The sequence below is a fragment of the Oerskovia sp. USHLN155 genome (assembly GCF_037145535.1).
Classification (GTDB): domain Bacteria; phylum Actinomycetota; class Actinomycetes; order Actinomycetales; family Cellulomonadaceae; genus Oerskovia; species Oerskovia rustica.
Genome location: NZ_JBBCXG010000010.1, coordinates 56885 through 169440, shown reverse-complemented (window position 1 = coordinate 169440; position 112556 = coordinate 56885). Strand labels below are relative to the sequence as shown.

General features: G+C 71.3%; 104 protein-coding genes, 2 tRNA genes and 1 pseudogene (2 of these 107 running past the window's edge). 50 read left to right on the top strand and 57 right to left on the bottom strand.

Annotated features, from left to right (window positions below; all coding sequences use genetic code 11):
* On the top strand, positions 1-944 hold the 3' portion of the coding sequence (locus WFH32_RS15565) for an NADP-dependent oxidoreductase (protein WP_191794836.1). The gene continues 58 nt to the left of window position 1, outside the view; 944 of the gene's 1002 nt are visible here — the last part of the coding sequence; its start codon lies beyond the left edge, outside the window; it ends in the stop codon at positions 942-944.
* 36 nt (positions 945-980) lie between these two features.
* Here the strand turns inward: WFH32_RS15565 and WFH32_RS15560 are convergent, their stop codons facing one another.
* A complete protein-coding gene (locus WFH32_RS15560) occupies positions 981-2138 on the bottom strand; it encodes an LLM class flavin-dependent oxidoreductase (protein ID WP_336708226.1) in 1158 nt (385 codons plus the stop codon).
* 120 nt (positions 2139-2258) lie between these two features.
* Positions 2259-3236: a CPBP family intramembrane glutamic endopeptidase gene (locus WFH32_RS15555; RefSeq protein WP_336708225.1), complete on the bottom strand. Its 978-nt coding sequence runs from the start codon at positions 3234-3236 to the stop codon at positions 2259-2261.
* 149 nt (positions 3237-3385) lie between these two features.
* On the opposite strand from WFH32_RS15555, the gene WFH32_RS15550 reads away from it, so the two are divergent.
* From WFH32_RS15550 to WFH32_RS15540, 3 genes are all read left to right on the top strand, one after another.
* Positions 3386-4774, top strand: a complete 1389-nt coding sequence (locus WFH32_RS15550; RefSeq protein WP_336708224.1) for a sensor histidine kinase — start codon at positions 3386-3388, stop codon at positions 4772-4774.
* Positions 4771-5424 (top strand): response regulator transcription factor, encoded by a 654-nt coding sequence (locus WFH32_RS15545; protein WP_336708223.1) that lies wholly within the window; start codon positions 4771-4773, stop codon positions 5422-5424. The genes WFH32_RS15550 and WFH32_RS15545 overlap by 4 nt, the downstream gene beginning before the upstream one ends.
* A 172-nt stretch (positions 5425-5596) precedes the next feature.
* The gene (locus WFH32_RS15540) at positions 5597-7204 is read left to right on the top strand and encodes a SpoIIE family protein phosphatase (RefSeq protein WP_336708221.1); all 1608 of its coding nucleotides are present in this window, start codon (positions 5597-5599) and stop codon (positions 7202-7204) included.
* Between the two features lie 4 nt (positions 7205-7208).
* On the opposite strand, the gene WFH32_RS15535 is transcribed toward WFH32_RS15540, so the two are convergent.
* The 5 genes from WFH32_RS15535 to WFH32_RS15515 form a co-directional block, all read right to left on the bottom strand.
* Positions 7209-7907 carry a response regulator transcription factor gene (locus WFH32_RS15535; RefSeq protein ID WP_336708276.1) on the bottom strand — a complete coding sequence of 233 codons (699 nt, stop codon included), beginning with the start codon at positions 7905-7907 and terminating at the stop codon, positions 7209-7211.
* Positions 7904-9148: a sensor histidine kinase gene (locus WFH32_RS15530; RefSeq protein WP_336708219.1), complete on the bottom strand. Its 1245-nt coding sequence runs from the start codon at positions 9146-9148 to the stop codon at positions 7904-7906. Before WFH32_RS15530 ends, WFH32_RS15535 begins: the two co-directional genes overlap by 4 nt.
* 190 nt (positions 9149-9338) lie before the next feature.
* Positions 9339-10172, bottom strand: a complete 834-nt coding sequence (locus WFH32_RS15525) for an Lsr2 family DNA-binding protein (protein WP_336708218.1) — start codon at positions 10170-10172, stop codon at positions 9339-9341.
* Positions 10173-10271: 99 nt separating this feature from the next.
* Complete coding sequence (locus WFH32_RS15520) at positions 10272-11069, bottom strand: CPBP family intramembrane glutamic endopeptidase (protein ID WP_336708216.1); 798 nt, start codon at positions 11067-11069, stop codon at positions 10272-10274.
* Complete coding sequence (locus tag WFH32_RS15515; protein WP_336708215.1) at positions 11066-11512, bottom strand: hypothetical protein; 447 nt, start codon at positions 11510-11512, stop codon at positions 11066-11068. The genes WFH32_RS15520 and WFH32_RS15515 overlap by 4 nt, the downstream gene beginning before the upstream one ends.
* Before the next feature lie 325 nt (positions 11513-11837).
* Between WFH32_RS15515 and WFH32_RS15510 the strand changes: the two genes are divergently transcribed.
* Positions 11838-12809 (top strand): pentapeptide repeat-containing protein, encoded by a 972-nt coding sequence (locus WFH32_RS15510; RefSeq protein WP_191794814.1) that lies wholly within the window; start codon positions 11838-11840, stop codon positions 12807-12809.
* A gap of 90 nt (positions 12810-12899) precedes the next feature.
* On the opposite strand, the gene WFH32_RS15505 is transcribed toward WFH32_RS15510, so the two are convergent.
* Positions 12900-13079 (bottom strand): hypothetical protein, encoded by a 180-nt coding sequence (locus WFH32_RS15505; RefSeq protein ID WP_138827074.1) that lies wholly within the window; start codon positions 13077-13079, stop codon positions 12900-12902.
* A 197-nt stretch (positions 13080-13276) separates the two neighbouring features.
* Here WFH32_RS15505 and WFH32_RS15500 point away from each other — a divergent pair, with 197 nt between their 5' ends.
* Complete coding sequence (locus WFH32_RS15500) at positions 13277-14080, top strand: hypothetical protein (protein WP_191794812.1); 804 nt, start codon at positions 13277-13279, stop codon at positions 14078-14080.
* Positions 14081-14228: 148 nt separating this feature from the next.
* On the opposite strand, the gene arfB is transcribed toward WFH32_RS15500, so the two are convergent.
* Positions 14229-14666 carry an alternative ribosome rescue aminoacyl-tRNA hydrolase ArfB gene (gene arfB / locus WFH32_RS15495; protein WP_191794810.1) on the bottom strand — a complete coding sequence of 146 codons (438 nt, stop codon included), beginning with the start codon at positions 14664-14666 and terminating at the stop codon, positions 14229-14231.
* A gap of 209 nt (positions 14667-14875) precedes the next feature.
* Here arfB and WFH32_RS15490 point away from each other — a divergent pair, with 209 nt between their 5' ends.
* A complete protein-coding gene (locus tag WFH32_RS15490; protein ID WP_336708212.1) occupies positions 14876-18022 on the top strand; it encodes a DUF5979 domain-containing protein in 3147 nt (1048 codons plus the stop codon).
* A gap of 107 nt (positions 18023-18129) precedes the next feature.
* Here WFH32_RS15490 and WFH32_RS15485 read toward each other — a convergent pair whose 3' ends face one another.
* From WFH32_RS15485 to WFH32_RS15460, 6 genes are all read right to left on the bottom strand, one after another.
* A complete protein-coding gene (locus WFH32_RS15485) occupies positions 18130-18768 on the bottom strand; it encodes an SRPBCC family protein (protein WP_191794806.1) in 639 nt (212 codons plus the stop codon).
* 111 nt (positions 18769-18879) lie between these two features.
* A complete protein-coding gene (locus tag WFH32_RS15480) occupies positions 18880-19680 on the bottom strand; it encodes a class I SAM-dependent methyltransferase (RefSeq protein WP_336708210.1) in 801 nt (266 codons plus the stop codon).
* Between the two features lie 130 nt (positions 19681-19810).
* Positions 19811-20626 (bottom strand): hydrolase, encoded by an 816-nt coding sequence (locus WFH32_RS15475; RefSeq protein ID WP_336708208.1) that lies wholly within the window; start codon positions 20624-20626, stop codon positions 19811-19813.
* A gap of 104 nt (positions 20627-20730) precedes the next feature.
* On the bottom strand, positions 20731-22152 hold the full coding sequence (locus WFH32_RS15470) for an MFS transporter (protein WP_336708207.1): 1422 nt from the start codon (positions 22150-22152) through the stop codon (positions 20731-20733).
* Positions 22149-23138: a polysaccharide deacetylase family protein gene (locus WFH32_RS15465; protein WP_336708206.1), complete on the bottom strand. Its 990-nt coding sequence runs from the start codon at positions 23136-23138 to the stop codon at positions 22149-22151. The genes WFH32_RS15470 and WFH32_RS15465 overlap by 4 nt, the downstream gene beginning before the upstream one ends.
* Entirely contained in the window at positions 23122-24372 is a 1251-nt protein-coding gene (locus WFH32_RS15460; RefSeq protein WP_191794794.1) for an ROK family transcriptional regulator, read from the bottom strand. The genes WFH32_RS15465 and WFH32_RS15460 overlap by 17 nt, the downstream gene beginning before the upstream one ends.
* 303 nt (positions 24373-24675) lie before the next feature.
* Between WFH32_RS15460 and WFH32_RS15455 the strand changes: the two genes are divergently transcribed.
* Positions 24676-25410, top strand: coding sequence for a DUF4097 family beta strand repeat-containing protein (locus WFH32_RS15455; protein ID WP_336708204.1), 735 nt, complete (start codon positions 24676-24678; stop codon positions 25408-25410).
* A gap of 7 nt (positions 25411-25417) precedes the next feature.
* Here WFH32_RS15455 and WFH32_RS15450 read toward each other — a convergent pair whose 3' ends face one another.
* The 3 genes from WFH32_RS15450 to WFH32_RS15440 form a co-directional block, all read right to left on the bottom strand.
* Positions 25418-25888, bottom strand: coding sequence for a hemerythrin domain-containing protein (locus WFH32_RS15450; protein WP_191794790.1), 471 nt, complete (start codon positions 25886-25888; stop codon positions 25418-25420).
* A 187-nt stretch (positions 25889-26075) separates the two neighbouring features.
* Positions 26076-26711 (bottom strand): uridine kinase, encoded by a 636-nt coding sequence (locus tag WFH32_RS15445; protein WP_191794789.1) that lies wholly within the window; start codon positions 26709-26711, stop codon positions 26076-26078.
* A gap of 178 nt (positions 26712-26889) precedes the next feature.
* Positions 26890-27102 (bottom strand): hypothetical protein, encoded by a 213-nt coding sequence (locus WFH32_RS15440; RefSeq protein ID WP_336708202.1) that lies wholly within the window; start codon positions 27100-27102, stop codon positions 26890-26892.
* 91 nt (positions 27103-27193) lie between these two features.
* Between WFH32_RS15440 and WFH32_RS15435 the strand changes: the two genes are divergently transcribed.
* Positions 27194-27610: a VOC family protein gene (locus WFH32_RS15435; RefSeq protein ID WP_191794785.1), complete on the top strand. Its 417-nt coding sequence runs from the start codon at positions 27194-27196 to the stop codon at positions 27608-27610.
* Positions 27611-27668: 58 nt separating this feature from the next.
* On the opposite strand, the gene WFH32_RS15430 is transcribed toward WFH32_RS15435, so the two are convergent.
* From WFH32_RS15430 to WFH32_RS15415, 4 genes are all read right to left on the bottom strand, one after another.
* Entirely contained in the window at positions 27669-27971 is a 303-nt protein-coding gene (locus tag WFH32_RS15430; protein ID WP_336708201.1) for a hypothetical protein, read from the bottom strand.
* A 97-nt stretch (positions 27972-28068) separates the two neighbouring features.
* Entirely contained in the window at positions 28069-28359 is a 291-nt protein-coding gene (locus WFH32_RS15425) for a DUF4287 domain-containing protein (RefSeq protein WP_191794781.1), read from the bottom strand.
* Between the two features lie 51 nt (positions 28360-28410).
* Positions 28411-29256, bottom strand: coding sequence for an alpha/beta fold hydrolase (locus tag WFH32_RS15420; protein ID WP_336708199.1), 846 nt, complete (start codon positions 29254-29256; stop codon positions 28411-28413).
* Between the two features lie 169 nt (positions 29257-29425).
* Entirely contained in the window at positions 29426-30040 is a 615-nt protein-coding gene (locus WFH32_RS15415) for a DUF305 domain-containing protein (protein ID WP_336708198.1), read from the bottom strand.
* A gap of 196 nt (positions 30041-30236) precedes the next feature.
* Here WFH32_RS15415 and WFH32_RS15410 point away from each other — a divergent pair, with 196 nt between their 5' ends.
* A complete protein-coding gene (locus WFH32_RS15410) occupies positions 30237-31595 on the top strand; it encodes a hypothetical protein (RefSeq protein WP_191794775.1) in 1359 nt (452 codons plus the stop codon).
* 73 nt (positions 31596-31668) lie between these two features.
* On the opposite strand, the gene WFH32_RS15405 is transcribed toward WFH32_RS15410, so the two are convergent.
* A complete protein-coding gene (locus tag WFH32_RS15405) occupies positions 31669-32235 on the bottom strand; it encodes a DoxX family membrane protein (protein WP_336708197.1) in 567 nt (188 codons plus the stop codon).
* Between the two features lie 122 nt (positions 32236-32357).
* Positions 32358-32927 carry a GNAT family N-acetyltransferase gene (locus WFH32_RS15400; protein ID WP_191794773.1) on the bottom strand — a complete coding sequence of 190 codons (570 nt, stop codon included), beginning with the start codon at positions 32925-32927 and terminating at the stop codon, positions 32358-32360.
* A gap of 78 nt (positions 32928-33005) precedes the next feature.
* Between WFH32_RS15400 and WFH32_RS15395 the strand changes: the two genes are divergently transcribed.
* Entirely contained in the window at positions 33006-33392 is a 387-nt protein-coding gene (locus WFH32_RS15395) for an ArsR/SmtB family transcription factor (RefSeq protein WP_336708195.1), read from the top strand.
* 89 nt (positions 33393-33481) lie between these two features.
* A complete protein-coding gene (locus WFH32_RS15390; protein ID WP_336708275.1) occupies positions 33482-35224 on the top strand; it encodes a SulP family inorganic anion transporter in 1743 nt (580 codons plus the stop codon).
* On the opposite strand, the gene WFH32_RS15385 is transcribed toward WFH32_RS15390, so the two are convergent.
* The 4 genes from WFH32_RS15385 to WFH32_RS15370 all read right to left on the bottom strand — a co-directional run bounded on the left by WFH32_RS15385 (position 35214) and on the right by WFH32_RS15370 (position 37173).
* Complete coding sequence (locus WFH32_RS15385) at positions 35214-35507, bottom strand: DUF1905 domain-containing protein (protein WP_191794768.1); 294 nt, start codon at positions 35505-35507, stop codon at positions 35214-35216. The two genes, WFH32_RS15390 and WFH32_RS15385, sit on opposite strands and share 11 nt — an antisense overlap.
* 132 nt (positions 35508-35639) lie before the next feature.
* Positions 35640-36260 (bottom strand): hypothetical protein, encoded by a 621-nt coding sequence (locus WFH32_RS15380; RefSeq protein WP_191794766.1) that lies wholly within the window; start codon positions 36258-36260, stop codon positions 35640-35642.
* Between the two features lie 68 nt (positions 36261-36328).
* Complete coding sequence (locus WFH32_RS15375; protein WP_336708194.1) at positions 36329-36733, bottom strand: hypothetical protein; 405 nt, start codon at positions 36731-36733, stop codon at positions 36329-36331.
* On the bottom strand, positions 36730-37173 hold the full coding sequence (locus WFH32_RS15370) for an SMI1/KNR4 family protein (RefSeq protein WP_191794762.1): 444 nt from the start codon (positions 37171-37173) through the stop codon (positions 36730-36732). The genes WFH32_RS15375 and WFH32_RS15370 overlap by 4 nt, the downstream gene beginning before the upstream one ends.
* Before the next feature lie 115 nt (positions 37174-37288).
* Here WFH32_RS15370 and WFH32_RS15365 point away from each other — a divergent pair, with 115 nt between their 5' ends.
* A complete protein-coding gene (locus WFH32_RS15365; protein WP_336708193.1) occupies positions 37289-37435 on the top strand; it encodes a hypothetical protein in 147 nt (48 codons plus the stop codon).
* A gap of 62 nt (positions 37436-37497) precedes the next feature.
* Here WFH32_RS15365 and WFH32_RS15360 read toward each other — a convergent pair whose 3' ends face one another.
* From WFH32_RS15360 to WFH32_RS15350, 3 genes are read right to left on the bottom strand one after another with little or no spacing between them, the layout of a single operon-like run.
* Positions 37498-38124, bottom strand: a complete 627-nt coding sequence (locus tag WFH32_RS15360) for a hypothetical protein (RefSeq protein ID WP_336708192.1) — start codon at positions 38122-38124, stop codon at positions 37498-37500.
* A 20-nt stretch (positions 38125-38144) separates the two neighbouring features.
* On the bottom strand, positions 38145-40424 hold the full coding sequence (locus tag WFH32_RS15355) for a hypothetical protein (RefSeq protein WP_336708191.1): 2280 nt from the start codon (positions 40422-40424) through the stop codon (positions 38145-38147).
* Entirely contained in the window at positions 40421-40639 is a 219-nt protein-coding gene (locus tag WFH32_RS15350) for a hypothetical protein (protein WP_191794753.1), read from the bottom strand. The genes WFH32_RS15355 and WFH32_RS15350 overlap by 4 nt, the downstream gene beginning before the upstream one ends.
* A gap of 569 nt (positions 40640-41208) precedes the next feature.
* On the opposite strand from WFH32_RS15350, the gene WFH32_RS15345 reads away from it, so the two are divergent.
* The gene (locus tag WFH32_RS15345; protein ID WP_336708190.1) at positions 41209-41616 is read left to right on the top strand and encodes a type II toxin-antitoxin system VapC family toxin; all 408 of its coding nucleotides are present in this window, start codon (positions 41209-41211) and stop codon (positions 41614-41616) included.
* Positions 41617-41638: 22 nt separating this feature from the next.
* On the opposite strand, the gene WFH32_RS15340 is transcribed toward WFH32_RS15345, so the two are convergent.
* On the bottom strand, positions 41639-42667 hold the full coding sequence (locus WFH32_RS15340; protein WP_336708188.1) for an alpha/beta hydrolase: 1029 nt from the start codon (positions 42665-42667) through the stop codon (positions 41639-41641).
* Between the two features lie 124 nt (positions 42668-42791).
* Between WFH32_RS15340 and WFH32_RS15335 the strand changes: the two genes are divergently transcribed.
* Positions 42792-43238 carry a DoxX family protein gene (locus WFH32_RS15335; protein WP_336708187.1) on the top strand — a complete coding sequence of 149 codons (447 nt, stop codon included), beginning with the start codon at positions 42792-42794 and terminating at the stop codon, positions 43236-43238.
* 4 nt (positions 43239-43242) lie between these two features.
* Entirely contained in the window at positions 43243-43914 is a 672-nt protein-coding gene (locus WFH32_RS15330; RefSeq protein WP_336708185.1) for a M23 family metallopeptidase, read from the top strand.
* A 114-nt stretch (positions 43915-44028) separates the two neighbouring features.
* On the opposite strand, the gene WFH32_RS15325 is transcribed toward WFH32_RS15330, so the two are convergent.
* On the bottom strand, positions 44029-44517 hold the full coding sequence (locus WFH32_RS15325; protein WP_138827039.1) for a nitroreductase/quinone reductase family protein: 489 nt from the start codon (positions 44515-44517) through the stop codon (positions 44029-44031).
* Between the two features lie 64 nt (positions 44518-44581).
* On the opposite strand from WFH32_RS15325, the pseudogene WFH32_RS15320 reads away from it, so the two are divergent.
* Positions 44582-44800 (top strand): annotated as a pseudogene (locus tag WFH32_RS15320) (helix-turn-helix domain-containing protein); the annotation flags it as partial.
* Here the strand turns inward: WFH32_RS15320 and WFH32_RS15315 are convergent.
* From WFH32_RS15315 to WFH32_RS15305, 3 genes are all read right to left on the bottom strand, one after another.
* Complete coding sequence (locus WFH32_RS15315) at positions 44728-46386, bottom strand: MFS transporter (RefSeq protein ID WP_225227663.1); 1659 nt, start codon at positions 46384-46386, stop codon at positions 44728-44730. The pseudogene WFH32_RS15320 and the gene WFH32_RS15315 overlap by 73 nt on opposite strands.
* Positions 46383-47393 (bottom strand): glutaminase A, encoded by a 1011-nt coding sequence (gene glsA / locus WFH32_RS15310; protein ID WP_191794743.1) that lies wholly within the window; start codon positions 47391-47393, stop codon positions 46383-46385. Before glsA ends, WFH32_RS15315 begins: the two co-directional genes overlap by 4 nt.
* 170 nt (positions 47394-47563) lie before the next feature.
* Positions 47564-48052: a MarR family winged helix-turn-helix transcriptional regulator gene (locus tag WFH32_RS15305; RefSeq protein ID WP_336708184.1), complete on the bottom strand. Its 489-nt coding sequence runs from the start codon at positions 48050-48052 to the stop codon at positions 47564-47566.
* A gap of 87 nt (positions 48053-48139) precedes the next feature.
* Here WFH32_RS15305 and WFH32_RS15300 point away from each other — a divergent pair, with 87 nt between their 5' ends.
* Positions 48140-48712 (top strand): NADPH-dependent FMN reductase, encoded by a 573-nt coding sequence (locus WFH32_RS15300; protein WP_138827034.1) that lies wholly within the window; start codon positions 48140-48142, stop codon positions 48710-48712.
* A gap of 106 nt (positions 48713-48818) precedes the next feature.
* On the opposite strand, the gene WFH32_RS15295 is transcribed toward WFH32_RS15300, so the two are convergent.
* On the bottom strand, positions 48819-49463 hold the full coding sequence (locus tag WFH32_RS15295; RefSeq protein WP_191794737.1) for a dihydrofolate reductase family protein: 645 nt from the start codon (positions 49461-49463) through the stop codon (positions 48819-48821).
* 351 nt (positions 49464-49814) lie between these two features.
* Complete coding sequence (locus WFH32_RS15290) at positions 49815-50558, bottom strand: DUF305 domain-containing protein (protein ID WP_336708183.1); 744 nt, start codon at positions 50556-50558, stop codon at positions 49815-49817.
* Between the two features lie 161 nt (positions 50559-50719).
* On the opposite strand from WFH32_RS15290, the gene WFH32_RS15285 reads away from it, so the two are divergent.
* Positions 50720-52453, top strand: a complete 1734-nt coding sequence (locus WFH32_RS15285) for a carbohydrate-binding protein (protein WP_225227662.1) — start codon at positions 50720-50722, stop codon at positions 52451-52453.
* Positions 52454-52591: 138 nt separating this feature from the next.
* Here WFH32_RS15285 and WFH32_RS15280 read toward each other — a convergent pair whose 3' ends face one another.
* Positions 52592-54484, bottom strand: coding sequence for an AfsR/SARP family transcriptional regulator (locus WFH32_RS15280; protein ID WP_336708182.1), 1893 nt, complete (start codon positions 54482-54484; stop codon positions 52592-52594).
* 138 nt (positions 54485-54622) lie between these two features.
* On the opposite strand from WFH32_RS15280, the gene WFH32_RS15275 reads away from it, so the two are divergent.
* Positions 54623-55501, top strand: a complete 879-nt coding sequence (locus WFH32_RS15275) for an alpha/beta fold hydrolase (protein ID WP_336708181.1) — start codon at positions 54623-54625, stop codon at positions 55499-55501.
* A gap of 104 nt (positions 55502-55605) precedes the next feature.
* Here the strand turns inward: WFH32_RS15275 and WFH32_RS15270 are convergent, their stop codons facing one another.
* Complete coding sequence (locus tag WFH32_RS15270; RefSeq protein ID WP_336708180.1) at positions 55606-56019, bottom strand: (R)-mandelonitrile lyase; 414 nt, start codon at positions 56017-56019, stop codon at positions 55606-55608.
* Complete coding sequence (locus WFH32_RS15265) at positions 56019-56957, bottom strand: helix-turn-helix transcriptional regulator (protein WP_336708179.1); 939 nt, start codon at positions 56955-56957, stop codon at positions 56019-56021. Before WFH32_RS15265 ends, WFH32_RS15270 begins: the two co-directional genes overlap by 1 nt.
* Before the next feature lie 101 nt (positions 56958-57058).
* Between WFH32_RS15265 and WFH32_RS15260 the strand changes: the two genes are divergently transcribed.
* From WFH32_RS15260 to WFH32_RS15235, 6 genes are all read left to right on the top strand, one after another.
* Complete coding sequence (locus tag WFH32_RS15260) at positions 57059-58456, top strand: MFS transporter (protein ID WP_336708178.1); 1398 nt, start codon at positions 57059-57061, stop codon at positions 58454-58456.
* A 55-nt stretch (positions 58457-58511) separates the two neighbouring features.
* Complete coding sequence (locus tag WFH32_RS15255; RefSeq protein ID WP_336708177.1) at positions 58512-59411, top strand: aldo/keto reductase; 900 nt, start codon at positions 58512-58514, stop codon at positions 59409-59411.
* A gap of 79 nt (positions 59412-59490) precedes the next feature.
* Positions 59491-60540: a zinc-binding dehydrogenase gene (locus tag WFH32_RS15250; RefSeq protein WP_336708176.1), complete on the top strand. Its 1050-nt coding sequence runs from the start codon at positions 59491-59493 to the stop codon at positions 60538-60540.
* 314 nt (positions 60541-60854) lie between these two features.
* On the top strand, positions 60855-61241 hold the full coding sequence (locus WFH32_RS15245; RefSeq protein ID WP_336708174.1) for a DUF2255 family protein: 387 nt from the start codon (positions 60855-60857) through the stop codon (positions 61239-61241).
* A 254-nt stretch (positions 61242-61495) separates the two neighbouring features.
* A complete protein-coding gene (locus WFH32_RS15240; RefSeq protein WP_191794717.1) occupies positions 61496-62014 on the top strand; it encodes a PadR family transcriptional regulator in 519 nt (172 codons plus the stop codon).
* Positions 61921-63390 (top strand): DHA2 family efflux MFS transporter permease subunit, encoded by a 1470-nt coding sequence (locus WFH32_RS15235; protein WP_336708173.1) that lies wholly within the window; start codon positions 61921-61923, stop codon positions 63388-63390. Before WFH32_RS15240 ends, WFH32_RS15235 begins: the two co-directional genes overlap by 94 nt.
* Positions 63391-63542: 152 nt before the next feature.
* Here WFH32_RS15235 and WFH32_RS15230 read toward each other — a convergent pair whose 3' ends face one another.
* Positions 63543-66200: a replicative DNA helicase gene (locus tag WFH32_RS15230; RefSeq protein WP_336708172.1), complete on the bottom strand. Its 2658-nt coding sequence runs from the start codon at positions 66198-66200 to the stop codon at positions 63543-63545.
* A gap of 298 nt (positions 66201-66498) precedes the next feature.
* On the opposite strand from WFH32_RS15230, the gene WFH32_RS15225 reads away from it, so the two are divergent.
* Positions 66499-68004 carry an MATE family efflux transporter gene (locus WFH32_RS15225; RefSeq protein ID WP_336708170.1) on the top strand — a complete coding sequence of 502 codons (1506 nt, stop codon included), beginning with the start codon at positions 66499-66501 and terminating at the stop codon, positions 68002-68004.
* A gap of 159 nt (positions 68005-68163) precedes the next feature.
* Here WFH32_RS15225 and rplI read toward each other — a convergent pair whose 3' ends face one another.
* The 5 genes from rplI to WFH32_RS15200 all read right to left on the bottom strand — a co-directional run bounded on the left by rplI (position 68164) and on the right by WFH32_RS15200 (position 72579).
* Positions 68164-68613: a 50S ribosomal protein L9 gene (gene rplI, locus WFH32_RS15220; protein ID WP_138827012.1), complete on the bottom strand. Its 450-nt coding sequence runs from the start codon at positions 68611-68613 to the stop codon at positions 68164-68166.
* Positions 68614-68630: 17 nt separating this feature from the next.
* Complete coding sequence (gene rpsR / locus WFH32_RS15215) at positions 68631-68867, bottom strand: 30S ribosomal protein S18 (protein ID WP_030152654.1); 237 nt, start codon at positions 68865-68867, stop codon at positions 68631-68633.
* 97 nt (positions 68868-68964) lie between these two features.
* Positions 68965-69501: a single-stranded DNA-binding protein gene (locus WFH32_RS15210; RefSeq protein ID WP_191791218.1), complete on the bottom strand. Its 537-nt coding sequence runs from the start codon at positions 69499-69501 to the stop codon at positions 68965-68967.
* 148 nt (positions 69502-69649) lie between these two features.
* Complete coding sequence (gene rpsF, locus WFH32_RS15205; RefSeq protein WP_336708165.1) at positions 69650-69940, bottom strand: 30S ribosomal protein S6; 291 nt, start codon at positions 69938-69940, stop codon at positions 69650-69652.
* 206 nt (positions 69941-70146) lie between these two features.
* On the bottom strand, positions 70147-72579 hold the full coding sequence (locus tag WFH32_RS15200; RefSeq protein ID WP_336708164.1) for a transglycosylase domain-containing protein: 2433 nt from the start codon (positions 72577-72579) through the stop codon (positions 70147-70149).
* Positions 72580-72936: 357 nt separating this feature from the next.
* On the opposite strand from WFH32_RS15200, the gene WFH32_RS15195 reads away from it, so the two are divergent.
* From WFH32_RS15195 to WFH32_RS15180, 4 genes are all read left to right on the top strand, one after another.
* Positions 72937-73545, top strand: coding sequence for a PadR family transcriptional regulator (locus WFH32_RS15195; RefSeq protein WP_138827010.1), 609 nt, complete (start codon positions 72937-72939; stop codon positions 73543-73545).
* A 51-nt stretch (positions 73546-73596) separates the two neighbouring features.
* On the top strand, positions 73597-74688 hold the full coding sequence (locus tag WFH32_RS15190; protein ID WP_191791221.1) for an inositol-3-phosphate synthase: 1092 nt from the start codon (positions 73597-73599) through the stop codon (positions 74686-74688).
* A 253-nt stretch (positions 74689-74941) separates the two neighbouring features.
* A complete protein-coding gene (locus tag WFH32_RS15185) occupies positions 74942-76279 on the top strand; it encodes an MFS transporter (protein ID WP_336708162.1) in 1338 nt (445 codons plus the stop codon).
* Between the two features lie 224 nt (positions 76280-76503).
* Entirely contained in the window at positions 76504-78039 is a 1536-nt protein-coding gene (locus WFH32_RS15180; RefSeq protein WP_336708160.1) for an MDR family MFS transporter, read from the top strand.
* Between the two features lie 82 nt (positions 78040-78121).
* Here the strand turns inward: WFH32_RS15180 and WFH32_RS15175 are convergent, their stop codons facing one another.
* Positions 78122-79540 carry a CCA tRNA nucleotidyltransferase gene (locus WFH32_RS15175; protein ID WP_442946346.1) on the bottom strand — a complete coding sequence of 473 codons (1419 nt, stop codon included), beginning with the start codon at positions 79538-79540 and terminating at the stop codon, positions 78122-78124.
* Positions 79541-79723: 183 nt separating this feature from the next.
* Here WFH32_RS15175 and WFH32_RS15170 point away from each other — a divergent pair, with 183 nt between their 5' ends.
* The 8 genes from WFH32_RS15170 to WFH32_RS15135 all read left to right on the top strand — a co-directional run bounded on the left by WFH32_RS15170 (position 79724) and on the right by WFH32_RS15135 (position 90651).
* On the top strand, positions 79724-80383 hold the full coding sequence (locus WFH32_RS15170; protein WP_138827005.1) for an NUDIX hydrolase: 660 nt from the start codon (positions 79724-79726) through the stop codon (positions 80381-80383).
* Positions 80380-82713 (top strand): DUF6049 family protein, encoded by a 2334-nt coding sequence (locus WFH32_RS15165; protein WP_336708159.1) that lies wholly within the window; start codon positions 80380-80382, stop codon positions 82711-82713. Before WFH32_RS15170 ends, WFH32_RS15165 begins: the two co-directional genes overlap by 4 nt.
* A gap of 158 nt (positions 82714-82871) precedes the next feature.
* A complete protein-coding gene (murJ, locus tag WFH32_RS15160; protein WP_191794701.1) occupies positions 82872-84554 on the top strand; it encodes a murein biosynthesis integral membrane protein MurJ in 1683 nt (560 codons plus the stop codon).
* A 59-nt stretch (positions 84555-84613) separates the two neighbouring features.
* A complete protein-coding gene (locus WFH32_RS15155) occupies positions 84614-86509 on the top strand; it encodes a protein kinase family protein (protein WP_336708158.1) in 1896 nt (631 codons plus the stop codon).
* A gap of 142 nt (positions 86510-86651) precedes the next feature.
* The gene (gene trxB, locus WFH32_RS15150; protein WP_336708157.1) at positions 86652-87698 is read left to right on the top strand and encodes a thioredoxin-disulfide reductase; all 1047 of its coding nucleotides are present in this window, start codon (positions 86652-86654) and stop codon (positions 87696-87698) included.
* Positions 87695-88021, top strand: coding sequence for a thioredoxin (gene trxA, locus WFH32_RS15145; RefSeq protein ID WP_138827001.1), 327 nt, complete (start codon positions 87695-87697; stop codon positions 88019-88021). The genes trxB and trxA overlap by 4 nt, the downstream gene beginning before the upstream one ends.
* 183 nt (positions 88022-88204) lie before the next feature.
* Positions 88205-89536 carry an aminotransferase-like domain-containing protein gene (locus tag WFH32_RS15140; RefSeq protein ID WP_318243963.1) on the top strand — a complete coding sequence of 444 codons (1332 nt, stop codon included), beginning with the start codon at positions 88205-88207 and terminating at the stop codon, positions 89534-89536.
* 164 nt (positions 89537-89700) lie between these two features.
* Positions 89701-90651 carry a D-alanine--D-alanine ligase family protein gene (locus WFH32_RS15135; protein WP_191794952.1) on the top strand — a complete coding sequence of 317 codons (951 nt, stop codon included), beginning with the start codon at positions 89701-89703 and terminating at the stop codon, positions 90649-90651.
* 118 nt (positions 90652-90769) lie between these two features.
* On the opposite strand, the gene WFH32_RS15130 is transcribed toward WFH32_RS15135, so the two are convergent.
* The 8 genes from WFH32_RS15130 to rpmH all read right to left on the bottom strand — a co-directional run bounded on the left by WFH32_RS15130 (position 90770) and on the right by rpmH (position 97591).
* Positions 90770-92020, bottom strand: a complete 1251-nt coding sequence (locus WFH32_RS15130) for a ParB/RepB/Spo0J family partition protein (protein ID WP_191794695.1) — start codon at positions 92018-92020, stop codon at positions 90770-90772.
* Positions 92017-93168 carry a ParA family protein gene (locus WFH32_RS15125; RefSeq protein WP_442946345.1) on the bottom strand — a complete coding sequence of 384 codons (1152 nt, stop codon included), beginning with the start codon at positions 93166-93168 and terminating at the stop codon, positions 92017-92019. The genes WFH32_RS15130 and WFH32_RS15125 overlap by 4 nt, the downstream gene beginning before the upstream one ends.
* Before the next feature lie 232 nt (positions 93169-93400).
* A complete protein-coding gene (rsmG, locus tag WFH32_RS15120; protein WP_336708155.1) occupies positions 93401-94081 on the bottom strand; it encodes a 16S rRNA (guanine(527)-N(7))-methyltransferase RsmG in 681 nt (226 codons plus the stop codon).
* A 952-nt stretch (positions 94082-95033) separates the two neighbouring features.
* Complete coding sequence (locus tag WFH32_RS15115; protein WP_191794693.1) at positions 95034-95555, bottom strand: Jag family protein; 522 nt, start codon at positions 95553-95555, stop codon at positions 95034-95036.
* A gap of 74 nt (positions 95556-95629) precedes the next feature.
* Positions 95630-96709 carry a membrane protein insertase YidC gene (gene yidC, locus WFH32_RS15110; RefSeq protein ID WP_191794691.1) on the bottom strand — a complete coding sequence of 360 codons (1080 nt, stop codon included), beginning with the start codon at positions 96707-96709 and terminating at the stop codon, positions 95630-95632.
* Positions 96710-96767: 58 nt separating this feature from the next.
* Positions 96768-97052: a membrane protein insertion efficiency factor YidD gene (gene yidD, locus WFH32_RS15105; RefSeq protein ID WP_336708271.1), complete on the bottom strand. Its 285-nt coding sequence runs from the start codon at positions 97050-97052 to the stop codon at positions 96768-96770.
* 29 nt (positions 97053-97081) lie between these two features.
* Positions 97082-97447: a ribonuclease P protein component gene (rnpA, locus tag WFH32_RS15100; protein WP_191794689.1), complete on the bottom strand. Its 366-nt coding sequence runs from the start codon at positions 97445-97447 to the stop codon at positions 97082-97084.
* Positions 97448-97453: 6 nt separating this feature from the next.
* Entirely contained in the window at positions 97454-97591 is a 138-nt protein-coding gene (gene rpmH / locus WFH32_RS15095) for a 50S ribosomal protein L34 (protein ID WP_010849920.1), read from the bottom strand.
* Between the two features lie 503 nt (positions 97592-98094).
* Between rpmH and dnaA the strand changes: the two genes are divergently transcribed.
* The 11 genes from dnaA (at position 98095) to WFH32_RS15040 (ending at position 111612) form a co-directional block, all read left to right on the top strand.
* Positions 98095-99534 (top strand): chromosomal replication initiator protein DnaA, encoded by a 1440-nt coding sequence (dnaA, locus tag WFH32_RS15090; protein WP_336708136.1) that lies wholly within the window; start codon positions 98095-98097, stop codon positions 99532-99534.
* 1336 nt (positions 99535-100870) lie between these two features.
* Complete coding sequence (dnaN, locus tag WFH32_RS15085) at positions 100871-102001, top strand: DNA polymerase III subunit beta (protein ID WP_138826994.1); 1131 nt, start codon at positions 100871-100873, stop codon at positions 101999-102001.
* A 48-nt stretch (positions 102002-102049) separates the two neighbouring features.
* Positions 102050-102949 carry a phosphogluconate dehydrogenase (NAD(+)-dependent, decarboxylating) gene (gnd, locus tag WFH32_RS15080; RefSeq protein WP_336708135.1) on the top strand — a complete coding sequence of 300 codons (900 nt, stop codon included), beginning with the start codon at positions 102050-102052 and terminating at the stop codon, positions 102947-102949.
* 178 nt (positions 102950-103127) lie between these two features.
* Positions 103128-104342 carry a DNA replication/repair protein RecF gene (gene recF, locus WFH32_RS15075; protein WP_336708133.1) on the top strand — a complete coding sequence of 405 codons (1215 nt, stop codon included), beginning with the start codon at positions 103128-103130 and terminating at the stop codon, positions 104340-104342.
* Entirely contained in the window at positions 104335-104922 is a 588-nt protein-coding gene (locus WFH32_RS15070; RefSeq protein WP_318243962.1) for a DUF721 domain-containing protein, read from the top strand. The genes recF and WFH32_RS15070 overlap by 8 nt, the downstream gene beginning before the upstream one ends.
* A gap of 316 nt (positions 104923-105238) precedes the next feature.
* Positions 105239-107308 (top strand): DNA topoisomerase (ATP-hydrolyzing) subunit B, encoded by a 2070-nt coding sequence (gyrB, locus tag WFH32_RS15065; RefSeq protein ID WP_191794943.1) that lies wholly within the window; start codon positions 105239-105241, stop codon positions 107306-107308.
* 181 nt (positions 107309-107489) lie between these two features.
* Complete coding sequence (gene gyrA, locus WFH32_RS15060) at positions 107490-110174, top strand: DNA gyrase subunit A (protein ID WP_191794680.1); 2685 nt, start codon at positions 107490-107492, stop codon at positions 110172-110174.
* The gene (locus WFH32_RS15055; protein ID WP_225227657.1) at positions 110171-111157 is read left to right on the top strand and encodes a DUF3566 domain-containing protein; all 987 of its coding nucleotides are present in this window, start codon (positions 110171-110173) and stop codon (positions 111155-111157) included. The genes gyrA and WFH32_RS15055 overlap by 4 nt, the downstream gene beginning before the upstream one ends.
* Before the next feature lie 128 nt (positions 111158-111285).
* Positions 111286-111359: transfer RNA gene (locus WFH32_RS15050), tRNA-Ile, on the top strand.
* A gap of 30 nt (positions 111360-111389) precedes the next feature.
* On the top strand, positions 111390-111509 hold the full coding sequence (locus WFH32_RS15045) for a DLW-39 family protein (RefSeq protein ID WP_210410998.1): 120 nt from the start codon (positions 111390-111392) through the stop codon (positions 111507-111509).
* Between the two features lie 30 nt (positions 111510-111539).
* Positions 111540-111612: transfer RNA gene (locus WFH32_RS15040), tRNA-Ala, on the top strand.
* A 149-nt stretch (positions 111613-111761) separates the two neighbouring features.
* On the opposite strand, the gene WFH32_RS15035 is transcribed toward WFH32_RS15040, so the two are convergent.
* Positions 111762-112556, bottom strand: partial view of a hypothetical protein gene (locus WFH32_RS15035; protein ID WP_191794678.1) — the 3' portion only. 180 nt of this gene lie beyond the right edge of the window; 795 of the gene's 975 nt are visible here — the last part of the coding sequence; the start codon falls outside the window, past its right edge; its stop codon occupies positions 111762-111764.

Genomic DNA, 112556 nt, shown 5'->3' with positions numbered 1-112556 from the left:
ACTTCCGCACCGTCCAGGTCGAGCTCCCCGAGCTCGCCCCCGGCCAGGTGCGCGTCCGGAACGAGTTCGTGTCCGTCGACCCGTACATGCGCGGGCGCATGAACGACGTGAAGTCCTACACGCCGCCCTTCGCGCTCGGCGAGACCATGACCGGCGGCGCCGTCGGACGCGTCGAGGCCTCGACGGCCGAGGGCATCGCGGTCGGCGACGTCGTGCTGCACCAGCTCGGGTGGCGCGACGTGGCCCAGGGCGACGCGGCCGCGTTCCGCGTGGTCCCCGAGATCCCGGGCGTGCCGCTGTCCGCCTACCTGGGGATCCTGGGCATGACCGGGCTCACCGCGTACGTCGGGCTGCTCGAGATCGCGGGCCTGCGCGAGGGCGACACCGTGTTCGTCTCCGGCGCGGCCGGGGCCGTGGGCACCGCCGCGGGCCAGATCGCGCGGCTCAAGGGCGCGGGCCGCGTCGTCGGGTCCGCCGGGACGCCCGAGAAGGTCGCGCTCCTGACCGAGCGCTACGGCTACGACGCGGCGTTCAGCTACAAGGAGGGGCCGGTCGCCGACCAGCTCGCCGCGGCCGCACCCGACGGGATCGACCTGTACTTCGACAACGTCGGCGGCGACCACCTCGAAGCAGCACTGGGCGCGTTCAACGACTTCGGGCGCGCGGCGCTGTGCGGAGCGATCTCGCAGTACAACACGACCGAGCCCACACCCGGCCCCCGCAACATGGGCAACATGGTGACGCGCAGCCTCATGCTCCGCGGCTTCACGATCGGCCACCACCTCGAGCACTTCCCCGCGTTCTCGCGCGACATGGGCGCGTGGCTCCAGGCCGGCGACGTCGTTTTCGACGAGACCGTGGTCGACGGGATCGAGAACTCGGTCGACGCGTTCCTCGACCTCATGCGCGGCGCGAACACAGGCAAGATGGTCGTGCGCGTCTGACGGCTCGCCTCCCCCCAGCACAGCCCGGGGCCGCGCCTAGAACGCCACCGAGTGCGTCCTGAGCGCGGCCTCGTCGCGCGCCCCGACCGGACGCGTGACCCCGCGCTGGTCGAGGATCGGTCGCACGCCCTCGGCGAACCAGTGCGCCTCCTCGAGGTGCGGGTACCCCGAGAGCACGAACTCGTCGAAGCCCGCCTCGTGGTACTCCTGCACGAGATCGGCGACCTCCTCGTGGCTGCCCACGAGGGACGTCCCGGCCCCGCCGCGCACGAGCCCCACGCCCGACCACAGGCCCGGGTGCACCTCGAGCGACCGGGAGCGGCCGTCGAAGCGGTCGCCGTTGAGCGCGGCCATGCGCCGCTGGCCCGTCGAGGACGACGAACGGAACTGGGCCTGCGCGGCCGCGACCTGCTCGGGCGACCACGCGTCGAGGAACTTCTCGGTGACGCCCCACGCCTCGGCGGACGAGTCCCGGCTGATGGTGTGCAGCCGGATGCCGAACCGCAGGGTCCGCCCCCGTTCGGCAGCGAGCTCCCGCACCCGGTCGATCTTCGCCTTGGCCTGGGCAGGCGGCTCACCCCACGTGAGGTAGACGTCGGCGTGCTCGGCCGCGACGGGCAGCGCGGCGTCCGAGGAGCCGCCGAAGTAGATGGGTGGTGCCGGGTCCGGCGGCACAGGGACCCGGCCGTCGCGGATCCGGTAGTGCCGCCCGTCGAGGTCGAGCGGCTCGCCCGAGAACAGGCCGCGCACGACCGCCAGGAACTCGGCCGTGCGCGCGTAGCGCTCGTCGTGCTCGAGCCAGTCGCCGAACCTGCGCTGCTCGCTCTCGTCCCCGCCCGTCACGACGTTGAGGCGCACACGCCCGCCCGAGAACCGCTGGAGCGTCGCCGCCATCTGCGCGGCGAGCGTCGGCGACACCAGGCCCGGACGGAACGCGACGAGGAAGTGCAGCCGCTGCGTCTCGCGCAGCAACGCCGCGGTCGTCAGCCACGCGTCCTCGCACCACGTGCCGGTCGGGGTCAGGACGGCCTCGAAGCCCAGACGGTCGGCCGCGCGGGCGACGTCGGTGAGGTAGTCGAGCGTCGGGGCGCGGAAGGCCTGCGCCGTCCCGGGAGTCGTCGCCGCGTGCGACGACCCGACGACGGTGCGCCCGTCCCCCGACGTCGGCAGGAACCAGTGGATCGCCGCGGTCATGTCTCCTCCGTCCGGCGCGGACCCTCCTGCGGCCGGTCCTCGGGGGCCCGGTGGGCCGGTCGGTCGAAGAGGTCGCGGGTCACGCGCGTCGGCGGACCGTAGGCCGGGGCACCGGGCCGGTCAAGCAGTTCGCGGAACCTCTCGCGGGCTGGGACGGGGTGTGCGCTCGCCCAGGAACGCGAACGCCACGATCGCGAGACCCACGTAGAGCGGCACGAGCAGCAGGACGTCGGGGCTCGCGAGCTCGACCTCGACGCCCGTCCCGCCCACCGACAGCACGACCCGGTTGACCGTGAGGAAGGCCAGGTGAGCGCCGATGCACGTCCACACGCTCGCCGTCGGGTCCGCCTCGCGCGCGTAGGCGAGCATGAGTCCGAAGACCGCGAGCAGCATGAAGTACGAGACCGGGTCCTCCCCCGCCGGTACGACGCCCCACGGGAACGGCTCGACATCCAGCAGGCGCGTGAGCCCGGCACCCACCACGACGGACGTCGAGGCGGCGGCCAGGAACAAGGCCGTCGTGACCACGATCGCGACCCAGCGCGCATACCGGGACCGGAGCGTCGTGAGCACGTAGCCACGCAGCGAGACCTCCTCGGGCACCGCCTCGTAGAGCAAGGCGATCGACGTGTTGGTCACGAGGAAGAGGAGCAGGTCTCCCCGGTCGACCGCTCCCCAGGTCAGCCACCCCGCGACGGTGGCCCCACCCAGGACCACGACGGCAGCGGCGACGACGACGGCGAACCCGAGGCCGGCTGTCCGGACCGCTGTGAGCGGTCCGACCAACCCGATGCCACGCAGCGACCGGCGGTCGAACCGACGCCGGAGGAACAGGATCGTCGGGACGACCAGCGACGTCACGAGCAGCGCGGGGACGAGTCGGGCGAGGAACCCGTCGAGCCCCCAGTGCTCCGCCGCCGCGATGCCGAGCGCGACCGAGGCGCCGAGCCCGACGCCCATGACGGCCGCGCCGAGCACGGCGCGGGCGAGCGCGTGCGGGAGGGGTGGTGCGACGGACACGGACGAGGCTGCGTGCGAGGAATCGGTCGAGCCGAGGGCCGAGCTGGGCGTGGAGGGAACCGCGTCGTCAGGGGCCATCGGCCCATCCTGCCGTCGGGCCGGTGCGCCACGCCAGGCCTGGCCTGGCCTGGGCGGTCCGGCCCCCGTCGACCTCCCCCGCAGGAGGGAGACAAGGTCCGTCGCGTGCCGGTGCCGTGCCGGGCGCCGGACCCGCAACAATCGTCGACATGGTCACCGCCGCCCGGGCCCCCGCGCCCATCACCTCGCCGCCACCCGTCTCCGACGGCGCACCCGACCGGTCGCGAACGACCGGAGCCGCCGCGACCGAGCGCGAGGACTGGCGCCCCTGGATCTTCCCCGGCGTGCTCGCGCTGCTCGTCGGGCTGTTCACGCTCGTGACCCCGATCCAGCTGCCCTATGACGGCAGGCTCTGGACCAACATGATCGCGAACCCCACGCTCGTCCTGCCCGTCGTCGCGCTCGGCAGCTTCAGTGCCGTGGTGGGGGTGCTCGTCGCGCGCCGCTCCGCCCTGCTGGCCTGCGTGCTCGCCGGCTGGCCCTTCCTCCTCCTCCCCCTGATCGGCACGTTCGTCTGGGCCTGGTGGCTCGCCCTCCTGGCCGTAGCGGTCGTCGCGGCGCACGACGCGTGGCATCGCACGCTGCTCCCGTTCGCACTGGCCACCAGTGTCGTCGCGATCTACTGCGCCTCGGACATCCCCGCCTTGCTGCCGATCGGCCCCGTGACCTCCGGCCGTGAGAGCGACGTGACGTTCGTGCTCTACGTCGTCATGTCGTTCGCTGCGGTGGCTACCAGTGCCGCTGTCGGGGCGGGGCAGCGCGCCCGCCTGCGCACGGCCGCCGCCGCCCTCGTCTCCGACCAGGCCCTCGCGGTCGAGACCGTCGCCGTCGAGAGGGCCCGGATCGCGCACGACCTGCACGACGTCGTCGCGCACCACATCTCGCTCGTCGCCGTCCGGGCGGAGTCGGCACCGTACGTGCACCCGTCGATGGATGCCGAGGCCAGGGTCGTGCTCGCGGACATCGCCGACGACGCGCGGCACGCGCTGGGCGAGCTGCGTCAGGTGCTCGCGGTGCTGCAGCGCGCCGAGGGCGCCGACCGGGCGCCGCAGCCCGGGGCCGGTGACGTCGTGGCGCTCGTGGACGCGGCCCGCTCGGCCGGGCAGCAGGTGACGGTCGTGGCGGGCGTGCCCGACCTTCCGTCGGCCCAGGGGCTCGTGCTCTACCGCGCGGTCCAGGAGTCGCTCACGAACGCGCGTCGCCATGCCCCGGGGCAGCCGGTGACGCTCGCCCTCGGGACGGGAGCGACGTCGTCGGGCACGGTCGTGACCGCGCGCGTCTCCAACCCCCTGGTCCCCCGCACCTCCCCCGCAGCCCCCGGCCGCGGGCTGCTCGGGATGCGCGAGCGGGTCGAGTCGATCGGCGGCTCGCTCACGGCGGGCGAGGAGGACGGCTCGTTCGTCGTCGACCTCTCGCTCCCGGTCGGCGAGCCGGAACCGGCCACGGCACCGGAGCGCACGGAGACCTACCGGTACGGCTCCACGGGCGACGACCTGGCCGCCCCGCTTCCCGACGCCGTGGACGGGACCGACGCGTGACCCGCGTCGTGGTCGCGGACGACCAGCCCGTGGTCCGGTACGGATTCGCCGCGATCCTCGACGCGGCCGAGGACATCGAGGTCGTCGGTTCGGCGAGCGACGGGGCCGAGCTGCTCGACGTCGTCGCGACCCACCGGCCCGACGTCGCGGTCGTCGACGTGCGCATGCCCGTCATGGACGGGATCGCCGCGACGGCCGCGATCTGCGCGCGCCACCCCGGCACGAGCGTCCTCATCCTCACGACGTTCGACCTCGACGAGTACGTGTTCGACGCGCTCCAGGCCGGGGCCTCGGGCTTCCTGCTCAAGGACACCCCGGCCCCTCGCCTGGTCGAGGGCGTGCGGCTCGTCGCGGACGGGTCGATGCTGCTGGGGCCCACCGTGACGCGCCGCCTGGTCGGCGACTTCGCGCAGCGCACGACCAGGGCCGCGCCCGGGATCGAGAACCTCACGGGACGCGAGCGCGAGGTGCTGCTCACGGTCGCCCGGGGGCTGTCCAACGCCGAGATCGGGGCCGAGCTGTTCATCACCGAGCAGACCGTGAAGTCCCACGTGTCCGAGGTGCTGCGCAAGCTCGGGTGCCGCGACCGCGTGCAGCTCGTGATCGCGGCGTACGAGTCGGGGCTGGTCGGGCTGTCGGAGCGCGGGTGACCCCGGGCGGCCGGATCGTCGGCGTCCCGTCCGTCGAGCGTGCACTTCCGGTCGCCCACCGGGCAGGCCTGACGACCCGAACTGCACGCTCGACGCGGCCCGCGCTCTCCACGGGCCCGGTGTGCACTGCACAGGATGCGAAGGGTGTTGCCGAAACCTCCTATCATGAGTCGTGAGTTCCGACTGGTTCGACCTGGCCACCCAGGGCACCGAGAGCGGTGAGCTGGCCCGGTCGATCGACTGGTCCGCCACCTCGCTCGGCTCCCCCGACACCTGGCCCAAGACGCTGCGCGCCGCCGTGCGCCTGTGCTTCAGCACCCGCTTCCCCATCTTCATCGCCTGGGGACCGGACCTCGTGATGCTGTACAACGACGGCTACCGGCCCATGCTCGGGCAGGACAAGCACCCCGGCGCGATGGGCGCCCCCGCAGGCGAGGTGTGGGCCGAGATCTGGGACGAGATCGAGCCCCTTTTCGCCTCGGTCCTGGAGACCGGTGAACCCACGTGGTCCGAGGACCAGACCCTGATCATGAACCGTTCGGGCTTCGACGAGGAGACGGCCTTCACGTTCTCGTACAGCCCGCTGCGTGACGACGACGGCACCATCCGCGGGGTCATGGACGTCGCGACCGAGACCACGGGCCACGTCGTCGACCGCCGTCGGCTCCAGACCCTCGGCACCCTCACGGCGACCCTCCAGCGCCTCCAGGGCGACGTCGACGAGCTCGCTGCCGCGACCGTCGGGGTGCTCGGGCGCAGCGTCGACGTCACGCGTGCGGACCTCTACCTCGACACGTCGGCCGGGCTCGTGGCCTTCGCGTCGACGCACGAGCGTCACGACGAGTCGGTCCCGTCGCAGATCCTGCGCGAGGTCGCCGACGAGCGACGGCTCGAGCACGTCGGCCCCGCGCTCGTCGCGCCGCTCGCGGCCACCCGCGACCGTGCCGCGGCGGGCGTGATCGTCCTCGAGGGGAACCCGCAGCGCCCCGACGACGAGGACCAGCGCTCGTTCCTCCAGCTCGTCGCGTCCGCGGTCGGCACCGCCCTGAGCAGCACGCTCGCCCAGATCCGTCAGGTCGACGAGCTGCGCAACGTCGCGAACGCCCTCCAGGACGCGATGCTCCCCGACGACCCGACGGCCCCGGGGTGGCACACCCGATACCGTCCGGCCGACGACAGCCTCCTCATCGGCGGCGACTGGTACGACGTCGTCGACCTGTCCGGAGGGCGCTTCGGCCTGGTCGTGGGCGACTGCGTGGGCAAGGGGCTGCGCGCCGCGGCCGTCATGGGACAGCTCCGCAGCGCGAGCCGCGCCCTGCTCCTGGAGAACCTGGGACCCGCGGCCACGCTCGAGGGCCTCGACCGCTTCGCGCGGACGCTCCCCGGTGCCGAGCTCGCGACCGTCCTGTGCGCGATCGTCGACGAGAACGCCCGCACCCTGACCTACTCGGCCGCGGGCCACCTGCCTCCGCTCGTGGTCAACAAGGCCGAGACGTGCTGGCTCAACGAGGGTCGGGGCACGCCCCTGGCCCTCAACACCGCACCGCGGCCCGAGGCGACCGCGGCGCTCGACAGCGGCGACGCCGTCGTGCTGTACACCGACGGGCTCGTCGAGCGCCGCGGCGAGCACCTCTCGCAGGGCCTGCGCCGCCTCGCCGACGCGGCCCTCGCGATCCGTGAGGAGCGCCCGGCCTCCGACCTGCCGGACGCGCTGCTCGCCGAGCTCCTCGCCGACGGCGCGCGGGACGACGTCGCCCTGCTGCTCTACGAGGTGCCCTGACCCGCTAGGCGAGCCCCGCGTCGTGCACGCAGATCGCGACCTGCACGCGGTTGTCGGCCCCGAGCTTGTCGAGCACCCGCCCCACGTGGGTCTTGACCGTCGCGATGCTCAGGAAAAGGCTCGCCGCGATGTCCGCGTTGGACAGTCCCGTCCCGATCGCGACCGCGACCTCGAGCTCGCGCTCGGTCAGCCGCGCGAGGCGCACCTTCGCGGCGGCCTCCCGGCCGTCGACGGGCTGACGCGCGACCGCCGTGATGAGCTGCTGCGTGACCGACGGGGACAGCATGGACCGCCCCTGCGCGACGAGCCGGACCGCCGCCACGAGCTCGGCGGGCGGCGTGTCCTTGAGCAGGAAGCCCGCCGCGCCCAGCCGCAGCGCGGTCAGCACCATGTCGTCGGCGTCGAACGTCGTCAGGACGACGACCTTGAGCGTCGGGTCGGCCGCGCGCGCGATCTCCAGGGCCGCAAGCCCGTCGCGGCGGGGCATGCGGATGTCCATGAGGACGACGTCGGGCCGGGTCCGCGCGATCTCCGAGACGGCAGCGATCCCGTCGGAGGCCTCGCCCACGATCTCGATCGCCCGGTCGCCGCCCAGGATGAGGCGCAGCCCCGCGCGGACGAGCGTGTCGTCGTCGACCAGGACGACACGCAGGGGTGTGTCCGTCGGCACGGTCTCGGGGGCGGCAGGAGTCAGCGGGGTCAGGTCCACGGGAGCCACGCTCTCACGACGAAGCGGCCCGGCCCGTCGGGCCCCGCGGTCAGCTCGCCCCCCGTGAGGCGCGCACGCTCCGCGAGCCCCGTCAGCCCCAGGCCCGACGGCGGCGCACCGGACGGGCACGGCCCGTCGCCGTCGTCGGGCACGCGGACCGCGACGAGCGGGTTGGTGACCCGCACCGTGAGCCCCTCCCCCGGGGCGCCGTCGATCTCGACGCGGACCGGCTCGCCCGGCGCGTGCTTGCGGGCGTTCGTGAGGGACTCCTGCAGGATGCGGTACGCGCTCCGGCTCACCTGGTCACCCAGCCCGGCGAGGTGCTCGGCCGTGCCCGGTGCGACCTCGCACGTGACCGGGTCGGAGCCGTCCGGGCCCTGTACCTCGGCCAGCAGGTCGGGCAGGGCGGCGAGCGTCGGCTGCGGGCGCTCGGGGGCCGCGCCCGGGACGTCGGTCTCGCGCAGCACGCCGAGGACCTCGCGCAGCTCGGTCATCGCGAGGTGAGCGTTGTCGCGGATCACGCCCGCGGCCACTGCCGTCTCCTCGGGCGTGAGGTCCGTGCGGTACGCGAGCGCCCCCGAGTGCATCGCGACGAGCGAGATACGGTGCGCCAGGACGTCGTGCATCTCGCGCGCGATCCGGGTGCGCTCGGTCGACCGTGCCTGGTCGACGCGCGCGGCCTGCTCGCGCTCGGCCGTCACGGCCCGCACGCGCCAGGACTCCGCGAGGTCGCGGCGGTTCCCGATCGAGACGCCGATCGCGACGACCAGGCCGTACACGAGCGCCCCGACGACGAGCCACACCCACCACGGCGTGTGCGCCCACTCGGGGATCATCGACCGGAAGAGTGCCTCGTTCCCCAGGCTGGACGCCATGTACACGACCCCGACGCCCGCGATCTCCCGCCACCGCCGACGGGTCGCGAGCGAGATCAGAGCGATCACGACGGCCCCCGCACCGAAGGTCGTGAAGCCGCCGACCACCGCCATGAGGAGAGCCACGGTGAGCGGTGCCGCACGGACCGCCGGGAGGAGGACCAGCGCCACGACGCCGAGGAGGAGGTCGAGCAGGAAGATCGCCGCCCACTGCTCGAAGGTCGCCCCCTGAGGGTCCTCCGCCGTGAGGAGCGCGGAGGCGAGGAAGAGCAGCGCCCCGAACCCGAACGCGGCCGCCAGCCGCCAGGACAGGTCGAAGGCCGAGTAGGGCACGTAGCGGATCGGCGGAGCAGGAGGCATGCGGCGAGACTATGCGCGCGGGCGGGCGGTGCACATCGCCAGTGGGGACGACCCAGGGTCACCCCAAAGGATCAGGCCACCGCCGCACCTGGGGGCTCTTCCGGGACGACGACGGCGGCGCCCCCGGAGCCTTCGTCCGGGAGCGCCGCCGTCGCGGGCCGGTCCGTGGACCGGCGGAGGATGCTGGGGGTCAGTCCGCTGCCGGGGCCTCGCCGTTCGCCGCGCGGTACGCGGTGAGGACGGCCTTGGGCAGGCGGCCCTTGGGGCTCACGGTGTGGCCGTTCGCGAGCGCCCAGGTGCGGATCTCGGCGGTCGTCTCGCCCGGCAGGAGGTAGCCGGTGCTCTTCGGGGCCGCAGCGGCCTCGGGGGCGGCGGGCGCCGTCGTCGCGGCGGGGGCGACTGCGGGGGCGACGGGCTCGGGCTCGGGCTCGGGCTCGGGCTCGGCAGCAGCCTCGGGGGCCTCCTCGACGACGACCGACTCGACGACCTCGACCGTGACGGCTCCGGTCTCGACGACCTCGACCTGCTCGGGTGCCTCGGCGACCTCGACCTCGACGACCTCTGCCACTGCCTCCGTCTCGGCGACCTCGACGGCTGCGACCGGCTCGGCCGCCGGCTCCGGCTCGGTGGCTTCGACGACGGGCTCGGTCTCCACGACCTCGACCGCTGCCACCGCCTCGGTCTTGGTCTCGGTCCCGGTCTCGACCACGGCGACCTCAACGGTCTCGACGACCTCGGCGACCTCGACCGTCTCGACCGTCTCGACCGCGGTGGCGGGCTCGACGGCCACCGGCGCCTCGACCTTCGGCGCGGTCTCCGGCTCCAGGACGGCGATCGCGACGGGCGTCGTCGCAGGCTCGGCCGCTGCGGCGGGGGCGACCGGCGCCGTCGTGCGGGCCGGTGCCTGCGCAGGAGTGGTGTCGGCAGCGGTCTTCTGGGTGCCGTCGAACAGGGACGCGACGCTCACCACCGGTGCGGCCTCCGCCTTCTTCCGACGACCCTTGAACCAGCTCAGCAAACCCATGACGACCTCTCGGCGAACGATGCGCACACCGGTCGACGTGCGCGCGGCAACTCTTTCACATCTCGGACAACCGTCGGTAGGACGCCCACGGCCCACCGGTCAGCGGGACGACCGCCACGCGAGAGCCGCGCGGACGCACGTGACGACGCCGAGGGCCAGGGTCGCGACGGCGAGGAGCACCACGACCTTGCCCACCGGTCCGAACGCCGAGTTCGCGACCACGACGTCGTACAGGACGTGGGCGGCCACGACGGGCCAGACGTCGCGGTGACGCGAGTACAGCACCCAGAAGAGGACGGACCAGACGAGCACCAGGGTCACGGTCATCGGGACGCCGTAGTAGAGGTGGAAGAGGCCCCGGAGCACGACGATCACCGCGACCTGCACCCAGCCCGGTGCCCGCAGCCGCGTGAGGACCGCGACGGGGACGGCCAGGATCAGGATCTCCTCGGCCACGCCCGCGTGCAGCGCGTAGAGCAGGACCATGAACGCCCCGGGACGCTCACCGCCGCCGGACCCCGCCTGCTCCAGGACCGGGGCGAAGGACGCGGCCTGGAACGCGATCCACAGGAACAGGTACGCCACGGCGAACAACCCGAGCCGGTCCCACCAGCCCGACCGCTCACGACGGACGAGCCCCAGGTCCGCGCGGTCCACACCGCCTCGGGCCGCCAGCACGATCGCCAGGGCGACGCCCACGAGCGCCGTCCCCCACAGGACCGCCATGGCGCCTGCGTCGGGCGAGCCCGAGGACGCCGTGCCGGACAGGATCTGCACGGCCCCGTACACGTAGAGCCCGAACGCGACCGCGTACGGGACGACGATCGTGGTCGCGCCCCACAGGACCGACGTCGGCCGCGACCAGGGCAGGGCGACGTCGTTCGACGACCGGCTCACTTCTCGAACGTGCCGTCGGTGGGCAGCGTCACGTCGCACGTCACGGGAGCGCCCGGAGCGGCCGAGGTGGCCTCGACGAGCACGGCCTCGTTGGTGCGACCGACGTCCTTGAGGACCCGGCACGACGCGGTGCCCTCGCCGGTGGGGGTCGCCACGACGCGGGCCGGCTGCCCGGCCGCCACGACCGCCTCGGTCGTGAACGGCGACTCGACAGGAACGGACGCGCTCTGCTCGACCGACGCGCCCGTACGGTCGCCCGCGGGGGCCTGCGTCCAGACGACCGACTCGACCCCCGCGTCCGACGTGACCTCGTACGTGAGGAAGTACGAGTCGATCGGCCGGTCGATGATCGCCGTGCGCAGCGCCAGGAACCCCACCACGAGCAGGGCGATGCCCAGGATCGAACCGACGACGACGAGGACAGGACCGACCTTGCTCTGCACAGCACACTCCGGATGATCTGCGGCCGAGGCGGGGTGCGCGGGGCCGACGGGGACGGACGCCGGGTGCGGCGCCGTCGGGCGCACCGCGGTGCCTCCGGTCCGTGGGACGGGGCGCCGGGTGCGCTGCTCCCACGCTAGGCGTGCGGACCGGGGCACGCATCGACCCTGCGGGCGAGGTGCGGACGAGGTTCCGTGCAGGTGCGTCGGCACTGCGGCGTACCGGCGTCCCCCGCAGGGTGACAACCGGACACCGGGAACTCGCTCGACTCGCGGGCGGCGCGCGCGGTCTACTGGGACGAGCCGCCCCCACCCCGCCAGGAGTCCCATGTCGTCGTCCCCGAGTCTCGACACCGAACGAGAACGCCTCGGCCTGCACGCCGACTGCGTGAGCTGCTTCGGCCTGTGCTGCGTGGCGCTCGCGTTCACGCGCTCCGCGGACTTCCCGATCGACAAGGACGCGGGCGAACCGTGCCGCAACCTGCGGCCCGACCACCGGTGCGGCGTCCACCCGGAGCTCCGCGAGCGCGGGTTCGTGGGCTGCACGGTCTACGACTGCTTCGGCGCGGGGCAGAAGATCTCCCGGGTCACGTTCGCCGGGCAGGACTGGCGCGAGCACCCCGAGGTGCGGTCGTCGATGTTCGCGCTGCTGCCCGTGCTGCGGCACGTCCACGAGCTGCTCTGGTACCTCACCGAGGCCGTGGCGCTGGCCGCGGGCAGGGACGGCGCCGGCGCCGGCGAGAGCAGCCCGGACCCGGCGCTGACCGCCGACCTGCGCGCCGCCGTGGACCGGGTCGAGCGCCTCTCGTTCGGTACCCCGCAGGACCTGCTCGCACAGGATCTCGACGCCCTGCGCAGCGGCCTCAACCCGCTCCTGCTCCGGGCGAGCGAGGTGGCTCGCGCACGCTCGCGCCACCAGCCCCGGGGACGGCGTGCGGACCACCGCGGCGCCGACCTGGTCGGGAAGCGGCTGGCCCGCGCCGACCTGCGGGGGGCGAGCCTGCGCGGAGCCCTGCTCGTCGGGGCCGACCTGCGCGGCGCGGACCTGCGCAGCGCCGACCTCGTCGGGGCCGACCTGCGGGGGGCCGACCTGCGCGGCGCGGACCTCACCGACGCGCTGTTCCTCACCCAGGCCCAGGTCAACGCGGCCCGCGGCGACACGACCACCCGCCTGCCCGACGGGCTCGAGCGCCCCGGGCACTGGACCGCCGCCCCGGCGGCCCCGGCGGCCCCGGCCGCCGAGCCCCGCCCGCGTCCCCGCGGCGACCACCCGCGCAGGGCGGCCCGACCGCGGCGGTGAGCGGCGCCGTCGGGCAGGCGGGGCGCCCGGACCTGCCCGCGACGCACGACGGGGCGGCCCCCAGCGGGACCGCCCCTCCTGGCGCTCGGCTCAGTTGTTGAGCTTCTTGGCCTGCTCCGCGACCGTGTCGACGTGCTTGTCGACCGAGTCCGACGTGCGGCCCTTGACCAGGTCCGCGACCTGGTCGATGCGCTCGTCCGTCAGGGCCTCCTTGGCCTTCTCGACGAACCCGCCCAGGCCGCCCAGGGCGCCACCCTTCGACTCGCTCATGTCCTCGTCCTTCCGTCGGCTCCCGGCACCGGTCGGTACCGGGTCACTGCGTATCCTGCCCCGGTCAGGCCCTCCACGGCGCACATCACCCGCCATGGGGAGCGCTCCCCATTGCGGCGAACAGCCTCCACCCCCCACAGTTGATCTCGTGGCCACCGAGCCACCACTCACCCACCACCCCTGAGGGAGCTTTCTTCGTGCGTCTCGTCCGCGGTATCGCCGTCCTGTCCGTCGCGTCCGTCGGGGTCCTCGGCCTCGCCGCCTGCTCGTCGGGTACCGACGCCCCTGCGTCCTCCTCGGCCGCGACGTCCGAGGGGGAGAAGGCCCCCGCGAAGGACTCGTCGTCGGACCTCACCGCCGAGAACTTCGTGCAGCGCATCACCGACGCGCAGCTCGCGGCGGGCAGCGTGACCATGGCGACCTCGACCTCGGTCGAGGGCACCAGCATGGACATGACCGGCGACATCGTCTTCAAGGACGGCTCGCAGAACCTCGCCATGACCATGACGGTCCCGGGCTCGGGCGAGATGCAGATCCGCTTCGTCGACGGCGTCTTCTACATGAACCTGGGCGAGCTCAGCCAGAACAAGTTCGTCGCGATCGACCCCGCCGACGAGTCCAACCCCATGGCGTCCCAGTTCGAGGGCCTCACCGAGCAGATGGACCCCACGGCGAGCGTCGAGGCGCTCGACGGCGCGATCAAGAGCGTCGAGAAGGACGGCGACCCCGTGGACGTCGACGGCGTCAAGGCCCAGCCCTACACGGTCGTGGTCGACACCACCAAGCTCACGGGCTCGGTGGCGGAGCAGGCGGAGGCCGCGGGCGCCGCTCTCCCCGAGACGCTGACGTACCAGTACTGGATCGACGGTGACGACCTCATGCGCAAGGTCGTCATGGACCTCATGGGGACGAGCATGGAGATGACGTTCTCCCACTGGGGCGAGGACCTGCAGGTCGTCGCCCCGTCCGCCGAGGAGATCTCGACCGAGCCGCTCTTCTGATCCGCAGCTCTCCGGGCCTCTGAGCCCGTCGAACGACGGCGGCGTGCCGGTCCACGGACCGGTGCGCCGCCGTCGTGCTGTCCCGGCCGCCGCCGGAACGGTGAGGCGGGCGCACCGGTGGGCGCCGCCGTCGGGCCGTCGGGCGCCTTCAGTCCGTGGGGCGGCGGCGCATCTGCTTGGTCGTGGTCCGCTGCTTCTTCGCGGCGAGGCGACGTTCCTGCGAGCCGCGCGTGGGGCGGGTCGCACGCCGTTGCCGCGCGGGCGGGGCGAGGCCGTCCGCGACGAGCGCTGCGAGGCGGGTCCGCGCAGCGGCCCGGTTGCGGAGCTGCTCGCGGTGCTCCGAGGCCGTCACGGTGAGCACTCCCCCGACGAGCCTCTTGTCGAGGCGCTCGACGAGGCGCGCGCGCTGCGCGTCGCTCAGGACGGCCGACGACGCGACGTCCCACGACAGCTCGACGCGCGAGTCCGTGGTGTTGACGCCCTGACCGCCGGGGCCGGAGGCGCGCGAGAACCGCCAGGTGAGCTCGGCGTCCGGGATCGTCAGCGCGGGGCTCACCACGAGACCTCGGTGCGGGGCGGTGGGCACCGGACCATCATCCCGCGTCGGCGGGGCGCGGCGGGAGGACGCGGCGGGAGCTGGTCACACACCACAGATTCTGGTACGCACGTCTAAGTTTGTGACCGGTATCACCGGATTGCGGCGTCATGTCCGCGCACGGGCGACGTCTCCCCGGGAGTGTCCGGACCCGCCGGGCGCGCCGCGGCACCGCCGCGCGACGAGAGGACCCGTGAGACGTGACTGCCCTGCCCGACCGGAGGACGTACCCCGGACGACGATCACCGGTCGCCTTCCTGCTGACCCTCCTCCTCGTGCTCGCCTCCGTGGTGACCACGAGCACCCTCCCCACCCAGGCGGCGACCGGGACCCCGATCTCCGTCGACAGCATCTCGTTCAGCAAGCAGGAGTTCCCCGACGGGAGCACCCAGGAGCTCACCGTGCGGTGGAGCGTCCCCGGCGAGGCGACGAACCCCGTCAGCGTGACCGTCGACCTGCCCGCAGGGCTCACCGGACGCGCGGACCGGTTCGCGATGATCTCCCCCGACGGCGGCCCCGCCGGTGAGTGCGTCGTCGGCGCCACGACCATCACGTGCACGGTCGACCCCGCGTACGTCGACGGGCACGAGCTCGCCATGAGCGGGGAGTTCACCGTCCGGGCCGACGTCTGGCTCGAGAACCTCGAGACCGTCGAGCACGTGTTCGACTTCGGCACCGTCGACGGCCCCCTCGCCGTGACCGTCACACCCAACCCCGACCGCTGCACGGAGAGCTGCACCTACCAGGGCCAGCACCAGGGCAAGTGGGGCTGGTACGACAACCTCACCGACACGATCACCTGGACGGTGTCCGTCCCCGCGCCCGGCGACGGCATGCCCGCAGGGCTCGACGTCGTCGTCGAGGACGTGCTCGACCCCACCGCGTACGAGCTCCTCGGCACGCCGACCGTCTACGAGGGCCGGTCCACGAGCTACGACCGGCTCGGCCGCGAACAGGCCGACCTCCGGGCCAAGGAGCCCTCCGACGTCACCGTCTCCCCGGACGGGCTCCGGGTCGAGTTCACCTCGGTCGCCGGCGCCGCGGGCGAGCCGCTCCCCGCAGGTCACACCGGTCTGTCCGGGTCGGTGTACCGCGTCGAGTGGACCGTCCGCGCCCTCGACGAGGGCAAGGCCACCACGTACGCGAACACCGCCCGGTACACGATCGAGGGAGACGTCTCGCACGTCGTCACGGGGCAGGCCACGCGCTGGTCGGGCTCCGGCACCGTCGTCGGCCGCAACTTCGGCAAGCTCCAGCTCACCAAGGAGCTCCACGGCGACACGACCCTGACCTCGGCGTTCAGCGTGCGCTACACGGCGCTGCTCGACGGCCAGGTCACCGACGAGCGCACCGTCGAGCTGCGCGACGGTCAGACCTTCCTCACCGACGAGCTGTTCAAGGGCACCACGGTCCGCCTCGAGGAGATCGCACCCACCGGACCGGAGAACGTCACCTGGGCCGACCCCGTCTTCGTCCAGCCGGACGGCACCACCTCCGAGCGGCTCGAGCTGACCTTCGGCGCCGACCGGTCGAACCTCGGTGGCGTCACCGAGATCCGCCTGGTCAACCGGGCGACCCTCGCCCGCGCGGGCGTCCAGGCCCACAAGGTCGTCGTCAACGACGACGGGCTCCGCCTCCCTCAGGACCTGTCGTTCACCCTGGCCTACGCCTGGGACGCCGTCCCCGGCCTCGGCATCGGGGCGGGCAGCGGCCGCGTGACCCTGCCCGCGGCGGGTGACCAGGTCTCGGTCCCCGACCTCCCGGTCGGGGCGACGGTCCGCTTCACCGAGCCCGCCCCGAGGAAGGTCCCGGGCGGTACCTGGTCGTCGCCCGCCGTCTCGCCCTCCGAGGTGCTCGTGACCGACGCGAGCGGCACCGTGGACGTGACGGTCACCAACACCCTGACGCGCGACCTCGGCGCGTTCAGCCTCACCAAGCGCCTCGCGGGGGACGGGGCAGGGCTCGTCCCAGACCCCACGTTCACGGTCCGGTGGTCCTACCCTGCCGACCCGTCCCAGGGCATCGACGAGCCGGGCACCGGCGAGGTGACCGTCACGGCCGGCGAGCCCGCGGTCGTGGTCGACCAGGTGCCCGCAGGCGCCCGCGTCACGCTCGCGGAGGTCCTCGACGAGGTCGAGGGCGGCACCTGGGGCGAACCGACGTTCAGCGAGCAGACGTTCACCGTGATCAAGGACGACGTCGTGGCCGTCGACCTCGACAACCTGATCACCCTGAACGCGGGGTTCGTCTCGGTCCGCAAGGCGATCGAGGGGACGGGCGCCGGGCTCGTGCCCGCCGACGACACGTTCGTCGTGCACTACACCTACCCCGCAGGCACGGGCTTCGCGGCGGGTGACGGCCGGCTCGTCGTGCCGGCGGACGGCGAGGCCGTCACGAGCGGCCCCCTGCCCTACGGCGCCGTCCTGACCCTCTCCGAGCTCCCCCCGGCCGACGTCGCAGGAGCGACCTGGGGCGAGGTGGGCATCTTCGCGCCCGCGGCCGTGACGATCGGCGACGGGACGACGAGCGAGGTCACGCTCACCAACACGATCACGCGGGACGTGGGCGCGTTCGCGCTCTCCAAGCGTGTCGAGGGGTCCGGGGCCGCGCTCGTCGCACCCCAGGACGGGTACACGTTCACCTACTCCTACCCCGCCGGGGACACCTGGTCGGGCCTCGAACCGACGACGGTCTCGGTGCCCGGTGACGGCACCACGGTGACGGTCCGCGACGTCCCTGCCGGGGCCGTGGTCACGGTCAGGGAGAACTCCCCCGAGGCCGTCGAGGGCGGCGCATGGTCGGCCCCGACGTACGAGGCCGCGAACAGCTTCGTCGTCACGAAGGACGCGACCTACGCGCTCGACGTCGTCAACTCGATCGAGCGGACGACCGGGTACCTCTCGGTGCGCAAGGACGTCGTCGGCACCGCCGCGCACCTCCTGCCGCCCGACGCCGAGTTCGTCGTGCGCTACGCGTACCCCGCGGGTGACGGCTTCGCAGCGGGCGAGGGCACCGTGGTCGTCGCGGCCGACGGCGTGCCCGTCGTCAGCGAGCCCCTCCCCTACGGCGCCCTCGTGACGCTCGTCGAGGAGGCGCCCGCGCCGGTCGACGGTGCCACCTGGACCGAGGCCGCCCTCAGCACCGAGCAGGTCCGCGTCGGGGACGGCACCGTGGTCGGGGTCGTCGTGACCAACACGCTCGACATGAGCCCGGCGCGCCCGGGTCCGGGCGTCGACCGGTTGTCCAACACCGGCGTCACGGTGCCGCTCGCGCTCCTCGGGGGCGCGGTGCTCCTGGTCGCGGGCGGTGCGACGCTGCGGGTCGCCGCTCGACGGCGCCGGTCGTGACCCGCTGAGCCCTCCGCCCGTGCCGGCCGGCGACGGGCGCGGGGGCACACCGCTGAAGGTGAGCGGCGCCGTCGGGCAGGATCTCCCGCCCGACGGCGCCGCTCGCCTCAGGCGGCGTTCTCGCCCACGCGCCCCTCGGCGCGGTCGCGGATTCCGCGCAGCATGCGCGCGCTCATGAGGAAGCTGACGGGCAGGACCGGTTCGACGATCGCCCCGGACCACCAGCGCGTGTACCCGTAGCGCTCGCGCACGACGAGACGCGTGGCGCCGTCCGCGACGGGGCGCAGCACGAACGACCAGGTGAAGTCGTACGGCGGGGCCGACGCGCCGACCGGGACGGCTCCCCGCAGCACGAGGTGCCGGTCGGGGACCATCGCGGCGACGCGCAGCGCGACGTCGGGGTGCAGACGCACGTCGTCGCCGACCGCGAGACGCTGCCACCGGGGATCGATGCGGTCCGCGTTCTCGATGTCGCAGCCCACGAGGTTCTCGAGCCACTCGTAGCTGTAGAACCCGCCGCGGCCCTGGCCGAGCTGCAGGACCCACTTCCACACCTCGCGCGGCGGGGCGTCGATCGTGACGGCACGGGTCGCGACCGCGTCGGCGCACGGGACGATCTCGTCGCCTGCGAGCGGCTCGGACGGCTCACCGTCGCGGGTCCCCCAGGTCATGGTCATGCGTCGGGTCAGGAGCAGCGCTCCGACCAGGAACGCCGTGGCGGCGGTCCGTCGTACGAGCGGTCTCATGGCAGTCTCCTCCGTCGTGGGACCTCGGCCTGACTCGATCGTCGCATCTTCGGGCGTCGAAGCAGCAGTGCTTGTGACAGATTGCACAAGCGTGTCGCGGCGGCGGGATGCTCAGCCCACCCGGCCGAAGGCCAGGAAGTGCGGGCTCGCGGCGATCAGCGCCGGGTCCTGCTCGAGCAGGCGCGCCGCCCGGATCGCGGAACCCAGCAGGGGTTCGGCCTCGTCCAGCGGCAGGTTGTCGAGGGCCGGAGTGCTTGGCCCCTCGACGCCGTAGACCGCCACCGCACCCAGCCCTGCCTCCTCGAGCTCCCCCGCAAGCTCGTCGGGACGGTGGAAGTACGCGGTCGTGAAGCCGGACCGCGGGTCGTGCAGGCCGGTCGCGACGGCGCGACGCAGCGACGGCTCCGTCTCGTCCGACACCTCCCCCACGGCCGCGAGCTCCAGGAGCCCCGCGTACCGGCTGATCGCCGCGGCGACCACCGTGCCGCCGCTACGTGCCACGCGGGCCGCCTCGCGCAGCGCGAGCAACCGGTCGGACCGCTCCGTGAGGTGGTAGAGCGGCCCCAGGACGAGCACCGCGTCCACCGAGGAGTCCTTGAAAGGCAGCTCCCGTGCGTCCCCGACCTGCGCCCGCACCCCCGAGATCTCCGCCGCCCTGGCGACGTGCGACGGCACGGGGTCGACCAGGTCGACGTCGTACCCGGCGTCGGCGAGCCAGGCTGCGTGCACACCGGTCGCACCCCCGACGTCGACCGCCCTTGCAGGGGCTGCCGGGAGGAACCTGCTCAGGAGCTCGCGCGTGCGCAGCAGCTCGAGGCGACCGTGGGCCGTCGCGTGGAGGCGACGCTCCTCGCGGTAGCGGTCGGTGTAGAAGTCGAGGATCTCGGGGTCCAGCGCTGGTCCGGTGCTCACACGGACATCCTGCCGTCGGCATCCCAGTTCGTCGAGCGTGCAGCTCGGGCTGTTCGTGGAGGCCGATGACGACCCCAAGTGCACGCTCGGCGCACGCAGCAGCGAAGCGCACGGCAAGAGCCTGCCGGACTCACGTGAGGTGGTCGAAGTCCCCGCGCACCCAGGCCGCGTGCCGCTCCGCGGAACGCCGCACGACACCCCGCGCACCCACCGGGATCACGCCCTCGAAGTTGTTGTAGAGCCGGTCGAACGCGAAGCGCTCGACATGGGTCGCGACCCGGTCCACCACGGCCCCCGACAGCGGGATCCGGTTGGGGTAGCTGCGCATGAAGCTCACCGACGTGCGGTCGGGGTTCGCGAAGATCGTGTCGCCGCTGAGCAGGACGCCGCGCCCCTGCGCACCGGCCGCCCAGTGGACGACCGCGCTGCCGGGGAAGTGCCCGCCCGGCTGGGAGAGCGTCACGCCCGGCAGGATCTCGCGGTCCTCGGACCACGTCTCGATCACCGGGTCGGGGCGGGCGACCCACCCGGCGTCGGCCTCGGCGACGAGCACGGGGACGCCCCCGAGCGCACGGCTCCACTCGACCTGGACGCCGAACATGTGCGGGTGGCTCGCGACGACGGCCACGACCTCTCCCAGGTCGCGCACCTGACGGACGGCGTCGTCGTCCAGGTACCCGACCGGGTCCCACAGCAGCATCCCGGCCGGTGTCCGCACGATCTTGGACTCCTGCCCGATGCCCACCCCGGGGTGCCCCGCGAGGGCGAAGAGGTCCGGTTCGAGCTCGGTCACCGAGACCTCGTGCCCCTCGGCCGCGAGCTCGTCGAGCGTCGTCCACGCCTGACCGTCCGCGGGCACCCACTGGCGCTCGTCGGCGCAGATCGCGCACACCTCGGGACGTTCGGCGTGCTCGACGGCGCACGTCCGGCAGATCCACCACGTCATCGGGGTCGTCCTCTCCCTCGTCGAGGCCTTGTCATGACCGACGCGTCAGGACGAGCATGGCCCATGGGTCACGCCCACTCTGACACGTCATCGGGGCGTCGGGGTCAACGGCTCAGCACCTCGGCGTCCTGCGGCTCGTCGTCACCGGCCGCGCCCGGCAGGTCACCCGCGTCCCCTGCGCCACCCGGCGGCACGTCGAGCCCGCGCAGCGGGTACGCCCAGAAGCAGAGCCAGGCCAGGCCCGCCACCGCGAGCGGCACGCCGCCCATGAGCACCCGGATCCCGGTCGACACCGTCTCCGGCTGGGCCCCCACCGCGAGACCGGCGTCGTAGCCCGTCGCGCCGAGGACCACGGCGATCACGACCGCCTGCACGATCACCGACCCGCGCACCACGAACCCGTTGACCCCGAAGTACATGCCCTCGCGGCGCAGCCCGGTGCGCCGCTCGTCGTCGTCGATCACCTGCCCGAGCGCGACCTCGAGGAGCTGCATCATGCCCGCGACGCCGATGCCCACGAGCCCGGCCACGGCCATGGCCCCCGGCAGCGAGCCGGGGAGCATGAACAGGCCGACGGCCACGGCGTACGCCGCGACGGACCACAGCAACGCCTGGCGCGGGCCGACCTTGCGGACCACCCAGGACCAGCCGACGATCGAGGGGATCGCGACGACGAAGATCGGCGCGAGCACGAGGGTCGCGTCGGCCTCGGCGCCGCCGAGCACGTAGCGCACGTAGAACGGCACCGACGCGAGCAGGATCGCGGTCGTGGACTGGAGCAGCAGGGACCCCAGCACGTACGTCACGAAGGCCTTGTTCGCGAACGTGTACCGGAGCTGGTCCCGCAGCGGCAGCGCGGCCTCGCGAGCCCTGACCTCGACCTCGTCGACGGGCCGCTCGACCATGCCCGCGAGCGACCAGACGAAGAACGCGAGGCACAGCGCGCCCAGCACGAGCCCCATGCCGACCCACCCGAGCGGCGACCCGTAGAGCAGCGGTGCCGCGGCGGTACCGAGGATCATCCCGACCAGCCCGAAGATCTGGCGCGGCGTGTTGCCACGGGCGCGCTCCGCCGTCGTGCGGAAGATCTCCGGGAAGAGCGCCGAGGTGTTGAGGACGACTGCGACGTACGCGACGTCGTAGACCGCGACCACCACGAGGAACCAGACGAGCAGACCCGCGGGGCTGACCTCGGGGGGCATCCACACGAGCGAGAACGCCGCGACGAGCGGCACGATCCCCAGCCCGATCCACGGGACGCGTCGCCCCCAGCGCGTGCGGTGCCGGTCGGAGGCCGCGCCGACGAGCGGGTTGAGGAGCGCGTTGAGGATGCCGTGCGCGACCATCGCACCTGCGACCCAGCCGGCGGGGAGCCGCAGGTGGTCGACGTAGAAGAACACGACGAACGCCGAGAACGTCTGCGCCATGAGGTTCGCGGGGAACGCCGAGGCGCCGTAGGCGAGGGTCCGGCCACGCGTGGGGAGGCCGGTCAGGCGGCGGTCGCGCAGGGCCGTGAGCGCGCTCATCGAGCACCCCCGACGGCGTCGCTCGCCCGAGCGACCGGGGTGCCCGAGGCGTCGCGCACCTGGGGTGCGAGCCCGCGCTGGACGTCGCGCAGGTCGCGCCAGCCGACGCGCACGATCCCCTCCTCGGCGAGGGTCGCGGCGACGTCGGGGTCGGCCAGCAGGCGGCGCTCGAAGCCGCGCTTGGCGACTGCGTAGTCGGCGACGTCGCCGAGCTCGTCGTCGTCGAGCATGGGGTGCAGGAAGACCTCGGTGACCCCCGGCTCGGTCGCGCGGAGCAGGTCGAGGAAGCCCGCCTTCATCGAGGCGTAGTCCTCCTCGTCGGGCGTCCCCTCCCCGAGCAGCTCGAACGGGTGCGTCGTGAGGTGGTCGAGGATCACGACGCCGGCCGCGTCGGCCGCGGCCGCGGCCTGGTCGAGCACCGAGCGGTAGGTGTCGGGCAGTCCCAGGCCGACCGTGCGCGGCAGCCGGAACGGCAGGCCGTGACGGGCCGCGAGCTCGAAGACCTGCGGCAGGAAGCTGCGGCCCGTCTCGAGCCCGTAGACCGAGCCCATGTGGTTGTCGAGGTGCGTGACGTCCATGCCCGCGGCGAGGGCCGCGTCGAGCTGGGCGGCGAGCTCGGCCGCGACGTCCGCGTCGCTCGCCCGGAGCTCGACGCTGCGGCAGTCGGCCGGGAAGTACCCGGCGTCGTCGACGAGGGTCGTCCCGACCCCGGTGAGGGGGCGCCACCGGTACCGGGTCCACTCGCTCGTGAGCACGAGGTGCACGCCCAGGTCGAGGTCGGTGCGGTCGGCCGCGAAGGCGAGCGCCTCGGGCGCCCAGGGGCACGGCACCATGAGGGTCGCGGAGTCGAGGTGGCCCGCGACGAGCAGCTCGGTGATCGCGCGGTTCGCGGCGCGGCACATGCCGAGGTCGTCGGCGTTGAGGACCAGGGCCCGGGAGTCCGGCGGGAGGCCGAGCCGGGTCACGAGGTCAGAGGGTGCGCGCATCGTCGGCTCCTCGGGGGGCGTGGCCGGTGGCGAGGTCCGCGTCGAGGGGTGCGTCGTCGTCGGGCAGGTCCTCCGACTCGGCGGCGCGCCGGACCGCGGCCGTGAACGCCTGGTCCCGCAGCGTGTCCCGGGCGAGGGCCGCCGCACCGAGCAGCACGGCGTCGGCCGCGACGGCGCTGGGTTCGACCACGATCGGCAGGATGCCGACCCGTTCGGCGAGGTAGGTCTGGACGCGACCCAGGACCGCGTCCTCGCGCGCGACGCCCGCCAGGACGATCTTCTGCGGTTCGAGCAGGAGCGCGACCGACGCGATCAGCACGGCGAGGCGCCCGGCGAGCTCGTCGACGACCGCGACCGCACGCTCGTCGCCGTCGGCCGCGAGGTCGAGGACCTCGTGCGGCGCGAGGCCCGCGGGCAGGCCCGCCTCCTTGGCGGACGTCGCGAGCGACGCGGCGCCGATGCTCTCGGCGCCGAGCGCGCGACCGGGCTGCGGGAGGAACGCGACCTCGCCGGCCCCGCCGGACGCGCCGCGGTGCAGCTTGCCGTCGATGACGATCCCGGCGCCCAGCCCGATCCCCAGGCGCAGCAGCACGAACGAGTCGAGCCCCTTGCCCGCGCCTGTACGCTGCTCGGCGATCGCGGCGAGGTTGACGTCGTTCTCGAGGACGACGGGGCAGCCGAGGCCTTGCTCGAGGGCGGCGTGCAGCGTGGGTCCGCCCTTCTCGAGGCCGGGGACGCGGCGCACCATGGCGTGGTCGGCGCCCACGATCGCCGGGAGCCCGACGACGGCGCACCGGATCGCGACGGACGCGGCGCCCGTGTCGTGGCGCACCGCGGCGACGCAGTGCGCGGCGAGCTTCTCGACCGCGCTCGCGCGCGCCTCGGGCTCCTTCGCGGACAGCGGCTGCTCGGCCCGGGCCCGGACCCGTCCGACGAGGTCGACCAGTGCGACGCGGACGCGCACGTGGCCGATGTCGACCGCGAGCGCGTAGCCGTGCTCGGGGTCGACGCGGTACAGCGTGGCCGCGGGGCCGCGTCGGTCGTGGTCGAGACCGGCCTCCTCGACGAGCCCGTGCTCGACGAAGGTCCGCAGCGCGAGGGCCACGGTGGTCTTGGACAGGCCCGTGGCCGCGACGATCTCGGGTCGTCCGAGCGTGTCGTGGGCGTCGAGCACCTCGAGGACTGCGCGGGCGTTGATCTCCCGGAGCAGTCGTTGATCTCCTGCAAGAAGCATGTCTACCGGTCTCCGTCGACGGTCGTTCCCCTGGACATGAGTAGGTCGGAAACCTCCCTACCCGGGCGAGAGTACCCCGCGGAGGTTCGTGACCGCTCGGCGAATCGCCAGGGTTCACCCCGCGTCGCCGTCGCCGGACGGCGCGCCGCACTCGGGGTTGACCCCGAGGGCGAAATGGGGGGAACACCCGATGTCGCCCCGAGCCCCTTCCGCCCTAGCCTCGATGGTGGTGGGCCCCGCCGGGGGGTGGGGCCCCCACCACGACCTCACGAACACCTCGGACACGACGAACAGGGGATCGACATGCGGACCACGAACCGGCGACCGGTGACGGCGGGCCTGGTCGCCGTCACGGCGCTCACGCTCGGCGCGTGCGGGTTCGGACCGCGATCGATCGCGACCGACACCTACACGGTCCCGGACGAGATCACGTCGGTACGACTGGACCTCAGTGCCGGGTCCGTCACGCTGCGCGGGGACGCGTCCGCGACCGAGGTCGGCATCGAGCGCACGGTCGACTACGCGGGCGCCTACCCCGAGCAGGAGACGCACCGCGTCGAGGACGGCGTCCTGGTCCTGTCCGGGTGCGGACGGCACTGCTCGGCGAGCTACTCGGTCGACCTGCCCGCAGGGCTGCCCGTCACGGGCGGGACCGAGCACGGCAGCATCGACCTGACCGCGACCGGTGCGGTGGACGTCGAGACGTCCAACGGGTCCATCACCCTCACCGGGATCGACGACGGGATCGTCGCGCGCACCTCGAACGGCAAGGTCACGGGGACACGGCTCGGCGGCACCGCCGGCGTCGACGCCGAGACGTCCAACGGGGCGGTCGAGCTGACCCTCGCGACCCCGCAGGACGTCCGGGCGACGACCGACAACGGCAGGGTCGAGGTCACCGTCCCCGACGGCAGCTACCGGGTACGTGCCGAGACCGACCTGGGCGGCACCGACGTCACCGTCCCGGACGACCCCGACGGCGAGTTCACGATCGACGCGTCCTCGTCCAACGGGCGGGTCATGGTCTCGCGAGGCTGAGGACCCGTCAGAGCGGGCCCAGGACGTCGCGGGCGTCCGCGTCGAGCGCGAGCGTGCCGAGCACCGTGAGCAGCATGCGTTCCTCGTAGCGGAAGTGGGACTCCATGATCGCGGCGATCCCCTCGAGGTGACGGTCGAGCTCGTCCGGCGTCGCCGCCCGGTCGACCGCTGCCAGGAGCCCGCTCAGCAGGTGCGCGATCATCGAGTGGTCCTGCTTCAGGGTGCGCAACGTCCCGACCAGCTCGGGGTGGGCGGCCGCGATCGCGGGGAACAGCTCGCGGTCCTCGCCCTCGTGGTGGCCCGTCAGAGCCGTGCAGAAGCCGTGGCAGAACAGCAGCAGGTCGCGGGTCGCAGGTTCGGCGGCCGCTCCGTCGTCGAGCGCGGCCCGGGTGACGCGCAGCGCCTCGCGCAGCCGGTCGTGCACGGCGCGCAGCTCGTGGCTCCAGGCGACGAGCCTGGTCTTCTCGCCCTCAGTCACGCGAGGGCGAAGGGGGCGACGTGGTCATCGTCGTGCTCCTTCGTGTCCGGCGCCTCCATGCCTGGCACGGTCTGCCACCGGCACGCGACGCTGCGCAGACCCTACCGGACCTCCTCCGCCCGGGTGCGTGCCGCCGTCGGCGTCGTGGCCCTTGCCGCTCACCTGCCGCTCACCCCGGCGCACCACCTCACCCCCGCGCGACCCAGGCGGGGCGCCGTGCGTCGTCGACGCGCACGACCACGTCGGCGTCACGCTCCGGGGCGACCTCTGCCCGGTACCGCGCGTACGCGGGCAGCGTCCAGGCGTCCGCGGGGGGCGTGCGCCGTGCCAGCGTCGCGTCCTGGAGGGCCAGGTGGACGGTCAGGTCGACGTCGAGCCCGCGCCCGAGCGACAGGGACCCGTCGAGCAGGACGACGAGCCCCGGCGGGGCCTCGACGTAGCCGGCGCGCGTCGAGCGCGAGGTCACGGGGTCGCGCAGGCTGGGCAGGTAGCGCCCGTCCCCGCCCGGCCCGACGGCGGCCAGCACCTCCCGGTTCAGCGCCCCCACGTCGATCCACTCGTCGAGCAACGAGTCCGGGTCCTCGTGCCCGTGCTCGAGCCGCAACGACGCGGGCCGCAGGAAGTCCCGCACGCTGACGCGCGCCGTCGGGCGGCCGGCGACGCGCAGGGGTTCGACGAGCTGGTCGGCGAGCGTCTCCGGGTGCGTCGAGGGGTGGCCGTCGACGAGGACGCTCGTCGCCGTCGCGTCGCCGCGCGAGCGCTCGACGACGAGCGCGGCGACCCGTGCGACGAGGACCTCCTGGCTGACCGGCTCGACACGCACCCGGTCAGGATGTCACGGCGCCCGCGCGACGAAGGACCGACCGCCGACCGAGCCTCGCGGGACGGATCCCGGACGCCCGACCGGCGGTCGGCCCTGCGGTCGTGCTCAGCGCCTCCCGGGTGTCACTCGACCGCGGGCACGGTGAGGACGCCGGCGAGCGCGGGAGCCGTGAGGGCCGTCAGCCGTTCGCGGACGAGTCCCCGAGGAGTTCCTCGACCCAGCGGACGGACAGGTGGCCGACCGTCGCGATCTGGTCGGTCGACGCCCCGTCGAGCACCGCGGCCCGCACCGCCGCGACCACGCGTTCGACCTCCTGCGGGCTCGGTACCTCGGGCAGGTCGGCAGTGAGGCCGGCCAGGCGGTCGAGCGCTGTCGTCGGTGGCGTGTCCACGGCAGGAACGTACCAATGCGGCGCGGATTGCGGGCTGCCCGGACCCGGCGCACGGTGGGAGCCTGTCCATCGCTCCCAGGAGGCGTCCACGATGACCACGTTCCCGACGATCCGGCAGGTCGTGCTCGACACGACCGACGCCCGCGGCCTCGCCGAGTTCTACCGCGCCCTGTTCGGCCTGGAGTACCGCGCGGGCGACGAGCCGCCCGCGACCGGCCGGCCGGACCCTGCCGGCACGGACTGGCTGGTCCTGCGTTCGCCGGGCGGGGTGCCACTCGCGTTCCAGCAGGTCGAGCACCTGCCGCCGTCGACCTGGCCCGACCCGGCCGTCCCCCAGCAGCTCCACCTCGACTGCACGGTCCCTGACCGGGAGGCCCTCGACGCCCAGCACGAACGCGCCCTGGCGCTCGGCGCCCGCCTGCTCCGGGACCGGTCCGACGACCCCGAGGAGCCCCTGCGCGTCTACGCGGACCCGTCAGGTCACCCGTTCTGCCTCTTCGTGGGCTGACTCTCCGCCCCGCCCGCGGTCAGGCCACGTCTCCGCGGTCCCCCACCGGCCGAAGCCGTCACAGCTCCTCGACCTCGATCAGCCACTGCGCGATCGTCCGGTCCTCGATCGTCATGCGGTACGTCTGCCCCGGGTCGATCGCGTCGTCCAACCGGCTCTGGCGGTTCTCGTTGACCCCGAGCAGGCCGCAGGACGTGCGCACGTCGTAGTACGTCCTGGAACGGTTCGTGTGCGGAGCCACGTCGCTCTCGACGACGCAGGTCCGCTCGGTCGTCGTCCAGCTCGCGACCCAGACGACGACCGGTGTCGTGACGACGACGGCCGCGACCGTCCACCCGACCACGACCTTGGGGATACGCATGTCGTGGAGGATATCGAACCGCCCGCTGCTGCCCGCCTGCCCGCTCGCCGCGCGCGAAGGACGCGGCCCGCCGTCGGGCAGGCTGGCCGGGCGACGCTCAGGCGGGCTTGGTCGCCTTGCCGTCCAGCCACAGGGTGTCGGACTCGTCGCGGTGCGTGCCGGTCGAGCCGACGTGCTTGCTGTCGATCGTCGGGCCCTTCTTGACGACGTGGACGATCGCCATCGCGTGACCGCGACCGAGGTCGTAGTCCTCCTTGAGCCACTCGACGATCACGCCGGCCTTCACGGCCGGGTCGTCGTAGCCCTTCTCCTGCGCGATCGTCACGAGCTGTCGCGGGGTGAGGCCGGTCTTGTCCTCGACCGCGTCCAGGTAGGCCTGAAATGACATGGTTCTCCTCGTTTCGGGTGGGTCGGGGTTGAGCTGCCGGTCCGGTGCGACTCAAGCGGTACCGAGCGCCCTGCGCAAGCGCTGGGCGAAGGCAGCGGGGTCGTCGACGAAGCCGGTGTGGTCGCCCGGGAAGAGCGTGGTCGTGGTGCCGAGCAGGGCCGCGAGCGCCGACGACGCCCGGTCGCAGAGCTGTCCCGTCGAGTCCTCGCCGACCCCGACGACCACGCGGACGGGAGAGGCGCGCAGCGCCTCGACGTCGGGCTCGAAGAGGGTGGTCCCCAGGAGGTCGTGCGCGAACCAGAAGCGTTCGTCCGCGACCTGCTGCGGGTCGCGCTCGCCGCCGAACATCTGCTCGACCATCTCGTCCGGGACGTCGATGTCGCCGACCGCGAAGAACTTCCGCCAGGCGCCGACGACGTCGCCCGCGCGGTGGTCGTCCACGAGCTCGCGGGTCGCGGCGTGCAGCCGCTCACGGTCCGGCATGAGGGCGTCGAGCGGCGGCTCGTGCGCGACGACCGTCCTGACCAGGTGGGGGTGCGACTGGACGAGGGCGAGCGCGGTCACGGCGCCGCCGCTCGACCCGACGACGGTCGCGGGGCCAGCGTCGAGGTGGGTCAGGAGCCGCGCGAGATCGTCGGCCCGGACCTCGGGCAGCGTGTCCCGGTCCGGGTCGTCCACCGTGCTGCGGTGGATGCCGCGCGGGTCGGTCGTCAGGACGGTGTGGTCGGTCGCGAGCAGGTCGGCGAGCGGCGCGAACGCGTCGGCGTCCATGGGTGCGCCGACGAGCACCACGAGCGGCCCGTGGCCCCTGACCTCGTGGTGGAGCGTGGCGCCCGGGACCTGCAGCGTCCGGGCGGTCGCGGGGAAGGTCGCGGAGACGGTCGGGGTGTCGGTCACGGGAACCTCCGGGGGTGCGCAGGACGGGTGGTCGAGGGGGTGGACCGGTAGGGCGGCCGGAACTCATCGGTCCGCCGCCCGAGCCCGACCCTCCTGGCCGACCCCGTCACCTGGCTGCTCCGGGGCGGACCCCCGGAGCCGTGCCCCCGCGCCCCGGACGCAGCGCGACCTACCGTCCGAGCAGCGTGTCGATCTCGGCCATCTCGGCCGTCTGCACGTCGACCATGACCTGCGCGAGGTCGCGGAGCCCGGCGTGGCCGCCGCCCTCGATCTCGCCCTGCGTCATCGCGATCGCGCCCTCGTGGTGCGAGTGCATGAGCTCGAGGAACGTCGCCTCGGCCTCGGTCACGGCGGTCGCGTCACCCGTGCTCGCGTCCGCGAGACGTTCGAGGGACCCCATCTGGTCGCTCGTGAGCATGCCGTTCGCGACGTGCACGGAGTGCATCTGCATGAGGTCGTCCATCCCCCAGGCGTCGGCCCAGCCGAGCATGGTCCCGATCTCCTCGGTCTGACCGTCGAGGATGCGCTGCGCGAGGTCGCGCGTCGGCTCGCTGACACCGTCGACGGCCAGGATGATCTCGCTCATCTCGACGGCCTGCTCGTGGTGCGGGGTCATCATCGCGACGAAGTGCGTGTCGATGTCGTTGACCTCGGCCGGGGCTCCCGCAGAGCCGCTCGCGGCGGGCGGGCTCCCGTCCTCCGAGGGCGAACCGCTCCCCGTCGAGCAGCCCGCGAGGGCGGCGGTCAGGACGAGCGCGGTGAGGGCGGTGGGCAGCTTCTTCAAGGAGGACTCCGGTGTGTCTCGGGATCGCCGGGGCACGCGGGCGCCGGTTCCGGCGAGCGTCCGACCAGGGTAGGTGCGAAGTCTGGGAGCCGGCTGTGCCCCCACGGGCGGTGCGCCGCCAGATCACCCTGTGGATCCCGCGCCCCGGCGGTCCCCGTCACAGTATGGTCAGCGCACTCGACGAGGAGGCCACCGTATGACTTCCCCACGGTCCACAGACCACCGTTCGGCCACGACCACAGTGGCGCGCGCCGCCGACCAGGCGGACCTTCCGCCCCTGCTCACCGGGTGGCGGCGCCTGTGGACGCGCCCGGCACTCATGCCGTACGTGCGGCTCGTCGTCCTGGTCCTGGCGATCAACGTCGCGGCGGCCGTCGCCCTGCTCCCGGGCACGTCGACACCAGAGCGACTCGACCTGACCCTCACGGCGGCGGCGCTGAACCTCGGGGCCGCGGCCGTGATCCGGCAGCAGCACGTCGTCAACCTGCTGTTCCGCCTCGCGACGAGCGCGCCCGTGACGTGGCCCCTGCGCGTCCGCGCGGGGCTCGCGAAGGTCTACCACCTGGGCGGGATCCATGTCGGGGCCGCGATCTCCGCGACCGCGTGGTTCACCGTGTTCGCCGCGACCGCGCTGAGCCCGCCCGGGCGAGGCGAGCTGTCCGGGCCCACCCTCTGCGTCGTCGTCGTCCTCGCGCTGCTGCTGCTGACGATCGCCGCTCTGGCCACGGCGCCCTTGCGCCGCATGCGCCACGACCTGTTCGAGATGAGCCACCGGCTCGGCGGCTGGTCGACCCTCGCGGGCTTCGCTGCACTGACCGTCCTGTTCGCGCACGACCTCGCGCCGAGCGACCCGTGGACCGCGATCCTCTCAGCCCCCGCGACGTGGGTCCTGGCGGTCGTGATCGTGTGCGTGGGACTGCCGTGGCTGCACCTGCGCAAGGTCGCGGTGGACGTGCACACGCCCTCGTCCCACGTCGCGATCGTGCGCCTCCACCACGGCTCGCGGACGTTCGTGGGTTCCTCGACCACGATCGCCCGGCACCCGCTCGGCCAGTGGCACCCCTTCGCGAACCTCGTCACGCCGAGCCGCCCCGAGCTGCGCCTTGCGATCTCCCGGGCGGGCGACTGGACGGGGTCGTTCATCGACTCCCCGCCGGACCACGTCTGGGTCCGCGGCGTGCCCACGGCCGGGGCCGGGAACGTCGGCAAGCTCTTCCGCAAGGTCGTGTGGATCACGACGGGCAGCGGGATCGGCCCGTGCCTGCCCAGCCTGCTCGCGGGCGCGCCCGCCCACCTGGTGTGGGTCACCCGGACGCCCGAGGCCACATTCGGCCCCGGGCTCGTCGCCGAGATCACGGAGTCGCTGCCGGACGCCCTCGTGTGGGACACCCGCGCCCTGGGCAAGCCCGACCTCGTGGCCCTCGCGCTCGACGCGGTGCGCACGACCGGCGCCGAGGCCGTCATCTGCATCTCGAACCGTCCGACGACGTTCGAGGTCGTCGAGGGCCTCGAGTCGCGGGGCATCCCCGCGTTCGGCGCCATCTGGGACTCCTGAGGCGCGTCGCTCCTCCCCCCGGCCCGACGGCGTCACCCGCGTGGCGCCGTCGGGCTGCGGCGGGCTCAGCCCGTCAGCGCGCGTCGCACGTCAGCCGTGCGCCCAGCGTGGCGGCAGCGACCACGGCCGCCGCGGCGACGAACACGACGTCCTTGAGGACGTACTGGCCCAGGAGCGTCATACCGTCGCCGAAGAGCTCGCCGGGGAAGAGCACCACAGGTGACATCATGCCGACCAGTGCGACCGCGAGCACGACCAGGCCCACCTTCAACCATCGCCCCGTCAGGAGCGTCAGCCCGATGACGGTCTCGACGACCGCCGTCAGGACCACCGCCGCCGCCCCCTCGACGACGCCGAAGGTCAGCGCCCCGACGGTCTGCGTGACGATCTGCTCCGCCGGGCTCGCGCCGGGGAAGAACTTGAGCACCCCGAACCCCAGGAAGACGAGGCCGAGCGTGACCCGGAGCGCAGGGACCGACCACCGCGTCAGGTGGACGGCCACGGCGACGACCACGGCGTCGGCCCGCCCCACGAGCCCCGGCCGCGCTGGTGGGGCGCTGGTGAGGGGCGGCGGCTGCGGCGAGGGCGGCGTGGCGGTCGAGGGCGGCGGGAGCAAGGTCTGGGGTCCGGCAGCAGGCATCTGGTCTCCTCGTCGAGAGCGTGCGGACGTGCGGCGCTTTGTGGCGAAAGCACCGTGACGTCCGGATATGTGATGGCTCGGCGAGCGTAGCCATCGCTGATGAGGGCCAGATGAGGCCGTGCTCAGCCCGCGAGACGCGCGTGCAGGTGCATGTCGTGCCAGCCGTCGACGTGCTTGCCGCTCTCCCGGAGCGTGCCCTCTGGCACGAACCCTGCGGCGAGCGCGACCTTGCACGACGCCTCGTTGCGCGTCGAGTGCACGAGTCGCAGCCGGTGCAGGCCGAGGTCCTCGAACGCCCAGGCGACCAGCAGCCCGACGGCCCGGGGAGCGACCCGGCGGCCCCGCGCGGCAGGCAGGACCCAGTAGCCGACCTCTCCCCCGCCCTCGTGCAGGTCGAGGTGGTGCAGGGCGGTACGGCCGACCACGACGCCGTCGGACTCGACCGCCCAGTCTCCGGCCGCCTCCTGCACCCAGTGCTCGTGCCGCGAGTCGATCCACCGCTCCGCCTCCGCGACGTCGGCCATCGCGCGAGCGTGCCAGAGCTGGATCGCCGGGTCCTGGTACGCGGCGAGGAGGCTCGGCGCGTCGGCCCGGACCCAGGGGCGCAGCGTCAGGCCGTCGCCCGCGAGGACGGGCATCGGCTGTGCGCTCAGGCGGCCGGGGTGGACGGTGGGCTCGGTGAGGAGGGGCACGCCGCGGTGATGCCACGGCCGGTGCGAGACCGGGTGGTTTGAGGAGTTGCTAAACTCGCCAAGTCCCCAGGAGGTCCAGTGCCCACCACCGCCACCACGGCGCCGCTCTACGCGATCAAGGCCGAGCTGTTCCGCTCCCTCGCGCACCCCACCCGCATCCAGGCGCTCGAGGTGCTCAGCGCCGCGCCCCACCACGAGGCCCCCGTGAGCGACCTGCTCGCCGCGACCGGCGCCGAGGCCTCGGTCCTGTCCCAGCACCTCGCGGTGCTCAAGCGCGCCGGCGTCGTGACGTCGTCGCGCACGGGCAACACCGTCGTCTACCGGCTGAGCCGGCCGCTCGTCGCCGAGCTGCTCGTCGTCGCGCGCGCGTTCCTGCGCGAGACGCTCGACGCGTCCGGGCGACAGCTCGCCGCCGCGGACGAGCTGCCTCCCCTCCAGGGGGAGAGCGAACGGACCGGGCAGTGACGCGGGCGCCCCGGCCGTCAGGGCCGACCCTCCCCGTCGGCTCGACCCCGCCGACCCGCTCGGCCCGCTCCGCCCGGTCCCCGCGCGACCTGCTCCCCTCGCGCGCAGACGTCGACCTGCGACCGCGGACGCTGCGCGCCGACCTCCTTGCCGGCATCACGGTCGGCGTGGTCGCCCTGCCGCTCGCCCTCGCCTTCGGGGTGAGTGCCGGGGTCGGGCCCGGTCCTGGCCTCGTGACGGCCGTGGTCGCGGGCGTCGTGGCCGCGGTGTTCGGCGGTTCGCGCGTCCAGGTCAGCGGGCCGACCGGCGCGATGGCCGTCGTCCTCGCCCCGATCGTCGCCCAGCACGGCCCCGCCGCCGTGCCGCTCGTCGCGATCCTCGCGGGCGTCGTCGTGCTGCTGGCCGGGGTGACGCGGCTCGGGCGCGTCGTGACGTTCATCCCGTGGCCCGTGGTCGAGGGGTTCACGGCCGGGATCGCCGCGATCATCTTCCTCCAGCAGGTTCCCGCGGCCCTGGGCGTCTCGGGCGCGGTGGGTGGCAACCCGCTGGTCGTCGCCGTCGACTCGGTCGTGGCCGCGTTCGCGAACGGCCCCACGGCTCTGTGGACGCTCGGCACCGTGGCGCTCGTCGCCGTCGTGATGCTGGTCCTGCCGCGCGTCGCACCCGCGCTGCCCGCGTCGCTCGTCGCGGTCGTCCTCGCGACCGTCGTCGTCCAGCTCACGGGCGCCCCCGTCGCGCGCATCGGGGCACTGCCCGACTCCCTTCCTCTCCCGACCGTGCCGCACCTCGACGCGGGCATGCTGCGGTCGCTGATCGGCCCCGCGGTCGCGGTCGCGGCGCTCGCCGCGATCGAGTCGCTCCTCTCGGCCCGCGTCGCCGCAGCCATGCCATCGCCCGCGCAGGGCGGGCCCGTCAGGTCGCCACGCGGCCCGTCGGGTGCCACGACCGTGCCCGACGACGCCTCCCACCGCTACGACCCCGACCGTGAGCTCGTCGGCCAGGGGCTCGCGTCGATCGCGAGCGGCGTGTTCGGCGGGATGCCCGCGACCGGTGCGATCGCGAGGACCGCGGTCAACGTGCGCGCAGGTGCCCGGACGCGGCTCGCCGCCGTCGTGCACTCGGTCGTGATCCTGGGCGTCATCTACCTGGCGACGGGCCCCGTCTCGGTGATCCCGCTCGCGGCGCTGGCCGGGGTCCTCATGGTCACCGCGGTGCGCATGGTCTCGGTCGCGACCCTCCGTGCCGTGCTGACCTCGACCCGGGCCGACGCCGTCGTGCTCGTCGTGACCGCGGTCGTGACGATCGCGGTCGACCTCATCGAGGCCGTGCAGATCGGGCTCCTCGTCGCGGCGTTCTTCGCGCTGCGGTCGGTCGCGAAGGCGGCGGCCGTGCACCGCGAGCCACTGCCCGGGCCGGCGCTGCCGGGCGACGAGCACATCGCGCTCTACCGGCTCGACGGCGCCATGTTCTTCGGCGCCGCCGACCGCATCCACGCGCAGATCCGCGACGACCAGGACGCCCTGGTCGTCGTCCTGCGGCTCTCGCACCTGCGCCTCGTCGACGCGACCGGCGCCCACGCGCTGGGCGAGCTCGTCGCGGACCTCGAGCGCTCGGGCGTCACGGTCCTGGTCAAGGGCATCCAGCCCGCCCACCTGCCCGTGCTCACGCGCGTCGGCGTGCTCGACGAGCTGCGTCACGAGAAGCACCTGTTCGCCGACCTGCCGCCCGCGATCGAGCACGCGCGCTCGCACGTCGCGCGGGCTCAGGCCGGGGCTGCAGCCCTGCCCGCGAGCACCACCGGAGACCCGCCCCGGGACGCCCTCACCGCGTGACGTCGAGCGTCAGCAGCACCGTGACCGTGTCGCCCAGCTCGACGCCCTCGGCCGCACGGATCGCGTCCTTGAGCGGCACGACGTACAGGCCGTCCTTGGCGAACAGCGACGTGGTCCACGTCGTGCCCCCGATGCGTGCCGAGACCGGGATCATGCCCCAGCCGTAGGTCACGAGGGCCGCGACCTCGTGGATGCGGGCGCTCTCGTCGTCGGGCACGGTCACGAAGTGGAAGGGCGCGGGCCCCCGCCAGTGCCACACCTCGCCGACGGCCTCGATCTCCATCCGCCCAGCATCCCCCGGGGACGCGCGGCCCGCCGCTCCTGCCGCTCCTGCCGCTCCTGCGCCGAGCGTGCAGTTCGGGCTGCCCGTGGACGCCGGGGACAGCCCGAACTTCACACTCGGCGAGACGACTGGTCAGACCAGGATCGCGACCACGACGACGAACAGCGTGACGAGGACGAGGAGCACACCGAGGCCGACGAGCAGGCTGACGGCGACGGGGTGGGCCTGGCGCCACGGCACGAGGCGCGGGTCGAGGGCACGTAGCTGGGTCGGCGTGACGGGCTGACGAATCGGCGTGAGCGGGACGCCGCGACCGGCGAGGTCGAGCGCGAGGGCCGAGAGCTGCTCGCGGTCCCACATCTGTCCCACGAGCAGGAGGAGACGCTTGCGCGGTCCGACGACCACCAGGTGATGGGTGGGCGCGGCGCCGGCGAAACCCATGCTGTCGATCGTGACGACGCGTTCCATGTCCTCGACCGTGAAAGTCCTCGACCGACCCCACCCCTGGACCGTGAGGGTCCCGTCACCGAACGTGACGCGCGACTTGTCAGCCACCTGGCGGGCGAGGGCGTACGTCAACGGGATCATCGCGAGCACGAGGCCCAGGAAGACGAGCGGGAGCGCGATGCTCCGCGTGGTGATCGCGAGCGTGACCGCGTTCAGCCCGAGGAGCGGCGCCAGGATCCCGATGAGCATCAGGTTGGTGCGCACCATGCGCCGCTTCGCGTCGTCGTGCAGGGTCAGCTCGGTCATGCGCGACATCGTCCCACGGCCGATACCGGCGTCCGGGACTGCGCCCGCGCCTCGACTCCCCGCTCCGCTCAGGCGCGGGTCGCCGTCGCGACGGCCCGCTCGAAAGCGCCCGCGAGCGCCGCACGGACCGCATCCGGGGCGTCGGGGGTGCAGCGCGCGGCCACCGTCGCCGCGAGCTCGGCGAGGTGGGGCAGCAGGGCGTCGAGCTCCGGGGTCGTCGCGTCGAGCTCGTGCGCGGGCACGACGACCGTGGCGGTGATCCGTCGCCGCGACCGGGAGAACCGGACGTTGCGGACACCGGCCGGGCCGGCCGAGGGCGTGACCGAGCCGCCGAGCGCGAGCATGACGTCGAGCTCGCCCAGGCCCGGGACGTCGAGCGGGGCGCACTCGGCCTGGAGCGCGCGGCGCAGCCGGACTACCGCGCCGACGTCCCGGTCGGGGCCGCCCAGGACGTTGCGCTGCACGAGGATCATGCGGGCGGCCCGGTGGGCGGGAGGTCGGGCAGGTTCTGGTCGAGCAGGTCCGCGAAGGTCTCGGCGAGGGTGTGCCGCTCGCCCGTGTCGTGGTCGAAGGTCACGACGGGGCCGTCGTTCGTGATCACGAGGGGATTGCCCGAGCCGTCGAACCCGATCACGAGCCCTTCGTCCGCGACGGCCCAGCCGTCCGCGCGGAAGGCGCGCGTGAGGGCCGCGACGTCGGTGTCCTCGAGCGGGGACGCGTTGCACAGGCCGTGGACGGGGACGCCCACGAAGCACCCGCCGTGCCGCCCGACCACCTCCACGTACCCAGGGTCAAGGACCACGTCGAGGCCGCTCACGGCCTCCTCGATCTCGTCGCACGTCGAGGGCTCGCCCGCGCCGTAGAGGGCCACCGCGGCGTCCAGCCGCGCCAGGAGGTCGGGGGTCAGCACCATACGTGCAGGTTAGCCGGGGCCTGGGACAGCCCGACGGCGTCGCGTGCCCGGGTGCTCGCGTCACGCCGGCACGGGACCATGACCAGGCACGCACCACCGACCCGCGAGGCGCACCATGACCCGCTTCGTCGTCGACTCCGGCGCCGTCCTGCGACTCGTCGAGACCTCCGCCGAGGTGTCGAGCGCCCTGTCCCCCGAGACGGGTCGCGAACTACGGGCCCAGGTGGGCCGCCTGCCGATCCGCCTGCTCGGCGCGACGTGAGGACGACCGGTCCGCACGGTGCGCTGCGACGGGCGACGGTCGGTACCCCATCAGCGAACTGATCACGGAGCCTCGGAAGGATCCTCCGCGAAGCCGCCCTTGAGGATGTCCTCCTGCCAGTACTCCCACTCCCCGTCCGGCAAGGGATCGAACGTCCCGACCGTCAAGTTCTGCGACTCGCACCGAGTGCCTGACGGCACAAACTGATCGACCAAGTAGGAACCATCCGTCTGCCTGACAACTTCAAACCTTCCGCTGACCGGATCCGCATCATCATCGTCAAACGCCGCGTCGTCCCGGGTCAACGACCAATCAAAGACCGTGCACCCAACCACCCTGGCACTCTTCCCGTCCGGAGCAACCTCCACACTCACCGGATCGAAGGGCCGAGGGCCAGGCACCCGGTAGGCACCGTTGTCGTTGTTCTCCCGAGAGAACTTCCCGAGCGTCCATTGCAACTCGCGTATTGCATCGGGGGTCCAGGTTGCATGCAGTGACGACGACCGCGTGTCCAGTCCATTGAACGCCACTGCCTCGGGCAGCGCAGCGGCGCGCACTGCCTGAACCCACGGATCGGACTCGAGCTCACCAGTCGGTTCCCCCGCCGACCACACCACCGACGGCGTCGGAGCAGGCCCAGGAACCTCCGGACCCCCACATCCCACCAACACACCTGACATGACGACCACGCCGCCAACCGTCCACCGACTCATTGCGTGCATACCGCGTCTCCTGCGCTTCCATCCGTCATGTCCCGGGCACTTGAGTAGACATCGAGGTACTTCTGAGCCTGCTGGTCGTACGCTTCGATCGCGCCCTGTTCGGTCGCGAACTTCTCGGGTGCGACCTGGAACACGATCCGCGCCGAGAGGTACTTCATCTCATCGGCCCGGTCCATGCACTCGGCGTCCGACTCGATCACGGCCTGCTTCTCGTTGCCCGCCCACAGCACCTCCGCGCGTTTGTTCCCTTGCTCGACCCCCGCTGAAACGAGCTCTCCGAGCGCGAGGTCAGCCACCCAGCCGACCCCCTTTCCCAGGATCTTGTCCGTTCCCGGTATCGGGACAGCCTCTTCGATCACTGCGACGGGCCATTCGACAAGCTTCTGATGGCGTGCGTCGATCGCCGCAGCCGAGGTGATGTCGACCCCGTGAGTCGCGCCGTCGACGAGGGCCTGGAGTCCCACGACACGCGCGAAGACACCGTCCCCGTCCAAGACCTCGACACCGTCCTGAATGAAGGACCCCGGTGCGCTCGCCGCCACCCTGATCAGACTTTGCTGATAGTGGTCGACCGCTTGCGTGAGATACCAGCCAGCGGTCTGGTGCTGCCCGAGCGTCCCGGCAAAGTCCGTGAGAGTCGTCCGGCTGACCGCTGCGACGGCACGGTCTTCCCCCATCCATGGAAGGCGATCATCTACGACCGTCTCAATATCGTCTCCACCACGGACAATCGCCCACTCGGTCAGCATCGGGATCTCGACGGCAAGAGATGCGACCATCCGGATCGCCGCGTCATCGGAGACTTGGTCCGTGATGAACCGGGGGTTGCCCGACAGTTCTCGGATGATGCCTCCGGAGACGATCTCGGCAGTCGTCCAGACCTCCGGGTCGTACGTCCCGCTCGCGGGAGCGCCCGGCACGCTCTGGAGCGCGGTCCACAGCGTCGCCGGGGTCTCGAACCCGTCCCCGGTGGACGACTCGCTCCAGTCGCGCTCGCCGAACCAGTATCTGACTCGTCCTTCGCCAAGACTCCGTCCCTGTGCCACCTCGTCCGGCCCTGAGTGTCCGAACCACGCCAGCGTCGCTTCCGGGTAGAGCGCGAGGGTGGCGAACACCTGCTCCGCCGGGCGGTCGGACGGCATGGCGTCTGTGGAGTCGGACTCGAACCACATGAGGCTGCGGCCGCCGGCGACGACGCTGGTGTCGAGCAGCCCCAGCTCGCCCGGCCTGCCCGGTGACCGTTCGACCGCATCGATCTGGTCAGCCATCGCAGTCGCGAACGTGGCGCTCATGGGCGCTCTGTCTCGATCGTGGAAGAGCCACCCGATCACGGAGAGCCCACCCCCGATCGTCCCCGTCGCCCCGGAGAACATCTCGGCTGCGAAGGTGCTCGCCGTGGTGACGTCCCAGGTGTGCGACGCGCTCGACAGCCCGTGCCGGAGTGCGGTGGCGAGCCCGTGCAACGACTGTGGGTCCACGGAATGGTCCGCGTCCGTGATCGACGTCCCGAGCGTGTTCACCAGCTCCCGCGTCCGCTCTCCGCCCAGGGACCGGAAGTAGGCGTCCATGACCGCGGGGTCCTTGCCCCACACGGTGAAGAAGTCCTGCAGGTAGGTCACGTCCCCGGTCTTCAGGTCCCCGTCCAGCGCCTGGTCGGTGAACCTCTTGTACGCCGCCACGAGCTTGGCGGTGTCCAACGCCTCGACCCCGGTGATCCCGGCGCGCGAGAGCACCTCCTTGCGCTGAGCCCACCCCGTGGCCCCCGGGATCGCCAGGGCGCCGACCAACCTGTCGTCCAACGCCTGACGCTGCACGGCCAGGTCCCGCAACGCGGCCCCGGCCACGTGCGCGTCCATCTCTGCCTGCTCGGCCAGCATCGCGCGACGCGCCTCGACCGCAGGGCTCGTGCTCCCGTCGAACCCGCCTACCGCGTACCGCATCCGCTCAGCGTCCTCGCGCGCCTGCCGGTGGAACGACACCTGGGCTCGAAGACTCACGACAGCGTCCGCGTACTCGTCGAGCGCAGCGTGCACGGGCCTGGCGAGCTCAGACAGCTCTCTCTGGCGCGTTCGCGTGTGCCCCGCCTCGTACTGCCACGCGTTCGCGGCCTCCCCGGTCCAGACCTTCGGCCCGAGCGCGTCCTGGACGCCGCCGATGCCCGACTCGACCTGCGCGAGCACGTCCTCGTGCCCCCGCAGCACCGCCGCGAACCCCGTCGGCCCCCTCATCACCCCGGCCCCAGGATCCTCCTCGTCCCACCGGATCACGACACCACCCGCGCCAACCCGGCATCAGCCTGTGCCATCGCGTCCACGACCCCGCTCACCTGCGCGGCCAGCCCCTCGAGCTCCCCGCGCCCCAGCATGAGCTCGGTCGAGAACCACAGCGCCCACTCCTCGACCGCTGCGGCCACTGCCGGGCTCCCGACGTCCTCGCACCACGCCTGCGCCCGCTCCGGGACTTGCCCCACCAACGCCGACATGCGCGTCGAGCCATCGCTCAACGCCGCGTACGACACGCTCAGATCACTCGCCACCACACGCCCCCTGAAGCACCCTCGCGTCGATCGACGCACCGCACAGTAGCGCAGCGCGCACCACCAGACGGCGGGGCCCTCCGTCCTGTGGACAGCCGTGCGGGCCGTGGTTCCACCGGCCGACGAGCCTGGCGACGTCCCCTCTTCGCCCGGCGTTCGCGGGCGGAGTCCTGGAGGAGTCCTCGATGCTCCCCGACGACGACCTGGCCACGACTGTCAGCGAGATCGCCCACCTGACCGGTACCGCCGCGGGTCTGCGGACGCTGTGTCGACGACGCCGGGAAAGCGCTGACCCCGTCCTCCACGGGGACGACTCCGAGGCCGTCCTCCGCGGTGCGCGGCCCCGCTCGCGGCAGGAGCCCTCGCGCCGCTCCGCGTGCGCGTCACGGCCTGACGCTCGCCCCGCGCTGCCCGACGACGTCACGCACCCGGGTGCGTCGGTCGCCGTAGAGCGGGACGATGGCGGAGGCACGTCCCCTCCTCCCCTGACCAGCCCCTGACCAGCGAGGTGCTCCATGACCCGGTTCGTCATCGACCCCGGCACGGTCCTGCGGCTCGTCGCCGACGACGCCCAGGTCTCGGACACGCACGAGCTGCTCGCGCCGACCCTCCTGCGGTCGCAGACGTTGTCCGCTCTGCACGAGGCCGTGCATCGCGGTGACCTGTCCGTCGAGGTCGGACGGGAGCGGCTGGCCCGCGTCGGCCGTCTGAAGATCCGGCTCCTCGGCGACGGCGTGCTGCGCCGCACCGCGTGGACGGTGGCTGAACGGCTCGGCTGGTCCTCGACCTACGACGCCGAGTACGTGGCTCTCACGCAGCTCCAGGGGGATGCCCTCGTGACGGCCGACGTGGAGCTCGCCCGGGCCGTCCGGGGAGTGGTCGAGACGGCACCGTACGAGTCGCTGCTCGACGCGGGGGCATGATCGGCGGGGCGGACCGGTCGCGTCAGGGTCTCGACGCTGCCAGTCGGTCGAGCGCCCCGATCGACGCCTCGACGATCTGCGCCTGTGCGTCGGCCCGGCTCGTCGTCGGCCGACCGTCCCCTGGTTGCGCACCGTAGTCGGCGAAGAACGCGTGGACGGCCCCCGGGACCTCGACGAGCTCGGTGGTGGCAGGCAGGTCGGCGCGGGAGGCCTCGATCTTGTCGGGCGTCGTCAGGCCGTCGCGCGATCCCCACACCGAGGTCACCTCGACGTCCGCGGTGCTCATGTCGCCAGACGGGTACGAGGCGTGCAGGAGCAGGCCGCCGACCTCGTCGTCGTGCGTCGCAGCGAACGACGCGGCGACGACGCCGCCCAGGGAGTGGCCGCCCACCGCCCAGGTGTCGACGACGTCGAACGCCGCCATCGCGGAGGCCGACTGGTTCGGGGACGTGAAGGCGATCCCCAGGGGCTCCTTGAGCGCCACGACCAGGTAGCCCGCCTCGGCGAGCGGCCGAAGCACGGCAGCCGTGGCGCGCACGTCCACCCGAGCCCCGGGCGAGTAGACGAGGCCTGTGGACGCGTCGCCACCGCGCGGGACGAATGCGATCCAACCTGGCTCGTCGAGCACCTCGACCGAACCGTCGCTCTCGAGGGCCGCGAGCGCCGGCGCGGTCGCAGGGAAGGGCCTGAGCCACACGACCGACGCAGCGAGCGCCACGAGCACGATCAGTCCTGCACCGAGGGAGATCCCGCGAAGCACACACCGGGATCGCGACCGCTCCGGGCGCCGAGCGGGCCGCCGAGCACGCACGACGGTCGCCAGGAGCAGAAGCACACCGGCGACCGCGCTCACCACCAGGACCGCGGTGAGCGCCCAGTGCTGGTGGCGGACGGTGTCCCCCGTCGTCGCCACGACCCACACGGGTGCGGCGACCAGCCCGACCCCCAGGACGGCGAGCAGGAGGCGACCGACCAGGCCGCCGCGCGGTCCGCGGGTGCCGTCGCCGGGTTGTTCGGGTCCAGGGTCCGTCCGGACGTTCGGCGCACTCATCCCTGCTCCAGAGTTCTCGACGACACCACCGGTGGCCCGGGGGCGATCGTCACGCTAACAGTGGTTTCGCGCGCGCGGCCCACGTCCGGATGCCAGCCGACCCGACCGCGAGGACCATGGCCGCATGACGAAGCTGCTGACCGCCGACCCACCGCCCGACACCCTGCCTCGCCGGATCGGGCGCGTCGCGCTCGGTCTGGCCCTCGTGTTCGCCGGGATCAGCCACCTGACCTTCTCGCGCGAGGAGTTCCAGGCCCAGGTGCCGGACTGGTTCCCGGTGGACGAGGACGTCACGGTCCTCGCGTCAGGGGCGGTCGAGATCGCGCTCGGCTCGTCCCTGGTCGTGCTGTCGCGGCAGCGCGTCGCGGTGGGGCTGATCGCGGCGGCGTTCTTCGTCGTGATCTTTCCCGGGAACATCGGGCAGTGGCTCGAGCACAAGGACGGGTTCGGGCTCGACACCGACGCCAAGCGGTTCGGCAGGTTGTTCTTCCAGCCCGTGCTCGTCGCGTGGGCGCTGTGGTCGACGGGGGCGTTCAGCGCCCTGCGACGCGCTCGGGCCGACCGCCCCTGACACGATGACCGTGACCCTCGCGCTGCCGTTCCACGGGCGATGGCTCGTGCAGAACAGCCCGGCCCGGCGCGTGCCCAGCCACGGCGTCGACGTCCTGGGCCAGCGGTACGCGATCGACTTCGTGGGCGTCGACTCCCGGCACCGCACGGCCGCGGTCCGCGACTGGCGCACGGCCCTGGGGACCGAGCCGCCCGAACGCTTCGTCGCGTTCGGTCGCCCGATCCTCGCGCCGGCGGACGGTGTCGTGGTCCGGGTGCACGACGGCGAGGACGACCACGCGGCCCGTCGCTCCCAGCTGGCCCTCGTGCCCTACGCGCTCGGGGCCGCGGCGCGGCTGCGCGAGGGGGTGCACGCCGTCGCGGGGAACCACGTGACCGTCGCGCTGGCGGGCTCCGGTGCGTTCGTGTCCCTCGTGCACCTGCGCCGCGGGTGCCTGCGGGTCCGGGTCGGCGACGCGGTGCGCGCCGGGCAGCAGGTCGCCGCGTGCGGGAACTCGGGGAACTCGACCCAGCCGCACGTGCACGTGCAGGTCACGGACAGCGCCGACTTCTTCGTGGCGCGCGGTGTGCCGATCACGTTCCGCGACTTCCGGGAGTGGCCGCGCGGGCGGGGCGAGCCCCTCGACCGGGTGACGGGGCTGCCCGACGAGCGCTCCGTCGTCGAACCGTTGGCGTGACGGCGGGCGGTCCTGGGGCCGTCCCGGACGCCGAGTGTGCAGTTCTGGTCGCCTGTCGGCCCCGCCTGACAGCCGGAACTGCACACTCGACGACCGCAGGTCGCCCGGCCCCGGTCAGGCGAGCGGCTGGAGCCGGAACAGGCGGACCACCCGGCCCGAGTCCCTCTCGTAGGCGCGGTAGCCGGGCCACTGCGCCTGGATCAGGTCCCACGCGGCCTCCCGCTCGTCGTCGGGCTCGACGAGCGTGGCCCGGACGCGCATGTCCCGGCCGCGGACCGTGATCGACGCGTCCGGGTTCGCCAGCAGGTTGTACGTCCACGCGGGGTGCCTGTCACGCGCGAACGACGTGCCCGCGACGATCGCCCGCCCGTGGCCGTCGGGCGTGTACATGAGGTACGTGCTGCGCGGCTCGCCCGACCGCGCACCCGTCGAGTGCAGGACCAGCGACGGCACGAGCAACGCGCTGAGCTGCACCCGCCCGCCCGACACCCGCGCGAGCACACGCTCGGCCGGGGGCAGGACGACCGGCCCGACCCGGCGGAACGCCCGCGTGCGCGTGAGCGGGGCGACCAAGGACCGGACGACCTGCAGCAGGGAGGTCATGCCCCCATGATGGCCGGGGTCGCCGTGGTGCGCGCGTCCGCGGGTCCCGCTACCGCCCCGCGTCGACCTTGCTGACGCCGTGGGTGTCTCCCCCGTCGACGTCGCGGTCCTGAAGAACAACCGCGCCAAGGCCGTGCGGTTCACGACGCTCGACGCGATCTGCCGCGTGCTCGACTGCCAGCCGGGCGACGTCCTGCGCTGGGAGCCGCTCTACGCCGACGCCTCCGACGACGGCTCGGGCGCCGGCTCCGGCGACGGGTCGGGGATCTCCCCGGGCCGGTAGCGCGGGAGCCGGCTGGCGGGCAGGATCGCGGTCGCGCTGATGCCCGCGAGGATCAGCAGACCGATGCGCAGCGTGTCGAGCCGGCTCTGCTCGTTGACCGCGACGGCCGCGTCGACCTGGGCCTGGTTGGCGTCGGTCCCTTCCAGGACCTCGCGCAGCTCGTCGTTGCTCACGAAGTTCACGTTGTCGAGGTCCACCTGCGCGACGAGCGACGGCGGCAGCTCGGGGTGCTCGACGACGGAGCGGGCCACGCTGATGCCCAGGACCGTCACGAGCAGCGCCCCGACGACCGCGGTCCCGACGGCCGACGCGAGGTTCTGCGTGGTCCCGCGGATCGACCCGACGTCCCCGGCGAGCGTCTTCGGCACGGCCGTGACCAGCACGTTGAACACCAGCGTGACGAGCGCGCCCTGCCCGACCCCGAACACCAGCAGCCCGAGGATCGTCGGCACCGTCTCCCAGTTGTTCGTCACGACGAACGACAGCCAGGTGAGCGCGCCCGTCGTCAGGACGAACCCGAAGACCCCGATCGTGCGCGGGCTGAACCGCCCGTAGAAGCGCACGACGAGGGTCGCCGTGACGAACACCGTGAGGTTGAACGGCATCATCGCGAGCGCGGTGTCGAAGGGCGTCCGGCCCTGCACGATCTGGATGTACAGGGGGACGGTGAAGTTGAGGGCGGCCTCGAGCGCCACGACGATGAACATCGCGTACACCGCGGCCCGCTCGCTCGAGGACCCGAGGACGGTCAGGTCGACCAGGGGCACCTTCCCGGCCGCCGCCCGCCGCCGCGTCCACCAGAAGAACGTCTGCCCGAGCACGACGCCGACGACGACGAACAGCGGCGCCGGCGAGACCCCGACGACCGAGAAGGGCGCGTCGGGCGAGGCGAACAGCAGGCCCCACGCGTTGAGGTTGTTGAAGCCCAGGGTCAGCAGGACGATCGCCGCGCCGATCAGGACGGCCGCCACGAGGTCGATCCGGATGCCGGGGTCGCCCCGGTCCGAGCGCAGCCGGAAGCTGAAGAGGAACACGACGACCGCGAGGAGCAGCACGATTCCGAACACGGGGCGCCAGCCGACGAGGGTGCCCAGCGCGCCGCCGATGAAGAAGGCGCTCACGCCGGAGATCGCTCGGGCCGAACCGAGCGACCCGATCGCCGTCGCCTGCTGGGGTCCGTGGTAGTTCTCGGCGATGAGCGCGACGAGCGCCGGCACGATGATCGCGGCGGACGCGCCCGCGACGGCCTGGCCCGCGATGGCCCATCCCACGGTGGGCGAGAAGATCATCATGAGCGCGGACACGGCGAACGTCGCCACCACGACGCGGAAGACGACGACCCACCCGATCCGCTGACCGAGCTTCGCTCCCGTCATCACGAGCGCCGCGACCGCGAGCCCGTAGACCACGATCGTCGAGCTCACGACGGTCGGCGGCACGCCGAACTCCTCGACCATCCCGCCGAGCGACACGGGCAGGGCCGCGACGTTGAACGACATCAGGACCTGGGCCAGGAACAGGCCGACCATGGGGACCCAGGACCGGCGGGTCTCGGTTGCGGCGGGTTCCTCGCTGACACGGCTCATGGGCGGCTCTCCGACTTCTCGGGGACGTGGACGGACGACGCGAAGAGGTTGAGGCCGAGGGCGCGCGACAGGTAGGCCGTCGCGCGCTGGCCCCGGACGCTGTTCCCCGCGGAGTCCAGCGGTGGGGAGAACGTCCCGATCGCGCCCTTGCCCGGCGCCACCGCGACGATGCCGCCCGCGACCCCCGACTTCGCGGGGAGCCCGATCTCGAAGAGCCACTCCCCCGACCGCTCGTACAGGCCCGTCGAGGCGAGCACCGCGAGGGTGTCCCGGCAGACCTGCGCGGAGACGACCCGCTCCCCGGTGACGGGGTTGACGCCGCCGTCGGCGAGGGTCGCGCCCATGACCGCGAGGTCGCGGGCGGTCACGCGTAGCGCGCACTGGCGCGTGTACACGTCGACCACCTCGAGCGGGTCGGTCTCGATGCGTCCGTAGCTCTCGAGCAGGCGCGCGATGGCTCGGTTGCGGATGTTCGTCTCGGACTCGGACCGGTAGACGACGCCGTCGAGCTCGAGCGGCCGTCCCGCGAAGCGCGAGAGGCCCGTCCGGACGTTCTCCCACTGCTCGGCGGGCGTCCCGCCGGGCATCATCGCGGTCGTCGCGAGGGCGCCGGCGTTGACCATGGGGTTCATGGGGTGGCCGTCGTTGAGCTCGAGCGCCATGACCGAGTTGAACGGGAGCCCGGTGTTGTTCACGCCGACGCGGTCGCGCACGGTCTCGTGCCCGTAGGCCTCGCACACGAGCGCGTAGACGAAGGCCTTCGAGATCGACTGCACCGAGAACTCGACGCCGGTGTCCCCGGCCTCGTGCAGCTCGCCGTCGACCACGGCGACGCTCACGCCGAACAGCGCTGGGTCCACCGCTGCGAGCACCGGGATGTAGTCGGCGACGTCTCCGGCGGCGTGGTCGCGGTACCGGGCGTGCGCCTCGACGACCAGGTGCTCGACCCGGTCCCACCGGGGCAGCGCCCCGGTCGCTGCCACCTGCTCGACGTCGTCGACATCCATCCGCGCACCCGCCCGTCTCTGGAACCCTCCGTGATGCTCCCACCGCGGTCGTGGGAGCGCACTCGGAGGGCGAGGGGTCGGCGCGAGGGCGGCCGTGGAGCAGGCCCGACGGCGCCGGGTCCGCGCGAGGTCGTCAGCCTCGTGCCCGGGTCACCGCCGTGCGGGAGCCCTCAGCTCGGCGTGGTGCCCGTCTCGCAGGCCTCCGCGACGCGCTGGAGCGCCGCCGCCAGGGCTGTGAGATCGACCTCACCGAGCGGTGTGAAGACGCGCTGCCGGGCGCTCGCCAGGTGGGTCGGCCAGGCCTCGCGCAACCGCTCCAGCCCGGTGGCCGTCAGGGCGGCGTTCCACCCGCGGCCGTCCTCGGGGCACCGCTGACGCTCGACGAGCGAGAGCGCTTCGAGGCGCTGCACGATGCGCGTCATCCCGCTGAGCGACAGCGCCGCGCGATCGGCGAGATCGCTCATGCGGAGCTTGCGGTCGGGCGCCTCGGACAGGTGCACGAGGACGAGGTACTCGTTGCGGGACATGCGCTGCTCGCGCTCCAGGTCCGCGTCGAAGGCGCGAGGCATCGCGACCGCCGCGGCGGTGAAGGACCGGATGAAGGCCTCCTCGGCGTCGGTCAGCGGGGCGAGTCTCGGGGTCGGCGCGGTCTGGGGCATCCCCCCAGAGTACTTGTTTGACGAAGTACTTCGTCGTGTGGTTACTTGATTGCCGTAACAAGTACCCACTCTTCCCGGAGGTCTTCCATGGTCAAGATCGGCATCATCCTCGGCAGCACGCGTCCCGGCCGCAACGGCGAGCAGGTCGCCCGGTGGGTCCTCGACATCGCCAGCCGGCGGACCGACGCCGAGTTCGACCTGATCGACCTGCGCGACTACCCGCTGCCCCACCTCGACGAGACCATGCCCGCCTCCATGGGCCAGTACGAGAACGAGCACACCCTCGCCTGGGCCCGGAAGATCGACTCGTACGACGGCTTCATCATGGTCACGCCCGAGTACAACCACTCCACGTCCGGCGTCCTCAAGAACGCGCTCGACTTCGTGTACGCCGAGTGGAACAACAAGGCCGTCGGCTTCGTGTCCTACGGCTCGGTGGGCGGCGCCCGCGCCGTCGAGCACCTGCGTCTCATCGCCGGCGAGCTCCAGATGGCCGACGTCCGCCAGCAGGTCGCCCTCTCGCTCGCGACCGAGTTCGAGAACTTCTCCGTCTTCAAGCCCGGCGACTACAACCTGCCCGCCGTCGCGACCCTGCTCGACCAGGTCGTCGCATGGAGCGAGGCGCTCGTCCCGCTCCGCGAGGGCGCACGCACGGCCTGACCCGATGCATCACGGCCCGCGCGTCGCACGCTCCCGGCCCGACGGCGGCGCGCCCCCCGTCCGGACGGCTCGCCGCCCGCCCACCCCGTCAGGGCGACAGGGCCGGTCACCGCCGCCAGAACAGGTGGTGCACCACGCCGCTCGGGCTCGGGACGACGTCGAGGTGGAAGCGGTCGAGCAGCTCGTCGGGCGACTCCCAGAGCCGCACCCCCGTCCCGAGCGTCACGGGCGAGACGGCGACGTGCAGGGTGTCGACGAGGTCGGCGTCGAGGAACTGCCGGATCGTCGTCGCCCCGCCGCCCAGGCGGACGCCCTTCCCGTGCGCCGCCTCCCTGGCCAGCGCCAGGACCGAGGCCGCGTCGTCGTCGACGAAGTGGAACGTGGTGTCCCCGAGCGTGATCGACGGGCGCACGTGGTGCGTCATCACGAAGACCGGGGTGCGGAACGGCGGCTCGTCACCCCACCAGCCCTGCCAGTCGAGGTCCTCCCACGGGCCGCGCTGCGGACCGAACTTGTTGCGGCCCATGATCTCGGCACCGATGCCCCGGTCGTAGTCGCGCGTGAGGTAGTCGTCCAGGCCACGGCTCCCTCCCGGCTCGGTGCGCATGGGCCAGCTCGCCGTCGCGCCTGCCCACGCGAACAGGCGCTCGGGGTCGACGTGGCCGAACGGCCTCTCGAACGACTGGTCCTCGCCCGCCGCGATGCCGTCGCTCGAGACGTTGAAGTTCTGAACTCTCACCAGCTGGGGCACGTGCTCCTCCTCAGGTCGTCGACGTCCTGTCCGGGATGAGACGCGTCGGAGCGGCGAAAGTCATCGCTCCGGTCTCCGGGACGCTGCCCGGCCGTGTCGCTCACCGTGCGACGGCTGCACCCCTGGCCACGATCTCCGGCTCGCCCGTCGTCGCGGCACGGGATGGTACGTCGCTCATCGCAGCGTCCTCACTGGCGTGCCGGACACGGCAGCGCCCGTCGGGAGATGGATCCGCGTGCGGGGGATGCGGCCGGTCGCCGGTCGAGAAGCTCCGGAGGCTTCGGTCGCGTCCCTCGATGGTCGTACCGGGGCCCGGAGGCCGCAACACCTGGCGGGTCGTCGCCCCCGCGCTCAGAGCCCGTCGAGGAGGTCCCGCATCCGGTCGATCTCGCCGCCCTGGCCCGACGCCGTCTCGGCGGCGATCTCGTGCGCGAACAGGTCCTGACCGTCGACGAGCACGACGTCGACCATGTCGAGCGCGCCCCGGTGGTGCGCGATCATGCCCTCGAGGAAGAGCCGGTCGAACGTCGCGCCGCTCGCACCTGCGAGCGCCGCCATCTGCTCGTCGGTGAGCATCCCGACGACGGCCTCGCCGTGGCTCCCGTGCGTGCCGCCCGCCCCCTCGGGGACGCGCGGGCCCGTGCCGCCTGCGGCCTCCGCTCCCTCGGGCACCTCGACGTCGCGCGCCTGCAGCCACGACGCGAGCGCGTGGACCTCGGGCCCCTGCCCGGCGGTGACGCGCTCGGCGAAGGCGCGGACGGCGTCGGACTCCGCGCGGTCCGGCGCGAGCGCAGCGATCTCGAGGGCCTGCAGGTGGTGCTCGATCATCCCGGCGACGAACCCGACGTCCGCCTGGTTCCAGGAGCCCTCGGCCGGGGCGCCGTCGAAGTCCTCGGGCGAGACGGTCTCGTTGCCCTCGCCAGGCAGCCCGGGCTGGACGACGACGCTCGACGGCGTGGACGTCGGCACCGGGTCGCCCGTGCACCCCGAGACCGCGAGCGCCAGCCCGACGAGGACGAACCCGCAGGTCAGCCCTCGGGCGCCCGGACGGGTGCCGCTCGACCACCCTGCGTTTCCACCGGGAAAACTCCGCATCCGCACTGTTCCCTCCGTGTAAAACCTCGCCGGAACCATCCCGTTTAAGTGGTGCATGTCACATTTGCCGGTCAGAATGCGCAGAACCCTATCAAGGAGGTGTTTCCCTCGTGCATCGAAGAACGCACAGGCGCAAGAGCCGGGTACTGCTCGCCTCGTCCGTGGCCGCAACCCTCGCCGTCTCCTCGCTCGCGGTCGCATCGGCGGCGTACGCCGAACCGTCCGACGGATCTCCCGAGGCGGTGGCCGACCTCCTGGAGCAGGCCCCGTCCTCGCTCCCCGCACAACGCCTCGCTCCCCTCGCCCAGGCCACCGACGTCCTGGCCCCCGGGGAGATCGCCGGCAGCCCCAACCTGACCCTCGTCGCCAACATCCCCAAGAATGGCGCCTTCGCGCCCGAGGGGCAGTACAACAGCGACCTCGCCTTCCAGGGCCGCTACGCGTTCGCCGGCAACTACGGCGGGTTCACGGTCTACGACGTCGCCGACCCGACGAACCCGCAGCAGGTCGCGCAGGTCGTGTGCGCCGGGTCCCAGAACGACATCTCGGTCTACGGAGACCTGCTCGTCCTGAGCACCGACTCCTCACGCAGCAACGCCTCGTGCGACAACGTCGCCCAGAGCGCCACGATCAAGGACTCGTGGGAGGGCCTCAAGGTCTTCGACATCTCCGACCCGACGTCGCCGCGGTACGTGTCGGCCGTCGAGACCCAGTGCGGCTCGCACACGAACTCGCTCGCACCGTCGAAGGACGGCAAGGACCTGTTCGTGTACGTCTCGTCCTACTCCCCCAACGCCTCGTTCCCCGACTGCAAGCCGCCGCACGACCTCATCAGCGTCGTCCAGATCCCGGTCGACGACCCGGCGTCGGCCGAGCTCGTCTCGACCCCCGTCCTCTTCCCCGACGGCGGCAACCCGGGCGGCAACGGCTCGAGCACGACGTCGGGCTGCCACGACATCACGACCTACCCGTCGAAGGACATCGCGGCGGGCGCGTGCATGGGCGACGGCATCCTCATGGACATCTCCGACCGCGCGCACCCCGTGGTCACCGAGGTCGTCCGGGACACGACGAACTTCGCGTTCTGGCACTCGGCGACGTTCAACAACGCGGGCACCAAGGTCGTCTTCACCGACGAGCTCGGCGGCGGCGGCGCACCGACCTGCAACGCGACGGTCGGGCCCGAGAAGGGCGCCGACGCGATCTACGACATCGTCGACGGCCAGCTCGTGTTCAAGAGCTACTACAAGATCCCGCGCGAGCAGGCCGCGACCGAGAACTGCGTCGCGCACAACGGCTCGCTCATCCCCGTCCCGGGCCGCGACGTCATGGTCCAGGCCTGGTACCAGGGCGGCATCTCGGTGTGGGACTTCACGGACTCGGCCAACCCGGTCGAGATCGCGTGGTTCGACCGCGGCGCGCTGTCCCCCGACCGGCTGATCCTCGGCGGGTCGTGGTCGGCCTACTGGTACAACGGCGCGATCATCTCGAACGACATCCAGAAGGGCCTCGACGTCCTGCTGCTCGACGACCCGGTGACCAACGCCGCGAAGTCGGTCCTGACGGACGAGCTCAACCCCCAGGCCCAGCCGACGTACGTGGAGCCGGCCGCCTGGTCGAAGAAGACGGCCTACGCGGGCGGGGCGACCGTCACGTACGGCGGCGCCGTCTGGCGGGCCCAGTGGTGGACCTCTGGCCAGACTCCCGGGGACCCGTGGGGTCCGTGGGAGGAGATCGCGGGCGTCGACTCGAAGGGCGTCGGGGCGTGGAAGCCGACCCGCGTCTACTCCTCGGGCGACACCGTGACCCACGACGGCACCACGTACACCGCGAAGTGGTGGACGAGGAACCAGGTACCGGGCGACCGCTGGGGTCCGTGGGCGCCGCAGGGCTGACCTGCGTCGCGCCCGGGCTGCGGCTCGGGTGACCGCTGCCCGACGGCGCCGCTCGCCTCGCAGGTGAGCGGCGCCGTCGGGCACGGGGGTACGGGCGCGGAGCCGGGGGCGAGCGCTTCCCCGCTCGACAGGCCGACGCTACGGGAGGCGGGCGGCCACCCGGCCGAGCGTGAGCATCCCCGAAGCGCCGCCCGCGAGCTCGTGCCGCGCGGGCTCGAGCGCCTCGCGCGACCTCTCGGTCGCCCGCGGGTGCGCGGCGACCCTCGCGGCGTCCGCCACGAGGCTCCACAGCGCCTCGAGCAGAAGGCCCGCCGGAGGATCGGGGACGTCGTCCAGGAGCGTGGCCGCGGCGTCGGTCTCCCCGGCACGGGCATGACGGAGCGGCGCGAGCCACGGGTCGTAGGCACCGGCGTGGAGGTCGTCGAGCCGCGCGTCGTCGGCCCGGACGCCGACGAGAGCGAGGGGCAGGAGCCCCTCGGCGACACCGGGCATGCCCGCGTCGTCGAGACGTGCAGCGGCCTCGCGGTACCGGGCCTCCGCCGAGGGCTCCTGTCGGGCGGCGGCCCGGGCGGCGGCGTTCCAGCGGGTGAAGACCCGGGCGAGAGGGCGCTCGTGGCGGTCCGCGAGCGCGTCGACGGCCGACGCGAGCAGGGCCGCCTCCCCGAGGTCGCCGAGCGCGGTGGCGGACTGCATGCGGACGAGGAGACCGTGGAGGTGGAACGTCGGCAGGTCGTGGCGTCGGGCCAGGGCGACGACCTCGGCCGCGAGCTCGTCCCGCTCAGCGGCGAGCCCAGGCCTGTCGCAGCGCTGGACGACGGCGGCGCTCAGGGCGAAGCAGAGCAGCTCGGCGCTGCCGAGCTCGCGCGCGAGCCGGACGGCCTCGGCGGCGGACGCAGGCCCGGTCCTCGTGCGCGTCCCGCGGAGCTCGACGGCGACGACGGCGTGGAGGCGCGCACGCGCGGTCATCTCGTCCGCACCGAGCTCGTCGAGAGCACGGAGAGCCGCTGCGGCGACGGCAGCCGACGCGCCCTCGTCGTCGGACCGCGGCCAGATGCTCGGGACGTCGAACCCGCCGATGACTCGCGCTGCGAGGGCGGGATCGCCGAACCCGTCCACGGCGTCGACGATCTCGGAGCGCTGCCTGCGCGCCTCCACGAGACCGGTGCTGCCCGACACCGCCAGGGTGCGGAGCAGGCCGACCGTCGACTCGAGGCGCAGGCGGGAGTGGGCGTCGGTGATGCGCGCCGAGGCCTCGGCGACGCGAGCGAACGCGTCCACGTCCTCTCGTGGTCGTTCATGGCGGAGGATGCTCGTCCGCAACCCGTCGATCTCGCGCGACGGCTCGAGCCCCAGGGCGGCGAGACGTCCCCGGACGGCGTCGAGCGCCTCGAGAGCCTCGGCCGCCCGGCCGGAGTCGTCGAGAGCGCGGGCGAGCACCAGCGACGCACGCTCACGAAGAGGTGAGCGTACGAGCAGCTCACGCAGGGGCGGCACGGCCTCGTCGGGCCGACCGAGCGCGAGCAGAGCGGCAGCGCGGCGTTCGGTCGCGTCGTCGCGCAGCCCGGCGAGGCGCGCTCGTTCCTCGGCGGCCCAGATCGCGTCGCCCGCCTCTAGGTAGGGGGTGCCACGCCACAGCTCGAGCGCGGCCGCGAGCGAGCGTTCCGCCTCGCCCGGCGCGAGCCGGGCCGCGCGACCGGTGGCCCGTTCGAACCTGCGGCTGTCGATCGCGTCGTCAGGGAGCAGGAGCGCGTAGCCGTCGCCCGCCGTCGTGAGGATGCGCGCGGGCCGACGCGGCGGTCGGTCCGGTTCGAGCGCTAGCCGCAGATCGCCGACGAACGTGCGGATCGCGCCGGTCGCTCCCGACGGCGGATCCTCGCCCCACAGCGAGAGCGACAGCTCGGCGACGGAGACCGGGCGCCCACGGGCGGCGACGAGACGGCCGAGCAACGCCCTGTGCCGAGGACCTCGAAGGGCGAGCGGCGTGCCGTCGGCGAGGGCCCCGTCCGTCGGGCCGAGAACGCGAAGAGCCACGGTGCGCGACGGTTCGGCGGACGGCGGGCGGCGCATCCGTCCACCGTACGCGCACGCAGCGTGCTGATCCGTTGCTGATCGAGCGGCACGAGGCTGGAGGGACCGAACGACCTGAGGGATCTAGCGAAAGGAATCCTCATGACTCTCTCCATCCCCGGACTCACGACCCGACGACTGCGCGGAGCCGGTGGCGTCACCCTGAACGTCGCCGTCGGCGGGAACGGGCCGGCTATCGTGCTGCTGCACGGCTTCCCGGAGACTCACCTGATGTGGCGGCACGTCGCGGCAGACCTCGCCCGCGACCACACCGTGATCTGCCCCGACCTGCGCGGCTACGGAGCCAGCGACAAGCCGGCCGAGGCGGACGAGCACACCTACTCCAAGCGCACGATGGCCGCAGACGTCGTCGCGGTCGCCCGCACGCTCGGCGTCGAGCGGTTCGCGCTCGCCGGGCACGACCGCGGCGCCCTGGTCGCGATCCGGGCCGGCCTCGACCACCCCGACGCCGTCACCCACCTCGCGTCGCTCGACGTGCTGCCCACGCTCGACATGTGGGACATCCTGCGGGGCGCGGACGCCCAGGTCGCCTGGCACCTCTACCTCATGGCCCAACCAGCGGGCGTCCCCGAGCCGATGATCGCCGGGGCCGCCGACGCCTTCTTCTCCTCGTTCCTCGACGGCTGGACCTCGGACCCCGAGGCGATCCCCGCCGAGTACCGGGCCGAGTACCTCCGCGCGTCCCGGGAGGCGATCCCGTCGATCGTGGCCGACTACCGCGCCTCAGCGGGGATCGACATCGAGCACGACCGCGCGGACCGGGCCGCCGGTGCACGCCTGACGATGCCGACGCTCGTCATCCAGCAGGACTGGGGCGCCGCGCTCGGCTACGACGCGCAAGCCCTCTGGTCCGCCTGGTCGGAGGACCTCGTCCACAAGACCCTCGACGCGGGGCACTTCATGGCCGAGGAGTCACCCGAGCGCATCACCGCGGAGCTGCGCGAGCTGCTCGCGCGGTGAACGGACGTCGCGGGGCACGGCCGCTCGCCGTGCCCCGAGGGCGAGCGGTCACGCCACGTCGGCGTGCCGCGCAGATCGCTGGGCCGTCAGCGGCTGCAGGAGGGTCACCGCCCAGTTCGTGGGGCGGCGTACTCCGTGTCGGTGACGTGCTCGAGCCAGGTCGTGCTCTGGACCGGGTCGTCGGCGCCCTCCGAGATCGCGAGGTGCTCCATGAACGAGTCAGGGGCAGCGCCGTGCCAGTGCTGCTCACCCGGAGGGCAGTCCACCGTCTCGCCGGGCAGCGCCTGCACGACCTCGCCGTCACGGGTACCGACCAGCGCGACACCGGACGTGACGTGAAGGAACTGGCCGCGGGCGTGGACGTGCCAGGCGGTGCGTGCGCCAGGGGCGAAGCGAACGCGCCCGACGACGGTGCGTTGGTCACCGTCCTGCGGGCTGACGATCATGTCGAGCCAGACGTCCCCGGTGAACTGCGCGGCCGGGTTCTTCGTCGTGGAGGTCTGTGGCAGGACACGCATCAGCGATCTTCTCCTCGAGACGTGGACGGGGACGGGGACGGGGAGGGGGCGGGGCGTTCCTCGTGCTCGCGGGTCGCGGCCCACGACGCGAGGAGCTTGAGCCCGTCGTCGGACGGGGACCCCGGGACCGCGGTGTACACGTTGAGCTGCAACCCGTCGTCCGCGGGCAGGACCAGCGCCTCGTAGTCGAGCTCGAGCCTGCCGACCGCCGGGTGGTGGAAGACCTTGGTGCCCGTGCGGTGGAGCCGCACGTCGTGCGACGCCCACAGTCGACGAAAGTCCTCGCTGCGTGTCGACAGCTCGCCGACGAGCGCCGTGAGAGCGGTGTCGTACGGGTTCTTGCCCGCCTCGGCACGCAGGATCGCGACCGCGTCGTGCGCGATGCGGTCGTACCGGTCCCCCCAGAACGCCTGGGCCGCCTCCGGGTCGAGGAACTGGAACCGGGCACTGTTGACCGGCCTCTTCGCGATCCGCTCGGGCGACTCGTAGATGGGTGAGTACAGGGCCCGACCCAGCGTGTTCGCCCCGAGCACGTCGAGCCGACCGTTCCGTACGAACGCCGGCGCGCCGTCCATCGCGTCCAGGATCCGCTGAACCGCCGGGCGCAGGACGGGCGCAGAGGTGCGCCTGGCGCGTGATCGGGCAGCCCCGGACTGGTTCGCCGAGCGGGCGAGGTCGAACAGGTGGTGGTGCTCGGCCTCGTCGAGCTGCAGCGCCTGGGACAGCGCCTCGAGGACCTCCTCGGACACTCCGCCCAGGTTCCCGCGCTCGAGCCGCGTGTAGTAGTCGACGCTGACCCCCGCGAGCATCGCGACCTCCTCACGGCGCAGGCCCGGTACACGTCGGTTGCCGCCATAGGCGGGCAGGCCAGCGCGCTCGGGGGTGATGCGCGCCCGCCGACTGGTGAGGAACTCGCGGGTCTCGGCCTTCAGGTCCATGTCTTCGACGGTACGGCCGACGCCCTGCTTCTGGGAGGTTCTGCTGGTACCCGGAACACCCAGGACTCCCGCGCCCGCCCGCGAGAGCGTTCGCTGGCGTCATGACCAGCGCTCCCTCAGCCACCGCTCCTGCCCGACGGTCGTCCGCCTCCTCCCGTCCGACGCGCGGAGGGACGACAGCCGTCCTGGCGATCATCCTGGTCGGGTACTTCATGGTGATCCTCGACAACTCGATCGTCATCACCGGGCTGCCGCACATCCGTGACGAGCTCGCACTGACCACCGGAGCCGTGGCCTGGGTGCAGGACGCCTACCTCCTCACGTTCGGTGGTCTGCTGCTCCTGGGCGCACGAGCCGGTGACGTCCTAGGGCGGCGACGCATGTTCGTCGCCGGCCTGGCTCTGTTCACCCTCGCCTCGGTCGCCGTCGGGCTCGCCCCGACAGGCGAGGTCCTCGTCACGGCCAGGGCCGTGCAGGGTGTGGGAGCGGCCGTCCTGGCACCGTCGACCCTCGCGCTGCTGACCGCGAGCTTCCCCGAAGGCCCCGAGCGCACGCGTGCGACCGCGGCCTACGGGGCGGTCGCCGGGATCGGCGCGAGCGTGGGCCTGGTGGCCGGTGGACTGCTCGCCGACCTGGTGTCCTGGCGTGCGGGCTTCCTGGTGAACCTGCCCATCGGCATCCTCATGCTCGTCGCCGGGCTGCGCGTCCTGCCCGAGACACCGCGCTCGCCCGGCCGGTTCGACGTCCCGGGCGCCCTGCTCGCCACCGCCGGTCCCGCAGCGCTCGTGTACGGGTTCGTGCGCGCTGCCGAGGACGGCTGGACCTCCCCGGTGACGCTCCCCGCGATCGGTGCCGGAGCCCTGCTCGTCGGCGGGCTCGTCGCCGTCGAGCGCACGGCCCGCCAGCCGGTCATGCCCCTGACACTCTTCGCGAGCCGAGAACGCGTCGGGGCGTACACCGCCCGCATGCTCTTCATCGGCGCGATGATGGGCTTCTTCCTGCTCACGAGCCAGTACCTGCAGGACGAGCGCGGGTTCTCCGCCCTGACCGCCGGGCTCGCCTTCTTCCCCATGACGGTCGTGAACTTCGTCGTCGCCCTCGCCGTCCCGCGCCTGCAACGGCGCACCAGCGGCCCGCTGCTGCTCGTGACCGGGCTCGTGCTGGCCACTGCCGGCATGGGCTGGCTCGCCACCGTCGACGCCACCACCTCGTACGCGCTGGGCGTCGCCCTGCCCATGACCCTGATCGGTGCCGGCCAGGGCCTGGCGTTCGGACCCCTCACCGCGTCGGGTATCGCCGGGGTCGAGCCTGCGCAGGCCGGCGCCGCGTCCGGCGTCGTGAACTCCGTGCACCAGCTCGGCGGCGCCCTGGGGATGAGCCTCGTGCTCGCCGTCTCCAGCACCTACCCCTCGGCGATGCTCGTCGGCGCGGTCCTGCTCGGCGCAGCACTGCTGGCCGCTGTCCTCCTCGTCCTCCCCCGCGCACCCAGGCCCTCCTGAGCGGGGTACCAGCAGGACCTGCCTCATCCGGCAGACACCTCCTAGCGTGAAAGGCATGACGACGAACCCGATCCCCACCCTGACGCTGAACAACGGCAACGAGATGCCCGCCCTCGGGTACGGCGTCTTCCAGACGCCCCCGCAGGAGACCGTCGACGTGGTCACCGAAGCGCTGCGTACCGGCTACCGGCACATCGACACCGCCGCCGCCTACGGCAACGAGCGCGAGGTCGGCCGCGCGATCGCCGGATCCGGCCTCGAGCGCGACGAGATCTTCGTCGAGACGAAGGTCTGGATCAGCGACTACGGCTACGACGCGACGCTGCACGCGTTCGACAAGTCCGCCGGCAAGCTCGGGATCGAGACCATCGACCTGCTGATCCTGCACCAGGCGCTGCCGAGCCGGTTCGACCTGACGATCGAGGCCTACAGGGCACTGGAGACGCTGCTCGCCGACGGCAAGGTCCGAGCGATCGGCGTCAGCAACTTCATGCCCGACCACCTGACCTCCCTCCTCGAGGCCACCACGGTGGTCCCGGCCGTCAACCAGATCGAGGTCCACCCCTACTTCCAGCAGAAGGGCCTCCAGGAGCTGCACGCCGAGCACGACATCCTCACCCAGGCCTGGTCGCCGATCGGCGGCATCACGTTCTACCCCGGCTACGGCGAGGAACGTCGCAGCACCCTCGCGGACCCGACGATCGGCCAGATCGCCACCGCGCACGGCAGGACACCCGCGCAGGTGATGCTGCGCTGGCACCTGCAGCAGGGCCGCTCCGCGATCCCCAAGTCCGTCACCCCCGCGCGCATCGCGGAGAACTTCGCCGTCACCGACTTCGAGCTCACGGGCGACGAGCTGGCCGCGCTCGACGCCCTGGACACGGGCGTCCGCGGCGGTCCCGACCCCGAGGCCATCACGCTCGAGACCTTCGGTCGCGAGATCCCCGAAGCCTGAGCACCGGCGCCCGCGGCGCGGCGCCGCTGAACCACCATTTTCCCTGAACCATCCCCGCACCACCGAGAGGCACCACCTCATGCGAGCAACACTCATGTACGGCGCCGGAGACGTCCGCATCGAGACCGTCCCCGACCCCGTCCTCCAGCAGCCCACCGACGCCATCGTGCGCGTCGTGCGGGCCTGCGTCTGCGGGTCGGACCTGCACCCCTACCACTCCATGCGTGGCTCGACCCAGGGCAACCCGATGGGCCACGAGCTCATCGGCGTCGTCGAGGAGACCGGCAGCGCCGTGACGAAGGTCAAGAAGGGCGACTTCGTCATCGCCCCGTTCGCGTTCTCCGACAACACCTGCGTGTTCTGCCGTGAGGGCTTCCAGACCTCTTGCGTGCACGGCGGCTGGTACGGCTCCCCCGAGACCGGTGGCCTGCAGGCCGAGGTCGCCCGCATCCCGCTGGCCGACGGCAGCCTCGTCGTCGTCCCCGACGTCGACCCGGCGACCGCCGACGAGGGACTGCTGAACTCCCTGCTCACCCTGTCCGACGTGTACCTGACCGGGTACCACGCGGCACACATGGCACAGGTCGAGGCGGGCCAGATCGTCACCGTGATCGGTGACGGTGCTGTCGGTTTGTCCGCCGTGCTCGCCGCCAAGCAGCTCGGCGCGGAGCGGATCATCCTCATGGGCCACCACGCCGCGCGCACCGACCTGGGGCGTGAGTTCGGCGCGACCGACGTCGTCGCGGAGCGTGGCGCCGAGGGCATCGGGAAGGTCATGGACCTCACCGGGGGTGAAGGTTCGCACGCCGTGCTCGAAGCCGTGGGCCACATGCCCGCCTACGAGCAGGCCTACGGCGTCGTACGCCCCGGCGGGATCATCTCCCGCGTCGGCGTTCCCCAGTACGAGGACGCCCCCGTCGGGTTCGGGTCCTTGTTCGGCAAGAACGCACGCCTCGCCGGCGGCCCCGCCCCGGTCCGGGCTTACCAGGAGGCCGCGATCGCCCAGGTCCTCGCCGGGGAGATCAACCCGGGCAAGGTGTTCGACGCGACCCTGCCGCTCGAGGACGTCGCCGAGGCCTACCGCCTCATGGACTCCCGCGAGTCCCTCAAGGTCGCGCTGCGGCCCTGACCACCGAGGGTGGGCGCCCCGGCGCCCACCCTCTCCCCCGTCTGTGTCCCCGACCCCGCCCCGAGGAGTGGTCATGGCCCCCACGCCGTCCGCACGCGCCCACCGCGACGAGCTGTTCCCCGACCACCTCTCGACGCTCGCCCGGACCGACCCCGAGCTCGTCGAGTACCTCGACAGCTTCGCGTTCGACGAGGTGCAGCGCGACGCCCCCCTGCCGGTGCGCACCAGGCTCATGGTCCAGCTCGATGCGATGTACGCGAACGCGCCGCAGGACGTGCAGCACATCCAGCGGTACCTGTCCGCGAACTGCTTCGGTGACCACTACACCCGCGACGGGGTCGAACTGGAGCTCCGCCGACCTGGCGGCCATCGGCGCCGACGGCGAGCTGCGCGTCGCCGCGCACCGCCCCGACAGGACGCTGCGTATCCCCCGCATCGTGTGGCACGTCGTCGTGGACGACCATCTGTACATCCGCTCCGTGCGCGGCGTCGACGGCGCCTGGTACCGCGGTGTGCAGCGCACCGGCACCGGCCAGATCGACTCCGGCGGAGTCCGCGCCGACGTGACCTTCGTCCGCGACGACAGCCACGACGACGCCATCGACTCCGCCTACCGCGCCAAGTACGGCAACGGCTCGGCCGTCGACCACATCACGGCACCCGGCGCGCGGGCCACCACGCTGCGCGTCGAGTCGGCCTGACAACCTGCCGATCCGAGCGCCGCAGCCAGCCCCGAGGTGGCGACCCTGCTCTTCGGCGCGTGCTGCGCGTGCCCGACGGCGCAGCGCACCTCGGTGACCGGGCGCGGATCGTCTACGGCCCGGCGCTGTTCAGGGTCGTCGGCCTGCTCGTCGGTGTCGGAGCGGGCGTGGCTGCGCGAGACGGGGGTGTACGCCGCGGGATGCACGAGCGGCTCGCGGTAATCGTCCAGGCTAACCTAGGTTAGATTGGACGAGTGACGATCAAGATCTACGCCCTGAGTGTCCTGCGGAACGGCCCGGCCCACGGCTACGAGCTCAAGAGCCGGATACGGCGCCCGTCGATCGCGCCGGTCAACAACAACTCGCTCTACCCGGCCCTCAAGCAGCTGGAGCGCGACGGAGCGGTGACCAAGTCTGTCGAGCAGCAGGAAGGGCGCCCGGCGCGCAACGTCTACGCCATCACCGAGACCGGCCGCGGCATGCTCCACGACCTCGTGTCCACACTGCCGCGCGAGCTGGCGAGCGACGACGAGGAGTTCTTGCTCCGCGTCAGCTTCTTCGACGAGCTCCCGGTACCGTCGCGCCTCGGCGTCCTGGGAGTGCGACGGCAGATCGTCGAGCACGCACTCTCTCAGGTCCGGGGCCTCCTGGCCGAGGCCCCGCGGGACCCGGCCCTGCCATGGCGGCGCCGCGCACAGGAACAACTCGTCGATCGCCTCACCCAGGAGCTGCGCTGGCTCGACGACCTGCGCAACGAGGCGGAACGGTCGTGACCGTCGACGGCGCGGACACACGCCCCGGTGCCACGAGGATCGGGCGAGCAGCACGCTATGGACTGCTCATCGGCCCGTCCCTCAGCATGCTCGACTCGAGCATCGTCAACGTCGCGGTACCGGACATCGCCCAAGACCTCCGCGCCGGGCTCGACACGGTCCACTGGGTCGTCTCCGGGTATCTGTTGTCCCTCGCAGTAGGACTGGCACTGACCGCGTACGCCTCACACCGCTTCGGCACGATGCGTGTCTACCTGGTCAGCATGGCGCTGTTCGTCGCCACCTCTGCCGTGTGCGCCGTGGCCCCGAGCATCGAGCTGCTCGTCACCGCTCGGGTCGTGCAGGGCTTTGTCGGCGCTCCCCTGGTCCCGCTGGCACTGAGCATCCTGATGGGCAAGGACGGCCTGAGCGGTGGCAAGGTCCCGGTCTCTGCCGCTGTGGTGCTGTTCCTTGCTCCCGCCCTCGGACCGTCGCTCGGAGGCCTTCTGATCGGCGCCGGAGGGTGGCGGTGGGTCTTCCTGGTCAACGTACCGGTGGGCGCGGCCGGACTGCTGCTCGCGCTGCGCCTGCGCCACCTCGGAACGCGGGCAAGGGCCGAGGCCCGGTTCGACCCGATCGGGTTCCTCTTGCTTTCGGCCGGTCTGGTGACCACGCTCCTCGGGGCCACGCGCGGCTCCGCCAGTGGATGGGGCAGCCCCGCACCGCTGTCATTGGTCGTCGCAGGGATCGGGCTGCTCGCCGCGTACGTCAGAACCGCGTCCCGGCGAAAGGACCCGCCGGTACGTCTCGACGTCATCCGAAGCAGTCAGTCGCTCCTCGCGCTGGTGCTTCAGGTGCTCGCCTCGGTCATCGCCTTCGGGACCGTGTTCCTGATACCGGTGTTCACCCAGCAGGTGCAAGGGCACACCGCTCTCGCCACGGGGCTCGCCCTGATCCCCCAGGGCATCGTCATGGGCCTGGGAACTGCACTAGGTCAGCGCATCTCGACACACATCCCACTCCGGACCCTGGTGACGCTCGGGTTCGCCGCGCTCGCCGCGTCGAGTGGCGTGATGCTGCTGCTCACGGACGACACACCGTTGTGGGTCACCGCGATCATGCTGTGCGGCCGCGCCCTCGCCGCGGGATTCGTCACGACGCCGCTCCTCGCCGCCTTCCTCGCACCACTCGGCGAGAACGACCTTGCCGACGGCAACACGCTCTACAACATCACCCAGCGGCTCGGCGGTGCGGTCGGAGTAGGCATCCTCGGCTCGATGGTCGCGACGGGCGCACACAGCGGTGCGGCACTCGCCGCGTTCCACCAGGTGGGCGCCGTGCTCGTAGCGCTCGCACTCGCAGCGGCCGTCCTGGCCCGGTCGTTGACCCGCGCATGAGGAGGCCCGCGGCAGCCTCGTCACCTTTGACTGAAGGCACCCGCGTCGGCATGTCGGACGAAGGCAGCTACGAGCTGCACGTCACCGAGGAGTGTAAGCACCGAACGACGCGCGAAATCCTGGTTTGGTGCCCACCGTCGGATACAGCAGCGTCAGACCTGCATGTCCACGAACCGCGCGTAGTGCCCCTGGAACGCCACGGTGATCGTGTCGGTGGGGCCGTTACGGTGCTTGGCCACGATCAGGTCGGCCTCGCCGGCTCGCGGGGACTCCTTCTCGTAGGCGTCCTCGCGGTGGAGCAGGATGACCATGTCGGCGTCCTGCTCGATGCTGTTGTGGACGGCGATGCCGTTGGCGACGAAGTTGTGGGTCCCGACGACGGTCGCGTCGTAGACCGGCTTCTCGCCCTCGGGGGTGATCGACACGACCTCGTCCCACAACAGGTCGTTGACCGCCATGATCTCGAGCTCCTCGCTGCCGAGGACGTCCGCGATCTTCCCGAGACGCTGCCGTGAGGGAGACGCCTTGAACATCGTGCTCCCGCTGTACTGCGTCCCCATGGCCTCGGCGAACTTCCGGTGCGACATGCCGCGCTCCTCGAGGAGCACACGGACGTCGTCCCACACCTGGCGCGGCACGGTGTCGACGTCGGTGTTCGCGCGGGTGTCCCGGATGATCTCGAGGAGCCGCTCGGCGGCGGCCCCGCGCTGACCGTGGACCCCGATCTCCTGGAGGAAGCGCCGCTGGTCGTCCACGCCGGAGATGTCGAGCGTGTACCCGGTCGGGTACGCGCCCTTGGGGGTGGCCGTCCGCAGCCGGGTGGAGATGCCGAAGCGCAGCAGCAGGCGGGACAGTCCGTCGACGAGCTGTCGTGAGGTCGAGGCGTAGTAGATGCGGCCGCTGCGGCCGTTCGCGTTGACGGTCACCGAACCGTCGGTCGCCCAGATGTGCCGGACGAAGAGCGCGATCTGCTCCTTCGGCAGGTGGAACACGGTCGAGGGCACGAACTTCTCGTGGCTCCGCGCCCCGAAGAGACCCAGGTCGTCGAGCCACTCGGCCACGGGGTTCCGCTTGCCCCGGGCGAGCCGGTTCGGCGCGGGGAGCCGCAGCGTGGTGCAGCGGGCGACCGCGTACTCGTCGCGGATCGGGGTGATACCGAAGGCACCCGCGGCCTCCGAGACGACCGCGAGGTTCTTCTCGTCGATCGACGCGTAGCGGATGGGTTGACGCTTGACGAACGAGCCGTCGCCCAACATGTGGGCGAGCATGACGACCTTGCGGTCGTCCCACGCGACGTTCTGCTCCGGGCCGGGGACGTGGCGCGGAACGCCGAGGCGCGAGCCCACCTGCAGCTCGCCCAGCGGCGTCCAGCCCTCGTAGGTGAGGAACGGGTGGTTCGCGGTCGCGCTGATCTCCTTGCCCGAGGCCAGCTTGAGGCGGAACGTCTCGCGCGTCCCGGTGGGGAACACGTGCGTGAGGTGGCGTCGCACGTACTGGAGGCGCTCGTTGAGCGCCCACACAGGCACGTCCTTGGCACCCAGCGCGTAGAGCTCGCCCATCGTGGTCTCGGCGCCCGTGTCCGCTCGCAGGATCTTGGTGTCCTCGGTGAGGCAGCCCGACTCACGCAGGTCGCTCATGGCCGGCTTCTTGTCCGTGCGCTGCTCAGCGCCACGGTTCAGCTGCGAGATCGCGATGACCGGCACCTCGAGCTCCTTCGCGAGGAGCTTGAGCGCACGGGAGAACTCGGAGACCTCCTGCTGTCGGGACTCGACGCGCTTGCCCGACGTCATGAGCTGGAGGTAGTCGATCACGACGAGCTTGAGGTCGTGCTTCTGCTTGAGCCGTCGGCACTTGGCGCGGATCTCCATGAGCGACATGTTGGGCGAGTCGTCGATGAAGAGCGGCGCCTCGGAGATCTTGCCCATGGTGCCGGCAAGCTTCTGCCAGTCGTCCTCCCCCATGGAGCCGTTGCGCATCTTCTGCAGGTGGATGCGTGCCTCGGCGGCCAACAGACGCATCGTGATCTCGTTGCGGCTCATCTCGAGCGAGAACACGACGGACGTCATGTTGTGCTTTATGGAAGCACTCCTAACAATATCGATTCCCAGCGTCGACTTGCCGATCGCCGGACGTGCCGCGATCACGATCATCTGCCCGGGGTGCAGCCCGTTGGTCAGCCGGTCGAGGTCGGCGAACCCCGTCGGGACCCCCACCATGCCTTCGCCGCGGTGCCCGGCGGCCTCGATCTCGTCGACGGTCCCGCCGATGACCTCGCCCAGGACGATGTAGTCCTCGGCGGTGCGTCGCTCGGTGACGGCGTAGACCTCGGCCTGCGCGTTGTTCACGACGTCGTCGACGTCGCCGCCGTCGGTCGCGTAGCCGAGCTGGACGATGCGGGTCCCGGCCTCGACGAGGCGGCGCAGCACGGCCCGCTCGCGCACGATGCGCGCGTAGTAGCCGGCGTTGGCCGCGGTGGGGACCATGGCCATGAGGTCGTGGATGTAGGGCGCGCCGCCGATCCGGCCCAGCTCGCCGCGGCGCGTGAGCTCGGCGACGACCGTGATGGCGTCGGCGGGCTCGCCACGGCCGTAGAGGTCGATGATGACGTCGTAGATCGACTCGTGCGCCGGCTTGTAGAAGTCGGTGCCGCGGATCTGCTCGATCACGTCCGCGATGGCGTCCTTGGACAGGAGCATGCCGCCGAGGACGCTCTGCTCGGCCGCGATGTCCTGCGGCGGGGTGCGGTCGAACCCGGGACCGCCGCTGCCTGCGGGTGGTCCGAAGCTCGACTCGAGCTCGTCGATCGACATGCGGGCCCCTCACTCCCCCGGCATGGCCGGGTATCGTCCTGCGTCGCACATCTGTTCTACTCCGGCCCACCGACACGTCCTGAGCCCGCGTCGTCGAGGGGTGTCGTGTGGTGCTGCACCGTCGACCGTCCGTAGGCCCGAGCATGCACGACTCAGCGACAGTAGATCGCGCTTCCATCCCCCGCAAACGACCCTGTTCACAGAGGTGTGGACAGCCTGTGGACAGACCCCGCCAGCCTGTTCACAGGCATGTGGACAACCATGTGGACAACTGACGAGTTGTCCCCTGTACACGTCCATGAGCAGCCTGTTCACTAGGCTCAGGGGTGTGGACGAAAGAAATTCCGGCGACACGCCGAACGCACGCCAGCCTGCTCCCGGTCAGCCCACCGACGCCGATCGTTCACCCCGTTCACCCGAGGGCCGCTCCCCGGCCCCCGAGGAGGGACCGCACCGGCCGCCGTCGTCCACAGGCGACGCTCCCCCGAGCCGTCGTCTCATCGACAAGCAGATCCTGGCCCTCGCGGTCCCTGCCCTGGGGGCGCTCGTCGCGGAGCCGATCTTCGTGCTCGTGGACAGCGCCGTCGTCGGGCACCTGGGGACCGCCGAGCTGGCCGGGCTCTCCCTGGCCTCCACGGTCCTGCTGACCCTCGTGGGGCTGTGCGTCTTCCTGGCGTACGCGACCACCGCGGCCGTGGCCCGGCGCATCGGCGCGGGCCATCGTCGCGAAGCCCTCCAGTCGGGGATCGACGGCATGTGGCTCGCGCTGGGCCTGGGCCTGGTGCTCGCGGCGACCCTGTGGATAGGGGGTGGCTGGGCGATCGGCGCGATGGGCGGCACGGGCGAGGTCGCCGAGCACGCGCTGGTGTACCTGCGGTGGTCGGGCCTGGGCCTTCCGGGCATGCTCGTCGTCCTGGCGTCCACGGGCGTGCTGCGCGGCCTGCAGGACACCCGCACGCCCCTCTACGTCGCCGCGGGCGGCGCGACGTTCAACGCGGTCCTCAACGTCGTCCTCGTGTACGGCGTGGGACTGGGGATCGCGGGCTCGGGCATCGGGACGGCCGTCGCGCAGCTCACCATGGGCGCGGTGCTCGGCGTCGTCGTCGTGCGTGGTGCCCGACGCGAGGGCGCGTCGCTGCGCCCCGCCGCGGGCGGCATCTGGTCCAACGCGCGTGCGGGCGCGCCGCTGTTCGTCCGCACGCTCTCGCTGCGCCTCGCGATCCTCCTGACGGTCTTCGTCGCGACCGGGCTCGGCGAGGTCACCCTCGCGGGCTACCAGGTGGTCGCGTCGGTGTGGGGGCTCGCGGCGTTCGCGCTCGACGCCCTCGCGATCGCCGCGCAGGCCCTCGTGGGCCACGGCCTGGGCGCGGGTGACCGGTCGCACGTCCGTTCGGTCCTGCGCCGCACGCTCCAGTGGGGCGTCGGCGCGGGCGCATCGCTGGGCCTCGTGATGGCCGTGGGCGGCTGGTGGTTCGCGCTGTTCTTCACGTCCGACCCCGACGTCCGCACGGCCGTCGCCCTCGGCATGGCCGTGTGCGGCCTGCTGCTGCCCATGGCGGGGTGGGTGTTCGTCCTGGACGGCGTGCTCATCGGCGCCGGGGACGGCCGCTACCTCGCGTGGGCGGGCATGGTCACGTTCGTCGTGTACGTGCCGTTCGCGCTGGCGGTCCGGGCTCTCGCGCCCGACGGCGCCGCGGGCCTCGCGTGGTTGTGGGCGGCCTTCGCGGGGGTCTTCATGGCGGCGCGCGCCCTGACCACGGGGCTGCGTGCGCGCAGCGACCGGTGGATGGTCACCGGGGCGTGAACGGACCTGTCAGAACGAGCGAGGCCCAGAGGCCACGCTCGTTCTGACAGAGCGGTCCAGCGGAACGCCGACGGCCCGGCCCCCTCCGCAGAGGGGACCGGGCCGTCGGGTGAGATCTCCGATCCATCCATCCCTCACGGGACAGGGGCGATCAGTCGATCAGGCAGCCACCACGTTGACCGCGATGTTCGCCGAGACCTCGGCGTGCAGGCGGATGGTGACCGTGTACGAACCGGTCGACTTGATCGGCTGGCCGATCTCGATCTTGCGCTTGTCGACGGACGGGCCGCCGGCAGCCTTCACGGCCTCGGCGATGTCACCGGTGGTGACGGCACCGAACAGACGGCCGCCCTGGCCCGCCTTGGCCTGCACGACGACAGGCTTCGACTGCAGCGAGTCGCGCGTCGCCTTGGCCTCGTCGAGCGTCGCGATCTCGCGAGCCTTCCGAGCCTTGCGGATCGCAGAGATCTGCGACTCGGCACCCTTGGACCATCCGGTCGCCAGGCCACGGGGCACGAGGAAGTTACGGGCGTACCCGTCCTTGACCTCGACCACGTCGCCGGGCTCGCCCAGGCCGGTGACCTCGTGGGTCAGAATGAGCTTTGCCATGTTCTATCCCCTCTCGATCAGCGTGCGGACGACGAGTACGGCAGGAGCGCCATCTCGCGAGCGTTCTTGACGGCACGTGCGATCTGACGCTGCTCCTGGACGGAGACGCCGGTCACGCGACGGGCACGGATCTTCCCGCGGTCGGAGATGAACTTCCGCAGCAGGGTCGTGTCCTTGTAGTCGACCGACTCGATCTTCGCCGACTTCAGGGGGTTGGACTTCTTCTTGGGCTTGCGCACCACTGGCTTCGCCATGGTGTTGCTCCTTCACAAGGTGCTATCCCCGGCCGGGGTGGGTGCCGTCGTCGGGCACCTGCCCTGCCGGGAAGGGTTTGTCTGGGGTGAGCGGTGACTAGAAGGGGGGCTCGTCCGAGAACGAGGACCCACCCGACGACGCGGGGCCAGCCGTGGCCCACGGGTCGTCGTTGTTCTGCTGGCCACCGCCGGAAGCGCTGAAACCACCGCCGCTCGAAGCGCCGCCGCCGCCGAAACCGCCGCCACCGCCGAAGTTGCCGCCACCCGAGCGCTGGGCCCGGGTGACCTTCGCGGAGGCGTACTTCAGGGAAGGACCGATCTCCTCCACCTGCAGCTCGACGACCGTGCGCTTCTCCCCCTCGCGGGTCTCGTACGAACGCTGGACCAGACGGCCCTGAACAACCACGCGCATGCCCTTGGTCAAGGACTCGGCGACGTTCTCCGCGGCCTCGCGCCAGATCGAGCAGCGCATGAACAGCGTGTCGCCGTCCTTCCACTCGTTGCTCTGGCGGTCGAAGGTGCGCGGCGTGGACGCCACGGTGAAGTTGGCGACGGCAGCCCCTGCGGGGGTGAAGCGAAGCTCCGGGTCCCCGGTCAGGTTTCCGACCACCGTGATGACGGTTTCACCAGCCATGCCAGCTCCTCATTGTTCGTTGCGTATCGAAGAAACTTCGAAGGGGATGACCCCCGTCCGCGGACATCCCACCACGTGCCACTGACGGCGCCCATGAGGACGCGCAGAGCACCGGGACGGCGCGAGGGAAGTCAGACGTGCGAGGCGATCAGCGAGCGTCGGTGCGCAGGACCTTCGTGCGCAGGACGACCTCGTTGAGGCCGAGCTGACGGTCCAGCTCCTTGGCCGTGTCCGGCGTCGAGGTGAAGTCGACGACGGCGTAGATGCCCTCGGACTTCTTGTTGATCTCGAAGGACAGGCGGCGACGGCCCCAGATGTCCACCTTGTCGACAGTGCCACCGTCGGTCTTGATGACCGTCAGGTACTTGTCGAGCGACGGAGCAACGGTGCGCTCCTCGATCTCGGGGTCGAGGATGATCATCAATTCGTACTGACGCATGCGGTTAACCCACCTCCTGCGGACTCAGCGGTCACGGTCTCTCCGTGACAGGAGGGTTGTGCGTCGCTGTGCCGTCCCCGCACTGATGGCAGCACGGATCGAGACACAGCAAGATCCCAAGGTACCCGGTCAGGGCCGGGGTCGGGAAATCTGGGGGACGAGACGGCTCCGGCGGCGCCACGTGCGTGCCGCCGCCGGAGCCCGGGCTAGTTGCCCCTGCCTCCGCCGTTGCCCTGGCCGGCCGACGCGTCCCCGCCCTCCGGCGGGACCGGCGGGACCGACGGGTTGGGCGTGGGCGTCGGTGTCGGCGTCGGGTTGGGCGCACTGGGCTTGGGGCCCTTCGACAGGACGATCGAGACGCGGGAGCCGGGTTCGACCTGCTTGCCACCGGGGGCGCGGATCACCACGCCCGGCGGCTGGTCGGACCAGTCCTCCGTGAAGCTCACCTCGAGCCCGAGGCCCGCCAGGATCTGCGCGACGTCGTCCTTCGACCTGCCCACGAGGTCGGTCGGGACCGTCGCCAGCTCGGGGACCACGGGGTCGGGCTCGACGGGCTCGTCGACCGGCGGGATCTCGGTGGGCTCCTCGCTGGGGGTCTCGGTCGGGATCGGCTTCTTGGGCGTGTACTTGGGGAACTCCTGGACCTCCGCGTACTGCGGGAGCGCGAGCACGCCCTCCATGTACGAGGTCCAGGCCTCGACGGGCCACGTGCCACCTGTGATGGCCGGGTTGCGCCCCGTGGCCCACTTGCCGAACGGGGTGATCGACTCCTGGGCGTGCGTCTCGTCGTTCGTCTGGTAGAGACCCACGACGGTCGCGAGCTGCGGCACGTAGCCGGCGAACCAGGCGGACTTGTTGTCGTTCGAGGTGCCCGTCTTGCCGGCGACCGGGCGTCCCACGGCCTTGGCAAACTGGCCCGAACCGCCCTTCTGCTCGACGACCTGGGTCATCGCGTAGGTCGCGGCGGCCATGACGTCGGGCTCGAAGACCTTCCCGTTCCGGCCCGCGGGCTCCCAGATCTCCGCGTCGTTGCTCAGCATCTTGACCGACTGCACCACGTGCGGCGTCGACTCGTAACCCTGGGCGGCGAACGTCGCGTATGCGTGCGTGATGTCGAGTGCTCGCACCGAAGCAGAGCCCAGCACGTTGGACGGGACCGCCGCGAGGTCCTGGGTGTTCTCGGGGATGCCGGCGCGGATCGCGACCTCCTTGGTCGCCTCGGGACCGACCTCCATGTTGAGCGCCGCATACACGGTGTTGACCGAGTTCGCGGTCGCCTTCACCAGGTCGATCTGGCCGTACCCGTAGTTCCCGAAGTTGACGACCTTTCGGTCCCCGTCGTAGAAGCCGGGAACCTGGATCCCGTTCTCGCCGTCGTACCGGGCAGACAGGTCGATGCCCTTCTCCAGAGCGGCGACGAGGGTGAACGGCTTGAAGGTCGAGCCGGCCTGTGCCACTCCTCGCGTGGCCGAGTTGTACTGCTTCGTGACGAAGTCAGGCCCGCCGTACACGGCCTTGACCGCACCGTCGGCCGGGTCGATCGAGACGATCGACGGCTTGAGGTTCGGCGACGCCGGGTGGTCCCCCTCGCGGGGGATGGTGGTCTCGGCGGTCTGGACCGCCATGGCCTGCATGTCCTTGTCGATCGTCGTGGTGATCTTGTAGCCCTTGACCTCGAGGTCACCCTCGTCTTTCCCGGCAGCGGCCCACTCGTTCTTCACCAGCTCCAGCAGGTAGCCCGCCTGGCCGCCCTTGGAGTTGGCCTGGACCTTGTCCTTGACCTCGGGGAAGGCCGCCTCCGCCTTCTCGGCAGCGGTGATGTACCCCTGATCGGCCATGCGGTTGATCACGCGCTCCCACTTCTGCTGCGCGATCTCAGGGCTGACGGCGGGGTCGTAGTTCGTCGGGTTCGGGATGATCGCCGTGATCATCGCCGCCTGGGAGATGGTGAGCTCCGACGCCGGGATGCCGAAGTACGTCTGCGCCGCGGCCTCGATCCCGTGCGCGCCACGACCGAAGTAGATGGTGTTGAGGTAGTTCCCGAGGATCTGCTCCTTCGGCTGCTGCTGCGTCAGGCGCAGGGCGAGCATGGCCTCGCGGAACTTGCCCGCGTAGCTGGAGATCGTCTCGTCGGAGTAGTAGCGCTCGGCGTACTGCTGGGTGATGGTCGAGGCACCCTGTCGGGCGCCGCCCGAGAGGTTGTTCAGGAGGGCGCGCCCCATGCCCTTGATGTCGATCCCGGAGTTCTCCCAGAAGGTGGCGTCCTCCGACGCGACGACGGAGTTGCCGACGTACTTCGGGAGCGTCTCGAACGGGACGATCACACGGTTCTCGGTGAGGAAGTTCCCGATCTCCGTCACGCCGTCGGAGTAGTAGACCGTCGTCTTCTGCTGCTTGGCGTAGGCAGCCTCTGCGGGGACCGTGGTGGTGGCGTAGGCCGCGATGAACACTCCGGCGACCAGCGCGACGCCGGCCAGGAACGTCCCGAGCAGGACGCGCCACGACGGGAGCCAGCGGCGGAATCCCTTGACGTGGGACCGGGGGTAGTTGAAGAAGCGGCGCTTGCGCGCCGTGGTGCCCGTGCGCGCCGTGCCTCCGGTGCGCGCCGTGCCCTTCGTCTGCCTCGCGGAGCTCGCCACGGTTCACCTTCCTCTGGGGGTCACTTCAGGTCCGGACCGGACCGCGCTGCGCCCAGGGGGGAGGGCGACGGGGACGCGGGACATGCATCGGACCACCCTGAACAATAGGCCGTCAGCCCGTGAGGACAAGGACCTGCACAGGGGGAGGAGCATTGTTTCGCCACAGCCCCGCGGCAGTTCCGCCAGTCCTTCACATCTGGTCGGTCGCACGGGCCGCACAGCGTTCTATGCACCGGCGCATTGCGCAGCGGTTCGATTGCACCTAGCCTGTCGATGTATCGACTCGATACATCGAGTAGGTGAGCAAGCCCGAACCGCCCTCCGCGCGGCCACGGTCCCGGCGGAAGAGGAGGTGTCATGGCACGCAGTCGTTCGGACGTGCTGGAGACCGCCATCCTCGGCCTCCTGAACGAGTCCCCGCTGCACGGGTACGAGCTGCGGAAGCGGCTCAACCTGATGCTCGGCTCGTTCCGTGCCTTTTCCTACGGTTCCCTCTACCCGGCGCTCAAGGCGATGGTCGCGCACGGCCACATCGTCGGCACCGAGTCCCCTACCACCCCTCCCCACGCACTGTCCGGCAAGCGTGCCCGGATCGTGTACCAGCTCACGGCCGAGGGCAAGGAGCGTCTTCAGACGGTCCTCGCGACCTCGGGACCGTCGGCCTGGGAGGACGAGAGCTTCGACGTCCGGTTCGCGTTCTTCGCGCAGACCGACGCCGAGACCCGTCTCCGCATCCTCGAGGGCCGGCGCAGCCGGCTCACCGAGAGGCTGGAGTCGGTCAAGGAGTCCGCCGCCCGCACTCGCGAGCGCCTGGACGAATACACCCTTGAGCTGCAGCGTCACGGCCTGGAACAGGTCGAACGTGAGGTTCGCTGGCTCGACGGACTGATCACGACCGAGCGCGACCGTCGTCGCACCCGGCCGTCGAGCGGCCCCGAGAACCGTCACGGGCAAGACAACCACTAACTATCAAGCCGTCGGCGCGCAGCGCCCCGGCACTGACAGCAAGGAGCGAGGATGTCCTCCATCCGCGTCGCCATCGTTGGCGTCGGAAACTGCGCATCTTCCCTGGTCCAGGGCGTGCACTACTACCGCGATGCTGACCCGAGCAGCACCGTGCCCGGACTGATGCACGTGCAGTTCGGTGACTACCACGTGTCCGACCTGGAGTTCGTCGCCGCTTTCGACGTCGACGCCAAGAAGGTCGGCTTCGACCTCTCGGAGGCCATCAACGCCTCGGAGAACAACACGATCAAGATCGCCGACGTGCCGCCCCTGGGCGTCACCGTCCAGCGCGGTGTGACGAACGACGGCCTCGGCAAGTACTACCGCGAGACCATCGAGGAGTCGGACGCCGAGCCGGTCGACATCGTCGCCGCACTCAAGGAGTCGGGCGCCGACGTGCTCGTCTGCTACCTGCCCGTCGGTTCGGAGATCGCCGCGAAGTACTACGCGCAGTGCGCGATCGACGCGGGCGTCGCGTTCGTCAACGCCCTGCCGGTCTTCATCGCCTCCGACCCCGAGTGGGCCGCGAAGTTCGAGGCCGCCGGTGTCCCGATCGTCGGCGACGACATCAAGTCGCAGGTCGGCGCGACCATCACGCACCGCGTGCTCGCGAAGCTCTTCGAGGACCGCGGCGTCGTGCTGGACCGCACGTACCAGCTGAACGTCGGCGGCAACATGGACTTCAAGAACATGCTCGAGCGCACGCGCCTCGAGTCCAAGAAGATCTCGAAGACGCAGGCCGTGACGTCGAACCTCGAGGGTCCCCTCGGTGGCAAGACCGAGGACCGCAACGTCCACATCGGCCCGTCGGACTACGTCGCGTGGCTCGACGACCGCAAGTGGGCCTACGTCCGCCTCGAGGGTCGCGCGTTCGGCGAGGTGCCCCTGAACCTGGAGTACAAGCTCGAGGTCTGGGACTCCCCCAACTCGGCCGGCATCATCATCGACGCCGTGCGCGCCGCGAAGATCGCCAAGGACCGCGGCGTCGGTGGCCCGATCCTCTCGGCCTCGACGTACTTCATGAAGTCCCCGCCGGTCCAGATGGAGGACACGAAGGGCCGTGCGGCTCTGGAGGCCTTCATCTCCGGTGAGAACGAGCGCTGATCCGTAGCGAGCCTGCGAGTGCAGGACCAGCGCGAGCGTAGATGCCTGCGCTGATCCGACGCTCGCGAGAAGGGTCCGGAACCTGAGGGTTCCGGGCCCTCTTCGCATACCCGGCCACCCGTCTCGCCTGCCGGGGCCGGCCCCCTGCCCACCCCACCCCCGCACCCCGGTGCACCCCCGGATCCGGAGGGGCGCGCCGCCGTCGGGCCGTCCGGGGGCGGGGATCGCTCCCACCACCGCATACCCTGAACCGGTGGGTGTGATCTCGGAACTCGGCGTCCTGCTTCGGCTGCGCGACTTCAGGAAGCTCTTCGCCGTCCGGCTCGTCAGCCAGGCGGGCGACGGGATGTTCCAGGTCGGGCTGGCGTCGCTCCTCTTCTTCTCCCCGGAGTCCCAGGGCACGGCGGCGTCGATCGCCGCGGCGTTCGCGGTGATGCTGGCCCCGTTCACGATCGTGGGTCCGTTCGCGGGGGTCTTCCTCGACCGGTGGAGCCGGCGCCAGGTCCTGGTGTGGGGGAACGCGGTGCGCGTGGTCCTGACGGCCGCGACCGCGGTCCTCATGCTGACCACGGGCGTGACGCCGTGGATCTACGTGCTGGCGCTGGCCACGCTCTCGGTCAACCGCTTCCTGCTCGCGGGCCTGTCGGCGGGCCTGCCGCGCGTGGTCGACGGTCCGCTGCTGCTCACGGCGAACTCGCTGACCCCCACGCTGGGCGCCGCGGCGGCCTTCGTGGGCGGTGGCATCGGTTTCCTGCTCAGCCTGACGTTCGAGCCGGGGCGGGAGAAGGACTCGGTCGCGCTGGTGTGCGCGGCCCTCGTGTTCGGTGCCGCGTCGTTGCTGGCGCTGCGCATGTCGCGCGGGCTGCTGGGGCCGGACCGGCCCGCGGAGGCGGCGATCACGACGGAGATCGCGAAGGTCGCGCGCGGCCTCGCGGACGGCGCCCGCTATCTCGTCGCGCGCCGCACACCGGGCCAGGCCCTCATGGTCATGGCGACGCACCGGTTCCTGTACGGGGTCACGTTCATCGCGTCGATCCTCATCTCGCGCAACCTGCTCTCGGACCCGGGCAACACCACTGCGGGCCTGGCGACGTTCGCGACGGTCGTGGGCCTCACGGGGGTCGGTGGCGCGTTCGCCGTCGTGCTGACCCCGACGCTCTCGCGGTACACGGGGCCGCACCTGTGGATCGCGTTCATGCTGGGTCTGGCGTCGGCGAGCCAGCTCCTGCTCGTCACGACGCCGTCGCGCACGGTCGTGTACGCGGGCGCCCTGCTGCTGGGCCTGGCCGCGCAGGCGACGAAGATCGCGGTGGACACGATCGTGCAGCGCGACACCGCGGACGCCTTCCGGGGACGCGCCTTCGCTTTCTACGACGTCCTGTACAACGCGGCGTTCGTGGGAGCGGCCGCCCTCGCGGCGTTCACCCTGCCGGACACGGGGTACTCGCGTCCGGTCTTCGTGGTCCTCGCGGTCGCGTACGCGGCCGCCGCACTGGTCTTCGGCCGGTTCGGCGCACGGCACGCCGCAGGGCCCGACGGCGCCGCTCCCCTTCCCGAGGCGGCTCCCGACGAGCACCCCGCGGCGGGGTGAGGTAGCCCACCCGCTCGTTCTCCGCACGGCCCTGCGGCGCGGCGGGCCGCCGCCGTGCCACCGATGACTCCTGCCCGGAAAAGGAGTCGTCAGGACCGGGGGGAATATCCGAGGATGACTGAGCGTAGTTCTCGTAGGGCGTACGACATCCCGACCGACGCTCCCCCTCTCGCTGCGCGCCGTCCCCCGTCGCGTGAGTGCGCACCGACCCCACAGGAGAGCCCATGCAGGTACCGCAGAGCACCGCCCCGTCCTTACCCGTCTCGGAGAAGCTGTCGCGGGAGAACTTCCTCGTGATCGCACTCCTCCTCGTCTCGGCGTCGGTCGTGATCCTCAACGAGACGACCATGGGCGTCGCCCTCCCTCACCTCATGGAGGAGATGGGGATCACGGCGTCGACCGGCCAGTGGCTGACCACCGCCTTCATGCTCACGATGGCGGTCGTCATCCCGGCGACGGGCTTCCTGCTCCAGCGTCTGGGTACGCGCGGGGCGTTCCTGCTCGCGATGTCTCTGTTCAGCGCGGGCACGGCCCTCGCGGCGTTCGCGCCGGGCTTCGGCTGGCTCCTCGGCGCCCGCGTCGTGCAGGCGTCGGGCACGGCGATCATGATGCCGCTGCTCATGACGACCATCATGACGCTCGTCCCGCCGTCGGCCCGTGGCCGGATCATGGGGAACGTCGCGATCGTCATGGCCGCGGCCCCGGCCCTCGGACCCACGCTGTCAGGCCTGGTCCTCGAGACCCTGTCCTGGCGCTGGATCTTCGGCCTCGTGCTGCCGATCGCCCTCGTCGCCCTCGTGTTCGGCGCGAAGTACGTCAAGGACTCGGCCGACCGTACACACACGCGCCTCGACCCGTTGTCGCTGTTCCTCGCCGCCCTCGCGTTCGGTGGGCTGGTCTTCGGCCTGTCCAACCTGGGTGAGGCCGCACGCGCCACGCCGGCCGTGCCCGTGTGGATCCCGCTCGTCGTCGGGCCCGTGTTCCTCGTGCTGTTCGTCGCGCGCCAGCTCGTCCTGCAGCGCCGCGACGCGGCACTGCTCGACCTGCGCGTGTTCTCCTCGCGCGGCTTCACGGTCTCGCTCGGCATCATGTCGGTCGCGATGATCGCGCTGTTCGGCTCGATCATCCTGCTGCCGCTGTACCTGCAGAGCTCGCTGGGTCTCGACCCGGTCTACACGGGCCTGATGATGCTGCCGGGCGGCCTGATCATGGGTCTGCTGGGCCCGACCGTCGGACGCCTGTACGACCGCCTCGGCCCGCGCCCCCTGGTCCTGCCGGGGCTCAGCGCGGTCGCCGTCTCGCTCGCAGCGCTGACCACGGTCGGCGCCACGACGTCGCCGTGGTTCGTCCTGGGTGCGCACGTCGTGCTGAGCCTGGGCCTGGCCTTCGTGTTCACGCCGCTGTTCACGGGTGCGCTCTCGGCGCTCAAGCCGTCGCTGTACTCGCACGGGAGCGCCATGATCGGCACGGTGCAGCAGCTCGCGGGCGCGGCCGGGACGGCGCTGTTCATCGCCGTCATGACCTCGCACGAGATCGCCCGGGCCGCCGAGGGCGCGAGCCCGCAGGTCGCCCTCGCCGACGGTGTGTCCTCGGCGTTCGTCTGGGGCGCCGTGGTCATGCTCGTCGCGGTCGCGCTGTCGTTCCTGCTGCGCAAGCCGGCGGTCGTGGAGGCCCCGGCCGTCCTGTCCGACGACGTCACGCCCCTCGCGCAGGACGCCCCCGTCCTCGAGACGGCGGGCGAGGCGACCGAGCGCCGCTGACGGTTCGACCGGTCCCGCGGGGGACCGTGCGCGAAGGGCGGGCCCCGCCGGGGCCCCCCCTTCGCGCGGCAGGACCCGCGGGTCACGCCTCGCGCCCGGCCCACCAGGTCAGCAGCTCCTCACGAGCGAGGTCCTCGCCGAGCGGTCCGCGGTCCAGGCGCAGCTCCAGCAGGAACTTGTAGGCCTGCCCCACCTCGGGACCCGGCGAGATGCCCAGGGCCTCCATGATCTGCTGCCCGTCGAGGTCGGGGCGGATCGAGGCCAGCTCCTCCTCGCCACGGAGCCGTTCGATGCGCTGCTCGAGGTCCGTGTACGCGTCGGAGAGACGCTGCGCCTTGCGCTTGTTGCGTGTGGTCGAGTCCGCGCGCGTCAGGCGGTGGAGGCGCTCCAGGAGCGGACCCGCGTCGGTCACGTAGCGGCGCACCGCGGAGTCGGTCCACTCCCCCTCGCCGTAGCCGTGGAAGCGCAGGTGCAGCTCGACGAGCCGGGCCACCTGCTTCACGGTGTCCTTGTCGTAGCGCAGCTCCTTGAGGCGCTTCGCCGCGAGCTTGGCGCCCACGACCTCGTGGTGGTGGAAGCTCACTCCGCCGCCCGACTCGAACCGGCGCGTGGCCGGCTTGCCGATGTCGTGCAGGAGCGATGCGAGGCGCAGGACGAGGTCCGGGCCCGGCACCGCGCCGTCGGGCCCGGTCTCCTGGGCGATCGCCTGCTCCAGCACCGTGAGCGAGTGCTGGTAGACGTCCTTGTGCCGGTGGTGCTCGTCGATCTCGAGGCGCAGCGCCGGGAGCTCGGGCAGGACGTGGTCGGCCAGACCCGTCTCGACGAGGACCTCGAGCCCCTTGCGGGGGTCGTCGGACAGCAGCAGCTTGGTCAGCTCGTCCCGGACGCGCTCGGCCGAGACGATCTCGATGCGCGACGCCATGTCGACGATCGCCGCGTGCGTCGCGGGCTCGACCTCGAACCCGAGCTGGGCCGCGAAGCGCGCCGCCCGCATCATGCGCAGCGGGTCGTCGTCGAACGAGCGCTCCGGGGCGATCGGGGTGCGCAGGACACCGATCGCGAGGTCGCCGAGCCCGTCGTGCGGGTCGACGAACAGCATCTCCGGGACCCGGACCGCCATGGCGTTGACCGTGAAGTCACGCCGCGACAGGTCTCCGACCAGGGTGTCGCCGAACGCGACGAGCGGCTTGCGCGACGCGGCGTCGTACTCGTCCGTGCGGTACGTCGTGACCTCGACGACCAGCTCCCCCACGCCCCGCGGGCTCCCCTTCGGTGCGAAGCGCTTGGCCCCGATCGTGCCGAACTCCTTGCCGATGTCCCAGTGCGCGTCGCCCCAGGCCGCGAGCAGCGCCTGGGTCTGGTCCGGGTCCGCCGACGTGGCGAAGTCGAGGTCGTTGCTCGCTCTCCCCAGGAACGCGTCCCGGACCGGACCGCCGACGAGTGCCAGCTCGTGGCCGGCCGCACGGAACAGTTCGCCCAGCTCGATCGCGGCGGGCGCCATCTCGGTCAGCACCGCCAGCGCACGCCGGAGGAGCTCGAGCTGTTCGGGCGTCGTCGGCACCCCGCGAGACCCCTCGGCGGGCAGCGCGACGGGGTCGGGGACGGGAGAGTTCTGGGAAGGAGTCGGCACGACATCCAAGCGTGCCAGATCAGGCGCGGACTCCACACTCGGTAATGTTGGGTCATGTCCACCCCAGCGCACTCTCCGGACCATCGCGGTGTACCTGCACCGCCCGGTGGTCACGCGCTGCGGAGAGACCCGGAGACCCACCGGGACCCCGTCCCGTCGCCGGGGCCGCCCCCACCGCTGCCCGTCGTCGAGGAGATCTCCGCAGGTGGGCTGGTCGTCGACACGTTCGAGGGCCTGTTCCGCGCGGCGGTCATCGCCCGCCGCAACCGCGGCGGTCGGCTCGAGTGGTGCCTGCCGAAGGGGCACCTCGAAGGTGAGGAGACCCCGGAGGAGGCCGCCGTCCGGGAGATCGCCGAGGAGACGGGGATCACGGGATCCGTGCAGACGCCGCTCGGGATCATCGACTACTGGTTCACCGGCGAGGACCGCCGTGTGCACAAGGTGGTCCACCACTTCCTGCTCCGGGCGACCGGTGGGCGGCTGACCGTCGAGGGCGACCCCGACGGCGAGGCCGAGGACGTCGCCTGGATCCCGTTCGACGAGCTGCCTGATCGCCTGTCCTACCCCAACGAGCGACGGCTCGCCGCGGTCGCCCACGACGTCCTCCGGGGGCGACGCACGAACGCCCACTTCCGGGGTACCGTGACTCGCACCGTCGTCCGTACCAGCCGGCCGGCACCCGACGACCCACGGAACCCGACCGACCACCCATGAGCTTTCACTTCCCCGGTGGCGCGCGCCGCGCCTCGACGCGCCGTCCAGCCGCGCGCGACCCGCTCTCGTCCCAGGGCGCCCCGGCGCACGGCACCCCTCGGTCGTCGACGCCCGCCACCCGACGAGCGTCTCGCTCGCGCACGCGCGCTCTTCTCACCTCCCTGTTCGTCCTCGGGTTCGCCGTCCTGCCGTCCGCCGCGGCCGCGACACCCCCCTCGCCCACCGCACTGTCGGTAGCGGGCGATGTCCGGACCGCGCCCCCCGGGACGGCACGCGTCGCCGCGGACACGGACCCGACGGCCTCGTCCGCCGAGGCGGGTGCGGTCTCGACGACGCTCGTCTCGATGTCACCGGCCACGGTCGGGCCCGGTGACACGCTCACGGTCGTCGCACGGATCCACAACGGCACCCAGGACACGCTCGAGAGCCCGCGGGCCACGCTCGGCGTCAACTGGCGTGTCGTCGGTACCCGGTCGGCGCTCGACGCATGGGCCGAGGCCCCCACGTCGCAGCAGGTCGCCGGGCGCATGACCGTGGAGAACCTGGATCCTCTCGCCCCCGGCCAGGACACCACCGTCACGTTCTCGGTCGCGGCCGACGACCTCAACCTCGCACCCGGCTCGGCGTGGGGCCCACGTCCCCTCTCCGTCACCGTCGAGGACGGCGGCGAACGCCTCGACGTCCTGCGCACGTTCTTCCTGTGGGGAGAGTCGCCGGCGCCCCTCCCGGTCAAGGTCAGCCTGATCGCGCCCGTGACCGGTCCCGCCCTAGGACTCTCTGCGACCACCGGCGACGCCGGGACTCCGGGCACGACGAGCGTCGAGGTCCACGCCGTGGACGAAGCGGTCGATGCCGACCGGCGCCTGGGTCGACTCGTGTCCGCGACCGCGGACGTCCCGGAGATCGCGTGGGCGATCGACCCCGCGGTCCTCGCGGCCGCCGAGACGTCCGCGGCCCCCGCCTCCCATGCGTGGGCGACGCTCGTGCGCGAGGGGACCGCCGCACGGACCGTCTTCGGCCTGCGCCCCTACGACCCGGACCCCGCCGCCTACGCCCAGGTGGGCGCCACCCTCCCGGCGACGACGACCCCCCTCCCGGGCGGCGCCACCCTCGACCCGGCCTGGCGGACCGACCTCACCTATCCGACCGACGACGTGCTCGACCAGCGAACCGTCCGCACGAGCGTCCAGTCAGGTTCACCACTGGTGGTCGTCCGGGGCGACGGGCTCGCCCCGGAGAGCTCGGTGAACCACACCCCGACCGGCCTCGCTACCGTCGCGACGGACGCGGGCCCTGCGACCGCCCTGGTCGCCGACCACCAGCTCACCAAGGTCTTCACGGAAGCCACCAGCTTCGAGCGGGACGCCGACGACCTGTCCGCGGCCGACGCGACGCAGCGACTCCTGGCCGACCTCGCGGTCGTCGCCTCCGAGCGACCCACCGAGACCCGCCATCTCGTCGTCGCGCTCCCCCGCTCGTGGGACCCGGACGCCGCCGCGCTCTCGGCGGTCCTCGGAGCCTTCCACGGGGCGAGCTGGGTGGACGTCTCCTCCATCGACGACCTCCTCTCGTCGCCGGTGCCGGACGTCGCGAGGACCTCGCTGCCCGGGGCCGAGGTCACCGAAGGAACCCTGCCGGCCGCGGAGATGAACGCGCTCGAGCGCGCCCGCACCGAGGTCGCCGACTTCGCGACGATCGCCTCCGATCCCGCACCGGTCGTCCAGGGCGCGGAGCCCGCCCTCGTGGTCCCCTCCGCGATCGCCTACCGTTCCCTTCCCGACGAACGGACCGAGGCGGTGGACACCGCGGTCGAGGGCGCAGCCATGGTCCGGTCGTCGGTGTCCGTCGTCCCCCGCGGGCTCGACGTCATGCTGATCAACACGTCGGGCAATCTCCCCGTCAGGGTGCGCAACGCGCTCGACCAGCCCGTCACCGTCCAGGTGGCCCTGCGGCCCGACAACGGCCTCCTCAAGGTCGTCTCGTTCCCCGCCGGCCCGGTTCCTGCCGGGGCCGAGGTCGACTTCAAGGTTCCCGTCCGGGCCATCGGCAGCGGCGACGTGAGCGTCTCGGTCGAGCTCCTCAGCGTCCCCGCCGGCACCGTCGTCTCACCACCGTCGGAGTTCGTCGTGCAGGTACGGGCCGAGTGGGAGAACACCGGGACCGCGATCTTCGCCGGAGTCGTCGCGCTCCTCATGATCGGTGGCATCTGGCGCACGATCCGACGCGGCCGGTCACCGCGCCGCGTCGCCGAGCTGACCCCCGCGACAGGCGTCCCGGGAGCTCAGGGCGGCGCGACGCCGTCGGGCCGCTCGACAGGTCACGACGGGTGAAGCACGCCCGACCCGCCGGCGCTCCACGGACCCGCCGTACCAGCCCAGCAACCACGCCGGCGCTCGGCGACACCGGTCGTGAGACCGCCGACGCTCCCGAGGAGTCCGCGCCTGCCGCTGCCCCCGCGAAGAGCAGCCTCGGCCGGAGCTCGGCGCTCATGGCCTCCGGAACCGCGGTCTCCCGCATCCTGGGGCTCGTCCGCAACGTCCTGCTCGTCACCGCGATCGGGACCACGGGCCTGGCCGCGGACGCGTTCGACGTCGCCAACAAGATCCCGAACGTCCTGTTCGCGATCCTCGCGGGGGGTGTGCTCAACGCGGTCCTCGTCCCGCAGATCGTCCGCGCATACCGCTCCAAGAATCCCCAGGAGCGCCTCGACAAGCTGCTGACCCTCTCCGGGGTCCTGCTCCTCGGGCTGAGCCTGATCCTCACGGCGGGCGCCGCGGTGATCGTCACGCTCTACACCGACGGGTGGGGGTCGGCGCAGTTCTCGCTCGCGGTCGCGTTCGCGTTCTGGTGCACACCGCAGCTCTTCTTCTACGGTCTGTACACGCTGCTCGGTCAGGTCCTCAACGCGCGCGGGCAGTTCGGCCCGTTCATGTGGGCACCGGTCGTCAACAACATCGTCTCGATCGTCGGGTTCGGCGCCTTCATCGCGATCTACGGGCCGTACGCGACCGGCGCGGCCGACGACCTCGGGACGTGGGACGGTACCAAGATCGCCGTCCTCGCCGGGACGGCGACCCTCGGCGTCGCCGCCCAGGCGCTCGTCCTGATCCTGCCCCTGTGGCGCGCGGGGTTCCGCTGGCACTTCCGCCTCGGGATGCGCGGGATCGGGCTGCGCTCCGCCGGACAGGTCGCGATCTGGACGTTCGGCGCCGTCATCCTCGAGCAGGTCGGCGTCCTGTTCACGACCCAGTTCGCCTCGAGCGCGCCCGCTGCCGCACTCCAGCAGGCCTTCGGTGCCTACGCGGGCGACCCCATCGCGAACGGGGTCGTGACCGGCGTCGTCACGGGCGCCCCCGAGGCCTTCGCGGTCGCCGGCAACGCTGCGTACACGCAGGCGCTCATGATCTACCTGCTCCCGCACTCGCTCGTCACGGTGTCGATCGCCACGGCCCTGTTCACCGGGATGAGTGCCGCCGCCGGCGCCGGGGACTTCGCGCGGGTCCGGCACGACCTCTCGCGCGGCGTGCGGACCGTGGGCGTCTTCACGGTGTTCGCCACGGCCGTGTTCGCGATCCTCGCGCTGCCGATCACCAAGCTCCTGCTCATCAACGTGACCGCGGCGAGCGCGGTGGCGGTCAGTCAGATCCTCGTCGCCATGGCGTTCGGACTCGTCCCGCTCGGCGGCATGGTCCTCATGAAGTGGGTCTACTACGCGTACGAGGACGGGAAGACGGTCTTCTGGATCCAGGTCCCCGCGACGCTCGCCCTCGTGGGGATCGCATGGCTCGCGACCCGTACGCTCGACCCCGTGTGGTGGGTCGTCGGGGTCGGCGCGGCGATGTCGCTGTCGAACGTCGTCGCGGTCCTGCTGCGGACAGCAGGCCTACGGCGCAAGCTGCACGGGCTCGACGCGTTCCGCATCGTGCGGATGCACGTCAAGACCGTGCTCGCCGCGGGGATCAGCGCCGCGGCCGGCTGGGGGGTCCTCCAGCTCTTCGGCGACCTGTACGGACTCTCGTGGCTGCGTGCCGCCGTGGTCACTACGGTCGTCGGGATCGTCATGACCGTCGTGTACATCGGCGGTCTCAAGGTCATGAGGGTCCGCGAGCTCGACCAGCTCGCCGACCCGTTGCTCCGCAAGCTCGGCCGGCGACGCCCGGCCACGAGATAGAGGACGCCCGTACCATGTGGGGGGAAGATGTCAGCGGCAAGGAAGTTCGAGGTGGGCAGGTGACCGCAGCAGGACCCGGCACGACACTGGTGGGGCGCTACCTGCTGGCCGAACGGCTGGCGAGCGACCTGGTCGACGTCACCGCCTGGTCCGCGCACGACTCGGTCCTGAACCGTCCCGTGCGGGTCTCGTTGCTCGCCGGGGAGCACGTCGCGGAGGCGATCGACTCGGCGCGGCGCGCCGCGCTCGTCACCGACCCCCGACTGACCCGGGTCCTCGACGTCGGGACCGACGACGGCGTCGCCTACGTCATCACGGAGCCCTTCGCCGGGATCACGCTGTCCGAGGTCGTGGCGGGCGGGATCGTCGACGCCCAGCAGGCGCGCGCGATCGTCGGCGAGGCCGCGGCCGCGCTCGAGGTCGCCCGTCGACGCGGCGTCCACCACCTGGCACTGCGTCCCGAGGCCCTGCGGGTCGACGGCGACCGGGTCGTGGTGACGGGTCTCGGGCTCGACGCGGGCATCAGCGGTCAGGACCAGCACGACGCCGACGAGACGTCACGCACCGACACCCTGGGACTGGTGGCACTGCTCTACTACGCGATGACGGCGCGCTGGGCGGGGACCAGCCTCGACGTCCCGTGGATCAGTCCCGACTCCGTCCACCCCCTGCCTGCGCAGCGCGACGCGACAGGAGTGCTCCCGCTCTCGACGCTCGTGCCCGGAGCGCCGTCCGACCTGTCGGAGCTGTGCGCCAAGGTCTTCGCCGACGCCGAGTCCGCCCGTGCTCGGGCCGGCGCGGACCGTGCGACGACGAACGACGACACGCAGGAGTTCGACAGCCTCTCCGCCCCGCCCTCGTCCCCAGCCGACCTGGTGAGCGCGCTCGAGCCGTGGGGCTCGCTGTCCGTGGTCGCCGCACTCCCGACGTTCGTCCAGCCGGCCGCGCCCCCCGCCGCGACGCGCGTCAGCCGACAGTCGATCCGGAGCGCGTTCGACGTACCGCTCTCGACCCCTCCGGGAACTCCTCCGCCCGCGGTCCCGTTCCACCGGCCCGCCACCGGGCGCATCCACCGGGTCCCTCTCACCGGCTCGTCCTCCCTCCCCGACGGTGCCAGCTACCCCGCTCCCACCTACGCCGACACGCCCGCCGCCTACCAGCCAGCTCCGGCGGGGTCCGCGACGGGTTCCTACCCGACCGCCCCGCCTCCCCCTCCCGTGCCGTCGGCCCCGGTCGGGTTGGCTGAGCACGCTCCCGCCGACGTTCCTGCCCCGCAGGCACAGACGGGTCCGTTCACGACGACGAGCGCGAAGAAGACCAGCGTCAAGACCACCTGGATCATCATGCCGATCGTGCTCCTCCTGGTCGTCGTCGCCGTGATCTGGGGAGTGAAGTCCGGGCTGGGCCAGTTCGGCGCCGTCGTGACCCCGGGCGCCGGGCAGGGGGGATCGGGTACGAACGGCGCCCAGACACCGAGCGAGACGCCGGGCGGCGGCGAGGTCCCGGTGAACACCGAGCCCCTCCCCATCGCCGCAGGCGGCCTGCTGGATCCGGACGTCGCGGACCCGAACGACGTCGGCGAGAAGCCCGAGGCCGTGCCCCTCGCCATCGACGACGATCCGTCCACGTTCTGGTACACGTACTCGTACAACTCGGCTGCCTTCGGCGGCAACAAGTCGAGGACGGGCTACACCTTCACGCTCGACGACGAGGCGACCGTCCAGCGCATCGTCCTCGACACGAACAACACGGGTGGCCGCGTCGAGGTCCGCGCCATCACGGACGCCGAACCGACCGGCGGCGACGTCCTCGCATCGGCGGCCTTCTCGGAGGACGTCGAGCTCGAGCTCGACCCCGCGACGGAGGGCACCACGTTCGTCCTCTTCATCACGGAGCTCCCGACGAACCCCGAGGGCAAGTTCCGCGTCGAGCTCAACGAGATCACGGTCTATTGATCCCGTGGCTGCGCCCCGGCCGGGGGCGCAGCCCGTCGCTCGTGCTGACCATCCACAGGCCGACCGGCCGACGGTGCCCTCGGAACAGAACGGCGCCACTCGGCGTTGGACCCGGTGCACCACCCACCACTGAGGAGTACACGTGACGGAACAGACCCCCACGACCGCGCCGCGGAACGTCATCATCGTGGGTTCGGGCCCCGCCGGGTACACGGCTGCTGTGTACGCCGCGCGCGCGGGCCTCGAGCCCTTGGTCCTGGCCGGTTCGATCACCGCGGGTGGCGCGCTGATGAACACCACCGAGGTCGAGAACTTCCCCGGCTTCCCCGACGGCATCATGGGCCCCGAGCTCATGGACAACCTGCAGAAGCAGGCCGAGCGCTTCGGCGCCCAGGTCGAGTGGGACGACGCGATCGAGCTCAGGCTCGACGGCCCGGTCAAGACCGTGGTCACCGGCAACGGCGAGACCTACACGGCGCTCGCCGTGATCCTGGCGACCGGCTCCGCGTACCGCGAGCTGGGCCTCGACGACGAGAAGCGTCTCTCCGGCCGCGGCGTCTCCTGGTGCGCGACGTGCGACGGCTTCTTCTTCCGCGACCAGCACATCGTGGTCGTCGGCGGTGGGGACTCGGCTGTCGAGGAGGCGACGTTCCTGACCCGCTTCGCGTCCAAGGTGACCATGGTCCACCGCCGTGGCGAGCTCCGCGCATCGAAGATCATGGCGGATCGCGCCAAGGCCGACCCCAAGATCGAGTTCGCCTGGAACAGCGAGGTCGTCGGGATCCATGGCGAGAACAAGGTCGAGTCCCTGACGCTCCGCGACACGATCACCGGCGAGGAGCGTTCGATCGACGCGACCGGCCTGTTCGTCGCTATCGGGCACGACCCGCGCTCCGAGCTCGTCAAGGGTCAGATCGACCTCGACGACGAGGGGTACATCAAGGTCGTCGGACGCACGACCGCGACCAACCTCGAGGGTGTCTTCGCGTGCGGCGACGCCGTGGACCACACCTACCGCCAGGCCATCACCGCCGCCGGGTCGGGCTGCTCCGCAGCGCTCGACGCCCAGCGCTACCTGACTGAGCTCGTCGACGCGATCGAGGACGCCGAAGGGCTTCCCGAGATCGCCGGCACGCCCGAGTCCCCCGCCCCCGACGAGCTGCCCCGTGCACTGGAGGAGATCCGATGAGCAACACCGTCAAGGTCACCGACGACACCTTCAAGGCCGAGGTCCTCGAGTCGGACATCCCCGTCATCGTGGACTTCTGGGCCACCTGGTGCGGGCCGTGCCTCCAGATCGCCCCGATCCTCGAGGAGCTCGCCGGGGAGTACGCCGGCAAGGTCAAGATCGCCAAGCTCGACTCTGACGAGAACCCCGCGATCACCGCGGCGTACGGCGTGATCTCGATCCCGACGCTCAACTTCTACTCCGGTGGAGAGCTCGTGAAGTCGATCGTCGGGGGGCGGCCCAAGCGCATCCTCGCCGAGGAGATCGACGCGCTGATCGCCTGACGCGCACGACGTCCTGAAGGGGCGGTCGGGTCCACCGGACCGACCGCCCCTTCGGCGTCCCGGCCCGGTACCGCGGCCGCCCCTCCGCCCAGGACGCGCCCCGGGTTGAGCAGGCCCCCTGCTTCGGTCCGCGAACCGGCCCCTTCACGGTTTCCCCTGATTCGTCATGGGAGACTGGGGAGCGTGAGCACGACACCGACGCACCCCGCTCAGCCCGCCGCCTCGGGCGGCACCCGCCTCGACCCGTGGTTCGGCGCCTACGCCGAGCGCGCCCACGGCATGCGAGCGTCGGAGATTCGCGCCCTGTTCGCGGTCGCGAATCGCCCCGAGGTCGTCTCGCTCGCCGGCGGCATGCCCTACCTCGAAGGTCTCCCCCTCGACGTCATCGCGGACGCGATGCAGAAGCTCGTCGCGACGCGTGGCACGACCGCGCTGCAGTACGGCTCAGGACAGGGCGACGAGTCGCTGCGCGAGAAGATCGTCGACGTCGTGCGCCTCGAAGGCATCGACTGCCACCCTGACGACATCGTCGTGACCACCGGCTCCCAGCAGGCGCTCGACCTCGTGACCCGGATCTTCATCGACCCGGGTGACGTGATCGTGGCCGAGGCACCGAGCTACGTCGGCGCCCTCGGAGTCTTCCGCTCGTACCAGGCCGACATCGTCCACGTTCCCCTCGACGAGCACGGTCTGATCCCCGAGGCGCTCGAGGAGACCCTGACCCGGCTGGCTGCGGAAGGTCGGCGCGTCAAGCTTCTCTACACGGTGCCCAACTTCCACAACCCCGCAGGCGTGACGCTCTCGGTCGAACGGCGTCCCCGCATCCTCGAGATCGCCCAGCGCTTCGGCGTGCTCGTGATCGAGGACAACCCCTATGGGCTGCTCGGCTTCGACGGCGACCCCCTGCCCGCCATGCGCTCGCTCGACGACCAGGGGGTCCTCTACCTGGGCTCCTTCTCCAAGACGTTCGCTCCGGGTTATCGGGTGGGCTGGGTCGTCGCGCCGCATGCGGTCCGCGAGAAGCTCGTGCTGGCGAGCGAGTCGGCGATCCTCTGCCCGTCGAACGCCTCGCAGCTCGCGATCGCGACCTACCTCGAGACCTGTGACTGGCAGGGCCAGATCAAGCAGTTCCGTGAGCTCTACCGAGAGCGGCGCGACGCCATGATCGGCGCTCTCTCGGAGCACCTTCCGTCGGCCTCGTGGAACGTGCCGAACGGCGGGTTCTACACGTGGGTCAAGCTGCCCGACGGTCTTGACGCACGCTCGATGCTCCCCCGAGCGGTCACCGCACGTGTCGCGTACGTCCCGGGGACGGCGTTCTACGCCGACGGGACGGGCGCGGACCACGTCCGCCTGTCCTACTGCTTCCCGACGCCGGAACGCATCAGAGAGGGCGTCCGGCGGTTCGCCGGGGTCGTCTCCGCCGAGCGCGAGCTCGTGGACCTGTTCGGCACCTCCGGGGCCCAGGATCCCGACCTCACCGACGTCGAGAACCCTGGCCCCAACCTCGCGTGAGCGCCACCCCTGCCCTCGTGAGAACCCCGCTGAACGTCGAGAGGACCAAGACCGTGGGTACCGCTGCGGAATCACAGACCGTCACCGAGGACGTCGCCGAGCGTGCATCAGCCGCTCCACAGAGCCCCGGCGCTGCAGGCTCGACCGGTGCAGGACACCGCCCTGTGGAGCGCGTCGTGGTCCTCGCAGGAGGCCTGTCTCACGAGCGCGACGTCTCGCTCCGCTCGGGCCGACGCGTTGCCGACGCCCTGCGAGGTACGGGCATCGAGGTGTCGGTCCACGACGTCGACGCGTCACTCCTCTCCTTCCTCGCGCAGGAGACGCCCGACGTCGTCTGGCCCCTCCTGCACGGCGCGAGCGGCGAGGACGGTTCGGTCCGTGACGTGCTGGAGCTGCTCTCCCTCGACTACGTGGGGACCGGTCCTCGGGCCTCGCGAGCAGCCTGGAACAAGCCCATCGCGAAGAACGTCGTACTCGGCGCGGGGCTCTCCACGCCCGACTACGTCACGCTCCCCCAGAGCCTCTTCCGGGAGCTCGGGGCCCAGCCAGTCCTCGACGCGGTCGTCGGCCGTCTGGGCCTCCCCCTCGTGGTCAAGCCCACCCGTGGCGGATCCGCACTGGGGGTCACGCTAGTCCACCGCGCCGAGGACCTCCCTCGCGCGATGGTCGACTGCTTCTCGTACGGCGACATCGCCCTCATCGAGCGCGCCGTCGAGGGGACCGAGATCGCCGTGAGCGTCGTGGAGGGGCCGGAAGGTCCGGAGGCGCTCCCCGCCGTCGAGATCGTGACCGACGGTACCTACGACTACGACGCGCGCTACAACCCGGGGCGTACGAGCTACTACGCCCCTGCTCGGCTCTCTCCCCAGGTCGCCGCACGTGTTGCAGACATGGCCGTCCGTGCCCACCTGGCGCTCGGACTCCGCGACCTGTCCCGGTCGGACCTCATCGTCGACGCCGAGGGGAACCCTCACTTCCTCGAGGTCAACGTCGCGCCCGGGATGACCGAGACATCGTTGTTCCCGCAGGCCGCACAGGCTGCGGGTCGAGACCTGGGTGACCTCTACCGCGCGATCGTGACGCAGAGCGCCGTCCGTCAGAGTGCCACGCGCTGACGCCTCACTCGCCTGACCAAAGACATCGGCCCCGATGGGCACTCGCTCATCGGGGCTGATGTTTCACGTGAAACGTCGAGGCCCTGGTCTGGCTACGCCGACCTGGTGACCCGTCAACCTACTGGCGCAGCAGACCCGGGTCCTGCGGTGCCATCAGGTCGAGAATCCGGTTGAGGTCCTCGACCGAGGCGAACTCGACGGTCAGCCGCCCCTTGTTCTTCCCCAGGTCGACCTTGACCCGCGTCTCGAAACGGTCCGAGAGCCTCGTCGCCAGCTCGTCGATCGCCGCACTGCGCTGGCCGGGCCGCGGAGCTCGCTCGACCGGACGCTTCGCATCCAGGCCGCCGAGCGCGACGATCTCTTCGGTGGCGCGCACCGACAGACCCTCCGAGACGATGCGCTGCGCGAGGCGCTCGATCTCGGCACCATCCGTGAGCCCGAGCAGGGCTCGCGCGTGTCCGGCCGACAGCACTCCTGCGGCCACGCGGCGCTGGACCAGCGGGGGAAGGCGGAGAAGACGCAGCATGTTGGAGATCTGTGAACGGCTCCGGGAGATGCGAGTACCCAGCTCCTCGTGCGTGCAACCGAAGTCGTCGAGGAGCTGGCGGTACGCCGCCGCCTCCTCCAAGGGGTTCAGGGCGCTGCGGTGCAGGTTCTCGAGGAGGGCATCCCGCAGCAGGTCGGCATCGTCCGTCTCTCGAATGATGGCGGGGATGACGTCGAGCCCCGCGGCCTGGGTCGCCCTCCACCGCCGTTCGCCCATGATGAGCTCGTAGCCGCCAGGATTCTCCTGGTCGCGGCGCACGACCACTGGCTGAAGGACGCCGATCTCCTTGATCGAGCCGACGAGCTCGTCGAGCTCGCCTTCATCGAAGACCGTGCGTGGCTGACGTGAGTTGGCGCGGATCAGACCGACAGGAAGTTCGGCAAACGTGGCGCCGGGAACCGGCACCAGATCGACCGACGCCCGCTCGGTCACGGTGTGCGGGCTCTCCTCGGCTCCTGTTTCACGTGAAACATCGGCGTCGACGTCGTCGGTCTTTCCACGCTCACCCGACCCGCCATCTGCGACAGACGCGCCAGCACCATCTGTCGCCGAGTCGCTGGTGACCGCTGCGATGTCGGCCACGTCCTGCTCGTCAACACCGAGAAGGGAGGCGGGAGAGTCGGCTCCGGTGCGCTCGATCGTCAGCACGGAGGCGCTGGACTCGCCAGACCCCACTCCCCCAGCCTCTGGGTTCGCGTTCTGAACGACCTCAGCGGCACGCGGGGCGGAGGGGAAGAAGACGTCGACCGGACGCTCACGCTCAGGACTGGTCGGAATCAAGGCTCCGAGACCACGACCGAGCCCACGGCGCTTCTCACTCATCGTGCATCCTCCTGGTAGCTAGGCAGCACTGCCCATCGCTCGGCGAGGTAGTTCTGCCGCGAGACGTTGCGAGACGCTCCGTCGACTGATGGGACAGGCAAGGGCTCGGGCCGGCCTCTGTCGGCCACCTCACGAGCAGCTTCGAGATAGGCCAGCGCACCGGTGGAGCTCGGATCGTAGGTGATCACGCTCTGACCATGGCTCGGAGCCTCCGAGATCCTCACGGAACGAGGGATCGATGTCTTGAGGGTCTGCTCGGGGAAGTGCTCCCGCACTTCAGCGGCGACCTGCTGCGCAAGGTTGGTACGGCCGTCGTACATCGTGAGCAGGATCGTCGAGACATGAAGTCGTGGGTTCAGGTGAGCCTTGATGAGCTCGATGGTCTTCAGGAGCTGGCTGAGCCCCTCGAGTGCGTAGTACTCACACTGAATGGGGATCAGGACCTCGCGACCGACCACGAAGGCATTGACCGTAAGGAGCCCGAGACTCGGTGGGCAGTCGACGAGGACGTAGTCGATCGGTTCAAGACCTTGAGCGATCCGTTCCTCGAGGAAGTCGTCGACGGCCTTCCGTAGTCGTGTTTCACGTGAAACCAACGAGACCAGCTCGATCTCAGCACCCGACAGGTCGATCGTTGCCGGCACGCACCACAGCGTCGGGAGGTCTGGACACTGCTGGACCGCGGACGACAAGGGCGCACCGTCGACGAGCACCTCGTAGACGGATGGTGTCCCCGCCCGATGCTCGACCCCCAACGCAGTCGACGCGTTGCCCTGCGGGTCGTTGTCGATCACCAGCACGTTGAGACCGGCCTGTGCGAGTCCCGCCGCGAGATTGACGGTGGTCGTCGTCTTCCCGACGCCACCCTTCTGGTTGGCGATCGTGATGATGCGTGTCGATGCCGGGCGCGGGAATCGTCGTCCCTGAAGGTCGATCCGACGCCGTGCGTCGATCGTCAACTGGGCAGCAAGCGGAGTCTCATCGTCCATCTCGGGAAGGCTCGCCATGAGCGCTTCTCGTCGACTCTCGTCGAAGTTCTCCGACAGGTAGCCGTCGGGTGTTTCACGTGAAACATCCGCCAGGTACGCCACCTCCGGGCTCTCGAACGGGATGTCCTGCTGCTGGTCGGAACTCTCCGTCACGCCCATCTCCCTCACTTGACCTACTCCAGCATGCGCCCCGCCGCAGCCTCATTCGTGGACCGCCGAACGCGTGTCGTGACCGAGTCTTCCGGTCGGCCAGGCAACGCACTCGTCCGCCACCCTGTGCCACCCTACGTGCTCCGCGTGGCCGCCTCGTCGCGAGGCACAGCCCACGACCCGGCGCGGTCCCTCCTGCGACCAGACAGCGCCGGTTGAGCCCAGGAAGGCGTTCAGCGCCTCAGACCTGAACTGCAGTGCGTCGGACCCGGAGCACGGTCGTCGGCTCGACACCCTCGACGCTGAACGCCTCGAGCACCTCCGGCTCCTCCGTCTTGTACTTGCGCAGTACCTTGCGCGCGGGCTCGATCTCGTTGATCACGTTGCGTCCCTTCAGGACGACCATCTCTCCGCCGCGTTCGACCAGCGGAAGCGACATTCGAGCCAGCTTCTCCAGCGCAGCAACGGCACGCGAGGTCACGGCGTCACACTGGAACGCGCCGTGATACTCCTCCGCCCGCCCACGCTTGACCTCGACGTTCGACAGCTCGAGCTCGTCGACCACCTCGGAAAGCCAGGCGCACCGACGTTCCATGGGCTCGATCAGCAGAACCTGCGCGTCGGGCAGCATGGCGGCGATGACGATCCCCGGAAGGCCGGCGCCGGAGCCGATGTCGGCAATCGTGCCGTTCTCTGGAAGGAACTGCACCACGGCTGCGGAGTTGAGGATGTGCCGTTCCCAGATGCGGGACACCTCGCGCGGCCCGATCAGTCCGCGCAGTTCCCCCTGGTCATGCAGCATCTCGGCGAATCGAGCGACGGCAGGGTACGCGTCGCCGAAATACGCCCGCACCTCTGGAGAGTCGGAAAGTGTTTCACGTGAAACATCGCCCTCGACGGCGTCGCTCATCTCGTTGGTCATCTACTCCTCTTTCAGTGCTCGAGCCCCACGGAATACAGGGCTCGACCGAACAGCCCGGGGTCCATGGTGTCACGTCTCGCACGGCCATGGAGGGATGCCCAGCGGCGCCGGACGACAAGCTGGCACCTGGCGAGGGTGCCTGCGTCATTGGCAAGGCATGACAGCGGAAGGGCGAGTGGGAGGAAGTGCCCATCGTGCGATCGCCTCACCCCGGGGAGCGCGAGAACCTGGGCTGCCGAGTGCTGAAGGGAACGACCCGGACCCGCTGCCGTGCGCTGTGTGCCGTGCGCCGTGTTCCGTGTGCCGTGTGCCGTGTGCCGTGTGCCGTGTGCCGTGTGCCGTGTGCCCCACCAGATCACAACCCGCGACGGCGGAACCCACGGTCGCTGCTGTCCACTCGAAGCTCCGCGACCTGGGCCACCAGAAGCACTACAGCCGACCTCCAGAGCGACACCATGCCCGGGACCGTCCAGTACCGCCCTGGCGTCGTCCGGACGCTGCCAGGGTGGCCCGGCATCGTCGCATCCTCACCGCCGCATCGTCGCTGCGGCGCCGCGGATGAGCTGGCACGGGGATACCCCACCTCCTGCCGCTCCTCGGCACACGCGACGGCCACCTCCTGGATCCGGGGTGGAGCCAGCCCGCACAGCCCGGAGCCACTCCTCACTTTCAGGAGTCGAACCGGCTGGTAGCGCGAATCACACGGCTCCGTCGCGCCGACCAGAACTCTGCCGATCCCCCGCGCCACCCCCGTCGCGACAGGGGCGTGATGCGCTCCCCCGCTGGACGAGCCCACGACAGGCCCGCCTCCCGCGCGATGCGCCGGACGGGCTGAGCCCACGCGAACGCGCCCCGCGGTGGGGTACTCGATACATCTGCCCGTGCCATACGCACGAAGCCGCCCGGCGTTTCACGTGAAACACCGGGCGGCTTCGAGAGGAAAGAGGTTCGGTCAGGATTCCTCGGAGGGTCGGATCACGACGTAGCGCTCCGGGTCGGTCCCCCGCGAGTCGCTCGTAAGTCCGGCCGCTGCGACGACGTCGTGAACGACCTTGCGTTCGAAGGCGTTGAGGGGCTCCATCGAGAGTTCGGTGCCGGACTCACGAACCGTCGCGATCGCCGTCGTCGCGAGCTCCGTGAGCTCGACCTTACGCTGCGCCCGGAAGCCGGCGATGTCGAGCATGAGTCGGCTCCGCTCGCCTGTCCGCGCCTGGACCGCGAGCCGCGTGAGTTCCTGGAGAGCATCAAGAACCTCACCCTCCTTGCCCACGAGGTGCCGGAGCGAAGCAGGCTCGTCGGCGACGATCTCCAGCGCAGCGCGACCGTGATCGATGTCGATATCGATGTCACCGTCGAGATCGGCGATGTCGAGGAACTCCTCGAGGTAGTCCGCAGCGACTTCCCCTTCCTCTTCGAGGCGCGTCATCTCGTCGGGGGCTTGGTCTTCGGCAGCGGGGGCGTCGGTCGACGACATTGCTGACTCCTTGGGGGTCATGAGAACCCCGGGGTCTCGAAGGAACCTCGGCGCTCTCGGATCAGGACTTGGGGCTACTTCTTCGGCTGCTTCGGCTTCGGGGAACCCTTACCGGTCCCCTTGGCCGGGCCGTCGGTCTCACCATCGACCGGGGCATCGTTGACCGGGGCATCGTTGACCTCGGCAGACGGAGCCGTCGTTCCGTTGATGACGCGAGGCGTGCCTGGCTTCTGGCGGTCCTTGCGCTTGGGCTGCTGACGCTGGCCGCGGGGCTGCTCGATGACCGGAGCTGCTTCCTCGACGATGCCCTTGGCTGCGGCCTTGCGAGCCTTGCGCTCCTTCATCAGGCGCTCAGCCTCGGATCCCGGGGCGGGCATGCGCTTGATCGTGTAGAACTGCTGGCCCATGGACCAGAGGTTCGTCGTGGTCCAGTAGACGAGGACACCGACGGGGAAGTTCACGCCGGAGACCGCGAAGATGAAGGGGAAGACGTAGAGCATCATCTTCTGCGTCGACGCCATCGGGCCTTCGAGAGCCGACTTCGGCATGTTCTTCATCGTCAGCTGGCGCTGCGTGAAGAAGGTCGTGGCGCACATCGCGACGATCAGGGCGCCGATGACGATCTTCGCCTGCATGTCGTCGGTCTTCAGGAAGATGTCCGAGAGGTGCGCGCCGAACAGCGACGAGCTCTCGATGTCTCCCGCGACGCTCGCGTCGATCGGCCCGATCGCATCGGCCTTGCCCTCAGAGATCGGCACGAGGCCGTTGAGCACGCGGAACAGAGCGAAGAAGATCGGGGACTGCAGCAGGATCGGCAGGCAGGAGGCGAACGGGTTCGTCCCGTGCTTCTTGTAGAGCTCCATCGTCTCGCGGCTCATGGCCTCACGGGACGCCGGGTCCGACTTGCCCTTGTACTTCTTCTGGATGGCCTGCATCTCGGGCTGCAGCATCTGCATGCCACGCGAGGCCTTGATCTGCTTGAAGAAGAGCGGGATCAGGAGGATACGGATGATGATCACGAGCCCGACGATCGAGAACACCCAACCGAGACCGGGGCCGTCACCCATGCCCAGGAACACGAGTCCCTGGTGGCACAGGTACATGATCCACGCGACGACCCATTCGATCGGCTCGAGGAACTTGAAGAAGTCCATCCGTACTACTCCCTAACCTTCAACAAACTGGGTCCCGCCGACGTCGCCGGCAGGAGGACTAGTGCGAGTGCTTCCTCAGCGCCTCGGGGACGTCGTCGACGCCACCTCTGCTCCAGGGGTTGCACCTCAGCAGCCGCCAGACGGCGAGCCGTACGCCTCGCAGCACACCGTGCCGTCGTATCGCGACGAGCGCGTACTGCGAGCACGAGGGGTAGTACTTGCAGGTTGGCCCGGTCATCGGTGAGATGACGCTCTGATAGGCCTTGATGAGCCCGACCAGCACGAGCAGCGGGATCCTCTGGACGAACCGCCACGAACACGTGATCCAGCTGGGCGAGCCCATTCCTGCGTGATCGGCCTGGACGGTCGCGCTCATGCTTCGGCCGATCGGCGGTCCCACTGGGCGACCGCTCGTTTGATGCAGGACGCTAGGTCCTGGTCGAGCCGGGCGAAGTCGCTGTCGGAGGACGCGGGAAGTGCCCTCACGACCACTCGGGTCCGTGGCGGCAACGCATCCAGGTACGCCGAAGACGCGGCGCGCAGGCGCCGCTTCACCTTGTTCCGGTGCACGGCGTTGCCTACGGCCTTGGATACGACAAAACCGACCTGTGGTGGCTCGTCGCCCCCAGGGTCTTGGGAGAGATGAACCACCACGGTCGATCGTCCCGCGCGCACGCCACGTCGCACCGCCCGTTCGAAATCTACGGAACGGCGCAAGCGGTGCGCCGCGGGTAGCACCTGCTGTCAGGCAGAGAGCTCGGCGCGGCCCTTGCGACGACGGGCTGCCAGGATGGCGCGGCCGGCGCGGGTGCGCATACGCAGCCGGAAACCGTGGGTCTTCGCACGGCGCCGGTTGTTCGGCTGGAAAGTCCGCTTGCTCACGAGGTACTCCAAGAACGTCGGGGAGGTACACCGTCTATGTCCTCGACGATGCAGTGCTACAGCTGGAAGGGATGCAGTTCTGCACCCCAGCCGCCCGTGTACCCGCCACGATCAGTCCGTGGATTCGCCCCCGTGAGGGCGCGCGAAAGTACCTGGAACGGCTGTATGACGTTACGCCGCGGACCCCCCTCGGGTCAAACCCGGACCACCTCACGCCGAGCCTGTCATGATATGTCGCTCAGCTGCTGATACGTCTACTCTGATCCTGGTGCCGTCAGGCAGCACGCAAGCGGTAGGCGGCTCGTGGTCGGGTCGCGGGCCACGCTGCGGACCTTTCGACGACCGGCAGGCTGCCGGCAGACGACCCGCAGCCGACCGATGCAGCCGTGCGTTGCCACTACTCCCCACAGGTTGTGGAAAACTATGTGGATAACGGGTCCGCGTGGCACACTCCAGACTGATCCTGATCATCATGCAGCACCCGACGACGAAGGAATCACCTGGTGTCCAACCCCGACGAGAACATCACTGACGTCTGGGCTCAGACCATCGCCGTCCTCGAGGCCAGCCCCGACATGACGCCGCGGCAGATCGCCTTCATCAAGCTGGCCAAGCCTCTCGCGATCCTCGACGACACCGTGTTCATCGCCGTTCCGCACGAGCAGACTCGGACCTACCTGGAGACCCGGGTGCGCGACGAGCTCGTCTCCGCGATGGCGGGGGCACTCGGCCGGGACGTCCGCTTCGGGATCACCGTCGACCCCGAGCTCGCCGCCGAACCGCCGTCCCCCGCTGCCCTCACCGCGAGCGTGCCCGAACCCGCGATGCCGGTCCACGTCGAGCCCGAGCACGAGCGCGAGCGCGAGCGGATGCTCCCCGCGCCGGTGCCACAGCGTCCGCACGCCGAACCGACCCGCCTCAACCCGAAGTACATCTTCGAGACGTTCGTCATCGGGTCCTCGAACCGCTTCGCCCACGCGGCCGCCGTCGCCGTCGCCGAAGCACCGGCCAAGGCCTACAACCCGCTCTTCATCTACGGGCAGTCCGGGCTGGGCAAGACGCACCTGCTGCACGCGATCGGTCACTACGCGCACAACCTGTACCCCAACGTACGGGTGCGCTACGTGAACTCCGAGGAGTTCACCAACGACTTCATCAACTCCATCGGCGAGGGCAAGGCCGGCGCGTTCCAGCGCCGCTACCGTGACGTCGACGTCCTCCTCATCGACGACATCCAGTTCCTGCAGGGCAAGGAACAGACGATGGAGGAGTTCTTCCACACCTTCAACGCGCTGCACAACGCCAACAAGCAGCTCGTCATCACGTCGGACCTGCCCCCCAAGCAGCTCAACGGCTTCGAGGACCGGCTGCGCAGCCGGTTCGAGTGGGGCCTCATCACCGACGTGCAGCCCCCCGACCTCGAGACCCGTATCGCGATCCTTCGCAAGAAGGCCGCGAGCGAACGTCTCGCCGTACCGACGGACGTGCTGTCCTACATCGGTTCGAAGATCTCGACGAACATCCGCGAGCTCGAGGGCGCGCTCATCCGCGTCACCGCCTTCGCGAACCTGAACCGGCAGCAGGTCGACCTCGCTCTGGCCGAGATCGTCCTCAAGGACCTCATCACCGACGACGACGCCTCCGAGATCACTCCTGCGAGCGTCATCGCGCAGACGGCGGCCTACTTCGGGCTGACCATCGAGGACCTGTGCGGCAGCTCCCGATCACGTGTCCTCGTGACCGCGCGGCAGATCGCCATGTATCTGTGCCGAGAGCTCACTGATCTCTCGCTGCCCAAGATCGGGCAGCAGTTCGGCGGCCGTGACCATACGACGGTCATGCATGCGAACCGCAAGATCACCGAGCAGATGGCCGAGCGCAGGTCGACGTACAACCAGGTCACCGAGCTGACGAGCAGGATCAAGCAGCAGCACCGGGGCTGAGCCCTGGTCGCGCCGCGAGCGGTCGCGCTTGCTGGATGGGGTCACCCTGGGTGGGGTGGGCGAGGATGTCCCCGCTCTACCCTCCGCGCCCTCGTCCCTCGGGCGCTCCCGCCAGCCCCACCACGAGCCGGGCGCATCCTCGCCCACTCCCCTTCGTCGTACCGTGGGTGCGCCGCGGGCCGCGTGCACTGCCGGCCAGGGCGAGGATGCACCGCCCCGGCGCCGCGTCCTCCGCTCGTCCTCCAGCAGGCCGTGCCTGGGCGCCGTGCCCGACGCGGCTCTCGAACAGCAGACGTTCGTCCCCCGCCGCTCGACGTCATCCACAGACCCTGTTCGCCCTGCCCCGAAGGCCGTCGGATCAGACGCGCCGCGATGCGGAGATCCGGCCGCCGCACGTCCCGGGACCGGTGTCACCGTCGACACGGTCCCAGCTCTCAGGTCACGTCCTGCCGGTTATGCACCTTAAGTGGCTTTCCTGTGGATGAACTTCGTCCCGCACCTCGCCGCTGTGCACAGACGCCCGACGACGGCGCTCATCCCCTGGATGACGGCTCTCCACAGTCCTGTGGATGCACAGGCAGCCAATGCCCATGTGTACAAGTAGCGGTGGATATCCACTTGTCCCCATAGTTGTCCACAAGGCCTGGGGGTATGTCCACCGCTGGCCGCCGACCGTCCCCAGATCGGCAGTCGTGCGTCCCCAGCCGCCTGTGTACAGGGCACTCTGTGCTGTGTACAGATCACTCGGCGGCAGGCATCCCCCACAACCTTGTGCACCTACCTGTGGATAACTGTGGACGACGGGGCACATCGTGTGGACAGAGGAGGGCCGGTCGGTGGACGGCGATCTGTGGACAACTCGTCGTCAACAGTGCCTGCGATTTACCCACAGGCCCGTACCCACTTCGTCCACACGCAGAATCAGCCCCTGACCTGCGCGAAGACCCGTTTTCCACACTTTGCACAGCACCGATGACTACGACGAATGATCTCTAAGCAGGAAAAATCCACACGCCTTCATCTGGTCCCGCGCCGTTCGAGCTGCCCCAACTCGCACCTGTGACCGCCGTCACAACCAGCGCCGGGAGTCGAGCCGGAGCGAGCGAGCATCCACCACGATCCACAGAGCGTGCCAGAGGTACCGGGCAGTGCCTGGTCTCGCGTAGGGTTCATGCGGGCACGACGACCCGTACAGGTCTCGTCCTCCCCGACGGCGAGGAGGACGACGCGAGGAACCGCGACGTGTGGTCTTCATTCACCAGCGAACTCACCCCTGTGTACCGCGCGGTCGAGTGCCTGACATGTGAAGATCGATCCATGGACGAGAGGGTGTGGGATGAAGTTCCGGGTTGAGCGTGATGTCCTGGCCGACGCAGTGACCTGGACGGCCCGTACGTTGCCGACGCGGCCTCCGGCTCCCGTCCTCGCAGGGGTACGCATCGAGGCCGACGCCGTCGGGACGATCGGGCTGTCGAGCTTCGACTACGAGGTCTCTGCGCGCTCCGAGATCCCTGCCGAGGTCGTCGAGCCCGGTACGGTCCTCGTGTCGGGCCGTCTTCTCGCGGAGATCTCGCGCGCGCTGCCGGCCAAGCCTGTGGACTTCGCGGTCGAGGGCAACAAGGTGATCGTCACGTGCGGCGCGAGCCGGTTCACGCTGCTGACGATGCCCGTGGAGGACTACCCCGCGCTGCCCGCGATGCCGGAGCTCTCGGGCACGGTCTCGGGAGACGAGCTGACGCACGCGGTCGCCCAGGTGACGGTCGCTGCGAGCCGTGACGACACCCTGCCCCTGCTGACGGGCGTGCGCATGGAGATCGACGGCGAGCGCATCACGCTGCTCGCGACGGACCGCTACCGACTCGCTCTGCGCGAGCTCACCTGGACCCCGTCCTCGCCCGACTTCAACGCCGTCGCCCTCGTCCGTGCGCGGACCCTCAACGACGTCGCGAAGTCCCTGGGCAGCTCGGGCCTGGTCAACGTGGGGCTCACGGCGGGCTCGGGCGTCGACCTCATCGGCTTCGAGGCGGGCGGCCGCCACACGACGTCCCAGCTCGTCGACGGCGACTACCCCGCGGTCCGTCGTCTCTTCCCCGACGAGACCCCGATCCACGCTGTCATGGCGACCGCTCCGCTCATCGACGCGGCCAAGCGTGTCTCGCTCGTCGCGGAGCGCAACACCCCGATCCGCCTGTCGTTCACGGACGGTCAGGTCGTGCTCGACGCCGGCCAGGGGGACGACGCGCAGGCGTCCGAGGCGCTCGAGGCGGTCCTGGTGGGCGAGGAGATCTCGGTCGCCTTCAACCCGCAGTTCCTGCTCGACGGCCTGGGGGCCCTGGGGACGGACTTCGTCCGCCTGAGCTTCACGCACCCCAACAAGCCGGTCGAGTTCACCGGTCAGGAGTCGCTGGACGGCGAGGACTCGTCGCACTACCGCTACCTGCTGGTCCCCATCCGCTTCGCGAGCTGACCTCGGCCGGTCGCGCACGGAACGAGCTCAACGGTACGGAGGCACACGATGGTCACGCACATCGGTCTGGTCGGACTCGGCAAGATGGGCGCGAACATGCGCACGCGCCTGCGCGCCGGGGGGATCGAGGTCACGGGGTTCGACCAGAACCCGGAGGTCTCGGACGTCGCGTCGCTCGCAGAGCTGGTCGCCGCCCTGCCCGCAGGTCAGCGTCTCGTGTGGGTCATGGTCCCGTCCGGGCCGATCACGCGCGGTGTCGTGACCGAGCTCGCCGGGCTGTTGTCCGCGGGTGACGTCGTCATCGAGGGCGGGAACTCGCACTTCTCCGACGACGCCGTGCACGCCGCGGAGCTCGCGCCCCTGGGCATCGGCTACCTGGACGTCGGCGTCTCCGGCGGCATCTGGGGTCTCGAGAACGGCTACGGGCTCATGGTGGGCGGCGATGCGGCGCTCGTCGAGGCCGTGATGCCCGTCTTCGACGCGCTGCGCCCCGAGGGGCCGCGCGAGGAGGGCTTCGTGCACGCCGGGGCCGTGGGTGCCGGGCACTACGCCAAGATGGTGCACAACGGCATCGAGTACGGCCTGATGCAGGCCTACGCCGAGGGCTACGAGCTCCTCGAGGCCAAGGACATCGTCACCGACGTCCCCGGCACGCTCAAGGCCTGGACCCGCGGGACGGTCGTCCGGTCGTGGCTCCTGGACCTGCTGGTCAAGGCGCTCGAGGAGGACCCGGAGCTGGGCGAGATCAGCGACTGGGTCGAGGACTCGGGCGAGGGCCGCTGGACCGTGGACGAGGCGATCGACAGCGCGGTGCCCCTCCCCGTGATCTCTGCCGCGCTCTTCGCGCGCTTCGCATCGCGCCAGGGGGCGTCGCCGGCGATGAAGGCCGTCGCCGCGCTGCGGCAGCAGTTCGGCGGGCACGCCGTGAAGCCCGCCGGCGGTTCCTGAGGCGGACGTGCTCCCTGCCCGACGACGTCGCTCACCCGGTAGGTCGTCGCACCGGGGAGGCCGCACACTGGTAGGCGTCGCCCGGTGCCCTTCTCCACAGGCAGTCCACGTGCTGTGGAAGATCGGCCCCGCGACGACCGTTCCCCTCGACCTGTTCGACCCGACGCCGTAGGACCTGATGTACATCTCCCACCTCTCGCTCGCGGACTTCCGCTCGTACACGTCGGTCGACGTCGAGCTCGAGCCCGGTGTGAACGCCTTCGTCGGACCGAACGGTCAGGGCAAGACGAACCTCGTCGAGGCGATCGGCTACGTCGCGACCCTGGGCAGCCACCGCGTGCCGTCGGACGCGGCCCTGGTGCGTGCGGGGGCCTCGCGGGCCGTGGTCCGGGCGCGGATCGTCCGGGGCGACCGGGCGAGCACGGTCGAGATCGAGATCGCCGCGGGCAAGGCCAACCGTGCACGGATCAACCGTGCGCCGGCCGGCAAGCCCCGTGACGTCCTGGGGATCGCGCGGACCGTGCTGTTCGCCCCCGAGGACCTGGCGCTGGTCAAGGGCGACCCGGACGGCCGCCGTCGTTTCCTCGACCAGCTCGCGGTGCTCCTGGTGCCGCGGTTCGCGGGGGTCCTCTCGGACTACGACAGGGTCCTGCGTCAGCGCAGCGCGCTCCTCAAGTCGGCCGGCGGTGCGATGCGCGCCTCGCGCTCGTCGACCCCGGACCTGCGCACGCTCGACGTGTGGGACGCCAAGCTCGCCGCGACGGGGGCCGAGATCGTGGCGCTGCGTCTCCAGCTCGTCGCGGCCCTCCAGCCCTACGCGGCGGCGGCCTACGAGCAGGTCAGCTCGGGCCAGGGCGAGGCGCACATCGCCTACCGCTCCTCGGTGGCCGCCGCGCTGGAGGACACGCGCGACGGCGTCGGGCAGGAGATCGGACCGCAGACCGTCGAGGCGCTCGAGACACAGCTCCTCGAGGCCATGGCGGCCCTGCGCAGCAAGGAGATCGAGCGTGGTGTCTGCCTCGTGGGGCCGCACCGGGACGACCTCGTCCTGACTCTCGGCGGGCTGCCTGCCAAGGGCTACGCGAGCCACGGCGAGTCGTGGTCGTTCGCGCTCGCGCTGCGTCTCGCGTCGTACCGGCTCCTCACGGACGGGGCACCGGAGGCGGCAGGCTCGCTCCTGTGGTCGCCGGACTGGGGTCCCGACGGCGAGCCCGTCCTCCTGCTCGACGACGTGTTCGCCGAGCTCGACGTGCGTCGCCGCGACCGGCTCGCGGACCTCGTCGCGGGCGCCAACCAGGTCATCATCACGGCGGCCGTGCCGGAGGACGTGCCGCGGCAGCTCTCGGGGCTGCGGCTCGACGTGCTCGACGGCCGGGTGACCAGGCGTGCGTGACACCCCGGACGAGGACGGGACGACCCGCGAGGGCGACGAGGAGGTCGCCCGTCCCGCAGGGCTACCGGTCGGTGAGGTCGTGGACCTCACGCCGCCCGCCCAGGTCGCGCGCGAGGCGCTCAACCGCGCCCGTGCGGCCGCGCGCGCCAAGGGCATCCGTCCGGGACAGCCGTCGCGTCGCGTCCTGGCCGACCCTCCGCCGTCCACAGGGGCGCGCCCTGGTGGACGGGACCCGCAGACGTTCGGTGCGGTCGTGCAACGCCTGCTGCACGAGCGCGGGTGGGTCCAGGACGTGTCGGTCGGCGGGGTGATCGGGCGGTGGCGCGAGGTCGTGGGCGACCAGGTCGCCGACCACTGCGAGCCCGAGACCTTCGAGGACAAGGTGCTCGTGGTGCGCGCCGACTCGACCGCGTGGGCCACGCAGGTGCGCCTGCTGACGCCCCGGCTGCTCGAACGCCTCGCACAGGAGGTCGGTGAGGGCGTCGTCGAGACCGTGACCGTGCTGGGTCCGACCGGACCCAGCTTCCGGCGCGGACCGAAGTCCGTGCGGGGCCGCGGGCCGCGCGACACCTTCGGCTGATCGGACGCCCGGTTCGTGCCCTTATGTCCGTCCGGAAGGGGGGTCGGCCGCCGCCGCCGGTGCGCAGATCCACCACCCTGTGGAGAACCTTGTGGAGAACTTGCCCGCAGGGGCTCAGAATCCGCTGTTTCGGCCACCTCCCAGGTAGAATGGAGAGGTCATTCCGGGTACCTCCGCGAGCACCGTCTGGTGCACTGCGCGAGCCGGAACCGATGAGCCGTGCAGCGATCCTCCCCAGCGGGTGAACCTGTCGCGTGCATGATGACGAGGAGCGTTTCCGCCCGTGGCAGACCACACAGACAACGTCCCATCCAGCCTGCCTCCGGAGAGTGGTGAAGGACCGGGCAAGGACCGGGACCCCTCTGGCGGCACGTACGACGCGAGCAACATCACCGTCCTCGAAGGGCTCGAGGCCGTGCGCAAGCGGCCCGGCATGTACATCGGGTCGACCGGTGAGCGCGGACTCCACCACCTCGTGTACGAGGTTGTGGACAACTCTGTGGACGAAGCCCTCGCGGGGTACGCCGACACCATCGACGTGACACTTCTGGCCGACGGAGGTGTACGGGTCAAGGACAACGGTCGTGGCATCCCCGTCGCGATCCACCCGACCGAGGGGAAGCCCACCGTCGAGGTCGTCATGACGATCCTCCACGCGGGCGGGAAGTTCGGCGGCGGCGGCTACGCGGTCTCGGGCGGACTGCACGGTGTGGGCATCTCGGTGGTGAACGCGCTGTCGCGCAAGGTCCAGACCGTGGTCAAGCGTGACGGCCACACCTGGAGCCAGAACTTCAAGGACGGCGGCAAGACCGACGGACCCCTCGTCAAGGGCGAGGCCACCTCGGAGACCGGCACGACCCAGACGTTCTGGGCCGACCCGGAGATCTTCGAGACGACCGAGTTCGACTTCGAGACGCTGCGCTCGCGCTTCCAGCAGTACGCGTTCCTCAACAAGGGCCTGCGCATCACGCTCACGGACGAGCGCCGTCAGTTCCTCGACACCGACGACGAGGTCACGGGGCAGGTCACCGACCCCGCCGAGGACCTCGTGGCGGCTCCCGAGGGTGAGGACGAGTTCAAGCCCCGCGTCGTGTCGTACAAGTACGACGACGGGCTCGTGGACTACGTCAAGCACCTCAACTCGGCCAAGAAGGTCGAGCTGATCCACGACGAGATCATCGACTTCGAGTCCGAGGACAAGGAGCGGCGCATCTCGGTCGAGGTCGCGCTCCAGTGGACCGGCTCGTACTCCGAGTCCGTGCACACGTTCGCCAACACGATCTCGACGACCGAGGGCGGTACGCACGAAGAGGGGTTCCGTGCGGCCATGACCTCGCTGGTCAACGAGTACGCGCGGGCCAAGGGCATCATCAAGGAGAAGGACGACAACCTCACGGGTGACGACATCCGCGAGGGCCTCACCGCCGTCCTGTCGATCAAGCTCGGCGAGCCGCAGTTCGAGGGTCAGACGAAGACGAAGCTCGGCAACACCGAGGCGAAGTCGTTCGTCCAGCGCGTCGTCCGTGCGCAGCTCACGGACTGGTTCGACTCGCACCCGACCGAGGCGCGCGACATCATCCGCAAGGCGATCCAGGCCTCGCAGGCGCGGCTCGCGGCCCGCAAGGCGCGCGAGGCGACCCGTCGCAAGGGCCTGCTCGAGTCCGGCGGCATGCCGGGCAAGCTCAAGGACTGCCAGTCGAACCGTCCGGAGGAGTGCGAGGTCTTCATCGTCGAGGGTGACTCGGCAGGTGGCTCGGCGGTCCGTGGCCGCAACCCGCACAACCAGGCGATCCTCCCGCTGCGCGGGAAGATCCTCAACGTCGAGCGTGCGCGCCTCGACCGGGCCCTGGGCAACAACGAGGTCCAGGCCCTGATCACGGCGTTCGGCACGGGCATCGGCGAGGACTTCGACATCGCCAAGCTGAGGTATCACAAGATCGTCCTGATGGCCGACGCCGACGTCGACGGCCAGCACATCTGCACGCTGCTGCTGACGTTGCTCTTCCGGTACATGCGCCCGCTCATCGAGCACGGCCACGTGTACCTCGCGCAGCCGCCGCTGTACCGCCTCAAGTGGTCGAACGCGCCTCACGACTACGTGTACTCGGACCGGGAGCGCGACGCGTTCCTGCTCGCCGGTCAGGCCGAGGGCAAGCGCATCCCCAAGGAGAACGGGATCCAGCGCTACAAGGGTCTCGGCGAGATGGACTACTCGGAGCTGTGGGACACGACCATGGACCCCGACCACCGCACGCTCAACCAGGTGACGCTCGACGACGCCGCAGCCGCGGACGAGATCTTCTCGGTGCTCATGGGCGAGGACGTCGAGTCGCGACGCAACTTCATCCAGCGCAATGCCAAGGACGTGAGGTTCCTGGACATCTAGACGGCGTGGTCGGGTGCCGCGAGCGGCCGGGTGGAAGACCCGGCCGCTCGCGGCGGCCCGGACCAGGCCCGTCAGGCACGGACCCGGCACGCAGCCGTTCCAGCGGCCGCGCACCGCGGTCCCCGTGCCACGACTCAGCTTCACCACCCAGCAGGACCACGACAGGACGAGGTAGACGACGGTGACGGACGAGACTCCCGAGCAGGACGAGAACCAGGGAACCCTCCCCGGGGACGGGACCGAGGCAGCGCTGGGAGCAGACGGCACGGTCGCCGTGCACCACGGCCGGATCGCACAGGTGGACCTGCAGCTCGAGATGCAGCGCTCGTACCTCGACTACGCGATGAGCGTCATCGTGGGGCGTGCGCTCCCGGACGTGCGCGACGGGCTCAAGCCCGTGCACCGCCGCGTGCTCTACGCGATGTACGACGGCGGGTACCGTCCCGACCGCGCGTTCTCCAAGTGCAGCCGCGTCGTCGGCGACGTCATGGGCAAGTTCCACCCGCACGGTGACACGGCCATCTACGACGCGCTCGTGCGCCTCGTGCAGGACTGGTCGCTGCGCTACCCGCTGGTGGCTGGGCAGGGGAACTTCGGCTCCCCGGGCAACGACCCCGCGGCGGCGCCGCGGTACACCGAGTGCCGCATGGCCCCCCTCGCCATGGAGATGGTGCGGGACATCGACAAGGACACGGTCGACTTCCAGGACAACTACGACGGTCGCACCCAGGAGCCCGTCGTCCTGCCCGCGCGCTTCCCGAACCTGCTGGTCAACGGGTCGGCCGGCATCGCGGTCGGCATGGCCACGAACATCCCGCCGCACAACCTCCGCGAGGTCGCCGAGGGCGTGAGGTGGCACCTGGCGCACCCGGAGGCCTCCAAGGAGGAGCTGCTCGAGGTCCTGCTCACCAAGATCAAGGGCCCGGACTTCCCCACGGGCGCCACGATCCTGGGCCACAAGGGCATCGAGGAGGCGTACCGCACCGGCCGTGGGTCCATCACGATGCGCGCGGTCGTCAACGTCGAGGAGATCCAGAACCGGATCTGCCTCGTCGTCACGGAGCTCCCCTACCAGGTCAACCCGGACAACCTGGCGCTGCGCATCGCCGACCTGGTCAAGGACGGCAAGGTGCAGGGCATCGCGGACATCCGCGACGAGACCTCGGGCCGTACGGGACAGCGCCTGGTCATCGTGCTCAAGCGCGACGCGGTCGCCAAGGTCGTCCTGAACAACCTGTACAAGCACACCTCGCTCCAGGAGAACTTCGGCGCGAACATGCTCGCGCTCGTCGACGGCGTGCCCCGCACGCTGAGCATCGACGCGTTCGTGCGCCACTGGACGACGCACCAGATGGACGTCGTCGTACGGCGTGCGCGCTTCGAGCTGCGCGCCAAGGAGGAGCGCGCCCACATCGTGCGCGGCTACCTCAAGGCGCTCGACGCGCTCGACGAGGTCATCGCGCTCATCCGCGCGTCGGCCACGGTCGAGGACGCGCGCGAGGGCCTCATGGCCCTGCTCGAGGTCGACGAGATCCAGGCTCGCGCCATCCTGACGCTGCAGCTGCGCGCGCTCGCCGCGATGGAGCGCCAGAAGCTCATCGACGAGTACGCCGAGCTCGAGGCCGCGATCAAGGACCTCAACGACGTCCTGGCCCGTCCCGAGCGTCAGCGTCAGATCGTGGGCGACGAGCTCGAGGAGATCGTCTCGCGCTACGGCGACGAGCGTCGGACCACGATCCTCCCTTACGACGGCGACGTGTCGATCGAGGACCTCATCGCCGAGGAGGAGGTCGTCGTCACGATCACGCGCGGCGGCTACGCCAAGCGCACGCGCAGCGACAACTACCGCCAGCAGAAGCGTGGCGGCAAGGGCGTGCGCGGCACGCAGCTGCGCGAGGACGACATCGTCGACCACTTCTTCGTGACGACGACGCACCACTGGCTCCTGTTCTTCACGAACCTGGGCAGGGTGTACCGCGCCAAGGCGTACGAGCTGCCCGAGGGCGGCCGCGACGCCAAGGGGCAGCACGTCGCGAACCTGCTCGCGTTCCAGCCCGGCGAGAAGATCGCGCAGGTCCTCGACCTGCGCGACTACGACGCCGCCGAGTACCTGGTCCTCGCGACGCGCCGCGGTCTGGTCAAGAAGACCCGACTGTCGGAGTACAACTCCCCGCGCTCGGGCGGCCTCATCGCGATCAACCTGCGCGAGGACGAGGACGGCAACACCGACGAGCTGGTCTCGGCCCGGCTCGTGGACGCCACGGACGACCTGATCCTGGTCTCGCGCAAGGGGCAGTCGATCCGCTTCACGGCCGACGACGACGCGATGCGCCCGCTGGGCCGCTCGACGTCGGGCGTCACGGGCATGAAGTTCCGGGAGGAGGACGACCTTCTCGCCATGGACGTGGTCCGTGACGACGCCTTCCTGTTCACGGTCACCGAGGGTGGCATCGCCAAGCGGACGCAGCTCACCGAGGACAACTACCGCGTCCAGGGCCGCAACGGCTTCGGCATCAAGGTGGCGAACCTTCCCGAGCGCAACGGCGACCTGGTCGGAGCCCTCGTGGTGGACGGCGACGACGAGGTGCTCGTCATCATGGAGCGCGGCAAGATCGTGCGGTCCTCGGTCGACGAGGTGAAGCCCACGGGCCGCACGTCGCAGGGTGTCATCTTCGCCAAGCCGGACAAGAACGACAAGATCATCGCCGTTGCCCGTAATGTCGAACGTCGACTGGGGGAGGATCGGGATACCGTGGACGAGGACGCGTCCGAGCAGGGGCAGTCCGAGGTCGCCTCTCCCGCCAGCAACACCGGGCAGGAGGCTTCGTCGGAAGCGACCCCCGGAGCCACCGAGGATGGTAGATGAGCAGCGAGAAGAAGTCCCCGCCGACGATCGTGCCGAAGGCGGTGCAGCCACGCCCTGACGAGGTGACGAGCACCGCGACCCGCCCACCGGCGAGCAACGGCACCGCACGGACCGCAGGGGGCGGGACGACCAACGGTGCGCAGCCCGGGGCGAGCGCCCCGGTACCGCCGCCTCCTCCGACGACGGGAGCGACGCCGTCGGGCTCGACGCCCGCGAGCGAGAAGCCCGTCCCGCCGCCTCCGGCCGCGGGTGGCCCGGCCGCCCGGTCCGGTGCGCTGAAGGCGGCTGCGGCCGCCATGGCGACCGCCAAGGCGGCCGCCAAGAAGCTTGCAGAGCCCTCTCCGGCGCCCGCGCCCGCGAAGCAGAGCGAGAAGTCTCCCGACGAGATCGACGACCGAACGGTGCCACGCGTGAACAAGACCCCGACGAGCGCAGGCGCACCCGCTGCGGGCGGTACCCAGGAGGTGCCCGCCATGCACTACACCGCGGCGGGCTTCAGCGGGACGGCGAGCCCGGTCACGGGCGCGACGCCCGTGGCTGCGGCCGCGGCGCCGGCCGGGCAGGCTCCGCGACCGGCGCAGCCGGCGACGGGGGCGACGCCCGCGGCGCGGTCGGCCGACGGTCCTCGTCGGGTGCGTCTCGCGATCTCGCGCGTCGACCCCTGGTCGGTCATGAAGCTGTCGTTCCTGCTCGCCGTCGCGATCGGGATCATGACGGTCGTCGCGACGGCGGTCCTGTGGACCGTGCTCGACGGCATGGGGGTCTTCACCGAGACCGACGCGCTGATCCGCAGCATCGTCGGTCAGGAGTCCACGGTCGACGTGCTCCAGTTCGTGGAGTTCAACCGGGTGGTCGCGCTGTCGACCCTGATCGCGATCGTGAACATGGTGCTCATCACAGCGCTGTCCACGATCATGGCGTTCATCTACAACATCGTCGCGGCCATGGTGGGCGGAATCCACCTCACGCTGACGGACGACTAGGACAAAACACACCATACCGGGACGTCGTCCGAGGGCCCTGGGCCCGCTTCGGAGGACGTCGGACGATGTCCCGGTTTGGGTGCACCCCGAGAAGTGCGGTAGTCTCAAGCGCTGCCGCAGCACAGCAAGGGCCTATAGCTCAGACGGTTAGAGCGCTTCCCTGATAAGGAAGAGGTCAGAGGTTCAAGTCCTCTTAGGCCCACTGCAGGAAACCCACCCGAGGGGGAACGTCATGAAGAAGTTCTTCGTACTGCTGCTCGTTGCCGGCGCCGGATTCTTGATCTGGCGCAAGGTGTCCGAGGACAACAACGAGCGCGATCTCTGGGCAGAGGTCACCGACACCTTCGAGTGACGGTCTCTGCGAGGTAGTTCCGCACGATCTGGGGCCATGGCGCAATTGGTAGCGCACCTGCTTTGCAAGCAGGGGGTTAGGGGTTCGAGTCCCCTTGGCTCCACAGAGTGAACAGGCCGTCGGCCGGGTCTTCGACCCGGCGGGCGGCCTTTCGCGTTCCTGCACGCCGCGGACGGGCCGCGGTGGCCCCCCGAACGCAGAGAGCCCCGACCGGTATCGCCGGTCGGGGCTCTCTGGCTCTGCGTGGTGGACTCAGACGGTCGGCTTCTTGCCGTCGGTCGTCGCGTCGCCCTCGTCGCCCGACGGCGCAGCGTCCTTCGCCCGGGTGGTCGCCTTGCGCGTCGCCTCCTTGGCGTCGCTCACGGCCTCCTGGACCTTCCCGGTGATCTTCTCCCCCGCGTCGGTGACGGCCTCCTGGACCTTCCCACCCGTCTCCCGTCCCTTGGCGACGGCGGCACCGGCGGCCTCGCCGACGGCCTCGGCGGCGTTGTTGACGGCCGCGCGCGCATCCTCGAAGGTCGAGGCCGGAACCTGGTCCCAGGGCTCGGCCCAGGGGTCGGTCGTGGGCTGCGCCCGGCGCCACAGGACGTAGGCGCCGCCCGCTGCCGTGACGCCTCCGACGACCCACCAGAGCGCCTTGCTCTTCTTCTGGGGGTCGGCCTTCTCCGCGGCGGCGGTGAGCTTGGCAGGCGCGGCCTTGGCAGCCTTCTTGGCAGAGGCAGCCGACGTGTCGAGCCCCTTCCTGGCGGCCTTGGCGGCCTTCTTCGTCGCCCTCCGGGACAGCTTCTCGGCAGCTGCTGCCGACGCGACGGTCGCGGCGGCCGCGGCCTCGACGTTGCGGGAGGCGGCCTCGGCGGCTGCCGCCGCAGCGGCGTTGAAGCTCGCGACGATCTTGGGCAGGACCTCCTCGACCAGCTTGTCGTGGGCCGTGTCGATCGCCGGGCTGGCCTTCTCGGCAGCCTTCTCGACGCGGGGGGCGGCCGCCTGCAGGCTGTCCTGCCACGCCTTCTCGAGGCGGGGGGTGAGCCACTCGACGAAGGCCTCGAC

What these genes read in the sequence shown, in the direction of transcription:
- WFH32_RS15560 (WP_336708226.1), bottom strand. Translation starts at nt 2,138, where the DNA reads ATGACCGCGGCGATCCACTGGTTCCTGCCGACGTCGGGGGACGGGCGC.
- WFH32_RS15555 (WP_336708225.1), bottom strand. Translation starts at nt 3,236, where the DNA reads ATGGCCCCTGACGACGCGGTTCCCTCCACGCCCAGCTCGGCCCTCGGC.
- WFH32_RS15550 (WP_336708224.1), top strand. Translation starts at nt 3,386, where the DNA reads ATGGTCACCGCCGCCCGGGCCCCCGCGCCCATCACCTCGCCGCCACCC.
- WFH32_RS15530 (WP_336708219.1), bottom strand. Translation starts at nt 9,148, where the DNA reads ATGCCTCCTGCTCCGCCGATCCGCTACGTGCCCTACTCGGCCTTCGAC.
- WFH32_RS15525 (WP_336708218.1), bottom strand. Translation starts at nt 10,172, where the DNA reads ATGGGTTTGCTGAGCTGGTTCAAGGGTCGTCGGAAGAAGGCGGAGGCC.
- WFH32_RS15510 (WP_191794814.1), top strand. Translation starts at nt 11,838, where the DNA reads ATGTCGTCGTCCCCGAGTCTCGACACCGAACGAGAACGCCTCGGCCTG.
- WFH32_RS15505 (WP_138827074.1), bottom strand. Translation starts at nt 13,079, where the DNA reads ATGAGCGAGTCGAAGGGTGGCGCCCTGGGCGGCCTGGGCGGGTTCGTC.
- WFH32_RS15485 (WP_191794806.1), bottom strand. Translation starts at nt 18,768, where the DNA reads ATGAGACCGCTCGTACGACGGACCGCCGCCACGGCGTTCCTGGTCGGA.
- WFH32_RS15475 (WP_336708208.1), bottom strand. Translation starts at nt 20,626, where the DNA reads ATGACGTGGTGGATCTGCCGGACGTGCGCCGTCGAGCACGCCGAACGT.
- WFH32_RS15470 (WP_336708207.1), bottom strand. Translation starts at nt 22,152, where the DNA reads ATGAGCGCGCTCACGGCCCTGCGCGACCGCCGCCTGACCGGCCTCCCC.
- WFH32_RS15465 (WP_336708206.1), bottom strand. Translation starts at nt 23,138, where the DNA reads ATGCGCGCACCCTCTGACCTCGTGACCCGGCTCGGCCTCCCGCCGGAC.
- WFH32_RS15460 (WP_191794794.1), bottom strand. Translation starts at nt 24,372, where the DNA reads ATGCTTCTTGCAGGAGATCAACGACTGCTCCGGGAGATCAACGCCCGC.
- WFH32_RS15455 (WP_336708204.1), top strand. Translation starts at nt 24,676, where the DNA reads ATGCGGACCACGAACCGGCGACCGGTGACGGCGGGCCTGGTCGCCGTC.
- WFH32_RS15435 (WP_191794785.1), top strand. Translation starts at nt 27,194, where the DNA reads ATGACCACGTTCCCGACGATCCGGCAGGTCGTGCTCGACACGACCGAC.
- WFH32_RS15430 (WP_336708201.1), bottom strand. Translation starts at nt 27,971, where the DNA reads ATGCGTATCCCCAAGGTCGTGGTCGGGTGGACGGTCGCGGCCGTCGTC.
- WFH32_RS15425 (WP_191794781.1), bottom strand. Translation starts at nt 28,359, where the DNA reads ATGTCATTTCAGGCCTACCTGGACGCGGTCGAGGACAAGACCGGCCTC.
- WFH32_RS15410 (WP_191794775.1), top strand. Translation starts at nt 30,237, where the DNA reads ATGACTTCCCCACGGTCCACAGACCACCGTTCGGCCACGACCACAGTG.
- WFH32_RS15405 (WP_336708197.1), bottom strand. Translation starts at nt 32,235, where the DNA reads ATGCCTGCTGCCGGACCCCAGACCTTGCTCCCGCCGCCCTCGACCGCC.
- WFH32_RS15385 (WP_191794768.1), bottom strand. Translation starts at nt 35,507, where the DNA reads ATGGAGATCGAGGCCGTCGGCGAGGTGTGGCACTGGCGGGGGCCCGCG.
- WFH32_RS15380 (WP_191794766.1), bottom strand. Translation starts at nt 36,260, where the DNA reads ATGACCGAGCTGACCCTGCACGACGACGCGAAGCGGCGCATGGTGCGC.
- WFH32_RS15375 (WP_336708194.1), bottom strand. Translation starts at nt 36,733, where the DNA reads ATGATCCTCGTGCAGCGCAACGTCCTGGGCGGCCCCGACCGGGACGTC.
- WFH32_RS15370 (WP_191794762.1), bottom strand. Translation starts at nt 37,173, where the DNA reads ATGGTGCTGACCCCCGACCTCCTGGCGCGGCTGGACGCCGCGGTGGCC.
- WFH32_RS15365 (WP_336708193.1), top strand. Translation starts at nt 37,289, where the DNA reads ATGACCCGCTTCGTCGTCGACTCCGGCGCCGTCCTGCGACTCGTCGAG.
- WFH32_RS15350 (WP_191794753.1), bottom strand. Translation starts at nt 40,639, where the DNA reads ATGTCGGCGTTGGTGGGGCAAGTCCCGGAGCGGGCGCAGGCGTGGTGC.
- WFH32_RS15345 (WP_336708190.1), top strand. Translation starts at nt 41,209, where the DNA reads ATGACCCGGTTCGTCATCGACCCCGGCACGGTCCTGCGGCTCGTCGCC.
- WFH32_RS15340 (WP_336708188.1), bottom strand. Translation starts at nt 42,667, where the DNA reads ATGAGTGCGCCGAACGTCCGGACGGACCCTGGACCCGAACAACCCGGC.
- WFH32_RS15335 (WP_336708187.1), top strand. Translation starts at nt 42,792, where the DNA reads ATGACGAAGCTGCTGACCGCCGACCCACCGCCCGACACCCTGCCTCGC.
- WFH32_RS15330 (WP_336708185.1), top strand. Translation starts at nt 43,243, where the DNA reads ATGACCGTGACCCTCGCGCTGCCGTTCCACGGGCGATGGCTCGTGCAG.
- WFH32_RS15325 (WP_138827039.1), bottom strand. Translation starts at nt 44,517, where the DNA reads ATGACCTCCCTGCTGCAGGTCGTCCGGTCCTTGGTCGCCCCGCTCACG.
- WFH32_RS15315 (WP_225227663.1), bottom strand. Translation starts at nt 46,386, where the DNA reads ATGAGCCGTGTCAGCGAGGAACCCGCCGCAACCGAGACCCGCCGGTCC.
- glsA (WP_191794743.1), bottom strand. Translation starts at nt 47,393, where the DNA reads ATGGATGTCGACGACGTCGAGCAGGTGGCAGCGACCGGGGCGCTGCCC.
- WFH32_RS15305 (WP_336708184.1), bottom strand. Translation starts at nt 48,052, where the DNA reads ATGCCCCAGACCGCGCCGACCCCGAGACTCGCCCCGCTGACCGACGCC.
- WFH32_RS15300 (WP_138827034.1), top strand. Translation starts at nt 48,140, where the DNA reads ATGGTCAAGATCGGCATCATCCTCGGCAGCACGCGTCCCGGCCGCAAC.
- WFH32_RS15290 (WP_336708183.1), bottom strand. Translation starts at nt 50,558, where the DNA reads ATGCGGAGTTTTCCCGGTGGAAACGCAGGGTGGTCGAGCGGCACCCGT.
- WFH32_RS15275 (WP_336708181.1), top strand. Translation starts at nt 54,623, where the DNA reads ATGACTCTCTCCATCCCCGGACTCACGACCCGACGACTGCGCGGAGCC.
- WFH32_RS15270 (WP_336708180.1), bottom strand. Translation starts at nt 56,019, where the DNA reads ATGCGTGTCCTGCCACAGACCTCCACGACGAAGAACCCGGCCGCGCAG.
- WFH32_RS15265 (WP_336708179.1), bottom strand. Translation starts at nt 56,957, where the DNA reads ATGGACCTGAAGGCCGAGACCCGCGAGTTCCTCACCAGTCGGCGGGCG.
- WFH32_RS15260 (WP_336708178.1), top strand. Translation starts at nt 57,059, where the DNA reads ATGACCAGCGCTCCCTCAGCCACCGCTCCTGCCCGACGGTCGTCCGCC.
- WFH32_RS15255 (WP_336708177.1), top strand. Translation starts at nt 58,512, where the DNA reads ATGACGACGAACCCGATCCCCACCCTGACGCTGAACAACGGCAACGAG.
- WFH32_RS15250 (WP_336708176.1), top strand. Translation starts at nt 59,491, where the DNA reads ATGCGAGCAACACTCATGTACGGCGCCGGAGACGTCCGCATCGAGACC.
- WFH32_RS15235 (WP_336708173.1), top strand. Translation starts at nt 61,921, where the DNA reads ATGGCGGCGCCGCGCACAGGAACAACTCGTCGATCGCCTCACCCAGGA.
- WFH32_RS15230 (WP_336708172.1), bottom strand. Translation starts at nt 66,200, where the DNA reads ATGTCGATCGACGAGCTCGAGTCGAGCTTCGGACCACCCGCAGGCAGC.
- WFH32_RS15225 (WP_336708170.1), top strand. Translation starts at nt 66,499, where the DNA reads ATGAGCAGCCTGTTCACTAGGCTCAGGGGTGTGGACGAAAGAAATTCC.
- rplI (WP_138827012.1), bottom strand. Translation starts at nt 68,613, where the DNA reads ATGGCAAAGCTCATTCTGACCCACGAGGTCACCGGCCTGGGCGAGCCC.
- rpsR (WP_030152654.1), bottom strand. Translation starts at nt 68,867, where the DNA reads ATGGCGAAGCCAGTGGTGCGCAAGCCCAAGAAGAAGTCCAACCCCCTG.
- WFH32_RS15210 (WP_191791218.1), bottom strand. Translation starts at nt 69,501, where the DNA reads ATGGCTGGTGAAACCGTCATCACGGTGGTCGGAAACCTGACCGGGGAC.
- rpsF (WP_336708165.1), bottom strand. Translation starts at nt 69,940, where the DNA reads ATGCGTCAGTACGAATTGATGATCATCCTCGACCCCGAGATCGAGGAG.
- WFH32_RS15195 (WP_138827010.1), top strand. Translation starts at nt 72,937, where the DNA reads ATGGCACGCAGTCGTTCGGACGTGCTGGAGACCGCCATCCTCGGCCTC.
- WFH32_RS15190 (WP_191791221.1), top strand. Translation starts at nt 73,597, where the DNA reads ATGTCCTCCATCCGCGTCGCCATCGTTGGCGTCGGAAACTGCGCATCT.
- WFH32_RS15180 (WP_336708160.1), top strand. Translation starts at nt 76,504, where the DNA reads ATGCAGGTACCGCAGAGCACCGCCCCGTCCTTACCCGTCTCGGAGAAG.
- WFH32_RS15175 (WP_442946346.1), bottom strand. Translation starts at nt 79,540, where the DNA reads ATGGCGCCCGCCGCGATCGAGCTGGGCGAACTGTTCCGTGCGGCCGGC.
- WFH32_RS15170 (WP_138827005.1), top strand. Translation starts at nt 79,724, where the DNA reads ATGTCCACCCCAGCGCACTCTCCGGACCATCGCGGTGTACCTGCACCG.
- WFH32_RS15165 (WP_336708159.1), top strand. Translation starts at nt 80,380, where the DNA reads ATGAGCTTTCACTTCCCCGGTGGCGCGCGCCGCGCCTCGACGCGCCGT.
- murJ (WP_191794701.1), top strand. Translation starts at nt 82,872, where the DNA reads ATGGCCTCCGGAACCGCGGTCTCCCGCATCCTGGGGCTCGTCCGCAAC.
- trxA (WP_138827001.1), top strand. Translation starts at nt 87,695, where the DNA reads ATGAGCAACACCGTCAAGGTCACCGACGACACCTTCAAGGCCGAGGTC.
- WFH32_RS15130 (WP_191794695.1), bottom strand. Translation starts at nt 92,020, where the DNA reads ATGAGTGAGAAGCGCCGTGGGCTCGGTCGTGGTCTCGGAGCCTTGATT.
- WFH32_RS15125 (WP_442946345.1), bottom strand. Translation starts at nt 93,168, where the DNA reads ATGGGCGTGACGGAGAGTTCCGACCAGCAGCAGGACATCCCGTTCGAG.
- rsmG (WP_336708155.1), bottom strand. Translation starts at nt 94,081, where the DNA reads ATGACCAACGAGATGAGCGACGCCGTCGAGGGCGATGTTTCACGTGAA.
- WFH32_RS15115 (WP_191794693.1), bottom strand. Translation starts at nt 95,555, where the DNA reads ATGTCGTCGACCGACGCCCCCGCTGCCGAAGACCAAGCCCCCGACGAG.
- yidC (WP_191794691.1), bottom strand. Translation starts at nt 96,709, where the DNA reads ATGGACTTCTTCAAGTTCCTCGAGCCGATCGAATGGGTCGTCGCGTGG.
- yidD (WP_336708271.1), bottom strand. Translation starts at nt 97,052, where the DNA reads ATGGGCTCGCCCAGCTGGATCACGTGTTCGTGGCGGTTCGTCCAGAGG.
- dnaN (WP_138826994.1), top strand. Translation starts at nt 100,871, where the DNA reads ATGAAGTTCCGGGTTGAGCGTGATGTCCTGGCCGACGCAGTGACCTGG.
- gnd (WP_336708135.1), top strand. Translation starts at nt 102,050, where the DNA reads ATGGTCACGCACATCGGTCTGGTCGGACTCGGCAAGATGGGCGCGAAC.
- recF (WP_336708133.1), top strand. Translation starts at nt 103,128, where the DNA reads ATGTACATCTCCCACCTCTCGCTCGCGGACTTCCGCTCGTACACGTCG.
- WFH32_RS15055 (WP_225227657.1), top strand. Translation starts at nt 110,171, where the DNA reads ATGAGCAGCGAGAAGAAGTCCCCGCCGACGATCGTGCCGAAGGCGGTG.
- WFH32_RS15045 (WP_210410998.1), top strand. Translation starts at nt 111,390, where the DNA reads ATGAAGAAGTTCTTCGTACTGCTGCTCGTTGCCGGCGCCGGATTCTTG.